We start from the raw sequence: 115,343 nt of genomic DNA, 5'->3' as shown, positions 1-115,343 counted from the left end.
TACTAAAATCGGAGGCAAAGATATGAATGTTTTCTAATATTTAGAAAATATATATGAAAAAGTTTTTCTATAAACAGCCGATTGCGTTTTTGTAAGGTATGATATGTCTGTCCACTTCTATTTAGGAGAAAGAATATTTACATCATAAAGAAGGTAAATGTAATTGGCTGACAATTCGTAAGTAATACTGTTTGTCGAATCTTACTTCAAGCCTCTCGATTGATAGATTCTTTCCTTGGCCTCATTTATTTTCTGGAACTTCTCGTTGGCGGCCTTGCGGATGTCTTCTCCCAAACTGGCTACTTTGTCCGGATGATGCTTGACGGCCATCCGGCGATAGGCGGCACGGACTTCCTCGTCCGTGGCGGTCGGTTCTATCTCTAGCACCTTGTAGGCATCGTCCAAGGAACTTCCTTTTAGGTTCAACATGGATTCAACTTCTCTATCAGACATTCCCATCGCCATCGCTACCTCTTTCAAGGCATTGATCTCGGCCGCGCACACATTCCCGTCACTCTTAGCGATCTCGGCGAGGAACGCGAGCAATTGCAGCCGCTCCTCATAACTTAGGTTGTATGCGATCTGGGTTCCGCATTCCCGGATGGTATTCTTGAATCCCATGTTGTTCTCTTGATCCATGCGTTTGGCTTGGTCGAAAAGCTTTAGCAATATCTCCTCACCTTGGCTTACGGCGATCTCGCCGAAGTTTCTCCGGAGGAACTGACGGACGTATTCCATCTCGCTATGCATGATCTTCCCGTCGGCACGGATGATATAGGATGCCATAACCAACATGGAGAAAAGGAAACTGTTACGTTCCCCGGCGTATGGGTCTCTTCGTGTATGTTCATCATCGTAATTGGTTCCCCCACCGAAAGACTGCCCCGTCATATTTGCCCCTTCCTCGAAGAAGGAGCCTAATATAATGCCGGCTAGAGCGCCTAGCGGTCCGAACGCCATAAATCCCAAGACGCCACCTATCCATTTCCCGATACCCATATTCCTGTTTATCTTATTTGTTGATTACCGATATGCAATATTCGTAAAAAAACGGGAGATATGCAAATGTAAAAGGCGGGTGTGTGAAGCATACCCGCCTTGCGGTTATTTGGAGAGTTGGATCTTGAATGTTTTCTCACTTATCCGGATGAGATACGTTCCGAAGGGCAATCCCTCGTAGCCCTGTAAGCCTATTTGCTTTTGGTAGCGTACAATCTTTCCATTGAGCGTGATCACCATCACTGGCTGTAGCTATTATTGTTCAATTTTGATCCCGAAAATTCGCTCTATTTCAAAAATATACTTTTTGGTTGTTGTAAACAATACGGCTTCCATTCCAATCGCCTTTGCACCCAACACATTCACCATTCTGTCATCCGCAAACAAACATTCCGACGGTTTAAGGCCATATTTGTCACAAAGGCGAAGATAAATTTCCTTTTCAGGCTTGATGAAGTGTTCCTCACATGATATTACCATACCGTCAAGTAACCGGAATATGTCGAATTTCTCCATGACCCGGTAGATTGTGTCGCTCCAGTTCGTCAACCCATATAGTTTGAATCCGGATTGCTTTAACTTTTTTAGAAGTACACGCATACCTTCAATCTCTCCTGTTATCTCTTCAAGATAATTATCTTTGAAAAATGTGAAGGCATCACTATATTCAGGATACCTTTTTATCGCTCCGTCAATCATTTTATCAAACGGGATTATTCCACGGTCGCACATGTTTATAAATTCCGGATCTGATAGAATCTTGTGAAAACCGATTAGCGACACTTCATCATCCCCGAAATATCGTTCAAGCATGGGTTGCAAATCGTGATTTACGAGGACCTTGCCAAAATCAAAAATGAGGTTTTTAATCATTATCTTCGATATTTTTAATTACACGGAAAGGATTGCCGCCTCCTATCCATACATTTTTAATATTCAGTTTTCATGCTTTCAATTCATGTCATTGCAGAGCCATATTCTTGTTTGAGCCAATTTTTACAGATTGAAGGTACAAAGTTATTAAAAACCGAGAAGAAGACGAACGGATGGAGATCCGTTTTTCTCAATCTCACTTTTTATATTAACTTTGTTCCAGAAGACTTCTGAATGCGGAAAAAGATGAATCTACATATTGAATTAGATACGAGCCATCCGGCATACGAATGGCTTGAAAGGCAGGCCGACAAGATCGGTGCGAAAGGACATTTCGGCACTCACGGGCAGCATCACATAGAGCGGGATAAGATGTGTGAGGCCGCCGGCTGTTATGTGATAGAGAACATCCGCATCGCTCCCGGAGAAATCGATGAGATACAAACGATACGTGTTAATTTTGACTTGGCCTACCCTTCGACCGGTAAGCCTTGTTCGGTTATTTCTTGGAGTTGATGGATGACAAGTTCCGATACAGGCTATCCGGGAATCAGAAGGTTGAGATAGCTCAAAACTTGATTGATATCATGGAAAAAGACTCGGGGATAACCGAGCGGACCATTACGTTTATCGATAACTGGATTCGTACCGGTCCCGCCGAAAAGGGAAAAGCCTTTTTCGATGTGTGGGACATCGTCTTGAGAAACTATCTGCCGACAACCAGACCTGTTCTATTCCGCACGTGCGCAGAAATCGGTAAGGACGGCAAAATAGTAAGTTTTACCGCACGATTGGAATGCGCAAGAAGATTCGCCAAAGATAATAGTGAATTCCTAATTATATGTGATACAAAAGAAACGCTTATGTGTGAGGAGGAAGTTTATCGGCCGGGGGAGTACGAGCATACGTTCTATCCGCTTGTAGAAGTCTTGAAGAAAGCGGGGTCTTGCGGTGGATGCGGCTTCTCGCAAAGATTGCTGGATGATTATATTGGCGAGGATGAGTATATCATGAGAATCAACTTAACGGATATACATTGTTTCAAGTGGAAATGAGAAAGGGACAATGATGTTCCACATTTTAATCGGATTTTTAAAAAGTTGAAAGAGGTAATGCGACAAGAATACAGAAAACATTTCCTATCTTTGCCACCGATCAAGGTGTAACCGCTATCCGTTCCGGTAGTGGCTAGTAAAAGGGAATCCGGTGCGAGTCCGGAGCTGTACCCGTAGCTGTAAGTCCTTGGAGCCCCGGCAAATCTTGTTGCCACTGCCTATCGGATAGGTGGGAAGGTAGCCGACAGAGGGTGGACGAGCCAGAAAACCTGCCATGATCTTGTTATGCGACGTTTCGGGTGAAGACGTTGGTAAACCTAAGAATTATTATGCGAGATTTATATCTTATAAGATGTCTGTGCGTTTTTAGCGTATGGTTATTTTCTTTGGGTGTCGCTTACGGTCAACAGATCGATACGACGGCCTATCACGAGCTTTCCGGGGTGGAAGTAGTGGAGAAGGTACGTCCGTCGGTCACCCGTGAAGGTACGCCTTTGCAAATTATGGACCGGGCGGGAATTGATCGCTTGGGAGTACAAGATCTATCCGAGGCTGTGAAACGCTTCTCGGGAGTTACGGTACAGGATTATGGGGGGATCGGAGGATTGAAAACGGTCTCGGTACGTAGCTTGGGAGCGAAGCATACCGCCGTCAGTTACGATGGGGTGACGATTACGGATGCGCAAAGCGGGCAAGTCGATATCAGCCGTTTCTCGTTGGATAACGTGGAGATGGTTTCCTTATCGATCGGGCAGTCGGATGATATTTTCCAAACGGCAAGGGTGTATGCCTCGGCAGGCGCCTTGAATATACAAACCGGAAAGCCCACGTTTAAAGACAAATCGTTTCGTACTTATCTTAAGGTTAAGGGAGGTTCCTTCGGGCTTTTTAATCCCGTGCTGCATTATGATCAAAAATTAGGAAAGCGTTGGAGCGCATCCTTACATGGTGATTTCGTGCGTGCGGATGGACAATATCCCTATACATTAATTAATGGGGAATTGGAGACGAGAGAGAAGCGAAGAAATAGCGATATCCATTCTTTCCATTTGGAAGGTAATCTATTCGGCGATTTTGGAAGGGGAGGCGAACTTTCCTTTAAGGCGTACTATTTTGATTCGGAGCGGGGGCTTCCCGGTTCTGTTAATTTATATAACAAGAACACTTCTGAACGATTATGGGATAATAACTTTTTCGTGCAATCGGGGTATAAGAATGTTCTTAATGAGAAATTTACGCTACGGGCCATGGCTAAGTATAATTATGCTTTTACTCGTTATTTAGATATAAATGATAAATATGCTGCGGGCGAACAAGTCGATTTGAATACACAGAATGAGTATTATGGCTCTGTAGGTTTGCTGTATACTCCTATAAAGTATGTATCGGCGACGTTGACTACGGATTTAACTCGCTCTATGCTGGACAATAATTTTGTGAACGGCCCTAATCCAAAGCGAATGGCCTCTCAATCAGTACTAGCGGTGCAATATAAGAACAGTCGATTCACGGCTACCGGTAGTTTATTGGGAACATATATCACTGATAAAGTGGAGCAAGGGGAAAAACCGGATGATAAGAGGCGTTTATCCCCGGCTGTAAGTTTGTCTTGGCGGCCATTCTCGGAAAGTACTTTGCGGATACGTGCCTCTTACAAAGATATATTCCGGGTTCCTACATTTACGGACTTGTATTACCTCCGTATGGGAAATACAAATTTGAAACCGGAAGAAACTTCCCAATATAATGTAGGGGTAACATGGAGTTCTTCCTGTGGGGATTGGCTGCGGCATTTCAGTATTTCGGCGGATGGATATTATAATACGGTGAAAGATAAGATCGTGGCTTTACCTACCATGTATGTTTGGAAGATGATGAATATGGGCGAAGTGGATATTAAAGGGGTAGATGTAAATTTATCTACACAATTCCGATTGCCCTTACGAATGAGCTTGCTTTTGGCTTCCACTTATTCTTTTCAATATGCGGTTGATGTGACAGATCCGGAAGCTAAGAATTATAAGGATCAGATTCCTTATACACCTCGTCATTCTGGCACGGTTTCCGTAACCTTGGAAAATCCATGGGTAAATGTCTCTTATATACTGACTGCGGTTGGTGATCGTTATGCATTGCCGCAAAATATAGATCGGAACAGGATTGATTCTTATATAGAACAGAGTATTTCTATAAATCGAGATTTTCGTTTTCGATATTTCGGTTTGCGTTTGCAAGGTGAATTGTTAAATCTTGCGAACGTGAATTATGATGTTATTCAGTATTATCCCATGCCGGGCCGTTCTTGGCGTTTAAGTATTTGTTTATCCTATTAGTAAACTATAAAAGTAAAGTAATGAAAAAGAAGAATTTAGTTTGTGTCTCTGCCTTGTGTGCATTGATGTCTTTCTCGTTTGTCAGCTGTGATGATGACAATGAGCCTTCACTGAACATACCAAATGTATCTGTAACTAATGTCAGTTTTACGGATGAGAATCCGGAAGCTTTAAAAGTTAGTGGAACCTTAAATTGGACAGCTCCGTCTTCTGTTGACAATGTAACAAAGTACGTGATTTATGGTTCCTCTGATGGAACCGCTAAAGATATGAAAATTGCGGAGGTAGAAGTTGGAACACATTCATATGCTATTACGGATGTCGTAAATATAGGCTATTTATTAGTTATAGCCGCGAATGCGGAAGGTGAGTCTTCTGTTTATGCTTCCGTAAGAGTTATTGATTTTGTGAAGGATAGTTCTTTCATGGCTTTATATTTCTTGAATTCGGGCAATATGGGAAATAACAACTCTTCTTTATATATGTACGACATAGAAAAGGATGAGGTTGTCCCCGATTATTTCTTGGCTCAAAATGGCAGGGGGCTGGGAGATACGGCACAGGATATGATCGTGTATGGCGATAAGATGTATATCGCGGTATATGGAGAGTCTACGATAGAAGTGACAGATCTGAAGGCAAAATCCATTAAGCAAGTCAAGACAGAGGGGCAGCCCCGTTATATGGTATCAGAGGGTGGAAAAGTCTATATTAGCTATTATAATGGATATGTCGCTCGTTTGGATACCGCATCCTTGGAGGTTGAGGCGAAAGTAAAGGTCGGACGGAATCCGGAACAATTGGCGGTATCTTCTAATAAATTGTTTGTCTCAAACTCCGGAGGTATGGATTACAGTACCGAGGTTGGGTATGATAAAACGGTATCAGTGGTTGATCTGTCTACTTTTACAGAGATAAAGAAGTTGGATGTAGTATTGAATCCCACACGGATACAGGCGGATGAGCAAGGAAATGTATATGTGGTTTCTATGGGTAACTATGCGGATATACCCAATACGGTACAAAAGATAAATACGGAGACTTATGAGGTTACTTCCCTTACGAATTGTCCAAACGCAACGGAGATGGCCTATGAGGATGGCAAGCTATTTCTGTTCTATGCGCAATGGGGAATGTCTAGCCCTGCATTTTTAACATTTGATACAAAGAGCCAATCTGCGGGAACGAGCTTTATTACAGATGGAACCTCAATACAATCCCCTTATTCAATCAGTGCCGTGGGTGGAAATGTCTATGTCGCAGAGTCTGATTATAAGAATAATGGCGATATCTATTGTTTCGGAGGTGACGGTAAATTGTTCAAGAAGTTTGAGGCCGGTTTAAATCCCATGAAAGTAGTCCTCGCTCAAAAAGATAATATCTAATGCGATTACTGATTCTCATAGGGTTCGCTTTCTGGATGGTGGCATGTACGCCATCCGGAAAGCAAACTTCTTCCAAGGAAGCTTTTTCCTCTGATAGTATTCAATATGCCCAAGGTTTCACGGTTCAGCGCTTTGATACCTATACAATGGTGGAAGTTCGTGATCCGTGGGATAGCACCCGTCTGCTTCAACGCTATTTATTGGTAGACCGGACAAAGTCGGTTCCCGGCGGATTACCCAAAGGGACGATCGTGAAGGTCCCGGTAAAAGATATTGTGATTTATACTTCTGTCCATGCGGCTATTATTGATCAATTGCACGAAACCGATAAGGTTATAGGCGTTTGTGAGCCTCGTTATATGGATACTCCTGCCATACAAGAGGGTATACAGGCCGGAAGAATCGCTGATTTAGGTGAGGCTACCTCTCCGAATATAGAGAAAATGATAGAGATCGGCGCGGAACTCGTGATAGCTTCCCCATTCCAGAACAGTAGTTATGGGCCTGTCGAGAAGATAGGGATACCTATTATCGAAGGAGCCGACTATATGGAGGCATTTCCTTTGGGGCGTACGGAGTGGATTCGCTTTTATGGTTTGCTATTCGGAAAGGAAGAGATGGCCGATTCTATATTTAAAGAAACAGAGCAAGCCTATTTGTCTCTAAAGGACTTAACCGCAAATATAGATAATCGTCCTACTGTTTTGTCGGAGAAGAAGTTCGGCTCTTCGTGGTATGTACCATCCGGAGATAGTTATATGGCTCATCTTATCGAGGACGCCGGAGCCGATTATATGTTTAAGGATTTACCGGGTGCCGGAAGTACCCCCTTAGCATTTGAGACCGTGTTTGATAAAGCGATCCATGCGGATATTTGGCTTGTTAAATATAATCAGTCTTCTGAGATGACCTATAAAGATTTACGCTCCGAATATACTCCTTACGAGAATTTCGACGCTTTTAAAAAAAAACGGATTTATACCTGTAATACAGGTGCAGTTCCTTATTACGAGGAATTCCCTATACATCCGGAATATCTATTGAAAGATTTAATCTGGATTTTCCATCCGGAGCTAGTATTCGGGTATTCTCCTCGTTATTTTAGAGAAATGCCCTGATTGTCTTAAAGGTTTCATATCTTTGTTGAAATGTCGTTTCTAGACAAATAAAGGTATTAGACTATGAAGATAAAAAAGGTATATGCTGATGCTTTAACTACATTAGCGAAGGGAACAGATGCCGGGATTTACAGGTTGAATCCCAAACGAGTTGAAATCGTGAGTTGTGAGCAGGATGTAAAACGTGTTCTTGCTGAATGTGAGAAGACTGGTAAATCTGTAACCTTTAAAGCTGGGGGGACCTCTTTATCCGGCCAGACTATTTCAGATTCTGTATTGATGGAAATCAGTCCTGACTATGGAAAGGTTAAGATTTCAGGAGATGGGAGTTTGGCTAAATTCCCTTGTGGTATAACTGGAGAAGAGGCGAACCGCTGGTTGAAACCTTATGGCCGTAAGCTAGGGCCTAGCCCTGCCTCCATCAAATCCGCACGTATCGGCGGGATCGTAGCGAATAACTCGAGTGGTTCTAGCTATGGTATTATCCATAACTCCTATAATACGGTCCGGGATATGGAGATTATCTTTGCGGATGGAGCCTTTTTGGATACCTCTTCGTTAGCGAGTCGCAGGGATTTCATGCAAACGCATATAGGCTTATTGGAGAAGTTGATGAATTTCCGTTTGGAGATCTTGTTGAATCCGGACATGGAAGACCGGATTCTATCTAAATATGAGTTGAAGAATACATGCGGTTATGGAATGAACTCTTTCTTGGATTATACCGATCCATACGATATACTCATGCATTTAATGGTTGGCTCGGAAGGAACCTTAGGGTTTATTTCTTCGGTTACTTTCGAGACAGTCTCCGATGAGGTTTTAAAAGCTTCCGCCTTGATTTATTTCCCCTCTTTGATGGAGGCGTGCAGAGCCATAGCCCCGTTACGCCAATGCAAGGTGTCCGCCGCCGAGTTGATGGATAGAAACGCCTTACATGCGGTAGAGGATGAACCGGGGATGCCGGAGATATTACATTCTTTACCCGAGGATGCGGTAGCGTTGCTGATCGACACGTCTTCTAATTCGGAAGAAGAACTTCAAATCCAATTCCGGGATATAGAGGAGCGGCTAGCAGATATACAGACCTTATATCCGGTATCATTTACGACCGATCCGAAGCTTTACGCTACTTATTGGCGGGTACGAAACGGTTTATTTACTTCCGCTGCGGGAAGACGGCCACGGGGGACGGTATCTATTATTGAAGATATTGCTTTCCGGGAAGAGGTTTTAGGAGAGGCTTTGGAACAAGTGCGTGGGGTCTTGTCGGATTATGGATACGGAAATGCGGTGATGTGGGGACATTTATTGGATGGAAACGTTCATTTCACGATTTTTCCGGATATAAACGCACAGGAAGGTATCGATCATTACGCTTCTTTTATGCGTAGCCTTGTAGATGTGGTACTTTACTACGACGGTAGCTTGAAAGCGGAGCATGGCACGGGACGAAATATGGCTCCATTTGTTAAAGATGAATGGGGTGAGGAGATTTATGAGTTGATGTGGAAGATCAAAAGGCTCTTTGACCCGGAAAATATATTAAATCCGGGTGTCCTTTTAAATCGGGACCCGGATGTGTTTATAAAGAACTTAAAGCAAATACCGTTGGCGAATGAGCTGATCGATAAATGCATCGAGTGTGGTTTTTGTGAGATACAATGTCCGTCAAGGCATGTGACATTGACACCCCGGCAACGTATCGTGATCTATAGGGAATTATCGGCTTTGGCGGAACAGGGGGAAACAAACTCTAAGCGATATAAAGAACTCAAGAAAGCCTTTAACTATAAAGGTAACGCTACCTGCGCTACCGATGGCCTATGTGCTACGGCATGTCCGGTTGGCATTAATACCGGTTTATTGATCAAAGAGTTACGGTGGAAAGAGAATGGTGTCTTGGCGAATGCTATCGCTTCGGGCATCGCCGGGAATATGGGAACCGTAACGGGTATGCTTCGTCCTTTGCTTAAGCTGCCCCATGTGCTTTCAAAGCTGGTGGGGTATAACGCATTCGAGAGATTTGCCTCTTTCTTGTTTAGGGCTTCCGCTCATAAATTCCCGCTTTGGACTCGGCATACACCTTCTGGCGCGTCAAAGTTCAAGGAACTGACGGGTGTAGAGAATGGGATGGAAATGGTTTATTTCCCGTCTTGTATTACCCGTACGATGGGAGCTTCAGCTGATTATAAAGATGTGGATTTTGTAAGTGTAACGGAACAAACAATCGCTTTATTGACAAGAGCGGACTTTACGATTCGTTATCCTGAGAATCTAAGTAAGCTTTGTTGCGGCATGGCTTTTAGCAGTAAAGGGTTCCGGAAGCAAGCGGCGCAGAAGGCAAAGGAATTGAATGAGGCTCTTTTACGAGCGAGCGATAACGGCCGCTTGCCTATTTTGTGTGACATGAGCCCTTGCTTGCTGCATATGAGGGAAACCTTGGATAAACGTTTACGATTATATGAACCTGTGGAGTTTATCTATGACTTTATGCGTGATCGTCTGAACTTTACTAAGTTGCCGGTTACGGTAGCGGTACACTCTACTTGTAGTACAACGAAGATGGGAGTACAAGACAAGCTGGTGGAACTGGCGGGCTTATGCGCGAACCGGGTGGTCTCTCCCGCTCAAGTTACTTGTTGCGGTTGGGCGGGCGATCGTGGTTTCTTCTATCCGGAACTAAACGCTTCCGGTCTTCATTACTTGAAACCGAACTTGCATGGGGCGACGGAAGGATATAGCAATAGCCGTACGTGCGAGATCGGTTTGACGATGAATAGTGGGATATCCTATAAATCGATCGTCTATTTAGTGGAAAAGGCTACTCGTTAAAAATCAAAAACCCCGGTTTCGTACAACTGAAACCCGGGGCTTTGTAGTTTGGCATTCGAAATTATAGGGAGTTTTATTTCATAGATTTTTTTTATTCATATTATGCGTAACCGTTAAGCATTCCGTTGAAATACATCGGTTTTAAAATATATACCTTTAAGATCCAAGCAAGCCATTGCTCTTTTGATGTATCGATCATCGAGAATGGGAATGAAATGTCTGGTTTCTTTTCGTAGTCAAACTCACAAAGCAACACATGACCGTAATCCGTGACGATCGGGCAAGCGGCATAACCGTTGTATTTCTCGGTCGGCTCTTTGCCTTCCATGAGCGCGATCAGGTTCTTGGCGGCGATAGGTACTTGCTTACGGATAGCGGCAGATGTTTTACTGGTCGGGATACCGGCTACATCACCCAGAGAAACGATGTTCTGGTATTTCTTATGTACCAAGGTCTCTTTATCGACCATTACCCATGCGTCTGCGGCCAATTTACCTTCTGTCCAACCTAATCCGGCATCACGAACGAAATCAGGAGCGGACATAGGCGGGGTGAAGTGTAAGAAATCGTAATCCTCTACGAACGGCGTTACGATCTTTTCTTCGCCTTTTGTCTCTATCTTCTCAAAATGTACTTGCTTCGCGGATGTGTCTACACCTTTTACACGTACATTCAAGTTAATAGGTATGTTACGTTCATTATATATTTCTAGCAAGCGAGGTGTGAAATACGGGATATCGTATAGTTCCTTCGATGCGGTAAAATAATTCAATTGCAGCTTGTCGCGTGTCCCTTGTTTCCTTGCGTAATGTTCGGATAATAAACAGATCTTTTTGGGGGCGCCACCACATTTATGTTTTGTATAGGTATCGGTATAAATACCTTTGCCTCCTTTTTTAGCGAATTCTTGAAGAGCTTTCCATGTCTTTTGGGCTCCTTCGAAATCGTAAATAGAGTTTGCGTTTCCTTGTCCCAAGGTATCGTGGGTAATACCCTCTACTTTTTCCCAGTTACATTGTAATCCCGGGGTCAGTACTAAAAAGTCGTATGGAATCTTTCCGTTACTTTTGGTCGTTACTTGATTCCATACGGGATCAACCGCGGCGACCGAGTCCTTTATCCATTTTATACCGCTAGGCATACAATCCTCTTGCTTCTTCCAAACATCTTCCGGTTGGTACACACCTGAGGCGATCAGAGTGAATCCCGGTTGATAAAACTGACGATCGCTGGGGTCAATCAGGGTGATATCCGGTTCATCAAGCCAATGTTTTAATCGGGCAGCCATACTGATACCAGCGGCTCCTCCACCGATAATAACGATTTTACCTTTTGCGCTGCTTGAAAAAGCGTTTGCTTTTCCGGTATTAACTCCCGCGATCAGTCCTGTCGCCGCTAATAACTTAAAGAAATGTCGTCTGTCGACACCTTTCTTTTCTAGCGCATCTAATTGTTTCTCCAGTTCGTGTTTCATCATGTCGAAAGAATTTAAGATTTTATTCGCCGGCAAAGGAAACACAATAAATTACGGTAGCCATGAAAATGACTACTACACGACTTGCGCAAATGATTTTTTTATTGGATAAGACTACTACAAGACTTTCTCAAGCTCCTTTTGTATATATATACTATGCTGTTATATAGTATATTATATATCAAATAGATTAAAATTATATAAGACTCACTTTTTGCGAGATTCTAAAGTGATGCGATCCGGAAGCCAGAGATACGCTGGCACATCCTCCAATTCCAACACGATTCTTTCTTCGATCATTCCTTCCGTTTCCTCAAAGCTTCCAACGATGATCAAATCCTCCTTCCCATCCTCGTTAACAGCCTGCGGCTTAATATCGTACGATCAACCGCAATAAGATCTACCACATTTTTTTTATCTCTTCTAGATAAATTAAAGTAAGTCGTGGGAGTGGTTTATTGTGAATATGTAAATATTTAACACATAAATCTTTATCCATAATGAATAAAAAAGGAGCGAAAGAATCTTCTAGTTCCATAGGTAGCCCTAAATTCTTATTATGTAAGCTCAATAGTTTTTTCCCATAGCAATCGTTTCTTAATCGAGCAGGATAATCAGGCGATACGAAAACTATTTTTGTTTTTATTTCCTCGTCTGTAAAAACCTCGTTCATTATATCGACAACTGCATCGATACAAGGAGGACATGTTTTCTCTGAAAAACAAAAGAATAATTTTTTATCATTACATAAATTACTTAAGAAGAAAGAATCTAGAGAGTCTGTTCCCCAATAGGCTATTTGATCAAGGCATTCATAGTGTTCATTTTTTAGTTCTTCTCTTTTAAGGATACCCAGACTTTCTTTCTCGTATTCAAAATTGTCAACATACACATCCTTCGGGGATTTTCTAAAATGATTCACGCATTGCATACAAATTATGCCTGCCAGTATCCCCAAAAGGAAAATATAAATTGTATTCTCGTTAACCTTCATTTTTGAAAACATATTTTACTAAGACAGGATTCTCTTGTTCCGAATGTGATTGAATAATTCTTTGCTGATCCTCATTTCTTAACTTCTCGGGAAATAGATCATTTAATGGAAGCCCTCCTTCCGGAGTACAGAGGATGAAGTCTTCTCCGAAGTAGATCGGGTAAAGTTGCAAGCCCTCCTTGGTTCGCTCGAATTGAAGCAAGTCATGGTTTTTCCTGTTATAAAACAGTTGGATGTACTTGTTTTGGCGGACTACCATGGCGTATCGATATCTGCTGTTTTGTCCCTGAGAGTCTATTATATAATTTACGCTCTTAGAGGAATAGACATCCTTTGCGTATTGAATTATTTCTTGCTTGCTCATATTGGGATGGAATTCTAATTTTTCGATGTCATTATTTAAATCACCAAAATCCCAACGATAAAGCTCTGTAAAGGTCGCTCCCGATAGTGAATAAATCGTATTAGTCAAAGACCTTCGAAAAGCCTGTGGAAATGGAAATACACCCCTACAAAATACATCTTTTATGTCTTCAGGAAAATATTCATCGAGTATCTCGTTTCTTGATAGGGAATAAAACTTCAAGCGATGGTCGTAATCGTATGTGAAGAAAGCTATCGTATCCTTGTTTTGGAACTGTAGGCTGTTGTAGGCCCCCGCTATTTCAGGAAGTTTCTTTTTCTCGATGAACTTGCCCCCCTAGATCATAGAAAAAGAGAGCGTTGCTGACGGCGCAAAGTACTACAAGGTTCCTGCGGGTCGTATCGATCGCGAAATCTGTTAAGTTTAAATACTCACCCGGGCCGTTTCCTTTCTCGTTAAGCGCGAATTGGAAATGTCCCTCCCTATCGAAAACAAAGATTTGGGATCTCGAATAATCGTGAATATAATATCGATCCTCAAAAAACTTGATTTGGGTTATATTACGGATCAGCGATTCTGGCGTTGTCTCTAACGGAATGAGTTGGATCTCAGAAAATAGATCTTTAGTGGAGATCTCGTCTCGCTCGTCCAAATTCACGGTGATGATATCTGATTCCATATTTTTCTTATCTTTCCATCCCGTACAAGAAAGAAAGAAAAATATGGATATCATCGAAAAATAATAGATGATACTTTTCATGCTTTTTAATCTGGATAACAATGATGTTCTTGCATTCCTGAGAAATAACAATGCACATAATAAATACCACTTATCCAATCTACATTCCAGCAAGTCCCCTCATATCTGCCGCAGCTTATGACTGGGCCTTGGTCGCCATCCGGGCAAGCATGATCATCACTGTCACCTTCTGCTAAAACATCTACGTTTATAGCGAAAAAGATCAAACTGATTAACGCCGTGAATTTAAAAAATCTCTTTCCCATACATCATTAAATTTAAGTGAAACAAAAGTTTGAATACAAATATATATATATATATTGATAGTGTAATGATTTCCATGTGAAAATTTCCCGGAATAAATTATTCATGTTAGATGTTGAGTTTGTCGAGAGATCATTTTCGGGAAGAATTTTTTACTTCAATACGATCTTGTAGCTTTCTTCCCCTCCGGTAGCCATGTGCAATTTGAGGACGTATAACCAACCCGTCGGGCGTTCTGGTGAGATTCTCGGAAAATATTTTTAGTAGTTCATCAGGAAATCGACAAGATTCGTATCCCCATCAAGGGCTAATCGCTTTCTTAAGCGGTATCTTCTTAACTCGATAGCCCGTACGGATACATTCATTAACGACGCGATTTCCTTCGTGGAAAGGTTCATGCGGAGTAAGCAACAAATGCGCAAATCGCCTGCCGTTATATCTGCGTATTGCTGGCGTAAACGATCCATGAAATTCTGGTGGGCGCTATTAAAATAGGTCTCGAACTGCACCCAATCCGCTTGATCGTTCAAGGTAGATTCGATCAAGGAACGTAAACGGGTATATAACTTATTGGGATATCGGTCACCCAATGTCTCTTTCTGCTTATCCAGTTCTTCCAACAAAGCTTGGATTGCCTCGTTTCTTTTTACCAAAGCTGTTGTCTGGAGAGTAAGCTCATTGTTTTTGTTTTGCAACTCCGTTTCCAGCATCTCGCTTTTCATTTGTTGAAGCCTTTGCAGTTCGGCTTGTCGCTCTGCCTCCAGCTTTTCTTGTTCTTTTTTCCGCAAATTCCTTAAATGGTACCGAAGCCCTTCTTGAATGGCGAACCATATCAAAGCGACGTAGATCAAATAGGCCCATACGGTATTATACCAAGGAGGGCGCACCGTGATTTGCATCGTGATCTCGGGAAACGGACCCCGGGTTACATATTTACGTACCCTTAGCTCATAAGTTCCTTCCGGAAGTTGTAAGAAGGTAATTTTGCCGTCTTTCTGCCAAGAAGACCAATCGGCGGATATCCCTTCCAGCTTATAACTGATTTGGTGATTAGGGGTGAATACCGTTGTCCCGATGTATAGCGAGAGTTCTTGGAAGTTATGGGGCAGGTCGATTCTTTGCGTGTCCGGATATAAATAATGTGTACCTTCTTGATCTTGATACTCGATGCGCATAAACCGTGGCATCGTCAATCCTCCTAGGCTTCCCTCTATTAATTGACGAGTGTTGATTAATAGGGTTCCTTGCATGGCAGATACCAAATCAAGAGAATCATTCAAGGGGATGATCCGTTTGCCATTGGTTACCAGATTCAGATCGTAATTATCGAATAGGATCCGGCATTTTAAAGTTCCTGTACCGTTTTTCCGATGGAAGAGTCCGGCCTCATTCTGGATCGTGAGCCAATACAAATTGTCTGGAACCGGGTAAATACTTTCTGCGTTGGCGAATACGCCCAATACATCTTTATTCTTAAATAAAGTGCTTACCGATAAATGATTGTCTGCCGTATCCGGATGGATATATGAACGTCCGATCTCATCGGATATCGGGGTAAACTTATCACCAAACATCAGGCTCCGGCTGAAGTAGCCGAGATTTGTCCGGATATAGAGGCGGTTATCCTCTTTTACAGCGTCTTCCAACTTTCCGATCTGGCTTCTTTTACCTAACATGGCGATGGGAGGATTGATATCTATTTGGGAGATACCATTATCCAAGGCGACCCAGATTAAGTTATTATCCTGTACGCAGATGGAACGTACGATATTATCTTGTAACTGATTATTGATGTTGAGATGTTGAAAGATCTCCCCTTCGTCGTTGGTGATATAAATACCGGACGTAGATGTTCCCGTAAAATTGAGACCTCCGGCGCTAGCGAAAGAAGTAGGGTGCTTTTCCTCGATTTCTTTCGGGATCGTGTAATTAGTTTCGGGATCATCGAAATTTATATATGACGGGAGCGTATCGATCGGATGGTATTCCAGATTCCCGAGTTTGTCGTATAGCCAATAGCCTAACGATGATTTGCCTTGGGTATAGATAGAATCGTTCTGGAAAGATACTTTATAAATAGGGGCTTTATCCGGTAATGGATATGTGTTCCATGTATTCCCGTCAAAAGTAACCAGACCGGAATTATTAGCTACATATAAGATGCCATGATAGGAAACCGCTAAATCCCAATTTTGGCAACTAGCCTTGTAATCGTCTACGGAATAATTTTGTACGAGGATAGAGGGAGCGACCACAGACGCACGCAAGGCGAAAACCGCCAGTATAGATAATAATATGATAAAAGGTAGCCGTCTGTACATGGTCTTTAAACTATAGAGACAAGGCATAAAGCCTTGTCTCTTTCTATTACACGCATGCAAATATAATCAAATTTTGATTATTTGTACTCCTGCCAGCTCTTAATCTGAATATCTTCTACGTTCATATTGCAGAAAGCGTCGATAAAGGCGCTGGCCAGACGGGCGTTCGTGATCAATGGAATGTTATGATCGATCGCCGCACGGCGGATCTTATAGCCATTGGTCAACTCACGTTTGCTATGATCTTTCGGGATATTTACTACCAATTCGAAAGCGTGATTGCTGAACATATCCATGATGTTCAAATCACCTTCCTCATCCGGCCAGCAAACGGCGGTTGCCTTGATTCCGTTATCGTTCAGGAACTTGGCGGTTCCGTGCGTACCATAGATCGTGTAACCCTTGGCATCCAGCATGCGACAAGGCTCCAATAAATCGACCTTGCTCTTAGCTGCGCCGGAAGAAACTAAAATGTTCTTCTTAGGAATACTGTTGCCTACGGCGATCATGGCGGAAAGCAAAGCCTCGTTGAAATCGTCGCCGATACAACCTACCTCGCCGGTGGAGCTCATGTCCACACCTAATACGGGGTCTGCCTTGTGCAAACGGGCGAATGAGAACTGGGAAGCCTTGATTCCGATCCAGTCGATATCGAATGCGCTCTTATCCGGTTTCGTATACGGAGCGTCCAGCATGATGCGGGTAGCCGTCTCGATAAAGTTGCGTTTCAATACTTTAGATACAAACGGGAAACTACGTGAGGCACGTAAGTTACATTCGATTACTTTCACGAAGTTATTCTTCGCCAAGAACTGGATATTGAACGGACCGCTGATATTTAACTCCTTTGCGATCATCTTGCTTACTTTCTTGATGCGGCGGGCTGTCTCGAAGTAAATCTTCTGAGCCGGGAACACCAAGGTAGCGTCACCGGAGTGAACACCGGCGAACTCGATATGCTCGGAGATCGCGTACTCAACCACCTCGCCATTCATAGCGACAGCGTCGAACTCGATCTCTTTCGTTCCTTGCATGAACTCGGATACGACCACCGGATATTCCTTGGAAACCTTAGCGGCCAAATCCAAGAACTCGATCATCTGCTCTTTCGTATGGCAAACGTTCATCGCCGCTCCGGACAATACGTAAGACGGACGGATCAAGATCGGGAAACCTACTTTCTCGATAAACGCGTCGATCTCTTCCATGCTGGTAAGCTCTGCCCAACGAGGTTGGTCGATACCTAGCGAATCCAACATCGCGGAGAATTTATGACGGTTCTCGGCACGGTCGATCGATAGCGGGGAAGTACCCAATACCGGAACATTCTGGCGGTACAGTTTCATCGCCAAGTTGTTCGGGATCTGTCCACCTACGGAGACGATCACGCCCTTCGGCAATTCCAGATCGATCACGTCTAGCACGCGCTCGAATGAAAGCTCGTCGAAGTACAGACGGTCGCACATATCGTAGTCGGTAGATACGGTCTCCGGGTTATAGTTGATCATGATCGATTTATAACCTAGCTTACGAGCGGTCTGGGCGGCATTCACCGAACACCAGTCGAACTCAACGGACGAGCCGATACGGTAAGCTCCGGACCCCAAGATAATCACGCTCTTCTCATTCGGGTAGTAGGTGATATCGTGCGGCGTGCCGTCATAAGTCATATATAGATAGTTGGTCAATTCCGGGTGTTCGGAAGCGATCGTGTTGATACGTTTCACGGTAGGGAGAATGCCCATTTTCTTACGCAAGTTGCGTACGCGGATATTCTCTTTCTCCATATTTCCTTCCGGGTTCTCTACGTAACGAGCGATCTGGAAGTCTGAGAAACCAAGGCGTTTCGCCTCTTTCAATACATCTTCCGGAAGATCCTCGATCTTGTTGTAACCTTTCAATACGTTGGCGTAATCCACGATATTCTTCAAGCCCTCCAAGAACCAGCGTGTGATCTTTGACAACTCATGGATCTTGTCTACGCTATATCCCTGTTCCAAGGCTTGCGCCACGGCGAAGATACGCAAGTCGGTAGGGTTCGCCAACTCCTCGTCCAAGTTATCGAAATGGATATCGTTGTTACCTACGAAACCATGCATTCCTTGTCCGATCATACGAAGACCTTTCTGCATGATTTCCTCGAAGCTCTTACCGATCGACATGATCTCGCCGACGGATTTCATGCTGGAACCGATCTGGCGGCTGACACCCACGAACTTCGTCAAGTCCCAACGCGGGATCTTCACGATCATATAATCTACCTCCGGCGCTTTGTACGCGGAGTTCGGAGTACCCATCTCGCCGATCTCGTCCAATCCGTAGCCCAACGCCAACTTAGCGGCGACGAAAGCCAATGGATAACCGCTGGCCTTGGATGCCAAGGCGGAAGAACGGCTCAAGCGAGCGTTCACCTCGATCACACGGTAATCGCAAGTCTCGGAGTTGAAAGCGTATTGGATATTACATTCACCCACGATACCTAAGTGGCGGATCGTCTTGGTAGAAAGTTCTTTCAATAAATCTAATTCTTTCTCGGTCAAGGAGCAAGTCGGAGCTACTACGATACTCTCGCCGGTGTGTACGCCTAGCGGGTCTACGTTCTCCATGCTCACTACCGTGAAGCAATGGTCGTTCTTGTCGCGGATCACCTCGAACTCGATCTCTTTCCAACCCTTCAAAGATTCCTCGACCAAGATCTGGGATGAGTAAGCGAAAGCGCTTTCCGCCAAGGTGCGAAGCTCGGCCTCGTCCTTACAGATACCACTGCCCATACCACCTAATGCGTAAGCGGAACGGATCATTACGGGGAAACCGATCTTATAAGCGGCAGCCACGGCGTCGTCCATGCTTTCTACGGCTTGGCTAATCGGGGTCTTCACTTCTATCTCGTTCAGTTTCTTAACAAATAGGTCACGGTCCTCGGTGTACATGATAGCCTCAACGGATGTACCCAATACTTTCACGCCATATTTAGCCAACGTGCCGCTGGTGTAAAGTTGAGTACCGCAGTTCAAAGCGGTCTGCCCGCCAAACGCCAATAGGATTCCGTCCGGTTGTTCTTTTTTGATAACTTCCTCCACGAAGTAAGGAGTGATAGGCAAGAAATATACCTTATCGGCTACTCCCTCGGATGTTTGGATAGTCGCGATATTCGGATTTAGCAATACGGTACTGATCCCTTCTTCTTTCAGAGCCTTTAACGCTTGCGAACCAGAGTAGTCAAACTCCCCGGCCTGTCCGATCTTCAGGGCACCCGAGCCCAGAACAATCACCTTTTTGATATCACTTTTCGACATAGTAATTTGGGTTGTTTTGTTTATTATAATGATTTTAGAATATTATACTTTATATTATATCACCGGACCGATGGACACAAAAAAAATGCGTTAGTAAAAGTAACCAACGCATCTTATATAACCAAATTATAATCCCGTAAAATAGAGAAAAGAGCCTCAACCTCCGACATATAACCGGAATAGAACTTCGGATTATCCTTATGTGTCTTGTTTGTCATCTGCTCTCTCTTCAAAATTTCGGCAAAGATAGGGCTTTTGTTTGAAAGAACAAGTTATTTTCTTAAATTTGTAGTATTGTATCAGAAAAAAGAAAGCTTATGGCACGAATAACGATTCCTTATGCGGTAGCGGATTTTGTAGAGATGCGGGAACGCAATTTCTACTATGTGGACAAGACCGATTTCATTCCGGGCTTGGAAGACTATAAGGCTCCAGTCTTCTTGCGTCCCCGTCGTTTCGGGAAAAGCCTGTTTATCTCTACCTTGGCTTGTTACTACGACCGTACCAAGGCCGACCGGTTCGAGGAATTGTTCGGCGGGACTTGGATCGGGGAGCACCCGACGGAGGAGCATAATCGTTATATGATCGTGCGCTATGATTTCTCAGCCATGGTTATGGCTGATGATATGGAGGGGCTGGAGCGTAACTTCAATCGCTTGAACTGTTCTCCGGTGGAAATTATGGTGACGCATAACCGTGACGTGTTCAAGGATTTTCAATTCTCTAGCCGTGATGATGCTTCCCAGATGCTTGAGGAGGTCTTGGGATACGTTCGCGAGCACGGCCTCCCTAAGGTTTATATATTGGTCGATGAGTACGATAATTTCACGAATCAACTGCTGACGGCCTATAAAGATCCGCTGTACGAGCAAGTGACCACGAGGGACAGTTTCTTGCGTACCTTTTTCAAAGTCATAAAGAAAGGTATCGGCGAGGGGAGTGTGCGTACTTGCTTTTGTGCGGGAGTTCTTCCCGTCACGATGGATGATTTGACCAGCGGGTATAATATAGCGGAGATCTTGACCTTGCATCCGAGGTTTCTGGATATGCTTGGTTTTACGTATGAGGAAGCGAGCGCTTATCTGGGATACGTGTTGAAGAAGTATGGCACGGGGCAGGACTCTTTTGAGGAACTTTGGCAACTGATCGTGAACAACTACGACGGCTATCGTTTCCGTCCCGGTGCGGAGCCTTTATTCAATTCCACGATCTTGACCTATTTCTTTAAGAACTTCGCCACGATGGATGGTATGATCCCGAGTGAGCTGGTGGATGAGAACCTGCGTACGGATATCGGTTGGATCCGTCGCTTGACCCTCTCGCAAGAGAACTCCAAGGAGATGCTGGATGCGTTGGTGATTGACGACGAGTTATCCTATAACGTTTCCGACCTGTCGAGCAAGTTCAACAAGAGGAAATTCTTCGACAAGAACTTCTATCCGGTCAGCCTCTTTTATCTGGGTATGACCACGCTGCGGAATAATTACCGCATGGTGCTACCCAACCTTACGATGCGCAGCATCTACATGGACTATTATAACGAGATGAATCATATAGAGGGAAACGCCCAACGCTATGTGCCTACTTACGAGCGTTTCACGGAAGAGCGTCGTTTCGAGCCGCTGGTACAAAACTACTTCGAGCAATACCTCGGGCAGTTCCCGGCGCAGGTGTTCGACAGGATCAACGAGAATTTCATCCGTTGCTCCTTCTTCGAGCTTTGTTCCCGTTACCTGAGCAGCTACTATACGTTCGCCATCGAGCAGAACAATTCGGCGGGCCGTTCGGATTTCGAGATGACCGGTATCCCCGGTACGGACTATTACAAGGATGACCGGTTGGTGGAATTCAAGTATTTCAAGGCGAAGGAGGCGGAGCGCATGCTGGCGCTCAGCGATCCCCGTCCCGAGGACGTGGCGCAAGTACTCGCCTACGCCAAGGATACCAAGGAGAAGTTCCCGTACTACCATGTCCGTTCCTACATTGTATATATCTGTGCCAACAAAGGATGGAAATGCTGGGAGGTGACTCCGTGATATCATTTCAATTGCTTTATTAATAGTACTTTGTGGTGCCAATGATGTGCCATGCTATTGGCACGTTCGTAACATGGGTAGTGGCACAAGCCTCTCTTCCTTGGTTTACCAGTCGTACTCCTAGAAATGAGCGTCGAAACCTTTTGGCTCTTTTACCCCACAGCGTTTGAGCGCATTCAATACGACCTGTTGCTCGGAGGGTGAGAGCGGCCTTTCTCCCTTGCGGACACGGTAGTAAGTACGCCGGCTGAAGTGCCTCATGAGTCCCGGGATAACGGAGAGCATCTGTTTGTGCGGCAAGCTCTCCAATAGGCTTACGAATCCCGCGGCATAGCGTACTTTCTTGTTCGGACGGTAATAAGGGCAAGTTCCCTTCAATGAGGCGAGGTGTCTCGGGCTGATGATCTGCCAATAGGCCGTCTCGTCGGGCTTTATTAAGTATTCTTGTTAAAGGTGATTGTTTGTTTCGGCGTTCTGGAATAGGGGTGTTTACGCGTGCGGCCTACCTCATGAATTTACGAGGTAGGCCGCATAAAAATAGCTATTATCAAGTACTTATTTAACCGTAACATTCCATCCGGAAAGAATACCTCCGTAGAAGTAAAAGTCTACGCAGAATGTTTTTCCTGTGTTTAGCTCTTTGACCTCGTAGTATTTCGTGGCACCTTTTTCGTTCACCAATTTATAATCGGCGATATTCGGAATAGGCACGTTGGCGAGCTCCTTGATCTTTGCGTTTATCATGTTCAAGATATCCATGTTCTCGAAAGGATTCGTTACTTTGGTACTCTTGGATAAAGCCGGATTCACCCCATTGTTCTCGGCACGAACCGCACGAACACTATCCGCGTAAGCCTTGAACATCGCACGGCTTTCCGGAGTGCGTAAAGCGGATACGGTAAAGATAGAGATTCCTTCCGCCCCATGATTTAGCGCGGCGTCCATGCTGGCTTGCATATCGTCTGAAACCATTAAGCCGCAGTAAAGCGTTGTTTTCGGGTTCTTATCCCGAACATCCTCTATCATACAGTCTGAGATAAAACTAATATCTTCCGTGTAGAAGTTATGGTATACCATGGGGAAGACAATGTCCAGATTCCATTTACCCCAGTCTTGACGAACCATTTTGGACGCCATCTTGGGGGTTGGGAAAGGAGAGGCTGCCATTTTCTTTCCATAGGAGTGAACCACGTCGGCGATCATATTGGCAACCTCGGTAATCTGGTCACAACGGAATTGAAGCCATTTCTCGTCTTGCGAGGGATCTTCCTGTTCTCTTGGATCATATCCGTAAGCGGCCTTGAACTTCTCGATCATAGCCGGGTGATAGCCAAAATCCCATTGCGGATATTCTTGATCTTGCACGATACCGTATTTCGGCCAAAGGGTAGTCGGCAGGATAACGTCCACGAAACGGTGGTAATCGATCGCGATACCGTTCAAGCCTTCGACCTCGCAGTAAGCCTCTATTTTCTTCTTGATAAACTCCCGTACCTCGGGTAAGGCGGGGCACATAAATTTGTAGTAATCCACGTAAGCGGTCGTATCGGCCAAGCTTTGTCCATTGCGGTTTACGCTGAACCATTCGGGATGTTCTTTTAAGATAGCGTCCCGGTCATGTTCCGGATTCATCGTCCATAACCAAGCGTAGACCTCTATCCCATGTTTCTGGGCGATGGGAATAGCGGCCCGATAATCATCCGGAGTAGGGGCGTTTAGCATGACACCGTCTATCCCCGCCTCATTCATGATCGTACAGATGGAGTCGAAATTCATTCCGGGCTGGTAATCCAACCAAGTCCAGAACATCGGATAAGCATCTTTCGTATCATTTTTCGGGGAACTGCAAGCACCTACGCAGCAAGCTACCAGAAGCAATACTAAATAATTTATGTGTCTCATAAGTTTAATGAATTTGATTAACGATTTATCCGTTAAAGATACGTATTCCTGTTTAATGCCGTTCTTTTTTCAGCGTAAATATCGGTAAATAAAAGAAGATGCCTAGGATAGACATGATAAGGCCGCCTATCGTTCCGGCGGCGAGCGGGAACCAAAAGGCTTCTTTATCGGTGCCTAGCATGAACGGGATAAATCCGAGTATGGTCGATATAACGGTTAGGAAAATCGGTGTGATCTTGGCGTTCCATGCCTTTAGATAAGCACGGATTGGGGAAATAGCGGGTATCCGTTCCCGAATTTGGTTATATTCGTTTAAGATATAGATACTGGCGTTTACCGTGATACCGCATAATAAAACGAAGGAGGCGAATCCTCCTTGGTCGAAGTTCAGCTTGAACCAATAGAAGGTCAGGAATACCCCGATATAAGAGATCGGTATGACAAAAATGACCGCCAGCGGTTGTTTCAAGGAATTAAACAAGATACTGGTCGTAAAGAAAATAATAACGATGATCAAGAACAATAACGCATATTGTTTATTGTCTTTCTGATCCCATGACCAATAATTTTTTTCCGCTTTAGCCGTATATCCCATAGGCAAGATCTTGTTAAACTCCCTAAGTTCCCTTTTCTGGATCTTCTCGCCTTGCGAGGAAGCTCCGATGTATTCATATTGCAGGCAGAGCCTGTATTGCTGGTTTACTTTCGCTATCTGTTGAGGGGTCTGGCTTTTCTCGACGGTAGCGAGTTCGGATAATTTATAGGATTTATCACGGATGGTTTGAGGTACATATTGCATACTCCAGATATCGAACTCCTTTGATTGGCGGGAAGAAAGTTTTAGCTTTTCCGTCTCGTTATCAACGACGATGGTACCTGCGTAGATATCTTTACCGAAAACAGGCCGGATAGACGCGAATAAATCGATAGGCAATATATCCGCTTGCGCCATACGGGATTTATTCAAGTTGAAGTAGAATTCCTGATAATCATCCTTCCACCAAGAAATCTCGGAATTGATCAATACTTCCTTGATACGGCGATACGTAAGCAATTTCTCCCGCAGTTTCTCCGCCCATTCGTATAGCTCGTCATAATTATATCCGTACATCTCGATCCGGAAAGAACCTGCGTTCTCACGGACATCATTGCTGAAACCTTGGTCCATAAGTCCCCATACGCCCCAACTTCCACCACCTAATTCCAACGCTTTGCTAATCACCCTGCTTTTCAAGGTGTAGGGGAAACCACTTTGCTCGTTCTCACGGGTGAAATAGACGTTGATACTGGCTTGACGTGCGTTATAGATACTGGTCTGGAACTGCCGTATTTCCTTATAGGTACTCAAGTAAGCCTCCATTCGGTTGATCAAGTGGTTCATTTGATCAAGAGTCGTACCGTTCGGCATGGAAGCGCTGATACTTAATACCGTTTCTTCATTCCGGGTAAAATAACTTCCCTCGTATACCTTTTGGACAAATAGGCGCAAGGTTCCTCCCAAACTCTTATCGACGATAGGTTTTATCGTTTCCTTCCAAATATCTTTCGCTGCGAATTCATTGTAGCGGGCGATCCACAAAGAGTCCCTTGCGGATAGATCCTTCTCTTCCGGCTCGATCTTCTCCGGCAATAAAAATATCGGTAGTCCGAAAGCCAGTACTAGAATAAGGCAAGCCAGCTTTTTCCAATTGCAAAGGAAACGGATCTGCGCCCGGTAATAATGAGAGAAATAGACTGGGAAACGGTGTATGAACGACCGTATCGGACGGACCACCGGATGTTGTTTCCAATGACTTGGAGCTTTTTGGGAAGAAGAAGCGGCTTTCTTCGGGTGCAAATTCATCTTATCGATCAATGCCGGAACCAAGAATAACGCGATGAACAAAGATACGGCCAGATTAATGATCACGACAGCGGCGAAATCTTGTAAATTCAACCGTATCTTCTCATCCAAGAAGAAGATAATCACGAGGGCACCCATAGTCGTCAAAGTTGCCGCCAGAATAGACAAGAAAGCTTTCCGGTCATGATGGTGCCGGATGTGATCAGTCATCACGATCGTATTATCGATCACCAAGCTGAGAGAGATCGTGATACCCGCCAGCGAGTATAATTGCATCTCCAACCCTAATAAATAATAAAGGATAACGGCTATACACAGGTTGATACTTAAACTGATGATGATCAAGAACAGATAACGTACATTCTGGGTAATCAGCAGAACGAAGAGCAAGAGGATCAAGATGGTCAAGCCTGTACGGACGTAGATTTTATCCAATTCTTCTTGGATAAATTCGGTAGCGTCGTAACTGGTATGGATCTCGTAACCGGGAGGAAGCAAGGTGCGGATATGCTCCATTTCTTCCTTCACTTTCTTGGCTAATTGCAACTGGTTGGCAGTCTCTTCCGCACGGATAGACAGGTAAATAGAGTTTAAACCATTGATCCGGTAGTAACTTTGCGGGGCCTCTTCTTGCCGGGTTACCTTTATCAATTGATCCAGCCGGATTAAGCTACCATCTTTGTTTGCGACGGTGATATGCGATGGTTCGAACCCATTCGTGATCTTTTCCGGCATTAACGCCAGACGAATCCATTCCTTGCCGGTATCTCCTTGTCCCATATTAGCGGTTCCAAGGAACTCTTTTTTGTAATATTGGCTGATCGCCGATTGGATATCCTCTATCGTGATCCCCAGATCCCGTAGCTGGCGGCTATCGTATTCCAAGCGCCATTCCATAGGGGTTGCCCCGCTAACATCGATACGATAAATACCTTGCACGCTGCTAAGCCGGGGCTTTATCTGATCCTCGGCGAATCGCTGGATGAATATCGGGGTAGCGGAAGCGTTCAAGGTATAACTCATGAACGGGCGTGATTCCTTGTCGTCCGGACGGCTCATCTCTAAAATCGGATAACTTAATTCCTCCGGAAGGTCCGGCCACGTCTGCCTAACAATTGTTGATGCCTCAAAACGTGCGGCATCTATATTCGTATGTTTATCTAGTTCTAAGGTAATCCTTCCCCATCCGTTTCCCGAGGTCGAGGAGATCTCTTTGATTCCTTTGATACGGGCAAGCATCGCTTCCAACCGGGAGGTTACCTCCATCTCGATAACCCTCGCTGAGTTGGAGGGCATATTATAGCTGATACTTAATTTTGGCAGCGTACGGGAGGGAGATAGCTTGATCGGCAATAAAGGCACGAAAGCGATCCCCGCCAATGCGATACAAAGGAAGGTGACGATGATCGTAAAGGATGATATGTTCGGATTAGAACCCATGCTCGTAATCAAATTCGTTGGCTAATGAGATGCCTGTCTCGAAATCATGTAAGGTGAGCTTACGTATTTTGTAATAGCTCAACCAATAATTTTGCAAAGCCGTGATATAATTACGTTGCGCTTCCTGCTGTCGGTTCAAGGAGAGCGTAAGGCTATTGATATCCGCTTTGCCGATCATGAAACGTTGCTTGGTCTCGTTATAGGCCATGATTGCGATATCCAAAGCCTCTTCGGCGCTGGCGATCAGGTTTTGCTGTACATTGAAATCACCGACGGTCATGATAACGTCTTCCTCCAATGTGACTTCCGTCTGCCGTGCGGATATTTGCGTAACATTTAGATTGCTTTTGGCTATATTGTATTTACCCTTCCGTACTCCCCAGTCTATAAGGGGAATAGAGATAGATATCGATACCAAGTCCTGCTGCAGCGGATTCTTGTAAACTTCCTTAAACTGGGTCGCTACTTGATTGAAACCGATACTGGCATTCAAGGAAGCGTTGAATAAGGTTTCCTTTTTGGTCTTATCCACTTGTTGCTCGGCCTCTAACACTTCTTGCCGCACTTCCAGAAACTTGGGGTTATTCTCCCGGGCTAACGTCAATGCTTGATCCACCGGAATATCCATATCATGGGGGCGTGACGGCAGCCGAAGCCGTATCTCCGTATTCTTATCGAAATTCAAATACGAGGCCAGACTGAACATGGCTCGCTTCAAGGCTATATCGGCGTTTTGTAACGTATTGCGGGCATTGATCGCATCCAGCTTGAGTGTTAGCAGATCCGCTTGACTAATAGCCGCGATCTTATGCCGCTCTTGGCCGGTACGGTATAATGTATCGGTTGTCGCTACATTTTCCTTGGCCATATCATATTCTACTTGAGCCATGGCCAAGGTGAAGAAATAAGCGGTGGCTTGTTCGCTGACCGTCTCGATATTGTAAAGTAACTCTTTCTTGACTTTCTCGTATTTTAGGGGCTCTATCTTCTTCTCCCACCGGAAAGGATTATATCCTAGCAGGTTTTGCGTATAACCGATACTGATCGGCACGGAAGTATACTGGTTATACGTATTATTCCCGAAGTATCGCATATAGCCGAGATTGGAGTTGATATAGAAACTACCGCCTAATAGATCGAAGTTTTGCTTGATTTGCAAATTACCACCTGCGTAGAACGATTGTTGCTCACGATACTCGTCGATATCTTTCTCCGAATCGTATCGTTTCGTGATATCCCGGTAGTATTCGGCGGGTGTGATATTCAACGTAAGACTAGGCAGTCGCTCCGCCTTGTAATTCCGGAATTCCCAATAGCCAGATAGGAACAGGTTTTTCGTACGAAAAGCCTCCAGCGAGCTATCGGCGGCCAATGAGATCGTCTTCTCAAGGGAAAGGATGAGCGATTGGGCCGATACTCCTCCGGCTAATAGCGAACAGAACGCATATAAAACTAGGAATGTCCTCTTGTATCTTTTTTTCATAATGCATGTCTCCTATAGATAAACCAATAAACCAAAGGAATAATAAATAAACTGACTGCCGTACCGATCAGCATCGCCGAGATCATGGCAATGGAGAGTGGCTTTTGCAACTCACTTCCCATATCGAACGTGAATAGTAGCGGTACCATTCCGAATATAGTTGTCAATGAGGTCATGATAATCGGGCGCAGACGACGACGACCCGCCTCATGGATCGCTTCCATCAAGGGTACACCTTCTTTCCGAAGCTCATTGATCGCGTCCAGTTTCAAGATAGAGTCGTTTATGATGATACCGCAAGTTACCACGATACCGATAGCACTCATCAGGTTTAAGGTATGCCCGCATATCCATAATACCAGTAAGGAGGCGGCTACGTCTATAGGTATTTCCAGCAGGACGATCAAGGGCTGCAAGAAGCTCTCGAATTGCGCCGCTAAGATAAAGTACATCAAGAGAATGGATATGAACAAGATGACGACCAGTTCATTCAGCATTTGTTGGTTCGAGAAGAAGCTTCCCGAGAAATCGATGTCCCAATTCGTCTTATCTTTGGATTCGCTGCGGACGAGCTCCCGAATATTTTCCATTAACTGTTCTGCATTCTCTACTTGATAGAAGCTAAAAGGAATATATTCCCCGTTCTTTCCAGCGGTGAGTACCTTCAAATCCTCTCCGGGAGTAATTTTTGTTACTGCGCTAAGAGGGACATGATTCGTCTTTTGGTTTTCGTCCGGTTGCGTACGGATTAACGTATTATGTAGGATATGATCGACCGTTTGCTCGTTTCCGGCTAGCGTGATCGGTAAATACTGTTGATAAGAGCGTAGGGTAGCGACTTCATTTTCCTTGAAGGCCGTCTTAAGTACCCGGTAGACCTCTTCATAGGAGATATTATAAAGTAATAGTTTCTGATGGTCTATGGATATGTTTAATTGATTCTCGAAAGCTACGCCAACGGGAGCGAGACCGGTCTTACTCTCTAGTGCTTTCTCTAGTTTTTGCAAAGTAGGGGCATTCGGAGCTTGTTCTTTGTTACGGGCATAGAACTCGGCTACGATATCGGCCTCACCGGTTACGAACAGTTTCTCAAACACAGTCTCCGGCGGAGAGAACGATAATACGGCTGTCGGGTAATTTCGCTTTACCCAAGCGGAGATTTCTTGTTGTAAAGGGGCGATAGCATCGGTCTCTTCTGTCTTGAAATAAAGTTCTACTTCCGAGATGGATAATTCCCTGTCTCGGTTTAGCAGGAATTGTTGCTGTCCGATATAGGCCGTGTGTTGCGCGCCTAACTGATCGGCCTCACCAAATAATTCGGTGACTCTCTTTCTATTCTCATCAATATGGATGTTCTCATTCCATTCAACATGTGCGATTAACTCATTCTGATCGATTTCCGGCATCCGGCTTTTGGGGATCATATAGAATAGGATTGCGCAAAGGGGGATGGTGACAGCTACAAATAGTAGGCTAGTGGTCTTATGCCTGAATATGAAATCAACCCCTCCGTCATAGAACCGGTCCAGCGTATGCTCCTTGATCAAATTGTTTATTTTCAGGTTGAAAAAGGAATGCTTGATCTCCGGTATGCTGTAAACTAATTTGTAAAGTACAGGCAGTAACATGATTCCGGTGAAATAAGAGACCATTAAACCAACCGTAACGGCAAACGCCTGATCGAAGAAAATCGCTCCCGCTATACCACTCATAAATACCAGCGGAACGAATACGGCGATCGTGGTAAATGTGGAACTAAGCATGGGGGTGATTACTTCTGTGGTCCCTTTTATACACGCTTCTTCCAGATTATCTCCTTTTGCCCGGTATTGCGCTATATTCTCCGTCACGATGATGGAGCTGTCTATCATCATACCCAATGCCAGAATTAATCCGGATAGGGAGATGATATTTAAGGACATATTGAAAAGGTAGAAGAACAAGAAACTAATGATGATACTGACTACCATACTTAGTCCGATTACCGCTGGGCTTTTTACGTCTCCGAGGAAAAGGATCGCCACGATGCAGATAAATAAGAAACCTAACGATAGGTTCTGCTTGAGGTTGGAGATCGTATAATCCAATAACTCGGTCTGGTTTCTTGTGATCGTAAATTCAATATCCGGGTAAATAGACTTGAAATAATCGGTAACCTCGGCAAGCGCCTCTTTCATATTGTCCATATTCTCATCCGCTTGCTTGATAACGGCTAACGTGACGGCCCTTTCCCCGTTGGCTAGCGATAAGCCGGTTTCTTTTTCCGGTACGACAGCTACTTTTGCCAGATCTTTTATCTGGAAGATCCGGTCATTCTTACGGATATAGATATTTTGTACGTCTTCCGGTGTACGTAATAAGGTAGAAAATTTGATATTGTACTCATAATAACCATCCCGTACGGTCATGCTTCCCGGCTCTATATTATTGGCAGACAAGGCTGATTCCAAATCATTTAACGTAATATCAGCCATATCCAAGAGCTTCATATCCGGTACGATCTGTAATTGCCGTCCTAATATGCCCGTGATATCCACCATCGCGACTTCCGGCAACTGTTCGATCCTTCGCTTGATTACTGTTTCCGCGAATTGGCAAAGATCGAGGAAAGCCTCGTCGTTTTCAATTGTCTTGAGTGTGAGGTTGAGGCAAAACACCGGAATGTCCGTAGCGCTCGCCTTGACTACCCGTGGACGTTCTACCTCACGGGGCAGGTAATTCATGGCGGCGTCTATTTTCTCATTGACCTCTATAAAGGCAAGATCCGTATTCGTGCCAAAGTCGAAGCTAAGGCGGATAATACCCGCTCCATCGCGAGTCTCGCTATGGATATCTCGTAATCCTGCCACTTGCATCAATTGCAAACGGACCGGCTTTACGACAGTATTTTCCAATTCCCGTGCGGATGTATTTTGCCCGGATATCTGAACGGTAATCTCAGGTATGGCGATATCAGGCAATAAGGAGACCGGTATGGTGAAATAAGTCACCAACCCCACGATAAAGCAAGCCGTAAAAGCCATCAATACCGCTATCGGACGTTGTAGCAGGAAGCGAATCATACGCAACTAATTTTCAATTCTCAATTCTCAATTTTCAATTACCTTGACCGGTGACTCATGCGCCAGATTAATATTGCCGCTTGTAATCACGACATCCCCTTCTTTCAATCCTTCCAAAAGGGTATAACTATCAGCGTTTTCCAGTCCGGTACGCACGTAGTTCCAATAAGCGTGCCCATCAACTAAAGTAAATACGACCTGTTTCCCGGAACGTAATACCACGGCCGTTTTCGGTACGACCAATTGCTTCCCGAGCGAGCGTTGTACGCTAACCCGTACATTCATGCCTTCGAATAATTTACCTTTGTCGTTTACCGCCGCTTTCACTTGTACCATCCCGTTCTCATCCACTAGCGGGTTGATCTCGGATATACGTCCTTCAGTCTTTAAGCTGGTGGTGGCGAAAGGGGTAACTTCCACTTTATCTCCGTTTTGGATAAGCGGCAACTCACTTTCCAATACGGTGAAAGAGGCTTCCAGACTATGAGGATCGATAACGGTACAGAATGCGTCCGTCGTAGACGCCACGTTCTCTTGTTTAGCGAAAAGGTTTGCGATAATACCGTCGAAAGGCGCGATTAGCGTCGCGTTCTGTTCCTCATATTGGGCAAGTTGATATTGGGCGAGCGCCAGATCATATCCACTTTTTACCCGTGCTAGGTTGAGCGTCGCAGGCGGGACTTTCGCTGAGTCTTCCAGCATATATCCTTGACCGATCAATACGTCTTTTAATTCAAGCTTCGCTTTCTCTAGGGCATCCTTGGCTTGCGCTGTTTTGTTCGTGAGCCGGAAAGTAGCGAGTTCCGCTATTTTCTGTCCTTTGTTTACCCGGTCTCCGTTCTTACCGTAGATACGGGCGATGGGCTCCGCCGACTCAAACCGTAAGTCCACCAACTTGCGAGCGGATAATTTACCATTGCTTATCAACTCATGATTAAATTCCGTTTGCTTCAATGTCATGATCGTGACTTCGTTCGCCTCATCCGGCAATACGGTCTCTACGGAATCCTGTGTGGCATCTGTATCTTTCTTTTCTCCGCCGCATGCGCTTAAACAGAATAAAAGCGTAAAGGTCAACAATTTATAGTATTTCATACTCGTATGATTGATCGGTTTGTACAATTTATCATTCGCAAATATAAGTATTTATTGTTATGATGTAGTCGTAATTGCTATAAAAATAAGGATATTGTATTCATATTGATGTGTTGTTTAACATACTTCGTGCTTTCTCTTTCATTTCTTTAATAGCGGAACTTTCCACTTTGGGTTTCTTAGTTAATACGGAATCAATCGCCATTTTCAATTTTGCAGGTTGAAAATAAGATGGTTCCGTATAAAGATTCATTAACAGATAATACGGATAGATACGTTCCGGTAAAATATCAATGGCATGTAACAGGTGCTTTTCCGCTTGTCGGTATTGTCCTAATGACTGTTCGTTTTTTGCCATCATGTAATAAAGCATTGGATCAGCGCTTAATAAAACGGCCCTTCTTAAATATTCATTCGCTTGCTCAAATTGTCTGGTTTTGCTAAGGCATTGAGCGGCCTCGAAAAGGAATCCCGGTTTATGCTTCAACAATGGGTACAAAGGCTCATATTCTTCCAAGGCGGCCCTGTAAGCTTTATTATTATAAAACATTTGTGCTCTGTCCCATTTTTGATAAGCCCTATAATAATCTTTCTGCGTCCAAAATAGTGTAATGCCTAGAATGGCTACACCAATAAGAAATACCCGTTTATACCATTCGTTGTGACTAGGCTCTGTCTCATCCTTTTGAATTTGATCCGGATTCGGCGTTACGCACATCACTCCCAAAAATATCAATACGACCCAGAACTCCGGCAATTGTAACGGATACGATGAGAAAGCAAATATAGCCAACGCTATGATTCCTCCACAACAGGCATATCTTTTATTCTTGATCCCTTTATAGACAATACTTCCTAGGCAGGTCATAAACAAGGCTAATCCAATGATCCCTTGCTCCAAGTCGATTTGCAGGTATTCGTTGAAAGCATATTCCGGACATCCTGCGATCCATTTCTCCTGTTCGCTGGCTTTTCCTGAAGTCATGTATTCGGCTTGTGCTTCAGCGTAAGCAGCTGGGAACCCACCTAAGCCTGTACCGGTTACAGGGTATTTTTGAATTGCTTTTGCTGTGACTTTCCACATAAGGAACCTGCCATCCGCAGAATCCTTTTTTAATGTATAGAAGTATGTGCTTCCTGCGAGAAATAAAACACATCCGAGAAAGCCACATATTATATATGGCTTTTTGTGCTGTATCAATTCTATTTTTATCCGTTTCCAATCAAGGCGGTACATTGCGTAAACCCAAGCGCAAGAGCAAATTGCCGCTATCCATGCCGACCGGCTCATTCCGGCGGGGAGTATGACGATAATTGTAAGTATACACAACATTGCGAAATAATATAAAATATTCCGTTTGGATTGTTTCAACAAGATCCCAAGAGCTATAGGAAGCGTAATCGCTAAATATCCGGAATAAGGCCCCGGGTTGAAAAAAGAACCAGTTAAACGAAATAGGGAATGGCTAGATTGTGTCCAACCTTGTAATTGTTTGAATCCCCAAATAGCTTCTATCAAGCCGATACCTATGAGGACAAATAAAAAATAGTTTCCAAGCATCGGATATTTGCTGATAGTATATCGAAGTATAAACCATAATATAACCATCTGTCCGATAAATATGATTTTTTCCGGTTCGGGATTAAGTGTCCATGGATAAGCGATGGCAGACCAAATGCCTATAAGTGGAAGTATAAAATCATTCCATATTAAAGAGATATCAGGCTTTTGTTTTTTGGTAAAAAGAGAGAATGGTATATAGATTGAAAAGATAAACAATATGAGTTGTACCCAATATAATTTCCCCATGATAATTCCATTCACTAATTCAGACATGATTGCGAATGGGGTACATAATAGTAGTACACCTAGAAACGAGAGAAAAAAACAGTCTATATAATAAAGGCTTTTCATGTTAATTAACTGGATTAAATAATCGTTTCCATCTGATTTTACCCGTATATGGATCTATTGACTTCCATATGATCCAAGCTTTACCTACGATATATTCCTCAGGTAAAAGCCCCCAATAGCGGGAATCTTGAGAGTTTTCTCCGTTATCCCCTGCCATGAAATAGTAATTTTTCTGAAACTGGTATGTGTCTATTTGCTTATCTCCCAAAAAGACCGATTCGCAATGAATACTCAAGATTTTTTGTTGTTCCCACTCAATATACTTTTTATAAAGAATATAGCTTGATCGATCCATCTGTATCGAGTTTCCTGCTTTAGGAATAAATAGAGGACCGAAATTTCTTATATCCCAATTGAAAGTCGTGTCATACGGAAAACATTTAAAAATTTCTTTCTCAAATGTGTCGTCTTCTCGCTTTGATATTGTTTGTTGAGATATATCGTTTCCTATGGCACCTTCGTATCCTCTTATCTTGAATATTCCATTTCTAATAGATAATGTGTCACCGGGTAGTCTCACGCATCGTTTTACATAATATTTTAATATATGCATTTCTACTTTATTCCATCGATTAGGGAAGGGGAAATTAAATACAAGAATGTCATTTCGCTGTATTTGCTGGAATCCGGGGATCCGATAGATTTTAGTTGGTTCGTTACGTAAAGATGTGAATATGTTAAATATACGTGCGCCAATTGTAGGCTTGAATACCATGATGTTATCTCCGTCTTTCAAGGTTGGACTCATGGAGTCGGATGGTATCTTGAAAGTGCTGAAACAAAATATCTGCATGAAAATAAAAGACAGAGTTGAAATAACGAGTATACTGGCGATCCGTAGGACTTTGTTGATGAATATATCAAGTATGTGTTTTCGTCTTATATTCATGATAGATGCTGTTTATAACCATTTTAGATATCCATTCTTATAAGAGAATATGCGTTGCATATTTTTCTGCTTCTTATTTGTTTCATTTCTCACTCTGTAAATAGTACCTGATGGGACATACTTGAAAACAAGGAAATTTTTGTTTCCTTTCTGCTCGTCAAATAGTTTCCATTCTTGATCCCAATAATATAATTTATATATATATTCAGGTTGTATGATACTAGGAGTATAGGGGGTATAATGGATAGTTGAAATATTGTATAATCCACCAAGATCAATTTTTACTTTATATTTCCCGTGTGAATTTTTTTTGATATTTCCGATCATACCTGTAGCGGATATATGATCTGTTATCATATCGATATTTTCGTATGTGTTGATATGTTTGATAGGTGTCTGTATTGTTATGTTACGGATTTGTTCTTGTTTTTCTGCTTTTTGAGTGTACAACGTGAAGTCACAAAGAGCAAAAGTACGCTTGGAATTTGTAACTCAATACTATTATATTTGTTTCTGCTTTGGATATTTATTATATTTTCCCATAAATCGGAATGATCCGTAATAGTGTACAATGTATCAACAATGCCTTCCAGATCATTTATTCCTATAATATGTGTATTTAATAAAGGATTTATTATTTGTAATCGATCTTTAGGGTCTCTGAAAAAACCGGGTGACCGAACATAAATATCTTGTGTTTGGTTAGAGATTGAGAAAATATGTTTTTCTCCAGTAGGTGAGATATAAAATGGATTCCCTATGGGCAAAATGTTTCCATTTAAGTAAAAAGCAGGTAAATATACGACATCTCTTCCCATACCAATGAAAGTGACATTACGGTTCACTATTTTTCCCCATTGTATAGGTTCCCATTTTTCGTGGTTATATACACAAAGATATGCGTAAGAAGGAACTTCTTTTATACCTTTTGGTATTAGTATGTTTACATTTGTTGTATCAAAATATTCATTAGAAACATCTTTTATTCTGGGATTTTTAAATAGGTTTGGAATATCTTCTTTTGATATATTAGGATCGAATAAAGGGCCTGTTTTGTTTATAGAGAATGTGTTTCTATATACTTTAGCGAAACGTAATTTCCCCCATTTTCGATCTGTTGTTTTATTATTGTACATAATTTTATATTTCCATCTATCTTCGTCCCAAAAAGGTTCAAAAGGTATGGTTTGGGAAGGCGTTATGATTGCATTCCATGTATGGGAGTTGTTTCTGTTCCCTTGTGAAGGTGCAAAGTCAATACTTGAGGCTATACCGGATGAGGCCAATACTAAGGAATTGAACCAACTTCTATCTCCGCATTGTCCGTATTTAATTTGCTCGAAAGTCTTTACACTGTTAATTGGAATTCTATCTCCTGCAAAGAAATTATACCTTATGTCTTTGTAATAGTATAAAATAGAATCTATCCTTTGGATGAAAGAGGCGCCAACACTATCTTTAAATATGGTATGATGTCTTTTATAAAACATCTCTTTCGAGTCCTCAAGTATGATTCCTTCTTTAAAACGGTAAGGTAATATGAATTCACAAAACATTTCAAAAGGATATTCCCTCGTATATATATTATTTTGCCATGCCTCAAATGCTAGGTCTATTTGCTTGATAAGCCATTCTGACTTGATCGTCTCTATATCGGACTTATAATCTAAAAATGAGAATGCGGCAATTTGGTGAGCGTATGCTTTCTCAAGAGAATCTATCTCTTGTCGCCAAGGCAATGGAGTCTTCATCCAATTATATTTTTCCGATATGGCGGCATGTTTATCATACAAGTCTTGCAAATTGACCTCATTTGAATTGTTTTTATTGTAGTGAAATGCCATGTGCTGTATTAGGAATTTTGCTGCAGCTAATTTTTGTTCGTCTGACTCATAGTGTTTTATGATTTTTTCTGACTCATTTCTGTTGCTTTTTGCTTTCTTTGTAGAAAAAATAATGCTGTTATTTTGAGAATTACAAGAATAAAAAATGCAAAGGACAAAAAACAATATGTATATCATGATGTGTTTTATTTAAGTGTTTTTAATTAGATCGAAACGGATAAAACTTAATAGGTCATCACTGAAATTTGGATTCATATAATGGCTGTTAGATATATAGATTCCGTCCTTCATGATCAGTATTAATTTCGAATTGTATGTATAGTCTTGAAATTTTGTTTCTCCAATATAATTTAAATCTTTATCTAAAATGATTATAGAAAAATTTTTTCCTCCATACTCTAGTAATTCCATGCTTCTTACTTTTTCTTTGGTCCAGTCTATTTCTGTTTTTGGATAGGCTATGCGATAATATACATTTCTGTATTTGTCATATAAAATATTTCCATATCGCTGATTTGTACACAATCTATCAGGATCATAACCAAATTCTGGAGGCCAATTTACTTTAGGGATAAATTTGCTTTTTGCTTTTACTCTATAAATGGAATCATGGTTGATGGTAGATGTTACATATAAGTCTTCTTCGTAATCAAAGGAGTAAATAAATCGTTTGCCATCAAAACAACGACTATAATCATTTTCCCATCCGTATTGTTTCCTTTTTACTTTAGAACCTTCATATTGTGGATATGTAAAAGGTAGGGCTTGAATAGATTTTGTATCTAAATCGAGAATAGCTGCTACTGGAGCGTTTTCGACCCATCGGTTAGGACCTGAATATATGTACATTTTTCGCCCAATAACAGTGGCTGGCCGATAGACATGAGTTATAAAACAAAAAAAGGACAAGGCCGTACCATTGTCTGCTTTTTCATAATTTATTTTATCCTTTACAATTGCATTTTTGTTAATTATAGCTATTTCTTGAAAATCATAATTTGTTAAATAGATACTGTCTAGATTTTGAATATAATACCCTAGAAAACGCCCAACCCCATTGTCTCCGTCTATTTTAGGCTCTATCTTGAACGATAATAGGCTGGTGTTTATGTCATAGAATAATATTTCGTTTTTTTTTCCATTCTGAAAAGTTAAGTATTCTTTTCCGTCTTTGCTAATGTATTGTGCAAGAAAATAGATGGAATTTTTAGTGTTGCTATCTAAATTAAACGATTTGTTTATATTTGATTCTTTTAATTGGTAATTATCGATTTTATTGCTGCTGCATGAAAAAAACATGATAAATACTATAGCTGTAAATAGAAATTGGATTGTTTTCATGTTATATGTTTTAATATATGTAGGATTGTTGCAAAAATAGAGATATATACAGCTTATATAAAGTTATATGTTCTTACATGTTCGCAACAATCCTATATCGTTAATTATCACAAGGGCTGCATCCCATTCCTCCACCAGAGCAGCAACTGCCATAACTTGTGGTCCAGAAACAAGACCCCCCAAAAGTTTCGCAGCCTGCTAATGCTTCTACATTACTAAGTAAGATGTCGTTTAATGCAACACGTTCTTTAGTTACATTCATATTCCATGCTGTAGCAATGGCAATTGTTGCCATTATTGCTATTATTGAAATTTTCTTTCTCATGATTTTTATAGTTGTTATTGTTTGTATTTTAAGAATTTTGTTTCTTGCTTACTTTTCTTCCGCAAGAAAGGGATATTCTAGAATCCTTCTATAAATTTATTTTCGTACTTTTACGTCACCTCCTTCTCTTGCGTGAAGCGGGGATAGCTTGTTGACGATAGGCAAGCTTTCTCATAGCTCTTAATTTATAGAGTTGTTCCCCTTATATTAAGCTTTATTGGCTGATTTGCATTGCATTTTACTGTGATTGTTTCATAGAAGAACCCTCTGTCTTTGGGTGTCATATAGACTTTCACTTGAAGGGCTTCTCCCGGTTTGGCCGGATGTTTGTCAAAAGTTGGTTTAGCGCATCCGCATGTTGTGGCTACATCAATTATGACAAGAGAGCAATTTCCCGTGTTTGTTAGGGTGAAAATAGCTTCTTTACTTTCTCCAAGTGTTATTGTACCCAACTGGATGGATTCTTCCTTTATCTTTACGGTGGTTTGTATCTGTGAGGATAACTTTTCTCCCGATATTTCTTGTAGATACAGGTCTTTGATATTAGAGTTATGGATGGGATTACCTATTATTAGTACCTTATTTGCTTTATCCAATAAAAAGGTCTGATATCTATTATCTGTTGGAAAATGGTTGAGTTGATTCAGTTTGTCTGATTGATCAAAACATACAGGTGTGTTAAAGCCTTCTCTTTTTAGTAGATATCGTATTTCATTCTTGTCGTTAGGGTGGAAAAAAAATAAGAATGGAACTGTTTCTTGGCTGGTAGAGTCTATATATTGGATCAATTCTTTCCAACGAGGTAGTTGTAGTTTACAACTGGTGCATCCTATGGAATCTACATAAACTAGAACTTTATGGGATGAATTTGGGATAGTGTGATATATTGTATCGGAATTGAATCGCATGAAAACCATATCCTGTGGAAACTGTATTTCCTTTCCTTGCCATTTGGATATTAAATGTTTGATCTCTTCTTTTTTCTTGTCTTGGCAAGAAAAAAGAAATAATAACAATATGATTAGACTTAAGTGCTTCATGGTATTTTATAACTAAATTTTAAATTGCAGAATTGGTTCGTCATTATTTACATCTGTGGCGAGGATCGTTCCCGTATCTTCATTTACATAAATGCCATAAATAGCGTGATCTAGAATGTATTTACGAACTAGGTTTCCTGCCAGATCGAATACATAAATATAGTATCCTCCATCTTCTGTTTTTTTCCCTTGTTTTAATGCCTGCTCTATTTCTTTGAATGTCTTACCATGGAATACTGTATAGATATAATTATCTGTGATTTGTATATCACTAAAGCCCATAATACCGATTGGTATAGCATCAGATGGAGTACTTTGAAATTCTGGTTCACCATGAGGACCATATATAATAAATTGCACAGAGTCTTTAAAATTGTATATTTCTAAGACTTCTCCAAGTTGGGTTGCCATAGCTAAAATTTTTTTTTGAGGATTGTAGTCTATAAAACTTCTCCATGCTTGAGCTAAAATAGGACGAGATATTTTTTCATTATATTTTCTCGTTGGAATTTCATTAGTTGAATTGATCCATTTCCCTTGTTGATCTGTCCACTTTTGTCTATACTCACCTAGATAGTCAGTAACTAAAAATCCTGATTCCATCGGATAAAAGTCCAAAGCTCTGACCAATCGCTTATCCATATCAACAGTTTCCACAGATGTAATCTTGTGCATATTTTGTTCAATTTTCCATCTAATTGTTCGCATTCTATTCGCATCAAGTGTCCATATAGAATCAGTGGAGATAAACCGGAAGCAGTCTGCTGATGACATTTCTTCAGGCCCTTCACCTCGTTTACCAAATGAAGTCATATATTTCCATTCGGGGTAGGAAAAGGCATGGAAAAAACAATCTGCGTTATGTAAGTCCATAATAATAGCAATACCATCCTTGACCGCTATCCGGAATGGATAGCGGAACAAGGCGGTATCTAGGTGGATAACCTGCGCATTTAATGCCTTTTCATCGGGAAAATCCTCGTAGCGGGGGAAGTGCCGTGAGGATTCCGAACAGGATACCAGACTACCTATTAATAGAACTATGTACACGTAGTAGCTCATGTGTTATTTTAACGGTTGTATATATATTTGTAATATCCTCCATTACATGATAGAGAGCCAGCCCCATAGCAATCTCCGGATCCACTTTCACCGGAAGCTAGCGCTTCAATATTAGAGAAAGTAAGATCTGAGAAATTTTGTTTTTCTTCTTTCAAAAGAAAATACGAAGCACACAAGGTGCAAATGAAAATGATAGCGAAAGCTTTTTTAAAAGTAATTTGTTTCATGTCGTTTCTAATTTTGTTACAACATACGGCTTGGTCTTTGGATAGTCAATCTTTTTAGGTGACTTTTAGCTGACAGTTGAAAAATAAGCCATTAGTCTACTTATAGTCATCTATTCATCTTGCGAGTTGAATGAATCTATTCGTAGAAAGGGATAGAAAACGTATATTCGCGGTTTTCAACGAGTAATAATTATGGAGAAGCAAAATTGGAAATTTTATTGGAAGTGGAGTGTCGTTGTTCTGATGATGATGCTTTGCTTGGTGTCTTTTTATAAATCATATCAAAATGTAAACTCTGAATTGCTGAAAGAGTCCCAAATTTTATTTCAACAGGCGGTTCAATATGACACGGATAGGCGGATAAAAGATTTAGGAAATGCTTTTTGTTTTTCCTATTCAGGCGCTAATCGATTGGAACGAGATACCATTACGATCCAGACTGCCGATACGATTATACAGATGAAGAATAATAAGGAGGTGGCACGGAGGATGTCTTCACAGGAGAAGTCTGATTTTAGCCTCCAACATTATTTGTCCATGGAGAATCCGATTCAAGTAACCTTACTGGATAGCGCTTTTCGTTCATCTTTGTATGAACATGTGACTCGGGCTCAGACCGTAACTTGTTATACCTTTATAGACAAGACGGAATGTAGCTCTTCAGATACTTCTTTTTATCAATCTTTCATACCATTAAAAGAAATTGTTTTTGGAGCGAATCGGACGATCGTTTTGCAAGCGTTTGTTCAATTTCCTTTCCTTTATATAGTAGGTGAAGTGTTTTTGCGAAATATATTTTGGATTCTGGCAATGGTTATTCTCTGGGTTATCGCTATTGTCTTGACATGGAAAAGACCAAGGATAAATATCTTACCACTACAAGAAGCACCTAAAGAGATGATACAAATAACAGAAGATATCTTGTTCGATGAAACACATGGCGTATTGCATTATCATAGGCATCGTATCGAATTGGCAAATCAACGGCTGAAACTGTTTTGTATTTTATTAGAACATAAAGGATATTTCATAGAGTCCGATCAGCTGAAAGAAGAAATCTGGCCGGATGGAAGTGTGTCCAAAGACGCTCTTACCGCTACGGCTAAAAGGCTTAAAGAGGATTTGTCTTCTATTCCCAATCTTAAGGTGGAAAGCTCTCGTGGAAAAGGCTATATGTTAAGTGTCGTGGGTTAACCTAACTTAGGAAAGGAAAGAGTGTCTTATAAAGCTTTGTCCTTGCCTCTTAGCTTTCTCTCATATTCCTTACTGTAAGCCTCTCCTCTGCTAACTAGATATTCAAAGAAAACTGTATTGTCTATTACCCGTAAAAGGAATAAGGCACGAAAACTACCAATCCTTATACGGTATATATTTTGAAAGTCTTTCAGTTTCTTACAATCGGTAATATCCTCTATGGATGCGGCTTGTTTAACCTCCTTGATCATATTGATAACTGAATTCTTGTATTTTCCGGACAATTTATTTACAGAATTTGAAAAATCCTTGGAGTAATTAATGTTCATATCCCTAATGATTTCTCAAAATCCTCTTTCTCTTTGTCCGACAAATAAACCTTACCTTCCGGGCGAGTCTCAACTAGATGGCGATATAAATCCTCATCATTCATGGTTTTCGCTTCAGTGATCAATAAGTTCTCAATGAATGCCTTTAAACTCTTGCCTTCAGATACCGCCATGAACGATAGTCTCTTTAATGTGTCCTCTGGAAGCTCTATCAGTTTCTTCTTTCTTGGTAATGATAGTGCGTTACTCATAAGTCTATGTTTTTGATGCAAATATATAAAGTATATATAATATATGCAATATATAAAGTCTATATGATTGTTTTAAATTGCCAGCACTATCCGGAAGGGCTGTAGTTACCGACAAACTGCGTTGGCAAATCGAGGCACATACTTATAACCAGTATATTGTGTACTAAAAACGTTAACATACATTGAGTCAACCTTTCTTACATATTAGACGGAAAGTAGTCAGCCAAATTCGTTAAACTACAGGGGTATTGTTGTTTCTCGTAGGGAAAACAATGGTTTCTTAATAAGGAAACTTTAGTTTTTGCCTAGAAAAACTGTAAACTATTATACGTTAATGTTTTATAGGTATCAAGAAGAGTGCTGAAGTGATGAAATACGGCGAGTGTAAGAAGATCGTTCTGTTTTGTGGTGAAAAAGCGTAAGTGATTGTAGATAGGATCGGATTATTGTAGATGTTTTTTTATCTGCAATCATGGGTTAAATATCATATAACCAGATGTCTATATGCGAAGTTGTAGATGTTGTAGATGTTTTTGATTATTTATAGGAAAGGATAGGGTGGTAAATGAATAGTGAGTGGGACGAGGGCGTTTTTAAGCAGATAGCCTTAGGGCAATTTATATAAAGGTATTTGCACGATGCGATGTGCAATTTTGCATGAAAATAGCACATCGCATCGTGCAATTTTGTATATTTGTCACATAAACATGAATCGATATGGAGACCTTATTTCGTTCCTTTAGAACTCAATTAGAGCATACTTCGACAGAAGTCGTGCGTTTTCTTCACGATCAGATCGCATGGGATAGCCGATTGGTTGCGATTTTAGGTGCTCGTGGTGTTGGGAAGACTACCCTATTGTTGCAGCATATCAAATTGTATGATCGTGAGGATGAGTCTTTGTATGTTACGGCAGATGATTTCTATTTTACCAAGTATCGGTTATTCGACATGGCTTATCAATTTTATAATCTGGGTGGGAAAAAACTTTATATTGACGAGATTCATAAATACAAGGATTGGTCTAGGGAGGTGAAGAATATATACGATCAAATTCCTGGTCTTCAAGTTATCTATACAGGTTCGTCTATTCTTGATCTGGAGAAAGGTGGTGCGGATTTAAGTCGCAGGAAGGTAGAGTATAGATTACCCGGACTTTCTTTTCGGGAATATTTGAATATATCGCAGGGGTGGCAGCTTCCATCGTATTCGTTGGAAGAGATTCTTGCTGGGAAGGTTGAGTTCCCTTATAAGGAAGCTCGTCCACTCAAATTATTTAACGATTATTTATCGACAGGTTATTATCCATTTTTTCAAGATACGGAATATCTCTTGCGTCTGCGTAGCGTGATTAACCAAATGGTGGAATCTGATATTCCGATTTTTGCGGATATGACGGTGGCTTCTGCCGTAAAGTTGAAGAAATTATTATATGTATTAGCTCAAAGTGTCCCTTTCAAACCAAATTATACGAAGTTGGCGAGAGATTTGGATATCAGCCGGAATGTGTTGCCCGACTACATGAGTTATTTGGAGAAGGCAGGTCTGGTTAATTTACTGCGAGAAAAAGCGCAGGGCTTGAAATTATTGGAGAAAGTAGAGAAGATCTATCTGAATAATACGAATCTGGCTTATGCGTTGTCGGAGCAGGTACCGGATATCGGTTCCGTGCGTGAGACGGTTTTTCTATCTTGGATGCGAGTCGTATGCTTCGTTACTTCTTCTGCGATTTCAGACTTTGAGATAGATGGCCGAACCTTTGAGGTTGGGGGAAAGAATAAGACGCGGCAACAGATCAAGCAAGCGGCGGATGGGTATGTGGTGAAAGATGACATAGAGTATGCTTTCCGCAATATGATTCCTTTATGGATGTTTGGCTTTATCTATTGAATATCCATCAAGGTCTTGCCACGATCATTACATAATCCCTCTCGAACACTTTAGGATCGTCTAAGAATTTGATTAGGTCTTTTTGGCGGGAGGAGCCTGTTCGTTTAACGGTCTCACGCATTTCGGTGACGGTACGAATCATATAAACACAGTCATCGGTTTGTCCGTCTGGCCAGAACGGAAGTCCATCATCTATATCATTGATAAATCCTCCGGAGCTTTTGGGTAAGGCGTATGTTTTCTTCTCTTTCTTGAGATAGACTACTCGATGGGTGATAACCGGTTTGTAATCGTCCAGCCATCCCAGCCAATTATAGATGGCGGGAGAACCTTTTTGAAAGACTCCCATAAATAGCCCGTTCGGATTCTCCAAGAAAGAACGAAGACCGGTCGGTTTATCTTGATTGTCTTTATGAAGCGCATATAAAGGGGTGATCGAGTGGGAACTTGAAAGCTGGTATACCGTATCTCGATAAGGAATCAAGAAATTTATTCGGTCTTGATCCGTATTCCAATAAAAGGTTTGAAACCGGGTGATCGTATCCGGAGAGACGTTAATATCTTTGGCATCCGCAAGGATGAATTTGCAAAGCGTATCTCCTCGAAGGTTGAATGTCGTTATTCCTTTCGGGATTTTAGAGCCTTCCGCATAATCACAAAGCATATATCCCGAGGAGGAGAAGCCTACTATTTGACTGGCATCCGCATTTATCGAATATTTGGTAGGCAGGTTTTCGGGGAATATATAATTCTGAATGGTCAGCATCGTATCTAATGTGGGTAATTCCCCGATACATGGCCTTATATCGTTGAATGTGGTCGAATCTTTTTTATTGTCTTGGTCGAGGCCGCTCAAGGCGCAGTACATACGGGTTGTTTTCTTGTCGTAAAATAGATTAAGGCCGTTCATCCCATGGTTCCATTTATAATCCAAGGCCTTAAATCCATATCGTTTGCTGGGAATGCCTTGCTTACGATAATAAATACGTGGGTTATTGAATGTGATGAAAGCGTCGCTATCCGGAATAGCGATCGCTTGTGTTACCGTGTAACGAGCGTCTCCAACATTATAATATTCCAGCTTAGAGGCTATTTGACTCAGTTTCAACATCGCCGGATGGTTCAGCGCCTTTTCTATATCAATGAGGGCCGGAGTCGTTGAACTATTATATTCCGGTTCATATTGGGGAGAGGTGGGTTGATTCCTTTGTTGGCAACTATTTAAGAGCAATGCAAGGAACAATAAGCATGTTGAGAACTTGGTGATCATGATTGGATACGTATTGTTTATCGCAAACATATGTAAAATAATTGATTGTAACAAATGATTTTACGAATTTATCATAGATTTGCGATAGCCCCGTAAATAGTATCTGGATAGAAATGATACCTATTGTGATTTTATGATTTAGCGTTCTTTTTCTTAAGCGGAAGCCTTGGGAAAAGCTTTCGGAAACGAACTAGGTGGCTTGTTACGTTACTTCCTGCGATAATGAGGGTAACGGCTAGGATGATCAAGATGATTCCGCAACACAATCGTAACGTTAATGATTCACCGAAGACAGTCACTCCGAAGAATACGGCGGTCAACGGTTCCAAGGCTCCGAGGATCGCCGTTGGGGTGGAGCCGATATATTGGACCGCTAGTGTCGTGCAAAGGAAAGAGATAGCGGTTGGGAATATGGCTAAAGCGATCAGGTTACCCCATAAATACCAATCATGGACAATGTGAAGGCTCCTGCCGAAATCTATACGGACTAAAAACAAGGTCATTCCGAAAAGCAAGACATAGAACGTAAGTTTCAACGTAGCGATATTCTTTAATAGCGGACGATTCGCGCCTACGATATAAATAGCATAGGAAAGAGCGGAAGCCATGACCAACAGGACACCGGTTAAACTAAGAGTCGTTCCGTCGCCACTTTTATAAAGTAAGCCGATACCGCCTAATGCCAGCAAGATACAAAAGATGGTTTGTAACGTTAATTTCTCCTTGAAGACAAACGCCATGATCAGCGCCACTAAGATCGGATAGACAAACAGCAAAGTCGAGGCGATGCCTGCTTCCATATAATTATAGCTTTGGAATAACGCTAGGGAAGAGAAGGAAACCAACAGCCCCATGAGGATTAAAGGAACGATCTCGTTGGGTTTCAACTTAAAGTTCCGCCCTCTCGCTTTGATCATGATACCTAATACCGGGATCGCGAATAAATATCTGAAAAACAGGACTGAATCCGGATTCATACCGGCTTTATACAAGGGTAGGGCGAACAAGGGGTTCATTCCATAAGTCGCGGCGGCGATAGCCCCTAGAACATATCCTTTTGCTTTTGCATTCATGATTAAAAATATTAGCGCGCAAAAGTAGTATATTCATGATAAATATTATATATTTGTAGATTATCATTTCAATAAATCGTTAACTAAAAAGTAATAAATATGCCTCCAGCAGCAAGATTGACAGATATGCATACATGTCCTATGCAAACCCCGGCTTGGCCATCACCGATACCCCATGTAGGCGGTCCTATTGTAGGGCCGGGAGCGGCGACTGTTCTAATCGGCAAGCTACCGGCGGCGGTAATGGGAGATAATTGCGTTTGTGTAGGCCCTCCGGATACGATCATTAAAGGATCTTCCACCGTGATGATCTGCGGTAAACCTGCCGCCAGAATGGGAGATACGACAGCTCACGGAGGGCAAATCGTATTGGGATGTCCCACCGTTATAATAGGTGGTTAGGAGGATCTGCGGCATATAATATATGTATATTGTGAGAATATTACTATCTTTGCCGCCACTTGAAAACTAAAAATAACAAGACATGGAAACAGTAGTAAGTGGAATCAGACCAACAGGTAATCTGCATCTAGGCAATTACTTTGGCGCGGTAAAGAGTTTCTTGCGGATGCAAGATGAGTATAATTGCTTCTTCTTTATCGCTGATTGGCATTCGTTGACTACTCACCCGCATCCTGACAATATACGAAATAGCGTAAAGACGATCCTCTCGGAATATCTGGCTTGTGGTATCGATCCGGAAAAAGCTACCATTTATATTCAGAGCGATGTGCCGGAGGTGGTAGAGTTGTATCTATATTTGAATATGAACGCCGGTATCGGCGAGTTGATGCGTACGGCTTCCTTTAAGGATAAGGCCCGTCAGCAGTTGCATATCAGCCGGGAAGGATGTGAAGGCGATGTAGAGAAAGAGATTTTTAATGAAGGTAATAAACATAGCGTAAGCGCTGGTTTGTTGACTTACCCGACCTTGATGGCCGCCGATATTATTATCCATAAGGCGTTGAAGGTTCCTGTAGGTAAGGATCAGGAGCAGAATATGGAAATGGCCCGTCGTTTCGCCCGCCGTTTCAATTCTACCTATGGAGTAGATTTCTTCCCGGAACCAGCTTCGTTCCATTTGGGCGATAAGTCCGTGAAAGTACCGGGCTTGGATGGCTCCGGTAAGATGGGCAAGAGCGAGGGTAACGCGATCTACTTGATAGATGATGAGAAAACAATCAAGAAGAAGGTTATGAAAGCGGTTTCCGATGCGGGACCAACCGAGCCGAATAGCGTGAAGCCCGAGCCGATCGCCAATTTATTCACGATGATGGAAATTGTCTCCGAGAAAGAGACCTATGATTTCTTTAATGAGAAATACAACAATTGCGAGATCCGTTACGGCGATATGAAAAAGCAGTTGGCCGAGGATATCAATAAGTTCTGCGCTCCGATCCGTGAGCGTATCTTGGATATGGCCGCCAATACGGAATATCTGGATAAGGTAGCCCGTATGGGTGCGGAGAAAGCTCGTGAGAGCGCTTCTAAGACTTTAAATGAGGTACGCCAGATTATCGGTTTCCGTCCATATTGATGCTTATTAATTAAAAATAAGAAAAAGCGTTTAGGGATAAGTCCTTAAACGCTTTCTTTTTATTAAAACCATTATAAAGAACCTGAAAAGCGATTTGTTAAAAAGAAAAGGTTGTTACTTTGCGGTGAATAGTTACAGATAACAAACGTATGGCTGCTATTACCACCCAAGAATTTGAACATCATTTCAAGAGTTTATATAAGCCCTTGTGTTTGTTTGCGCTTCGTTATACCGATCAGGTGGACGATGCCGAGGATATCGTGCAACAGGCCTTCGCGGATGTATGGGATAAGAACCGGGCTGGTAATGTGATCGGGAATCTCAAGGCTTATTTATATCAAGCGGTGAGGAACCGTTCTCTTTCATTTACCTCACAACCCGTAAACGCTGAGGCCACCGAGCAGTTACCCGACGTAGAAGATACCTCGGAAGAGGAAGACATCCTGCGATCGGAGCGTGACGCCCGCCTGTGGGACGCTATCGATCGGTTACCTCCCGAACGGAAGAAGATTTTCTTGTTATCCAAACGGGATGGCTTGAAATACCAAGAGATCGCGGAGGAATTGAATTTATCGGTAAAAACGGTTGAGAACCAGATGAGCAAGGCATTGAAAGCTTTGCGAGAGACCGCTATCCGTGTTTATATGTTCTTTTTCGGATAAATTTTATAGAAAGGAATGGGGGTTTTTCATATTTCTCTGTCTTAGAGATAAAGGTTACTTGTTTATTTCATTAAAGCATGGAGAGTGTATGAGGAAGTTGGTGGTATTTGTGATGTTGATGACGTGCGTGATCTCGGCCCAAGCGCAATGGAAAGTGACGCCGGAAGCCGGTATGAACGTGACAAAGTATAAGGGAGATGTCGCTAAGGTAGGCTTTAAGGCTGGGGCTGCGGTCTCTTATACATTCGGATCGGGCTGGTTCTCGCTTCAATCCGGTTTGTATTATGTGCGACGGGGGAAGGGGCTGTCTTCTTATAGTGAGATTTATGGAACTAGTGAGAGTCCATATGGGGGACGGGAAGGTACGAGTATATTTCTCTATCCCGTTTCCAGTGATTATTTGAATCTGTGGGGATACGGTTATGGTAATGGTTACGGCTTTACGGGCTTCTATTATGATACCTATGGAATTAAGGATTTTGATGTAGAAGGTATAAGGCATCGCAGTCAGAAGGAGCATCGTGAATATATCCAATTACCGATCTTGGCTCGTTTCGATTGGCAGGTAAGTAAGGATGTTCGGTTACATTTGGCGGTCGGTCCCTATTTGGCGGTTGGCTTGGGAGGAAAAGTGACGTATGAGGAAAGTGATTATTCTTTAAAAGGAAAGCTGCCCTATAATAAGGAAATATCATATAACCCGTTTAATCCCGGCCAAGGATATGCGGTAGCGTCTCGTTTTGACTGGGGAGCTACCATAGAGGCTGGTATAGAGGTGAAACGGGTCGCTTTTAAGGTTGGCTATGATCTTGGTGTAGATAAGCAATACAAGGGATATGCTTATAACATAGGCCTGAACTATCATACGGCTAGTTTTACCTTGGGATACACATTTTAAAGAGAAAATAGGATGAAAGCGATGGTTTGTATAAAGTGGGTATTTATATTCGCGGTGTTGATGATGATTTTCTCATCTTGCGTATCGTCTAGGATCTCGCCCAGTATGAGTGTGGGAGTTCCATTGAAGAAGGGGCAGGCCCCAAATGTCGGATTCCAGTGGTATGAGACTGGAAGGACTTATTAAATAAAAGGAATAGTAATGAATAACGAGCATGGCAATAAATTAGAACAACGCGTCCGTTTCGTAGCGAAGCGCTATCGGGAAGGAAGCCTTGACCCGGATAAGGCATGGCAGAAGTTCGCTTCTGAGCATGCGATTAGCCGGAAGGTCTCGTTTCGCCGGTATTGGATCGGGGCGGCCGCTGTCGTGTTAGTGCTCGTAGGTCTGGGGACATGGTTTACGGTAGAGAGAAACGCCCCGGATTGGGTTGCGATTACTACCGCCCCCGGACAAATGAAAGATGTTTACCTTCCGGATAGTACCTTGGTCGCTTTGGCCGGCGATTCATGGATCCGGTATGACGCGAAGAGATATGATAAAGAGAGGCGTGCCGTGGAGATGAATGGAAAGGCCTTTTTCCAAGTGACGAGGAACGAGGCACGCCCTTTCTCAGTGAAAACGAGCCAAACGGAAGTTACGGTGCTGGGAACAAGTTTCCAGATAGATGAGAAGCCTACCGTTACGGAAGTCAATGTAGTTACCGGCAAGGTATGTTTTACCGCCGGGGAGGAAAAGGAGAATGTGATACTTACCGCTGGAATGTCGGCTCAGTATTCTATGGAGAACAAGGAGATAACGGTAGTGACGGAAGAAGACGTGAACAAGTTGGCTTGGAGAACGGGGCAACTTCGTTTTATGGAGACGCCGCTGGATAAGGTGATCGAGGACTTGAGTGATTATTATCAAGTTAAGATTGCGAACCAGACAAAGAATGAGGGAGCGAGATTGACCGCTACTTTTAATAATCTGCCCTTGGAGGCTGTATTGCAGGTTGTTAACCAGACATTGGACGCACGTTTGGTTTCCACTTCGAAGAAATAAAATCAGATCATTTTATGAGATCTATTGTTGTATGGCTGATAGGGATTCTTTTGCTTCCCGGTTGGATGGGACATCTATATGCGCAGATGCCCGAACCTACGCCGACGGTTACGTTGGATATGCGGCAGGTTCCCCTGTTGGATATATTGATGGAGCTTGAGAAACAAACCGGATTGTTCTTCTCGTACGAGTCCTCTCTGCTGAAAGAGCTGCCAGAGGTTTCCCTGTCGGTCCGGGATGAATCCTTGTCGTACTGCTTGAAGCGCTTATTTTCCCCATTACCGATTATCTATCGGGTTACGGGGCAATATATCATCTTAAAGCGAAAGCCCCGTCAATATACGATCAGCGGATTCGTCAGGGATTCAGCCTCGTATGAGAGTTTGTTGGGGGCCTCGGTTCTGGTGAAAAGTTCGAGGGGAGGGACGATGTCTAATAATTACGGCTTTTACAGCTTGATACTTCCACCCGGTAAGGTTCGCCTTAGGGCCTCGTATGTGGGCTTTAAGGCGATGGAGATAGAGATCGATTTGCAAAGGGATACGATGATCGACTTCCCGTTGAGGTCATTGGCCTCGTTAGGCGAGGTCGTTATTCGGGGGACCCGGCCTCGCTACGAGATATTGAGTAGCCGTGCGGGGGTGATTGACGTACCTGCCGAGCGGGTGAAGTCGATGCCCGCTTTGCTGGGGGAGGCGGATCTGGTGAAGACCTTACAGCAGTTGCCGGGCGTGGCGGTAGGCACCGAGGGAATGACCGGCTTGTATGTGCGTGGGGGCGGGGCCGATGAGAATTTGTATCTGCTGGATGGAAATCCGGTCTATCATGTGAACCATTTGTTGGGGTTTTTCTCGGCGTTCAACCCGGACGCGATAAAGAATACCCGGTTTTATAAAGGGAGCTTTCCGGCGGAATACGGCGGAAGGCTCTCGTCGGTTGTAGATGTCCGTATGAATGACGGTAACCGGCAGGAGTATCACGGGAATATCTCCGTGGGTTTGCTTTCCGCACGGGCCAATCTGGAGGGGCCGATTGTTAAGGATCGCTCCTCGTTTAATGTCTCGGTACGTCGTACGTGGTTGGATTTGATAACAGGGACGGCTTTGGCGATCATTAATAAGAACAGTGATACCAAGGAGAGTTTCGGTTATCACTTTTTTGATATAAACGCGAAGGTGAACCATTCTTTCTCGGAACGTAGCCGGGCCTATTTGAGCTTTTATATGGGGCAAGATGCTTTTCGGCAGGGAAGCAAGGAGAAGCATGAGGATTCGGATGATATGTTTCTCTGGCGTTGGGGAAACTTGATCGGCTCCGCAGGGTGGAACTACGTGTTCGGGCAAAAGCTGTTTGGTAATCTAATGGTGGGCTACAGCCGTTTTCGCTCGCATATCCGGCAAGAGGCGAAGGGGTATGAAATCGAAGGAAATAGGGCAGAACGGCAATCAATTAAGCGGGATAGCCGTTATAAATCGGAGATGGAGGATCTGAGCGTACGGCTGTCAGTGGATTACAGTCCTTCAATGAATCACCGGATACGAATGGGCACGGATTACCTGTATCATAATTTTCGCCCGGAGAATAGCCAGCAACGGTCTTGGGTGAACGATTCGTTAGTAAATCCCGTATATGAGCTTTTGTATGATTATTCCTTGATAAAAGGGCATGAGTTCTCTTTGTTTGCCGAGGATGAGATGCGGGTCACGGATCGCTTGCGGGTGAATGCCGGATTGCGGTATACCTTGTTTCATGTAGAGAATGAGATCTATCATTCTTTTCAGCCTCGTTTGTCGGCACGTTATTTACTTCGTCCGGATCTATCGGCGAAGATATCCTACAGTAAGATGAACCAATATGTCCACTTATTATCGAATACCTATGTGAACCAGCCTACGGATATTTGGGTCCCGGTGACGGAGCAAGTCCCTCCGATGAGTTCTCACCAGATTACTGCCGGGCTTTATTATAATCTGAAACGGATGTATGATTTCTCGATCGAGGGGTATTATAAACGGTTGAATAACTTGATTGATTATAAGGATCATTGGCCGGTTGAGACACATTTCTCCGGTTGGGAAGACCGGGTCGGTTTGGGAAAGGGTAAGACCTATGGTGTGGAGTTTATGGCGCAAAAGACAAATGGGAAGACAACCGGATGGATCGGGTATACGCTTTCTTGGTCGGATCGGTGGTTTCCGGATGGTTCCGTGAATAAGGGGCGTCATTTCCCGTTTCGCTTCGACAACCGGCATAAGGTGAATGTGGTCGTTTCTCGTAAGTTATCCCGGAAGGTGGAGTTAACGGGAGCTTGGGTGTTCGCCTCAGGAAACCATATTAGCTTGCCGGAGTATAAATATCTGTCTCCGATTTATCAGAAAGAGAACGGGTATGCCGGAGTGGATTCATACAGACCGATGAATTCAGGTTTGAGCGCTCGTAATAATTATCAATTGTCTCCTTATCACCGTTTGGATTTGGGCGTGAATTTTTATCGATATAAAAAGAAGGGTCGGATGGGGATTTGGAACATAAGCATATACAATACGTATTTGAAACCGAATCCCTTCATGACGGAGGTTATGGTAAACCAGGATATAAATCAGCGATATCATGTAGTGCTACAGGAGACGATTTTGTTCTATTGCATGCCCTCGGTTTCTTATACTTATAAATTCTAGCTTATGAAAAGATATTTACCTTGCCTGTTTGTGCTAGGATTATTGATGGTCTCTTGCGTTCGGGATGTGGAGATTGATTTGGAGGATCTACCGGATCGGATTGTACTGAACGCATCGGTATGTCCCGGAAAGGAGGTGTGTGCTCATCTCTCGAAAACATGGTTTATCATGGATAGCGTTCCCGATTTTGAGCTATCCGACGCAAAAGTCCGTGTCTATGTCAATGATGAGTTTCAAGGTCTTATGCGCAATGATGACCTGCCGGAAGATTCTATACATTCACGGGGGCAATATGTTCTGCCCGGTTGTTTCGTGAGACAGGGGGATTGTTTGCGTATAGAGGCCGAGGCCGATGGGTATGAGCCGGTATCCGGGGAAACTCGTATCCCCGGTCGGGCACGGATTTATGAGGTGGATACCTTATCCTATCGATCTTCTGCCTACTATGCCGAATATCTGCGTTTCTCTGTTAAAATCGGGGTTGAGACGGATTCCTATTATCGTTTAATCGTGGAGCAGATCTTGGACTTCCGGAAGGGGGATAGTACCCGTACCGTAACCTCTTTCCGTAGCTTAGGAGGATATAGTTGGTATTATTCTGGTTTTAGCGTGGATTATGAGGATCCTGTTTTCCAGTCTTTTGGAGGTAGTCCTATCACGAGCCAGATGGATGGGCGTTACTGTATGGGTGTATTTAGAGGGGAGGATCTGGTTAATACGAATGCTATTAAGGTTTCTGTTTTTCCTGTTGAATACTCGTATGAGAGTGATACCCTTTCTATGGACGTTCATTACGATGTGCGCCTGTTGTCTATCTCCGAGGATTATTATCGATATATGAAGATTATGAGGGGGTACTCTATCACGATCGGCGACGCGAATTTCGGGGCGTTGATAGAGCCTGCCGATACGTATTCGAATGTGGAGAACGGCTTTGGGATTGTCGCCGGATATCAAGAGGATAAATTGCGTATCACGATGCCGAGAGACACGGTGCCTCCTTATTGGAATCCTTGGGATGGATAAGCCCATCCCGCGTTGACGACCTGTGCTTGCCGGTTCATACATCATGAAGCGGTAAGTTCACGAGGTATGAAAAAAAGGCTTTTCCTTGATAGGGGTATTTCCGGGAGATCCTGTCTTATCAATGAACTCAATAAAGTAGAATGATGACAGAGTGGATGAATAAATGGCTTATGGCCATTTTTTGCTGGATGATTTTTATGCCTGTTCCAGACCTCTTGGCCCAATCAGCCAAGACGAAGGATGATCCCCGGATTACGTTGCGTATGAAGGAGGTTTCGTTGCCGGAGGTCTTGTCAGAGATCGAAAGACAGGCGGGCGTGACCTTCTCGTATGAGTCTTCTTTGTTGAAAGAGCTTCCGAAGATCAGTTTCCAAGTGAAAGATGAGGCATTGACGGATTGTTTGACCCGCTTGTTCGAGTCGTATCCGATCGTGTATAAGGTGAGTGGAAAGATCGTGATTCTGAAGCGTAGACAGAGACAGGTAACGATCAGCGGCTTCGTGAGGGACCAAGCGTCCTCGGAGTCTCTGATCGGAGCCTCTGTTTATGAGGTCGCCAGCCGGAAAGGCTCGGCTACGAATAGCTATGGTTTTTTCAGTTTGACGCTTCCGCCGAGGAATATCCGCTTGCATGCTTCTTACATTGGTTATGAGAGCTGTTCCTTTAATTTCACGGAATTGGATAGGGATACTATATTAAATATTGAGTTGCGTCCGAACGCCCGTCTGGAGGAAGTGGTGGTTACCACTTCGGAGCGGGATCGTTTGTCTGTAAATAACACCTTGATGGGAACGATGGAGTTTAGCCAGAAGACGATCAAGGCGACACCGACCCTGTTTGGTGAGTCCGATATCGTGAAGACCTTGCAACTGACTCCGGGTGTAGCCAGTGGGACAGAGGGACTGGCCGGTTTATATGTTCGTGGCGGCGACCAAGATGGAAATTTGTTTTTGATAGACGGTAATCCGGTTTACCAGATCAATCATGTCGGCGGGCTATTCTCCGCTTTCAATCCGGAGGCGATCCGTAATCTGGACTTTTTCAAGGCGGGTTTCCCTGCGAGATATGGCGGGCGACTCTCGTCTGTGGTAGATGTCCATACCAAAGAGGGCAATATGAAAGAGTACCATGGTAGCGCTACGATCGGGCTGATCTCCGGTAATCTGAGCTTGGAAGGCCCTATCATCAAGGATCGCACGGCTTTTCAGATAGCGCTTAGACGCTCGTGGCTGGATGTACTCTCTGCCCCAGCGATAGCGATAGCAAATAAGGTTCGAAAAGACGGTCATAAAATAAATCTTCGTTACGCTTTTCACGATTTGAATTTAAAGCTTAATCATCGTTTCAGCGATCGCAGCCGGATGTTTTTCAGCTTATATAACGGGAATGATGTATTAAAAGGAGGGGGAATGGATTTCTCAACAAAAGAAGAGCAAGTCCCTTATACGGATGGTACCCATTCATCGCTGCGTTGGGGTAATTTGATGGGAACCTTGGGCTGGACTTATGTCTTCAATAACCGTTTGTTCGGACGGGTTTCCGGGGTCTTTTCACGGTATCGCTCGAATGTACGGAGTTCAAAAGAATATAATTATGGTGTGGAAGGAGAAGATAATTATCTCTCTTCTTCATCGGAAACGAGTAGTTCTACCTCTATCTTGGATATGGGCGTCCGTTCCTCTTTTGATTACACGCCTTTTACGTCGCATGTGATTCGTTTTGGAGGGGATTTCTTGATGCACCGTTTCCGCCCGGAGTATAATGAGGTGAAAGCAGCCGGTTCCGGTATGCTGGAGTTTTCGAATATAGGGAAAATATATACGAATGATCTGCTATGGGCCCGTGAGGCGGCTGTCTTCGGAGAGGATGATTGGAATGTCTTACCTAGCTTGCGTTTGAATGCGGGGCTTCGGTTTAGCCTGTTCAATGTGGAGCGGAAGGCTTATACATTATTGGAGCCTCGCGCTTCCTTGAGATGGTTGCTACGTGACGATCTTAGCTTCAAAGCCTCATACGCCCGTATGGGGCAATATATCCATTTATTGGGCAACAGTTATATAAATTTGCCGACGGATGCGTGGATGCCTGTTACCCGTAAGTTGAAACCTTTAATTAGCGATCAAGTCTCCGCTGGTTTCTATTATAATCTGATGCGTTCTTATAGTTTCTCGGTAGAGGGGTATTATAAATGGATGAAGAACCTGTTGGATTATAAAGACGGCTATTCCTTCTTGCCCGGTACGGCGGCTTGGGAGGAAAAAATGGCGGTCGGCAAGGGACGTTCGTATGGCGTGGAGTTCTTGGCTCGCAAGGAAAGCGGACGTACGACCGGTTGGATAGGATATACACTTTCATGGTCGGATCGGCGTTTCGATGAGATCGATAACGGGCGACGCTTTCCGGCACGTTACGATAACCGGCATAAGCTGAATATCGTGGTTTCGCATAAACTGTCGGATAAGGTGGAACTGACAGCCGCTTGGACGTATACTTCCGGCAATCGAATGACCTTGTCGTTGGAGAGTTATGAGCAAGCGCAGGCTGGCACGCTTAATTCCCTTGACCCATACGGACAGGATAACTGGTCGGGATCATCCGGGGAAGTGGTGGATTTGTATACACGCCGTAATAATTACCAGATGCCGGCTTATCATCGTCTGGATTTGGGACTTAATATTTACCGTCCGAAGAAGAAGGGACGAATGGGCATCTGGAATATCAGTATTTATAATGTATATAGCCGGATGAATCCGTTTATGGTCTATAAAAGTGATAACTGGGAACGAACGAATAACTTAGTCCCGGGTTCTTCTTCTCCCTATAGCGGTAAAACAAAACCTTGTTTTAAGTTGATAGGTATTATGCCTATCATACCTTCCATATCATATACTTATAAATTCTAGGAAGATGAAACAGATAAAGAATATTCTAATAAATACGATTTGTATAGTAAGCCTGTTTGGTTTGATGTCTTGCATCAAGGAGATCGACCTTGAATCCTTACGGCCGGATCCTACCTTGGTAGTGAACTGTGTCGCTATAACCGGCGAACCCTTAACTGTAAGTGTCTCCCGTACTTGGTTTTTCACGGATGATCATCCGAACGTGACTTTGGATAAAGCCGAGGTGAATTTATTCGTGAATGGCGTTTTTAAAGAGCGTATGAGCTTTCAGGAGGGGGATGAGGCATTTAACACGAAAGGTTATTTCAAGTCTGATTTTATACCGGTGAAAGGGGATCGTATCCGTGTGGAAGCCTCTTATCCGGAATATGGTGTGGCAAGCGCTGAGACGGTCATGCCAGCGCCTGCTCAGGTCTTGAAAGCGGGGGTAACTTATGCCACGGTAGCTGGCTCTTTTGGTTCTGCTCGCCAGAATGCGATTTATCAGGTAACGCTCAAAGATAACCCTGCCGAGGAGAATTATTATTTACTTCGTATGGAAGAGGGCATTCCTGTTTTTGATGGAATAGCTAAGGAATATACAGGAGAATATAAATGGTTCTCGGTGAGTCCAAACTATGCGACTGAACCTGTTTTTGGCCAATCGTTGACGGCCTTGGATCAAATCTTTGGCAATGACTGGATGTATGGGTATGATGGGAAGGTCTTTTCTGATGAGTTAATAAACGGGCAAGAATATACCTTGCACTTAACGGATGAGTATTATTATGAACCTTATTATGGATCATATCCGCTAAAAGTAGTTCCAGATTCGATAGGGATAGAAGATCTAAATGAGGAAGATTTTCTTCCGATTCCTCCTAAGCACCTACGGGTACACCTATATGCTATCTCGGCGGAATACTATCGATATCTGAAAGTTTTGCAAGATAAAGACACGGATTCAGTTTCGAACCTTTTGATCGATGGCGGTCTGGCCGAACCGATCCGTGTATTTAGCAATATAGACGGTGGCGTCGGTATCCTAGGCAGTTGCCACGTAGGAATGTTTGAGACGGAAATAGCGTCTTCCTCACATTCCAATCTTGAAGCGGCCCGATTTGAAGACGGGATAGACTAGGAACTGTGGTTCCATTTTCCGTCGTACCGGGTTGTATTCATAGTTGATACCGGCTCCCATCCAAAAATTATCAGTAACCTTGAACTCCATTGAGCCGCCCACTTGGGTATGGTAGAGAAAAGGGTTGCTGAGCATATGGGGGTTGTTGTACTCGTCGGCGTAATAAGCGTATTGTCCCCAGCCTTTCAGTTTCAACCAGTCTGTAGGTTGATATTCCAGTTGTACGTTTGCACCCGCTGTTATTCCGGGACTAGGGTTGAAGGGACTAAAGAAACGACCCCCGAATCCTCCGCCATAAAGACTCCAATTGTCGCTGTGCCAAGAAATACCCCCGTTCATGATCGTCATACCTCCGACTCCCGGCCATGTATATTGAACACCGTTAGCGATAAGATCGAAACTTTCGTTTAGCCGTTTCATATAAGTCTCATTGAAATCCAACGCCATAGGCGATACCTCCCGAAGCATCGGGGTATATACGTTAAAGAACGGCTGATAGGCGGCGGAAGATATCTGCATATCCATCGGACGCTCTTGTAGGGACGTATGGGGAATATCGGGCGTGAACTCCCGCAGTTTAATATCGATATCCCGTGTCCCCGCAGGGGTAAATGTCTTATAGGAGGCTTTCGGGATGTTCAACTCATACGTCTTGTTTTTAGGCAGGACGATGATTTTACCTTCTTTATTTAAAATAAACGAAAAGTCAGACTGTGCCTGGATTCCAACGACACATATCCATGCCATGAATATAAATAATCTTCGTCTCATACACTCTCCTCCTATTTTTGATGTGAAGGTAACTTTTTTTTGAATAAGATGCAACTTTTAGGATACCTATTTCATCCATATAATAGAGAGCATAAGTACTTATGGATGAACAACTGTTAATCGATGGATGTATGCGAGGCGAATCATGGGCTCGTAAGGAATTGTACGAGCAATATGCTCCTGCTATGATGAGTGTTTGCATGCGTTACGTGGGTGACAGGGAGACGGCCCGTGATCTTCTGCAGGACGGGTTCGTGAAGATATTTACGAAGATCCGGTCGTATTCCGGCTCCGGGGCTTTCGGGGGATGGATACGGCGGATCTTTGTCACTACGGCTCTTGAATATCTCCGGTCTTCAGAGAACACGAGGCTAAGTGTAGGTCTGGACGGCTATGACGACAGTTTGGAAGATATCAACTACTCCGTATTAGACCGTTTATCGGCAGATGACTTGTTGGCTTGCGTGGCCCAATTGCCGCCGGGATATCGTACGGTCTTCAACTTATATGCGATAGAGGGATATACGCATAGCGAGATCGCCGAGATGCTGCATGTACAGGAGGCGACTTCCCGCTCCCAGTTTATCCGGGCGAGGAACGCTTTGCAAAAGAGTGTACAATCTTTAATAAGGTATGAAAATGCGGGACGATAAGGATCATAACGAACGGCTGGATGATTTCAGCGGCTATATGCGGCAGCGCTTGGAAGAGCACCGGTTGCCGGTAGATGCCGGCTGCTGGGATGAGGTGGAGGCCCGGATGAACCGGAGAGCGAGACCACGGGGTTGGTTGTGGACGGGAGGCTTGGCCGCCGCCGCGGTGCTGGCCTTGGTTATTTGGCTGCTACCTTCCCCGGAGAAGATGCCATTGGAGGAATTGAGCCCCTTTCAGAAAGAGATATCGGAGAAAGCGGAGGAAATGAATATTCTTCCGGAGCGTCCCGTTTTACCTGTAGAACCTGTAAAGAAACGTATGGCGAAAGTGCTGAAATGGGAAAAAAGGGCTAAGCCTTCCGCTATTGTTTGGGAAAAGGAAACGATCCGGAAGGATGAGAGGAGTGAGACTATCGGGATTATTGAGAAGGATGCGATTGCGGCTATCGTAGAAGAACCGTCTGTGAAGGAGGAGGCGTCCGAGGATTCGACGGACATAGTCGTTAAGCGAGGTGACTCTACGGTTCCTCTACCGGAAGGCGAACGGAGTCCCCGACGAAAAGCCTCTTTGAAAAAGAAAGCCAAGAAGAGTAAACGGAACAAGTGGTTATTGGCCGCCGCCGTTGGCTCTAGTGGTTATGTAGATAGCTTTTTAAATACGGATATGAGTTATGGCGATGTTTCTTCTCCGGGAGATATGAATGTTCCTTCCCAAGATCCTGATCCGAATAAGCCGGATAAAGACGATAATGAGAAGGAGAATGGCAATACGCCTCCCCAAACGGCCTCATTCCGTAATGCCCCGGTATTACGGAGTTCTAAGGTGGATGAGAACTTCTTGGATAATCGTTCGTTCGAATCTTATCCGGACGTTAGCTACTCCCTTCCGATATCATTCGGTTTTACGGTACGGAAGGATTTGAGCCGGCGTATAGCCGTGGAAAGTGGATTGATGTATACGTATTTATCCACTACATTCAAGAGGGGAGGGGATTGCCCGTCAGAGGTGAAATCGTCTTTGCATTATCTGGGTATTCCCTTGAATCTGGTGGTTTATGTATGGAAGAATCAGCGATGGAATGTCTATCTCTCCGGAGGCTTTATGATGGAGAAGGGTTTGCAGGCCGTGTATAGCGGTTATATCGCCGGAAACGGAACGACTATCTCTAAGAGCAAAAAGGAGGGCATCCACGGTATGCAATGGTCCGTGAATGCCTCGGTCGGTGCCGCTTATCGTTTCTATGGGGATTGGAGTCTCTATTTCGAGCCTCGCTTCTCCCATTATTTCGACTGTGATCAACCGGCTAGTATTCGTACAGACAAGCCGTTGGGATTTGGGTTGAGCGCAGGTATACGATATGCTTTTTAATGATTAAATCTATTATAATTATGCGGAAACTTTTTTATTGGGCGTTTGCCTTTAGCCTTTGCGTCTTAATGGGATGCAAGGATGATGGAGTGAGAGTGGAGGTCGTGCGGTATGCTATCAACGAACCGGTATTCATGTCGATCTCCGAGTTTCGGAATTCAGTGAAGGTGACGGATGAGGTGGTGCCAATCACCAAGCGGGGAAAGATCTGTTTCTATAAGGATTACCTGTATATTTCTTCCCCGGATAAGGGCATCCATATCGTGGATAACAGGAATCCGGCATCTCCCCGGATAGCGGGCTTTGTAGAGTTGATCGGTAACGAGGATCTCTCGATCAAGGATGATAAATTGTATGCGGATTCGTATGTGGATCTGGTCTGGTTCGATATCTCCGATCCGGAGAGACCTGAATTGGAAGGTCGTGTGGAGAACGCTTTCCGTTATGCGCTTCCGACCATAGAGAATGGCTATGGGTTCGATTATAATATGTGTTATTCGGAAGAAGCGAGAGCGAAAGGTGTCGTGGTTGGTTGGGAGCCGAAGGAACGGGAGGAAACTATTTACCATTATCCGAGTTATGGCGGTGATCTGATGGCGAACGATGCGGCGCCGGGTACTTCCACGCAGGGCGTGAACGGATCTATGGCTCGTTTTTCTATTTATGGTAAGTACTTATATACGGTAGAACAGAATATCATGTGTGTTTTCGACCTGTCTGGGAACAAGCCTGTCTTGACGACAAACGACATTTGGTTGCAACGTGGTGTCGAGACTCTTTTCAACTATAAAGATAAGATGTTCATGGGAACTCCGACCGGCATGTTGATCTATTCGCTGGAAGATCCGCTAGCGCCTAAGTATCGTTCTTCCGTAAGTCATGTCTTTGGTTGTGACCCGGTTGTCGTGGAGGATGACTTAGCGTATGTGACTGTGCATTCCGGAAATACTTGCGGGCAAAATACCAATGAACTGATGCTCATAGACGTGAGTGATGTAGACCAACCGAACTTGCTGGTTACTTATGGCATGAAATGCCCGAAAGGACTAGGTATCGATAACGGTACTTTATTCCTCTGCGACGAAGGTTTAAAGGTCTTCAACGCAAAAGATCCTATGACCTTGATGGCCAATCAGCTTGTTCATTATGCCGGAATGGAGGGTTACGACGTAATCCCTTTTAAGAATACCTTGATGATGATCGCCGATGATGGCCTTTACCAATACGATTATTCCAATTTACAGGCGATATCTCAGTTAAGTAAATTGCCAATGGGCGAATAGAGTTTAATATTCCTCTTCGCTATTCGCTTCGCAAGGTGTTTACCGGATTACGGGATGCCGCCTTATAACTATGCCTGCTTACGGTCAGTAGCGTAACCATCAATACGATACCGCCGGACAGCAGGCATGTTCCTATGGATATGTCCACCCGATATACGAAATTCTCCAGCCAACAACTCAGCGAATACCACGTGATAGGAACGGCAATCGCGAAAGCGATCCCTACCCAGCCGATAAACCGACGATTTAATAGATACAAGATCTCCTCGGCCGTAGCCCCGTTTACCTTACGGATACCGATTTCTTTCGTACGCTGCCGGATGGCATAGAGAGCCATGCCGAATAATCCGAAGGCGGTTAGCAGGAGGCTGATGATCGAGTACATGATGAGCAAATGTGCCAGTTCGATCGTTTTTCGGTTAGATAACATAAATTCCTCGTATATATCTTGATATTCGAAAGGTACGTTGGGGTTGATCTTTTCCCATGTTTGTTGCAGTAAAGCTAGAGCCTCGGCTCTGTGCTCTTTTTTCAGTCGGATTTGGACGAGGTTATAGGGGGGAGTATGCGTTAGGTAGGTCAAGCTAGGGTAAACCTCTTGTCGTAAGGTTCCTGTATATAGATTCTCCACGATCCCTGCTATAATCGCTATCGGTTCTCCTTCCTTTTCCATCTTCCCGAATTCAGTGTCGTAAAGGCGGACAGGCTTACCCACGGGATTCTCGCCTTTGGGCACGAGCAAACGTGCGTATTGTTCGTTAATATAGACGGGTGTGCTGTATTGTTTTAGAGCCTCTCGCTCTGAGAGTCCTTGAAGAATGTTTATCTTCATAACCTTTAGGAAAGTACTATCACCTTCGTATTGGCCTAGCGTATAATTTAGTTCGTTTCCGTTTTCGTCTTTCAAGACCATTGTCCGCAAGTTGAACTGTATGATCCCGCTTCTCGAAAGGCACATCTCTTCTATGGAAGGATAACGCCGGATCTCTTCAGAGAAGGTCTGTATATGGTTCCCATTCCAGTCGGCTATTTCGATGAGGTCCCGGTAACGTTCACCGTTTGTCTGAGTGAGCGTTAGTTGCTGCCGTACGGTTAGCGTGGCGAATACCAGAGCTATTGAGATGGCGAATTGTAAAATGGAGAGCCCGCTTATGATTGTCCGCTTCCGGGTACCGGTGGTGAATGATTTATACTCGGAATGGGAAAGGGAGTTGATCTTATGGCTCATATATAATGAGGGGATAATGGATAGAGCTAGGATGAGTGCCACGATCACAGGTAAGACCTGTCCACTAAAGAAAAATCCCAAGGAGATACGTCCGGAAACGATCCGGTTGAAAGCCGGCAGGAAATCTAGTGTAAGTAACAAGGATAAAAAGAAAGCGATCAGCACGGTAAGGAAAGTATCCAAGAATAGCTGGCGATGGATTTGCCCAGCCGATGCTCCCATCACCTTCTGGGTGTAGATCATCCTTACCTGTTGCAAAATGCGGGAGAAACTTAGGTTGGCATAATTGAAACAGGCGATCACGAGGATTAGGATGGCTGAGAACAAACCAACGTACAGTAAGTCTTTCTGGTTTCGGTGGATATAGGGGATGTATTCTTGTGTATAGGTTTGCTCTTGGAAATAACTCTCTTGGAGGGTATAGAAATAATACTGTCCGGTTCCGTTGAAAGTAGGTACCTTATCATCCTTTAGTTTTTGAGTGAACGTATCGATGTTGAAGAGATCGTTTACCAGTAATAAGGTAGGGCCGCCATTGAATTGGGAGGTAGTACCTGCCAATGCGTTGAACTTCAAGAATGATTGAGGGTACTCTTTGATAACGGCGGCGACCTCGTAGGTAATCGTCTCGTTCTCATAAGCGTACTTTGCCGAGAAGGTTTTACCGATAGGATCCTCGTTCCCGAAGAATATCTTCGCTTGGTATTCTGTCAACGCAATTGCGTTTGGTTGGGTTAATGCCTTGTTTATATCTCCTGCCATTACCTTGTAAGGGAAAAAGCGAGGAAAGGAGGGATCAGCTTTGACGATCGAGATTGGGTCGAAGCGCTTTTCTCCTATCGTGATGGAGGCGGCATTCTCTATGTTCAGTCGTAGATAATCCTCAACTTCAGGGTATTGGTCTTTTAGCTGCACAGGGATCTTCCCTTTAATAAAAGATACTTTCTCTCCGGAGGTCAAGGGAGAGTCTTGTGCCATATAGATGATATGCGACTTATTGGGATTATGGGCTTCTATCCTAGATTCATAAATGACGTATGAGATCAGTAGGTTGGTACAAGTGATGCCTGCCGCCAGACTCAATAAGGAAATGACGGCGAACGTCTTGTTTCGCCACCAGCTACGGAATATAAGTTTTAGAGATATGGATTCCATGGTTTTATCTGTTTGTTGGTTCAAAGCTATCCGGTTGCGTGGAATATGGCAAATAAAATCGGAGGAAACGATCGTAAAGGACTGGATTTGTCTAAATATTGGACACTGAGAGCCGGGAAAAGATCGTATCTTTGCGTGCGAAAAAAAGAGGAGGCTTAATGCGTGACGCGAAGATTATAGTCGTAGATGACAATGAGGCGGTATTGAGAAGTCTGCGGACGATCCTGTCCCATGAGTTTAAGACGATCGTTACCGTATCATCTCCTGTTCTATTGCCTGCCCTTTTACGGAATGGAGATGTAGATTTGGTTTTACTGGATATGAACTTCGGCACTGGAAAGCAAGGCGGTGGGGAAGGACTTTTCTGGTTGGATCGTATCTTGGAGCTTAAGAATCCTCCGGCCGTTATCTTGATAACCGCTTTTGGGGATATCGAGTTGGCTGTATCTTCCCTTAAAAAGGGAGCCACGGACTTTATCGTGAAACCTTGGGATAACGAGAATTTGATTCAAACACTTACATACGTCTTGGAACGTCGTGCGGAATCAGATGAGAGCGAGATTTCGTCTGTGGCAGAATCTCTAGTCTCCCATCCTTGTACGTTGGAGGATATGGAGCGGCAGTTTATCGCCGAGGTATTGAAAGAAAAGAAAGGGAACCTGACGCTTGTGGCTCAACAATTGGATATTAGCCGCCAGACCCTTTATAATAAGATGCGGAAATACGGGTTGTAGATTATAAGGAGAGTAACCATGGTCAACTGGAATTTATACCTGAAGATTATAGGGAGTGTTTCCTTAATCGTACTTTTTGCGTTACTTGGATCTGTATTGTTGATAACCGGTATTTCTTATTTTTTATCCTTTGTATGTCTGTGTGTTATCCTGTTGATAACTCTGTTGCTAATCCAGTGGATAAACGGTACAAACCGTAAGATCGCTATTTTCTTCGAGTCGGTTCGTAATGGGAATACAACTTTGCGATACCCGGATAAAACGAATGATCCCTTTGTAAAGGACTTATATGTGGAAATGAATCGGATTATCCTCCTATTCAGTCAAAACCAGAATGAGATGGAAGAGAAGCGCTTGTATTACGAGAGCATCTTGCGGGTACTGACGCATGAGATTCGTAATTCGATTACGCCAATCCGTTCCTTATCTGCTGATCTGTTGAAATATTCCGATACATATACTCCGGAGCAATTACGGGAAGGTTTGGAGGTTATTCATGGGCAAGCGAAAAATCTATCCGCTTTCTTGGATTCCTACCATCGTCTGACGCATCTTCCGGAGCCGGAAAGAACCGAGGTGCCTATAACCTCTTTATTTCGGAAGATGGAACGGTTGTTGTGTGCCGAGGCGGGTAGCGACCGTATTCGTTTCTCCTCAGCGGAAGCTTTAACGGTACATGCGGACCAAAACTTGATTGTGCTGGCTCTGATTAACTTGATCCGTAACGCATTACAGGCGATAGAGGGGCAAGCGGATGCCATCGTCTCTGTAGAAGCCTTGGAGACAGATGGTAGGGTATATATAACTATAACAGATAATGGTCCCGGAATTTCTCCGAAACTGTTATCTGCTATTTTTACGCCTTTTTTCTCTACGAAGTCCGGTGGTAGCGGCATTGGTCTTAGTATCTCCCACCGCATAATGCGATTGCATGGCGGCGATTTAACCGTTGATTCCTTGCCTGGTGTCCGTACCGAGTTTCGTATGACGTTCTAGAATATGACTTTCTTGATTTTTTCAACAATCAAGTTGAAAGGCTCGGCTTTTACATGGCTGCATATTCTCACAACGTCTCGTTTTGTGTAACCTCCTATTAATTGGCAAATAACGAAGCTTTTCTTTGTTAAGTTTTTTGTTAGCATAGAGTCTTCTAAAGGAAATGTATATTGTGGATTATAGTTTTTGGAAGATATCATAGCTAGGTAAAAGAAATCTTCAGCTGCTTGCAAATCATCGTTTGAGATGACGATAGCCATGTGAGGTTTGGTTATTCCATTAGGAAATAGATAATTGACTTCTACAACATCTCGTTGATGTATTTTCATTCGATGAGATATTTGGATATATATGCTGCCATGGATTGTCTGGAATGGGCTAGAAATAAATCTTTCTCATTCATAGGACTGAAAGGTTGGCTATCGCTTTTCCTTTGGTTGGAAATGTTGTGTTTAGCCATCTTGGGCGACGAAACATTTCTAGTTGGTCTGGTTTTTGTCGTTCTCATATCTTTTGTTTTTATGTTATTGGCAAATATACGTATTTATTTCAAAAGATCTCCTGTTTAAATGGAAAAAGAGATTATGGCTAAAGCTTATGGTATAACTATCGCTTTGGCCATAATCTCTTATAAGATTGTCTGATCAATACCCCAACTCAAACGGTTGCTCTACGGCAGGTACGCCTTCGGACATCCATTTAGGCATTTTATCGTTCTTTAGGTAATGGTTGAAGAATTGGAACATGCGGCGTTGGAAATCGATGCGGTTTGCCATATGCATCGGCCAATGCGGTTCGCCTGTATAATTCAGTAACCAGCAAGGTTTACCTAACCGTTTCATGGCAACGAAATACTCGATACCTTGGTACCAAGGCACATGGCCGTCGGCATCGTTGTGCATGATCAATATTGGGGTCTGCACCTTATCCATCGTGAACAACGGCGAGTTTTCCAGATAACGAAGTGGAGAACTCCATGGCGTAGCTCCTAAACGGCTTTGTGTATGCTCGTATTGGAAAGAGCGGGCCATGCCGGAACCCCAACGGATACCGCCATAAGCGCTAAACATATTTACGACAGGCGCCCCAGACTCGATAGCGGAGAATAAATTCGTGCGAGTCGCTAAATAAGCTACTTGGTAACCTCCCCAGCTATGTCCTTGCGCACCGATCCCTTTTTCGTCGATATATCCTTTGGCGATCATCATGGTGATACCCGGCATCAAGCAGTTATAGCAGCTTTCTCCCGGATAACCATCTACATAGCGAATGTCCGGGTTGAAGATGACATATTCGTTGCTATTGTATAAGTGATAATCGATCGTAGAACGATGCGGTTCCGGCATACGGTAATTATATAAAGTCTCCGAATTCCGCTCGTAGAAGTTTACCATCATCGGGTACTTCTTGTTCGGATCAAAATTCGCCGGCTTATAAACGACACCTTCCAGTGGACGGCCGTCCAAGGATATCCATGATACCAACTCGGCGGTACCCCAGATAAAACCTTCCTGCTGTTTGTCTCCGTGTGTCAATTGCACGGATTTCTTGAACGCCAAGGTCGAATAGTGGATATCCGGGTATTGCTGGAAGGTTTCCATCGTATAGATCACGTCATCCGTATTCTTCGCCTTGTTGATAGATCGCAGCATATAATTGCCCGCCAGCAAAGTCTTCGGGGAGGCAGGAGCGGAGAGGCGTGCGTTGTAGAATCCGTATCCTTTTGTGGCCTCGTTGAATCCTTTTAATAATTGCAGTTTGCCGAGGTCGATAAAGCGAGCCTCTTTATCCAGTTGTTCCAAGCGGTAGGAAAGTTTCTCCTTCCTTCCGTTCACGGTCAGGTTGATCGGTGGGGTGGCCGCGGTCGGATCGAATTTCCAGATGTCGTAACGATCATAGATCAAGAGATTTTGATCATTCGCGGTCCAGCCGGCGGCTCCATGCGCATAAGGATAATCGGGAACGTCGTTCTCCTCGTCCCAAGCCGGGAAGCTTTCCGGAGTGGTTAGGCGATATTGCTTACCTTCCGCCAAGGCGATCGTGTACCAGCAGCTATCCGTCTCGCCATACCAATACGCATATTTACCTTGTGGGGAGAGGCGGAAACGGCCATAATCCGCTTGGGCGATTTGCTTGCGCTCCCCGTTATCCAACGATACGGTATAATAGTCGCTGCGTGTGCGGGCCTCCCACATGGAAGACAAAGAATAGGGACGGGAAGTGGAAAGGAGCGCCAAGGGTGCGTCACCCTCATTACCCAATTGGATATTCGGTAATTCCTCATTCGCCAATTGGAAGATAGAGCCGTTGCCCAGATTATAAACCGCTTGATAGCTTTTCTTTAAGTCTTTTTCCTTGTTATAATTCTGTACGGTATATTGTACGGGCTCATCCCAACTCCAAACCTGTACGTTCGGACGATTCTCGGCTAGTTGGGTCGTGTCTTTTTGCCTCGGCTCCGGTGAGGTACCGAAGAATAGACGGGAAGCGGATTTCGAGAATTGAAGCATCCCGTTCTCATTGATTACCCATTCAGCGGGGAAAGCCTTGTTTCCACGGGTGGCGATTTCTTTTGCGGGAGCGTTATGTTCGGATAGCCATAAGCTTAACGCTTTGTAAGAAGAATCTTTGTCGGCGCAATATAAGAAAGCCAGCCGTTCCCCTTTCTCGTCGAACGTGGTTTGTTTGAATACGCCTTTTCCCTCTTTGATGAGCGCCGGACTTCCTTTCTCCGGATTCAAGGTGAATATACCTGCTTCTCCTTCCGCCGCGCTCGTGTAATATAGCATACCGCTTTTCTTGGCGAATTGGAAATCCGTTACGGTCGGGAACTGGAAGGTCTTGCTTCCATCCAGCGAACGGACGTACAAAGTGGAGTCCTTCCGGCCTCTTTGATAAGCGATCCAATCCGCCTCGTCCGCTAATTTGAAGGTTTTGAGGGAGTCTATCGTCTCCTTTTTACCGGCGACGGAATAGATTACCAAGGTGTTCATCGGCATCTTGTCCTCTTTCGTCTTCAATACTTTCAGGGAATCTACCGTAGACTTTCCGGGTGTTTGCGTGACAACCAGATAACCCGAGGAAGCGGAGAACGCGAACTTATCGGCCGGAGAAAAAGTGGCGGTCTCTTGCCCTTGGGCCGCATACAAATAAATGGTAGCGTCACCTTCCCAAGGTTCCATCTTGCAAGCTACCCATTTTCCATTGTCCGAGATCTCCCGGTCCGTGATTCGTTGCCAAGTGATCAGGTCATCAACTGTTAGGCTTTTAGAGGCGTTTTGCGCGAAGGCTGGGGAAAGACTTCCCATACATGCTACAAAAGCCAAGTACTTTAAGTGTCTCATCATGGTTATGTATTGATTTTAAAACAAAGATAATGGCTTTATCAGAATCTTTGTTGCTTTTGACCGGAATTTGCTTCTGGAAAAACACGTACGTGTTTCCGAGAAAACATGTACGTGTTTTTTGTAAAAGTCGTACGTGTTTTCTGGATAAGGTAATGGCGTTTTTAATGTGTTGATTATCAGTGTTCTTTTTGAGTGTTCTAATGATCGCAGTTATAAGCAGCTTACAATGGGCATTATAAAGGTGTTACAATGCCTATTGTAAAGACCTTATAATGGGCATTGTGGTGATAGGAAATTCCTTTGGTCAACGGTAGGAAAAAAGGTTTGTAAGTGGTTAGTTATTCACTTCCCAAGCCGTAAGTTATCCACTAGGTATAGCCGTTAGTTATTCACTCGACAAGCCGTAAGTTATTCACTTTCGAGGCCCAAAACAGGGGAGTTTATATTGAATATGTTATTTATTGCAAGGAGATATTTTAGTACGCTATTATAATGTACGCATGTACATTATATTATATATATGAAAATGATTGGTGAAAACGATCGTTATAATTAGTCATTTGCAAAGGTACGCGTTTCTTTGACTTCTGCAACCCTTCCGAGCTATTTTTTTGTTCCCTTATTCGCTTTCTTATCAATAGGATAGCCTATCCTTTACGAAACAACCGATTCCGTAAACGAACCTCCCGTTTTTCTTCTTTAAAAACGCAAGATCTAAACGATCGTTTAGACTAGTCGTTTTGAGAAGCATGGATTGTCTAAAGAGGTTGATGGATATATAATTAACACTATTATTAATATTAAATTTTCGATTTATGAACAAGAGAATTTCTACTTTGTTTGCGTCGTTCTTGCTTATGGCGGGGGCGGTGTTCGCTGCTGGAGAAACTACACCTGTGAAAACCTATGAAGCGCTTAATAAAGTGACGAATGGGGAAAAGGTGTATCTGGGAGCTGATCCTAATAAGGATACTAAAGCTGTTACAAGCTTTTTAAAATCAGTGGAAGTAAAGAATGTTGGTTACGGTTTCGCTACGGCTGACGAAGCTGGTGCGGAAGTGTTTACGGTAAGTGGTAAGAAGACGGAAAATGGTACGGACTATTTTCAACTGTTGAATGCTGCGGGTAAGGTGATATATGGTACGACAAGTGGTGACGTTGTGGGCACTCCTGATGCGGATGCGGTAAAGAAGGGCTATTGCTGGTTTACGTTTACCGAAGGTACGATTAAGCTTGAAAACAAGCCTTTGGCATACGATATGTCCTCCTCTTCCAATGTCGCTAAAATGCTTAAAGCTTCTAAAGAAACGACAGCGGACGACTTAAACAAGAACCTTTCCGGTAAAGGATTCTCCTTCAAATTCCCGAAAGCCGCTTCAGAGCCGGACGTGAATCCGTTTGGGGAGCAGATGTTCGCTATTGACGCTGCTACGGTTAATGAGCAATTGGAATTAGGTGTGGAATCGGTTTCCGGTGTATGTTTCGTAGTCGCCAACGAGGCCGGTTTGAAGCTGGCTAAAAGTGATGGCAAAACTAAGGATAACTTGAAAGCCGCTACTTTCATCGTATTGAATCCGAACGCTATTTTCGGTATCACTAGCTTGGATGCTACTCAAGGTGAGGGCTTCGGCTTCACTACCGTAAAAGGCGAGAAGTTGAACTCAACCAATGTTAAGAAAGATGGTAAGATCGCTTTCGTGAATGCTATCTATAGTGTTTCAGAAAAGGATTTGGCTAATAAAGGTGGGCAGTATACGGTCCAGATGAAGGGTGTTAAGGTTACGAAGGATACGGATGAGAACCATGGTTCAAATCTGAATGTTTACGTCGGCGCCTACTCCTTGACCGCTGGTGGCTTGAAGACCTATATCACTACTAAAAAAGATGAAACTAAGCTTACTTTGGCTCAAACAACGGGTGATACTTGGGCAAAAGCTTCTGATTTGTTGAAGACTGACGGTGCCGCTATCTATAATATTTATTTTACGGGTACGCAGCCTGAATCCGGTAAGGAGAATGAATCTTTATATGGCAAATATTTGGTTTCTAAGTATGCGGCTAAGGCTGACGTGGCAAGAACGAATTCTTATTCTTTCGTTGAAGAGGCTGTCGCTCCGAAAGACGTAGACTTGAAGGCTCCGTCCGCTCAATGGGTTGTTATCGCGATGCCGGGTATGGGTAGTGTTACGTTCAAGAATCTTGAGACAAGCGAGACTTTCAAGGCAAACTTGTACAAAACAGATAAGGCTGGTATCTATCAAGCCGTAAGTACTACGGTTGGTGAATTAACTGCGGAGAATATCAAATTGGTAGCCGTAAGCGGTAACGAGGGCTTCTTGAACTTGACAGACGCTCAATTGAAACAAAAGGCTCAGTTGGTATTCAATGGTAAATCAGCCGTGGCTGTTGATAAACTGTACATGTATTACAATGACGATGCTACGAAAAAACAATTCGAGCCGGTTAGTGATGTCGCTAAGAGCTACTCTTGGGCTTTCGAGAAGGCTGAGTCCGTGAAGAACAATTTCAAGTATATCTATTTGAAGGATGATGCCGTTGCGGAGAAAGAGGCTGATATGTTGACTATACAAGCTTATTATCTGGTTGATGGAGATGAAGGATTCAAACATGATGCTGATAACAACAAATACACATTGGCAGAACATAAGGATAAGAAGTCAGAGAACTTATCTCGTTTGGTATTCAAGAAGAACGTAGATGGAACTTATTCCGTAATCTGTTTGGATAGTGAGCTTAATGCGGAGAAAGCGGCTGATAATTATAACCAAGTAATGACAGCTGGCGCTCAGAGATTATACGTAGATGTAACTGAAGCTTCTTTCTCGGAAGATTTGGTAGGTGCGGATAAATCTTATACGAATGTAACCGTAGATTTCTATCAATTGGGCATCAGCTTGGAGGCAACCCCGAGACACGCTACATTGGACGGTGATGAAGGCTCAATCTCCTTGAAGGAGAACAAGAATGGTATCTTGGAAGGTGTCATTGGCGCGGAGGGCTTGACTTTCTGGTTGGATACGGCAGACAGCAAGGCTGAGATCCCTTCTTTCTATATCTCTAAGGGCATCGCTACCGAAGAACCTGTTACTAAAGCGGAAGAACCTGCCGCAGCTACCAGAAACTTCTTGTATTACGCTAAGGACTCTATGTATTTCTGGAACGAAAGCAAGGCTAAATTTGACGTAAACGCTAACTATGCGTTGGAAGGCTCTTATTCTAGTGATCCTACGAAGGATACGGATGTTAAGGCTATCTTCCGCCCGGCAGTTTTGGCAGGTGTGGATACGATCAATACGACCGTGAACGGTAAGGCTGTGGTAGTGGCTAAAGAGGCTAAGGAAAATGTTTGCTCGGCAGGCATCGATAACTTCAAGTTCTATATCACGAAAATAGAGGGTGGTTATTCAGTTACGCCGGTAGGTGCCGCTACTACTTACTTGTATGCGTTGAACGGTAAATTAGGCTTTACTACTAATGCTTCTAAAGCGTTGCCGCTAACAGTAGGCGAGGGTAATCCTACATCTAACGAGTCTATCGATAATTCCGCATCTTCTTCTATCGTAGTAACAGGCAACGCCGGTTATGTAACGATCCAAGGCGCTCAAGGCGAGACGGCTTATGTCCGTAACTTGTTGGGTATGCCGTTGGCAGAGACGGTTATCACTTCTGATAACGCGACGATCGCTGTTCCCGCTGGTATCGTTCTCGTGACGGTTGGCGAGGAGACCGTAAAGGTTGTCGTTAAATAAGACATGTAAAGGAATAATGAAATAAGATAATCATGTTCCCGTGAGGGCCTCGGTCCAAGTACCCCGTGATGGGCGAACAGGCGGGAATGGATTAATATTAATACTAAAGTAATAAATTAAAGTTCATCCCTTAGTACTTCCGTGAGGAAGGAAAGCGGGAAAAGAATCAGCCCCGGTCGTTTGTTCGATCGGGGCTTACTTTTTCGGCTCAGTCCTCACTATATGGAAATTTTCACAGTCATATTTCCTATCGCAAAAGTAGGAGATGATAATAACAGTTGCAAGGACAAATAGTTAAAACATCTCAGATGTTCCATTATATAGGATTTTGCGATAGTATGATTTGTACTAATGATTCGTCCCCTCGAATAAATCCTTTGAATTGTTGGATAAGCCATTCTTTAGCTTGAACTGGTTGAACGTATAGCTAAGGGTCAAGCCTATCAACGGGTAATCGGGCCGGATTCGTGTTTTGGAAATCAAGTTCGAGGAAGTGATCGTATTGACATAACGGGCCGTATTGAAGACATCCCGGAAAGAGAGGGTGGCCGTCAACTTCCGTTTGAAGAATTGTTGCCGTATCGCTAGGTTGACAAACCAGAACGACTGGGTTCTTCCTTGGGTGGTTACGGAAGGGCCTACGAAATTGCCGTCAAGCTGTATCCTTGTGTATTTCCCGGCCGTGAAAGCGTTGTTCCATGCGATCTCGTAATTGGTACTGGTCTCATTCTTCCCGTCCGTCTTATACTCGTTCTCTACCCGGTAGTGATAAAGGCTACCGTTTATTTGCGTATTCCACCAACTGGTGGCCTGCAAACTGCCCGATAGTTCTATTCCGGTGGAATAATCATGTCCCACGTTCGCCATGGAATCCAAGGTAACCCCGGCTTGGTAAGGAACCCGTAATCGTTCGATCTTGTCTTTGCGGGTTCGGTGGAATAGGGAGGCAGACAAGGCATTGTCGCCGGAAGTCAAGGAATAATTCAACTCGAAAGAATGAATGTACTCCGGGCGTATATCCGGGTTACCGATCTCGGCTGTATAGTAATCCTTGTAAGTGATGTATGGCTCCATGAAATAAAGCTCCGGTCGGGTCGTACGACGGCTGTAAGCGAATAGAAGCTTCTGATTTTGTGTGAGGTTATAACCGATATGGACGGATGGGAACAACTCAAAACGCCTTTGTAGGCGGTTCGCCCAATCTTTGGAGCTACGTAATACTTGATGCGTATGTTCTCCCCGTAATCCTACTTGAAAATCAAAAGACCGGTAGCTATCCCCAACGATCGCATAAAGGGAGTTGATCCCTTGTTGGAAATAGAACGTGTTGTAAATATCGTCACGCCAGAAGAACTCTTTGGTATCCGGGTTCCAAAACTGCATACTATAATCGCCGTCTTCCGAGTATGAGAAATATTGATAACCCGCCTTGATTTGTCCGGTTTTGCTGTATGGAAATACATAATCGGCTTTCGCACGGACGGTCCAACGATGTTCGGCCTCCCACGCACGATGACCTTGCTGGCGTACGTTGTTTTTGTCGAACAGATCGCTTTGGAAATATTCCAGAGCGTCGCCTCCATATTTCAAGAAGAAGCTACCGCTAAGGTTATGCCCCTTATCATTGAACTTATGATCCACGGCCAGATTCCCTAGTCCGAAAGTCTCATGGATATCAAAGTCGTCAAGGCTCTTGAACTCTCCGTTCTCGAATTGCTCGCCATTAGCGGAACGTTCTTCCGTATATTCCAGATCCCCTTTTCGCTTGAGTCCGGCATATCCGCCTTCCGCGTTAATAGAAAAAGTCGTTTGTTTTTGTGTATAGCTCCAACCTCCGTTGAGAATATATGCGTAGCCGTTACTTTCACGGGGGCCATTGGAATAAGAAGTCGTTGTCGTATCGTTTACCAACGTCGTTTTCTCTTGGGTAAAATGACTTTTACGAAGTCGGTTTCCCACATAACCGCCTATACGCCATTGAGACGCCTTGTTTTGTCCGGTCAACAAGAAATCCAAGGTCCGGCTCCATACCGTATTCCCGCTTAGGTTGATTACTCCGCTCAGCCCTTCCCCGAAGTTCTTCTTGGTAATGACATTGATGATCCCGACATCACCCCCTGTATCATGTTGGGCGGACGGGGTGGTGATGATCTCTATATTCTGGATTTGTCCGGACGGGATCTGTTCCAAGGCTTGGGTCCCGGTAAATATACTGGGCTTTCCATCTACGTAGACCGTGAATCCGCTACTCCCCCGGAAGGTAACCTCTCCCTCGGCGTTCACCCGGATGGAAGGCGTGTTCTCTAGGATATCGACAGCGGTTCCTCCCGAGGAAAGCAGGTTGGAAGAAGCCTCGATGATCTTTTTATCCAGTTTATAGATGACTTGTTTCTTGTTGGCTACGACCTCCACTTCCTGTAAGCCTACCTCAAGCATTTGCATCGGGATAATACCCAGATCCTTGATCTGCTCTGTAAGGATAAACTCCTCTCCCATATAAACATCATATCCCAGAAAATGGATACGGATCGAATACGTTCCCGGTTTTACGGGCTGGATTAGAAAAGAACCGTTCGCTTCAGTCATAGCTTCTTCGACGATATGATCTCCATCATATAATACAACATGAGCGTAGTCTAATGCCTTACGGGTGGTTTGATCGATTACGATTCCTTTAATACCCGGATTCGCATGGATAGATAGTAGCACGCTAAGGAATACTAGCGATAGAAAAAGTTTTCTCATATTTTACATTCGTTTTAGAATTGATACCGCAAAGCTAGGGAAATAGGGAGGGAGCGGGCCGGACATATGTTTCATAATACCGTACAAATCGTTCAATCTTTCTGTTTTCTGTGATTTTCACCCACTTAATCTTTATATTTGGGGCATTAATCGGATGAATGGATGAGAATATACCTTTTACTGCTGTTTGTACTTATGATAACGAGAGCGCAAGCTACCAACGTTATTTTTGACCGGATAACAATGGATAGCGGGCTTTCTTCTTCCTCGGTGACCTCTATTTTGAAGGATCGTACCGGGTATGTCTGGGTCGGGACGACTGAAGGCTTGAACCGCTACGATGGATATACGTTTAAAGTATTCTTGCCCGTACCGGATTGTCCGGAAAGTATACAAAGCAGTTCTATCGATAAATTATTCGAGGATTCAGATGGAGGTATCTGGATCTTTTTTTCCTCGGGTGGGATTAGCCGTTATGACAGAGGTTCGGATACATTTCTGAATTTCACGAAAGAATGGCTTCGACAACAGTTACGTGTGTATGGTAGTCCTACTTGTTTCTCGGCCTCCGTTCCGGGACATATCTTTATAGGTACGGAGAACGGGATGTTGGAGTATGACGCTAAAGAGAAGAAATTGGTACGCCTTTCGCCGGCGGGTTCGGTAGTCTCGTCGTCTCCTGTGAATTGTTTGTATTCGGCGCCGGATCATTCGTTTTGGGTAGGGACTTTAGCTGGTTTTAGTTTGTATGACAAAGAAACAAACCACTTTCAAGATTATACGATACGGACAAATGACCGGGAGGATATCAATGCCGGCAATTTGAATGGCGTTAACGCGATCTATATCGACTGGTTTGATTATATGTGGTTAGGTACGGGACGTGAAGGGGCTTTTCGTTCGGTTGATATGGGAGAGCGAGAGATCTTCCAATCTGTCGGTCGTGAGGATACTCGGGTATATCAATTCTTGGAGACCGGTGATGGTGATTTCTGGATCGGACATAATAAGGGGGCAAGCTTGATTAGCCGGATGAATCGGCTTGCCTTGCGATGTGAGCATTTCTTTGACCGGCCGGAGGATCTGGAACCTACGGGAGAATGCCAAGTGAGATCCATCTTCGAGAGTAAGGACGGAACGGTCTGGTTTGATGATAGCCGTTTCAATCAAGGTCTTTTTTATTATTCTCCGAAGGAGAGGAAAATGGGACAGTTGAGGAACGTGCCGGAAGACGCACATTCTATCAGCAGTAACCAGATTACCTGTTTGTTTCTGGATGACTCGGATCATCTGTGGGCCGGGCATTCCACGTATGGAGTGAGCCATGCGGATTTAGCACCTTCCTTGTTTCGATATACATTGGGATACACGGAAAAAGAGAATCTGTCTTCTCTTCATATCCTAGCCGTTTATGAGGATTCGGACCTGAATCTTTGGGTTGCGACCTCTAGGGGATTAGATCGGATTAACCATAAGACTTCCCGGGTAGATATGCGTTTTACCTTCTCACCCCGAAAAAGTCCGTCCTCTTTATCCGGAAAGATTATAGGTTCTATCCGTGAGGATTCGGAGCGGAACCTATGGATCAGTTATCAAGACGCCAACCCGGACCGGTTGAATCTGGATGATTTCCGAATCCGCCCTTTTATACCGGATTACCAAGTCTCTTATGATTATCCGATCAACTCGTTGTCGGAGTTATGTAACTTATGCGTGAGCGAAGAGTCTTGGTTTTGGGGAGGAGCGGATGAGGGGCGGCTTCGGGTGTGGGATACGAAGACGAGAGCGCTTATCACGTATCGATATATACCGGGTGAGATGAATCCCCTTGCGTCGAATCATATTCATTGTCTGTTTGTGGACTCTTCCGGTTATTTGTGGATCGGTACAAATGCGGGGTTGGATCAATACGACAAGCGAACCGGGCGATTTGATCATTTCACGGTACAGGATGGCTTATCGGGAAATATCGTACGAGGAATCCGTGAAGGTGAGCCGGGCATCCTGTTTGTCAGCACGAATAAAGGGCTGAGTCGCTTGGATATACAAAACCGGCATATCGTTAATTATACGACGGCAAACGGTTTATTATCGAATGAGTTTATGGGTGGCGCTTGCTGTAAGCGCAAATCGGGTGAACTTGTATTTGGCAGTAATGAGGGGATCGTTTCTTTTGATCCCGTTCAGTTAACGGACGGTTTGAGAAAAATACCTGAGTCTTTGCGAATCACGAACCTCACGATCGGAGACTCACGTGAGAAGCAAGGTTTACAGGTGGGTTTTATTGCGTTCGATTATTCTCATCCCCGTAGTATCCGATACCGGTATCGTCTGGATGGATATGATACGGATTGGCGGGAGGTGGACGCCAGCGATCGTACGGCTATATATAACCGCCTACCACCGGGAAACTATGTGTTTCGGGTGGAAACTTCCGGCAATGGTTCCTATTGGAGCGCTCCCATTACCGAACCTGTCAGGATCTTTCCTCCTTGGTGGCGGACGTGGTGGTTTATTTTGCTGGTATTCGTGGTTGTATGCGTACTGTTGTATATCGCCTATAAGAGCCGGGTGCGCTGGTATCAGCTTCGCCAAGCCGAGTTGGAGCGTAAGATACAAGAACGTACACGGCTGTTGAAACAGGCCAAGCAAGAACTGGAGGAAAAAGATGCGTTGAAAACTCGTTTCTTTATGAATGTCTCTCATGAGCTTCGTACCCCTCTGACGATAATCAAGGGATTGACGGAGGATCTGGAACGGCATTCCGGTTCAGAAGAATCTTGTGGAGATAAAGAAACTTTGCGTACGATCTCCCGGAATACCAATCGCTTGATTCGGCATGTCAATGAATTACTGGATTTATCGGTATTGACCCGGGGAGTTCCTTCCCCGCATATTGTTTGTGCGGATCTCAGTCGATTCTTAAAGGAGATTTCGGAAACCTTTATTCCTTTGGCCGATTCCTATAAAATTGCGTTTACGTATTCGATTGCCCCGGATATCTCAATCGCTTATTTTGACAAGAATATCCTAGAGCAGGTTCTATATAATTTACTGTCGAACGCATTTAAGTATACGCCGGATGGTGGTTCGGTAAGCTTTTCCGCTTCATTGGAGCAAAGCTCATCCGATGCGGTCATGACTTTACGAATTACGGATAGTGGAATCGGCATTCCTCCCGAATCGTTACCGTATATTTTTGATCGATATTATAAGGGGGCATCGATAGCGTTTCGCCGCTCGGAGAGTTCGGGGATCGGCCTTGCGTACACAAAAGAGCTATTGGAGTTACATAAGGCAACCATTCAATGTGAGAGTGAATTGGGGAAAGGTTCTGTTTTTACGGTTGCCTTGCCTATATCGGAAGTGGTTTATCCTGAGGAGTGGTTGGAGTATTCGGAACCTAAAATGGAAGAGGCATCTTTGCGGGAATCAGTTCCATTGGAAGGAACAAATCCGGTCTCGGAGAATCTACGACAAACGCTTTTGTTTGTAGAGGATAATGAGGATCTATGTCGTTATTTGATGAATGCTTTTCAAACGGATTACCGGGTCGTGATAGCGAAAAACGGAAAGGTCGGCTTGGAGAAAGCCTTGGAGATCCTACCGGACGTGATTGTCTCGGATGTAATGATGCCGGTCATGAATGGGATTGAATGTTGCGAGGCTTTGAAAACGGATGAACGGACGGCCCATATACCGGTTATCCTATTGACTGCTTTAGCGGAAGAACGTCAACAATTGGAAGGGTATGGAGCCGGAGCGGATGATTATCTGCCTAAACCGTTCAGTCTTGCTGTCTTAAAAGCGAAGATCAAGAATTTGCTCAAACGTAGTGAGCAACTAAAGTTATATTTCAGGGATCGGTTCGACTTGCGTACTCCGGAGCAAACCATCGCCGATCCGGATAAGGAATTTGTTTCGAAAGTGACAAAGGTCGTTCTGGCTCATTTGCAGGACCCGGAGTTTGATGTAGAGCTTTTCTGTTCCGAGATGGCGATGAGCCGTGCCAGCTTATTTCGGAAATTAAAGTCTACTACCGGTTGCTCCGCTTCCTCATTCACCCGTAATATACGTATAAAGCGTGCCGCCGAGTTATTGGGGCAGCACGCTTATTCGATCGGGGAGGTAGCTGCTCAGGTCGGCTTCTCCGATCCGAACTATTTTACCCGTTGCTTTAAAGAAATTTACGGGATCACTCCGAGTGAGTTTATTCAGACTTCACCGAGTTCACAGGATTCTCATTCGCCGCTTGCCAGTTCCGGAAAGTAACGGTACCGATCGTAACCGAGAGAATGATTAGGAAAGCTACGATGAAGACCCAAAGATGGAGTGGTGTTTTATAAGCGAAATTCTCTAGCCACTGTTGTGTTCCCATCCATGCTATTGGGATCGAGATGATGAAGCAAACGGAGACGATCCGGATATAAGTCTTGTTGAACATCAAAAGAATCTGTCCGGTAGTCGCTCCGTTGATCTTGCGGATGCCGATCTCTTTCCGGCGGTATTGCGTCTCAAATAGCACGAGTCCGAATACACCTACGATAGAGATCAAGATCGCCATTATTCCGAATAGGGAGATGAGTTTACCCAGTGTTTGTTCTTTCTGATATAAATTGTTTAAGATGGTGTTGTAGAAAGAGATCTCGAAAGGGAAAGTCGGATCGATCTCTTTCAATGTTTCCCGGACGTGGGCGACAGCTTCCTGTAAATTCGTTTTCGAATTGAAGCGGATATAGGATACCAATTTAGGATTGGGAATATCGTTATTCAATGCGAATACGAAAGGCGAGCTTGCGATCCGGCAAGAGTTAAACCGGAAATCCTTGCTGACTCCTAGAACCGTACGATCATTGAAACGATCTCCGGGATGTAAGTGGAAATCCCGCTTTGCCGCCGGATTGATGATATAATCACTTTGTGCCTTGTTTAAATCCTCCCGTGTAAAATCCCTTCCTTCCTCTACTTGGATATCCATGACGGAAAGGAAATTCTCGGAGGCATAGAATACCTTGAAGAATACATCCTTATCTTCATGACGGGCATATTCGAGATCGATCATGTCATCTTCTTTCGATAACTCGTAGACGGAGAAGGCCACATCCTCTATTCCCGGATAATCTTTAAGTTTCTGGATATATTGGGGCTTATGCTTGGCGTAGATCTCCGGTGTCAGGTTCACGATGGCTACTTGGTCTTTATTGAATCCTAGTTGCTCGCTAGAGGTCATGAAATGGTTCTGAAGTCCCATGAATAAGGTGACAATAATCAAGGCGATCGATACCGTGTATTGGAAACCGATCAGGGCGACACGTACTTTTTTCCCTTTGGGACTAAGACCGAAAGAGCCCTTTAGTACCAAGGCCGGCGCATAGGAGGTACTTCGTATAGCTGGATAAAGTCCCGCCAAGCAACCCGTCAAGATAGCGATCAGTGCTGTGAGAAGGATCAGGGCTTTGTATTGACTAAGACGTATATCCGCATCTACCCAATTAGCGATCGGTGTGTAAGACAAATCGTTTACGATGAATAAGGCGAGAATGTAGGATATCAAGCAGATCACGATCGATTCGATAAGTGAGATGGCTCGTAACTTATAGATGGAGCATCCTAATACCCGGTGCGTATTGATCGTTTTCAATCGTAGGGGAATCAACGAGGTTGTGAGATTGGTAAAATTGATTCCGGCGATGAATAAGATGAGGAAAGCGATACCCAGTAACACATAATTTGTCTCCCGGTGACCTTTCGGATTAAAGTCGAAAGTTGTATCATGTGTGTAATAAACATCCTTTAAGGGGGTTAGACGTAATGCGATCTCTTGCGCTGAACCCATTTGGCTTTTAGCGAAATCGAAAGTCTTGTTGAAATGATCCAATACCTCCTCTTTATTTAGGGGATCGTCTAGCGTGACGTATATTTCGTTGGCATACATTTGCCAAGAACTTTTTAATAGATCCAGTTGGTCCATCGGGACGTAAATACGGTTTTGTACCGTAGTATTTCCCGGGAAATCCTTATAGACACCACCAATAGTAAGTATCGTGGTACTTACAGGTTGCCAGCCACTACTGCCGGACATCCGGATACGTTTACCGATAGCGGATTGTTTGTCGAATAGCCTTTTGGCGACACTCTCCGGAATGAGTACGGAGCCGGGAATGGATAGGCATTCGACGGAACCTTCTTTCATGTGGAAATCAAAGACATCTGAGATATTGGGTAGACAAAGCTGGAAGTTTTCCTTAAATACTTTCGCTTCTCCTTGATCGTCTACCTCGTCGATTTGGCAATACCGTTCTCCTCCGTAGAATGGATAACGGTAGGAGTAATCCGTGATATGAGCGGATGAGTTAACAAAAGCATCGCTAAACATTAGGCAATGGATGGCGTTATGCTCGAATTCTCCGTGATTTGCCTCTAGCCGGAAGGTTCGGCCCGATTTACTGTGCATGGCATCGTAATTCATCTCGTAATCCACCTGCATTACTATCAGGAGGAAGGCGGCGAAAGCGATTGTCAAGCCGAAGAGGTTTAACACGACGGCGGTCTTAAACCGCTTGAATAGATAAAGTAAGTTTCGAATCATTAGTTTCATTGTAACAGGTTTTAAATATATTCATTTTTTAGAAAAGAGGCAAATAATGTGCCATCGATGTAACGTTCTGCTAATCATAAGATAATAGAAAAATGCTTAGAAACGATTGTGTGTGCCTTCGCACGGTGCACGTTCGCTTTCGCACGTTATTTGATTTTAATTCGTAAGTTCGCGGATGTTTTACATATAGAAAGATAATTCGGAAATATCAGCATGGAAACTTCAAATAGACTCTGTTATTGGTTCCTTTTTTATAAAGACCAACTGTTGCTTCAGAAAGAGAATGATACGTATACCATCCCTTATGGCGAGAATCCCCCAGTTCCGGTTTCTCATACGCTGGAGGTTGATTACCGGGATGGACTTCCCGCACGTACGGCAGAATTGGATACTCCGGTGGAGGGGAATGACCGTTACGTACATATGGGGTTGCGTGCCTCTTGGGATTATATTTCGAGAGCGTGTTACGAGAAGGCGGGTAAGGCTTATCAATTGCTTTATTGGGATAGCCATAGCCGTTTCTGCCCGGTATGTGGTACTCCTACCGTGCAGACTACGTCGATCACGAAGCAATGTCCTTCTTGCAAACATGAGATTTATCCGACAATCTCAGCAGCGATGATCGTCTTGATCCGTAAGGAGGATTCGATTCTTTTGGTACATGCCCGTAATTTCCGGGGAACTTTCCATGGATTAGTGGCCGGATTCTTAGAAGTTGGCGAGACCTTGGAAGAGTGTGTGCGCCGGGAGGTCCGTGAGGAAACTGGTTTAGAGGTCGATAATATCACTTATTTCGGAAACCAACCCTGGCCTTATCCGAGTGGCTTGATGGTTGGCTTTGTAGCGGATTATGTAAGTGGGGAAATTAAGTTGCAGGATGAGGAACTAAGCTCTGGTGCCTTCTATACCAAAGATAACCTACCGGAGATCCCCCGTAAGTTGAGCTTGGCCCGTAAGCTAATCGATTGGTGGTTGGATCATCAATGAGGAGTCCCTTTTTGCGGCCTCTGCCTGTTGTCTTTCGAATTTCTTCCTTTTAGAGATGACATCCGGGGTAGGGAGGTTGCCGTAGTTTTGCCAAGTTCCGTTGCGTTTTGCGTTGCGTTTATGGACATATGTTTTCCGGCTGGTCATCCTTCCTAAATCGAAGGTAGCTAGTGAGGTACGACCGCTGGACGGAGTTCTTTTCAATTCATCTAAGATAGATTGATAGACAGGCAGTATCTTTTTATACGGTGGATTATGTCGCCAGAATACCGATGGCGGTAAATCCTTCAATGCTACTTTTCGGTGTGTCGTATCGTCTTGTTGGATATATTCTGAGAAATCTTTGGTGATAGGGATATTGCTGGGAGCGGCCAGTTGAGGTTTCCCCATCGGTTTTCCTGGTTCCGGGTTGAGGAAAGAACCGCTTTGGATTGCTTTTTGGAATTCAGGGTTCAATTTGATGGAATCTTTGCCTGCTAATACATCCTTTAGCCAGATCGAATCTTGCTCAGTCCATTGCGCATAGCCTAAGTGTATATTTATACAGACGAAAAATCCAATCAATAGTGGTCTCATGAATGCCTGAATTGTTAATTGTGTTCAAAGATAGTCTTCCTTCTTTCTCCTCGTTTTTTCTTTCGCTTAAATAGTCTTACCGTTTACTTAATCTTAACCCTCTTTGCGGACTATTAATTTAACAGTTCATCTGCGCACGATAATCGTTCGATTACGCACGCTTCTTCCATTGATTTAATACCTACCTTTGAGGCATCACAAACTAGTTCAGCGCTTATGGAAAAGGGAAAACTATTAATTATAGATGATAATGAGGACATCCTTTTTGCCCTTAACTTATTACTGGAGCCCTATATGGAACAAATAAGAGTGGCTACGCAACTGGAGCGCATCGATCATTTCATGCGGACTTTTATCCCGGATATTATCTTGTTGGATATGAACTTCAAACGGGATGCTATTAGTGGTCAGGAGGGTTTCTATTGGCTGGAGAAGATAAAGAAGATAGACCCGGACGTGGTGGTTCTTTTTATGACTGCCTATTCGGATACGGATAAGGCCGTGCGGGCGATTAAGGCAGGAGCTACCGACTTTATCCCGAAACCTTGGGAAAAGGAGAAATTACTCGCTACACTCTCTTCGGCATTAGAACTTCGGGAGAGTAGGGCGGAAGTGCGAAATTTAAAGAAACAAGTTGAGATTCTTAGTTCACCCGAGGATGCTGGCTTCGAGATCATCGGTGAAAGCGAACCGATGCAGGCTATTTTCGCTACGGTCGATAAATTAAAGAATACGGATGCCAATATATTAATCTTGGGGGAGAATGGAACCGGTAAAGATTTAGTTGCCCGTGCCTTATATCATCAATCTCCGCGTTCGGGGAATCTTTTCGTCGGGATCGATGTGGGCTCTATTCCGGAACAACTTTTCGAGAGTGAATTATTCGGCTATGAGAAAGGGGCTTTTACAGATGCCCGTAAGGAAAAGCCGGGACGAATGGAGGTGGCTTCCGGTGGCACCTTGTTCTTGGATGAGATCGGGAACTTAAGCCTTTCCATGCAAGCGAAACTGTTGACCGCTTTGGAAAAACGACAGATAACCCGCTTGGGAGCAACGCAACCCATACCGATTGATATCCGGTTGATCTGCGCGACGAACGTGAATATCCATCATCTCGTGTCAGAAGGTACTTTCCGGCAAGATCTTTTATATCGTATTAATACGATCGAGTTACATATTCCTCCCTTGAGGGAACGAGGAAATGACGTGATCTTATTGGCTGAACATTTCTTGTCGAAGTATGCCCGTAAATATAAGAAAGACTTGAAGGGCATTAACAGGGATGGGAAGAATAAGCTACATAATTATGCTTGGCCTGGTAATGTACGTGAACTGCAACATGCGATTGAACGGGCGGTTATCTTGTCTGAAAGTAATTGGCTAAGGCCGGAAGACTTTATTCTGCGTTCTGTCCCGCTTAGGGATAAGGAACCATCCGATGAGTTAAATCTGACGGTATTGGAGAAAGAAGCGATCGAACGTGCCTTACGTCGTGCCGAGGGGAATATCACTCGTGCCGCCGAGCTTCTAGGGATTACCCGCTTTACCTTGTATCGTAAATTGGAGAAATTTGGCTTATGATACGTTACTTGTTGTTCGCTCGTATTTTGGGGATCGTGGTCTTGTCTTTTACTGCCTCATTCTTAATGCTGAAAGGGTTTTTGTTTATTCCCGTGCTGTTCGGATTTTGTATTCTTGCGCTTTCGGTTTTCTTATATAAGGATCAGCAAAAGACTGTTAAGCGGATGGAATACCTGATAGAGAGTATTCATTACGGGGATCTGAGCCTGTTTTATCCTTTCGATTCAATGACGGAAGACGAAAAGGCTTTGGCCTCTTCTATGAACGCTGCCTTGGAGGCTTTGCGGAGTCGATTGTATAGTTCGGTGGTCGCTGAGGCGGAAACCGAGGCTTGGCAGAAACTTATCCGGGTATTGACGCATGAGATCATGAACTCGATCGCTCCGGTAATCTCTTTATCGGAGACGGTAGCCGAGCGTGCGACGATAAATGGCATGAATGAGAAAGACTACGCTATTATGGTGCAAGCCATGCAAACGATCCACCGAAGAAGTAAGGGGTTATTGGATTTTGTCGAGAATTATCGGAAATTAACCCGTCTGCCTTTACCTACTTTACGAAACTTCTCGGTTTCGGCTCTCTTTGACGATATCCGGCTTCTATTCCCGGAGAAATCCGATATCCTCTTCTTTCATGTAAAGCCGGAAGACTTGAATTTATATGCGGACCGGATCATGGTGGAACAAGTATTAATTAATCTATTGAAAAATGCGATAGAGGCTTGTGAAGAATCCTTATCCCCTCAAATTATAGTGGAGGCTGTCCAAAAAAACGGTATGGTAATTATTTCGGTGATTGATAATGGTAGCGGAATTGTTCCCGAGGCAATCGACAAAATCTTCGTTCCTTTCTTCACGACTAAATCTAAAGGTTCCGGCATCGGATTAAGTCTTTGCCGGCAGATCATGAACCGTCATAGAGGAAGTATTAGTCTCGACTCTCAAGTAGAGAAGGGTTCCTCTTTCGTTTTGCGTTTTCCGATTGTTACCAAACGGATTCTATAAATAAGTATTAATACATGCGATTAGCTTATCCGGCTTGATCGGTTTAGCGATGTAAGAGGAGAATCCGCTTTGTTTTACCCGTTCCTCATCCTCCGCGAAGGCGAAAGCCGTTACGGCGATGATAGGGATGGACTGGTTCTTTTCCCGAATTACCCGTGTAGCCTCATAGCCGTCTACGATCGGCATTTTTAGGTCCATTAGGATTAAGTCCGGTTGATATTTATTGAATAAATCGATCGCTTGTTCCCCGTTCCATGCGTGTATAAGGTTATAATCTTTCAACATGGCTTGGAATAAAGTATAGTTGCTTTCGTTATCTTCCGCTATTAATAAGGTTGCCGATTTGGATGACTGGCTCTTCTGTACATTTTCGGTCTTTGGTTTCTCATGCGGGACTTCCTGCATCTCTAGTATCGAATAGGGCAACGTAAACCAGAATGTAGAACCTTTTCCTTGCTCTGATTCCACCCCTATATCTCCACCCAGACGCTTGATAATCATCTGGCAAATCGATAATCCCAGCCCCGTTCCTTGCACAAAGCTATTTAACTTAACGAAACGGGTGAAAACTTGACCGATCTTATCCTTGGCGATACCGCATCCTGTATCTTTTACATAGAAATACAACTCATCATCTCTATGGCGGTAGCCAAACAGGATGCTACCTTGAGTCGTGAACTTGATGGCATTGTTGATAAAGTTCGTAATGACTTGGGAGACCCGGTTACGGTCGGTGCGTAAGATACAATTCGGGATCTTCTCGACAAAGCATACCTGCACCCCATCTTGCGCCTTCAAACGGGAAGACTGCTCGATATCGGAGAATAGTTGATTGACATCTACGTCTGAATCCACGAATTCTAGCGTACCCGCCTCTATCTTGGCTAGATCGAGAATATCATTGATCAATTGCAATAACAGGTCGTTGTTGCTATTAATGATATTGATATATTCCTCTTTATCCTCCATATTCTCGGTTACAGCCAATAATCCGGAGAAACCGACGATCGCATTCAATGGCGTTCGAATCTCATGACTCATATTCGCCAAGAACGCGGATTTCAAACGATCGGACTCTTCCGCTTTCTCTTTCGCTTTCCTCAGTTCGTTCTCTGCCTGTTTTTGTTTTGTCACGTCTTCTTTCTTGAAAATAACCCCGATAAGGTTGTTGTGCTCGTCTAATACAGGGTTCGCCAAAATATGAAGATACTTTCCATCGCCGAACTCATTCGTGATATCGACCTGCTTTTTGGTTTCCATGGCCTTTGCGACCGTGCAACGGGTACAATAAGGCTTTACTCCGTTCTTGACCAAGAAGCAATTAGCCGGACCGAATTCAGGGATACAGTCATGGAACTCTACCTCGTTTCTCCATTTTACGGTATAATCCGGCTTGATGAAATAGATAGAAGCTTGGATATTATTCATGATTAGTATATTATCTTTCTGTAGATCCAATAACTTATCTTTCAGCTTATTGGTCCGGATAAAGAAGATTAATATCATAATCAGGAAAATAAACAATACGGTGATTACGCTTAGCAAGATCTCGAACCTGTATTTGGAGAATAGGCTCGGGTCCTCGTTGATAATAGTAGCGTCGTGGGGCAATGACAGTCTGCTGATATCAAAAGCCTTGATCTTTGAAGCGTCGAACACATATCCATTGGGGATGATTTGGGGATGGATATCTTTAGGGGCGATTTTCTTCTCCAATATACTTAAAGCCTCTTTCGCCAAATCGGAACCTATAGGCCTGTATTTGGGACTGAAACCTCCGATGGCCCAGTGCCCTATGCCGACGGATGCCAATGTGAATGTCGGGATTCTGGGATTGGCAGTCATCATGGTATACGTGGCATTTCCAACATAATACCCGTCGTTCACGTCTACACGCCATGTACCGATCAATATCACGGTCTGATCCGGCAGGTTCTTGATTTGCTCAACGATGGTGTAGATATTATTCTTTCTTCCATCCAGTAATATCAAGTTCAGATCCTTGATATTTTCCATTTCCTTTTTTACCAAGGTCTGCATAGCTAAACCACCGTAGGTATTATCGGTGATTAATGCTATATTTTGAGTTTTGGGATATAGCTTACGTATTAACCGGATATTTTCTTTTACGTCATAAGAATACAAGAACCCGCCAAGGTGTAAACCTTTATCTACGTACTCTTGGATATCGATGTATTTCGGCTCCCATTCGGCGACATTTAAATCCGAGTCGGGTAATAAGATCGCATTCTTACTGATCATACCGCATAAAACCGGTATATCAGGCTTGTATTCTTGGGAGATATAAGAAGCCCATGCCTCTTGACCTAAGATAATGATAAGCTGAGGGGTGTTATTTTCCTTATATTTATCCAATATACCTCTCATCTTACCGTCCCATAAGGGGGCTTCCGGGAGGCTCTTACAGTTCATGTTCTCGATAACCACCGGCGAGATACCACCTCCCCGCTTATATTCCTCCATAAACTCGGAAATATTGGCGGTCGTATTACGTGTATCGGGATTGTAGGAGCTAATGATTAAAATAGGGCCTGCATTATCTGTAGCGTATAAGTGGAAAGAAAAGACCAGACTTAACACGATAAAGAGTACGAATCGTATGTAGTTTTTTAATAATGTCATTCTTTACCTACCTATTCATGTGCTTATTTGCGATTAAAGTACTATTTTTTGTTCATACAGTCCACAAAAATAGAAAAGATTTATGATTAATTGCTGAAATTCAAAATAAAAAGAATCTATTACGCCTAAAATCTATAACTCGATCATCACTCCGATACTTGGGAGAAGCGTTCCTGTAAGACGTTCTATCGGTCTTAATTCGTACCGTTGTTCATATATGGGAGCTTCCGGGTTGATAATTTTACCCGTTTTGATATATACGTCTTGCTCTTTGTATTTGGAATTCAATATGTTTTGGATGTCGATATAGGCTCCAAACATGATCTTTTTGAAGTAAAATGTTTTATCGATACGGATATCTAACTGCGTGAATGGCTTGAGCCGTTCGCTGTTAAACCGGCTGTAATCATAGTATAGCCCGTTATTAGCGTCCCAAGCTTCTACATAACTACTCTTTTCTACATCGTAAGGCGTATAGGGAGCGCCTCCTACTACCCGGAACTTGGCGCCTACGTCCCAGTTCTTGGGTAAAGAATAAGTCCCGCTAAACGTGAACAGATGCTTATTGTCCCAAGCCGAGGGAAGATAAGTGTCCATATTTCTCCCATCCTTGAATTCGCTTCTTACCAAAGTGTAGGATGCGATGAAAGTAAGCCCTTTATAATTATACCAACGTCCCATGATCTCAAGTCCATAAGCTCGCCCTGTAGCGGTAGACGATACGGCCTCATTTCCCAAGACACCATAGTCTGTACCTTTCGACGCGAGTGGGATACTGTCGAGTATGGACATCGGATAACGATCATAATGTTTATAGAATCCTTCGGCCGTGAATTTCAAGTATGAGGTAGGACGGTACTCCAAGCCTAATCCGGCTTGGTCGCTTCGGATATAGCTTAAATGATTTGCCCGGTTTACATAATTACCTTCATTATCCTTGAATCCCAATGTCGTATAAGGAGGAAGCTCGTAGTAGCGTCCGATATTCGCGTTTATATAAAGAGGATCGGACAAGCGGTAGGATAAGGATAGGCGAGGAGATAACTGATCTAACAAATTATTCATATCCGAGGAATAATTGTTTGCGTCCGCACGAACACCTAAAGAGGCGGTAAACCGCTCGTTATAACTCTCATAAATAGCCGTGGCATAGATACCCCACTTCCATATGCCAAGGTCTGTTTGATATACGATGGTACGGGGGATAGAGGTAAATTGCTTTTGATAGGTGTCATTCGTGTATTGGGCGTATTCGATGTTTCCTCCGACATTCAATTGAATGAATGGTAAGCGGAACGTGTTTTCCGTTCGGAACTTATTCTCAATCTCGTCCGAACGGTAATTTAAGGAGAGATTCTCTACTTGGCTTTCATCATTGTCTTTGTATTTAATATTCTTATTGTTGGTCTGGCTACGGCTGATAATGACCGAGTAGAGATTTTTACCAGCGTAGTGTTTATAAACCGCTCCAAGGGTATACGTTTTTTGTTTTACGACCGGCAAGTAAGAGAGAATATATTGGTTTTTCTCGCTCATGTCTTTCATTCCTGTATTCAGCTTCATATCATCGATCGCCCCTAATCCGAGAACTGTAAGCTCATTCTTGGGGTTGAAGGAGTGCTTAATCTTGAATTGGGCATCCGTGAAAGTAGGTAAGAACGGCAAGCCGATCATATCGAAAAGGAATTGAAGGTAAGAGCGACGAACAGACACTTGGTAAGTGGTCTTTTTTCCTAGCGGTCCATTAGCGGACACACCGATATCTGAGGCTCCTAGGACTCCTCGCAATGAGAATTTCTCCTTATTCCCATCTTGTAGTTTAAAATCCAATACCGAACTTAAAGTGTTCCCTTTGGATGCGGGGAATGCGGCCGAATAAAAGTTGACCTCCCGGATAAAATCGGGATTGATAATACCGACCGGACCTCCGGAGGCTCCTTGGGTAGAGAAATGGTTGATATTCGGTATCTCTACGCCATCCAAAAAGAAACGGTTTTCCGAGGGACCTCCTCCTCTTACCATCAAGTCGTTACGAAACGCTGCCGTGGACGCTACTCCGGGAAAGGTTTGTACTACCCGGGAGATATCCCGGTTTCCTCCCGCGCTTTTCTCTATCTCCTTGAAACCGATTACACGGAGTCCTAGCGGACTTTCGGCGGTTTTACGGAACGGAGAGGCTACTACGCTAACCTCTTGCAGATTCTGGCTGGCTTCCTCTAGCTCGATCGGGAAGAATATATCTTTATTCGCTAGTCTGAATTCGGCGGTAACGAATGGCTTATATCCCAGAAAGGAGGATTGGAGACGATAGCTTCCGGGTGATATGCCGGATATCTCGAATAATCCGGTGGAATCGGTGACCGCCCCTTGCGTCGTGTTCCATACCACTACGTTAGCGAAAGGTATCGGCTGTCCGCTCGATGCGTCTTTTACAACTCCCTTGATAGAGAAGGAGCGCTGTTGACCGATAGCGGCTTGTATGGTACATAATAAGAATAGTAAGAAGTAAAGATGGCGTCTATCCATATCTTATATCATATTTATAGCGGTAAAGATAAGTATTATTCTGATTCGTATGTATTATCTTTGCATACATATGGAGAAAGAATTACAGATAACGGCGGATGGAAGCCATACGCTATATATTCCGGCGATGGATGAACATTATCATTCCGTGAACGGGGCGTTGCAGGAATCGAGACATATATTTATTGAGGCGGGATTGCATGCGCGGGAGAAAGACTTTATCCGAATCGTGGAAGTTGGCTTCGGTACAGGGCTAAACGCCTTCTTGACATTGAAGGATGTCGAGCTATCTCAAGCACATCATATTGATTATCATACCGTGGAGTTATACCCGCTTCCTTTAGATACGATTCGTACCTTGAATTATGGAGAGCTGATCTGGCCGGAGAGAAAAGAGTTATTCTTAGCCTTGCATGAGGCGGAGTGGAATACTCCCGTTTCAATCTCAGAGCGCTTTACACTTCATAAAATAGAAGGAAATAGTAACGCCTGTGAACTACCGGATGATATCGATTTGATCTATTTCGACGCGTTTGCGCCCGAGAAACAACCGGAGATGTGGAATCAAGAAATCTATAATCGTTTGTATGCTCATACCGCACCGGGCGGAGTGATTGTAACCTATTGCGCAAAAGGAGAGGTACGCAGAGGTATGCAAGCGGCTGGTTTTGAGATGAGCCGTCTTCCCGGTCCTCCGGGCAAGCGACATATACTTAGGGGAATTAAAAATTGAGAATTGAAAGTTACAGAGCGTATTCCTCGGTATTTTCAATTCTCAATTCTCAACTTTCAATTATTTAAGCATTGCCTCGATCTTTTCTACGAACTTATCCTTAGCCGTAGCGCCTACTACTTTATCAACCATCTTACCGTCTTTGAAGAAAAGAACGGTAGGGATGTTGCGGATACCGAATTGTCCGACTACATCGTCATTCTCGTCAACGTTCATTTTACCGATCGTCACACGACCTTCGTATTCGGTTGCCAACTCATCAATGATAGGAGATACCATGCGGCAAGGGCCACACCACTCTGCCCAAAAGTCAAGAACCATGGGCTTTCCGGAGTTAACCAACTCCTCGAAATTAGCGTCTGTAATTTGTAGTGCCATTTTGAATTACGTATTATTTAATTATGAATTATAATCTAATGATTGTTATGACGCCAAAAGTACAAATTCTTTCAGCGTCGTACAACTTTAACCATTAATTTTAAAATCGATATTCTCGTTCTCCTGTAAAAAGTCTACCAGCTCACGGGTCACGTTTAAGCGGATATTTTGGGAGAAGAGATTTAGGGAAATATTATGTTCCCCATCGACAACCTTAAAATATAACAGGCTATGGCCCGGATTGTTCTTGATCAATACCGAAAGCTCATTGATTGTCGGCTCGTCCAAATCATGGATCGGGACCGTGATACTGATTTTCTCGATCAGCTTGTCTTTCTCGTCTTGCAAAAGGTTGACGGTACCAATCTTGAAGTCCAGTTTATTGGGGTCCCAGCGGCTAGGCTCTACACGGGCGGTGATCAAGAGATACATCCCTATTTTACCATACTTGCTGTATTCGATATAATCCTGTCCGAAAAGCGGGATCTCGCCACTACCCGTGAAATCCTCGATCTTCAAGATACCGTAAGGCTTTCCGTTCTTGGTCATTCCTTCCCGGAAACCGGTGACGATACCACCTAATAAAACTTCCCGGCCTTGTAAGGTTTCCCGCTCGTTAAGTTCTACCATGCCGGTATTACATACATACTTTAATATGATACGGTATTCATCCAACGGGTGGGCGGATAGGTAAATACCGACCAACTCCTTCTCTTTATTCAGGCGTTCGAGATCGCTCCAACGCTCGCATTGCGGGATCTCCGGTTTAGCGATGGCGATCAAGGCGTCTCCACCGAATAAAGAGTTGACTGCCGTGCTCTTATCCATCTGGTATTTGTTACCATAGCGAACCAAGGTATCCAAAAACAATTCTCCTTTTCCACTGTCGGTGAAGAACTGCTCACGCTGGATACCGAAGTTATCGAACGCTCCGGCCAAAGCCATGGACTCTATGTTTTTCTTATTGCAAGCGGTCAAGTTCACCCGTTCTACGAAATCGAAGATACTCTTGTACGGGCCGTTCTTCTTGCGTTCCTCTATGATATTTTGTACGGCGGACTCACCTACGCCTTTCACGGCACCTAGCCCGAAGCGGATGTTCTTGTTCTTATCTACGCTGAACTTCAAGATAGACTCGTTCACGTCCGGTCCCAATACTTGAATACCCATCGCTTTACATTCATCCATGAACTTCGTGATATCCGTGATATTGGATAAGCTTCGGCTCAAGACGGCGGCCATATACTCGGACGGGAAGTTCGCTTTCAAGTAAGCGGTCTGATAAGCCACCCATGAATAACAAGTAGCGTGACTCTTATTGAATGCGTATGAGGCGAACTTCTCCCAGTCGGACCAGATCTTATTTAAAGTTTCCTCTTTATAGCCGTTGGCTTGACCACCAGCCATAAATTTAGACTTCAAGTGGTTCATCTTCTCGATCAACTTCTTACCCATCGCCTTACGTAAGGCATCACTCTCACCACGCGTGAAGTTAGCGAGCAAACGGGATAGAAGCATGACCTGCTCCTGATAGACCGTAATACCGTACGTATCTTTTAGGTAGCGTTCCATGACGGGAATATCGTACTTGATCTCCTCCTTACCCTGTTTACGGGCGATAAAAGAAGGGATGTAATCCATTGGGCCCGGGCGATACAGGGCGTTCATGGCGATCAAGTCCTCGAATTTAGAAGGTTGCAACTCCTTCAAATACTTTTGCATACCGGCGGACTCGAACTGGAATGTACCGGTTGTCTTTCCGTCGCAATACAATTTATAAGTCTTGGGGTCCTCCAGACTGATATGGTCGATATCCAGATCATGTCCGGTAGTCAGTTTCACGTTCTCGATCGCTTCCTTGATGATGGACAAGGTCTTCAAGCCCAAGAAGTCCATCTTGATCAATCCGGTTTCCTCGATCACGGAACCCTCGTATTGGGTAACCAGCATCTCCTCGCCGGTATCCTTGTCTTTCGCCGTACTGACAGGTACGACATCCGATATATCATAACGTCCGATAATGACACCGCAGGCGTGTACACCCGTGTTACGGACGTTGCCTTCCAGCATCTGGGCGTATTTCAAGGTATCCCGTGCCAGCGGATCATTTCCGTTAGCCGCCTCTTTTAGTTCCGGCACATACTTGATGGCGTCGCCCAATTTGAACTTCTTCATGTCAGGGATCTTATCCGGAACCAATTTGGCTAACCGGTTCGATTCGGATAACGGTAATTTCTGTACCCGGGCGACATCCTTGATAGCGGACTTGGTAGCCATCGTACCATAAGTAATGATATGAGCCACACGCTCGGCACCGTATTTCTCCGTTACCCAGCGTAAGACCTCGCCACGGCCATCATCATCGAAGTCGGTATCGATATCGGGGAGGGAGATACGGTCCGGATTCAAGAAACGCTCGAACAGGAGGTCATATTTGATCGGGTCGATCTTGGTGATCCCTAAGCAATAAGCTACGGCAGATCCGGCGGCCGAACCACGTCCCGGTCCTACGGATACACCGAGTTCCTCACGAGCGGCACGGATGAAATCTTGCACGATCAAGAAGTAGCCGGGGAAACCCATGGTCTTCATGATATGTAACTCGAAGTTCAGACGCTCCTTTACTTCATCGTTCAAGGGGTTTCCGTAAAGCTCCTTGGCTCCGTCGTATGTCAATTTCGCCAAATAGTCGGCTTCCAGCTTGATGCGGTATAGTTTGTCGTATCCACCTAATTTCTTGATTTTGGAGTGCGCCTCTTCCTCGCTTAATACGACATTACCGTTCTCGTCTCGGGTGAATTCCTCAAATAAATCATGCTCTGTCAATTTCTGACGGTAGGACTCCTCGGTACCGAACTCCTCGGGAATGGCGAAAGTCGGCATAATAGGACCGCTGTCGATGGAGTAGAATTCTATTTTGTCGGCTATCTCGAGCGTATTACTCAAAGCTTCGGGGATATCGGCGAAGATGGTGTTCATCTCGGCGGTTGTCTTCATCCATTCTTGCTTGGAGTAGCGCATACGCTTGGGGTCGTCCAAGTCTTTGCCGGTACTAAGGCAGATCAGGCGGTCGTGAGCCTCAGCGTCGTCGGCATTGACGAAATGGACGTCGTTGGTGGCGATTAGCTTGATATTATGTTTGTGAGCAAGTTCGATCAGTACCTTGTTCACCTCTTGTTGATGCGGGAAAATCGTGCAATCGGCGTTGGGGTCGTGTGTCTCGTGCCGTTGCATCTCAAGGTAATAGTCTTCTCCGAATAAGTTTTTGAACCATTTGATAGACTCCTCGGCCTTATCGATTCGTCCGTGCATGATATGCTGTGGAATCTCTCCACCTAAACAGGCGGAGCAGATGATCAGATCCTCGTGGTATTTCTCCAACAACTCTTTGTCGATACGCGGACGTCCGTAGAATCCTTCCGTCCATGAGAGGGATACCATCTTGATCAGGTTCTTGTATCCGTTCTTATTTTTGGCCAGAACGATCAAGTGCCAGCCGCTACGGTCGTCTTGCGAGGCCAGCTTGCTATGCCTTCCGTTGCGAGCGCAATAACATTCGCACCCGATGATCGGCTTGAAGATGGAAGCTTTCGCTTCGGCGATTTGTTTTTGTAGTTCCGTTATCCTTTGTTGTTCCTCATCGGTTGGAGCATCCTTGGCCAGCAGCGGTTTTAGTTCTTTCTCGGAGTCCTTGATGATCCCGAGAGGTTTACTGTTCTTTTTGCTAACCTTATTGAAAAACTCCTTGATACCGAACATAACGCCATGGTCTGTTACGGCGATCGCACGCATTCCGTCTTTGTACGCTTTGTCGATCAACGCGTCGATGGATGCCTGTCCGTCCAGCAAGGAATACTGGGTATGTACGTGTAAATGAATAAACGGTTCCATATATATTAATGTATAGTCTGGTGCATATTGAAATGAGTGCATAAAGGTAGGAAATATTTTTAGTACGAGAGAGGTTGTTTTGCTTTTAAAAAAACACGTACGTCTTTTTTCGGAAACACGTACATGTTTTTGGAAAAGACGTACGTGTTTTCTGAAGGATATAATGAGGTTATAATATGTGTGATTCTATAGAATCTATATGTTATATAAACAGATGTTGTATTGATATTTTGCTTGATATAAGCCGTATATCGTGACAGGAGGTTTTCGTGAGGTGCTCGAACTAGCGGATGGAAGATAGTTATGAATGGCGTTTTTCTGTGTGAAAAGCGAATTTCAGGGAGTTCTGTTTACAAAGTGTCATTTTGCTAGAGCAAGGGAGACTAATCTATCGTAAAAGGTGATCTTACTTTTGATTAATGTTGCAAGGATAAGATGTATCATGTTGTGCCATTCGTTAAAGCTTAAATGGCAAAGCCGTGCTTTTTATACCGCTTTCTTATAGGTTTCAGTAGGATAAATGTAGATGTTATTGAAAAATGTATATCTTTGCTTACTATTAGAAGGAAAAGCAAATGAGGAAGTTTATGAGAAAGATCGGATTGTTGTTGATTGCCGTGATGATGATTTTACCGGCGATGGCTCAGGTTTCTTTCGGCGTACGTGCCGGAGGCGCTTATTCTTCGTTGATCCAGAAGGTGGAGGATACGTATGAGGCGGGAGCCCGCTTCGGTTTCAGCATAGCGGGTTTGGCGGATATTCCTTTGAGCAAGAATAAAAAATGGTCGCTTCGTCCTGAGGTGGCGTTCGTGAACCAAGGTGGCGCTTATTATTCGAATCAGGATATACATGGGATGGCGCTTCATAATAAATGTTGGTATTACTCTTTGCAGATTCCCGTGAATGTGGCTTATACATTTACCTTCACGGACGTTCATCTGTCCGTATTCGCCGGTCCTACCTTTGATTGGTCCTTGTTTGGCAAGATGAAGAGCCGGGAGACCAATCCGGATCTCCATTTCGGCGTGTCCGATGAGAAGGACTTGAAACCTTGCGACTTTGGCATGAATGTCGGCCTATCGGTAGAATATAGTAACTTTTTCTTCTCCGTAAGCTCCCTATGCGGCATGATAGACCGCCGGGCCTTGAAGCGTGACGGCGAGACTTCCGTTTACCAGAATAACGTGACGTTCTCATTGGGATATTACTTCCGGAAATAGGATATGACTTATAATGATAAAAAAATAGAGTTTGCCGTTTTTTGTATCGAGGAGGTCGCTAAGCGGTTGAATGAACTTCCAGAGAATGTTTATCGTAAGCTCGAATGTTCTGGCTTAATGGATGATTTCATTATAGGTTGTTATGACGCTTTACATACGGAAAGCCGGGAGCATATTGTAGATGATATCATAGAGGCTCTTAGGAATCGGGAGAAAGGAGGGGCTTCATGCTAAAAGTATACCATGGCTCTACGTTGTGCGTGAGTAACCCTTTAGCGGGTGCTTGTCGGGATAATCTTGATTTTGGAAAAGGCTTTTATGTGACTGACTTAAAAGAGCAAGCGGAGACATGGGCTAAACGGGTCGCTATGGTAAAGAATTGCGAGGAGGCTTATTTGAACGTCTATAATCTGGATATTGAAACGATAAGGTTGGAATATCGTGTGCTGAGTTTTAGCTCATACGATAATGATTGGTTAGATTTCGTGATATCTAGCAGAAGAGGTGAGTGTCCGTGGAAAGGATACGACATGGTGGAAGGTGGTGTCGCTAACGATCGGGTATTTAATACGATTGAGCTTTATTATACAGGACTGATCCCGAAAGAAGAGGCGCTTAGACGTCTTCGTTTTGAAAAGCCCAATAACCAATTATGTCTGATCAATCAATCATTATTGGATAGCTGCTTGTTTTTTGTGGAAGCCATTCTATTAATAAAGGAGGGAGAGCTTTATGTCCCAAGCAAATGAAATATTACTCCAGATGAAATATGCCCGTATTATAAACGGTCTGGCTGAGCGGCTGCATATTGATAACCGTAAAGCGTTGCGTCTTTTCTATGAATCGAATACTTATGTCTATTTGCGGAAAAAAGTGGGAGACTTGCATTGTATGAGCGATGCTTACTTGATTGATGAGCTCATGATTGAATATACGAACAAGCAAGGATCTTAATAACTTGAAAAATAGTAGGATTTGTTTGGAAGTTCGGATAAAAGCCGTACCTTTGCAAGCCGATTATTATCAAATTGTACTAAGAGTTTAGTTCTTAGCACGTTGTTGCATCATGTGTCCGTTGTGACAATGTTGGTAAGGCTAGTTTTTTGAGTTATTAATTAATTTAATTTTTAAGCAGTGGATACTTTAAGTTTTAAGACCATTTCTGCAAACAAGGCAACTGTAAACAAAGAGTGGGTCATTGTTGATGCTGAAGGCCAGACGTTAGGTCGCCTTTGCGCTAAAGTAGCGAAGCTTTTGCGCGGTAAGTACAAACCCAATTTCACTCCGCACGTTGACTGTGGTGATAACGTAATCATCATCAATGCAGACAAAGTCGTTCTGACTGGTAACAAGTGGAACGATCGTATTTATTTGAGATATACCGGATATCCCGGTGGACAGATCGAGTATACTCCGGCTGATCTTTTGAAGAAAGGTGGCGACCGTCTGTTCCGTAAAGTAGTAAAAGGTATGTTGCCTAAGAACCGTCTGGGTGCAAAGTTGTTGAACAACATGTACGTTTATGAGGGAACTGAGCACAAGCACGAGGCTCAACAACCTAAGTTAATCGATATAAACTCATATAAATAATCACGATGGAAGTAGTAAATGCAATAGGAAGACGTAAAGCGGCAGTCGCTCGCGTATTCGTTAGCGAAGGTACGGGAAAGATCACGATCAACAAACGTGAGCTGGAAAAATACTTTCCTTCTTCAATCCTTCAGTTTATCGTAAAGCAGCCGTTAGCAAAGTTGAACGTCGCTGAGCAATATGATATTAAGATCAACCTTGACGGTGGTGGTTTCAAAGGTCAGTCTGAGGCTGCCCGTTTGGCTATCTCTCGTGCGTTGATAAAGATTAATCCGGAAGATAAGGCTGTCTTAAGAGCGGAAGGATTCGTAACTCGCGATCCTCGTGCTGTTGAGCGTAAGAAACCGGGTCGTCCGAAAGCTCGTAAGAGATTCCAGTTCAGTAAACGTTAATGTTATTTGTGAGTCCCTTACAAGTAAAGCGAAGCGTTTAGTATCTAAATTATCGGGATTCTTTTTACATGTGGACATGCGGAAAGACTACCTGATGGTTGAAATTAAACAAAGAAAGTAAACGATTTAAGAAAAAAACAATGTCAAGAGTAAATTTTGATCAATTATTAGAGGCTGGTGTACACTTCGGACACTTAAAAAGAAAGTGGAATCCCGCTATGGCTCCTTATATCTTCATGGAGCGCAATGGTATTCATATCATTGACCTTTATAAAACAGTTGCTAAAGTAGACGAAGCCGCTGAAGTTATGAAGAACTTGGCTAAACAAGGCAAGAAAGTTCTTTTCGTGGCTACCAAAAAACAAGCTAAACAAGTTGTCGCTGATAAGGCTGCTTCCGTAGGTATGCCTTACGTTATCGAGCGCTGGCCGGGTGGTATGTTGACCAACTTCCCGACGATCCGTAAAGCTATCAAGAAGATGGCTACTATCGATAAGATGACAAAAGATGGTACATTTGATAATCTTTCTAAGAGAGAAAAACTTCAAATCACTCGCCAACGCGCTAAGTTGGAGAAGACTTTAGGTTCTATCGTAGACCTTACTCGTCTTCCGTCAGCGTTGTTCGTTGTAGACGTGATGAAAGAGCATATCGCTGTTCGCGAGGCTAACCGTTTGGGTATCCCTGTATTCGGTATGGTTGATACGAACTCTAATCCGAACAATATCGACTACGTTATCCCGGCTAACGATGACGCTACAAAGTCTGTAGAGGTTATCTTGGGCGCTATCTGCGAGGCTATGAACGAAGGCTTGCAAGAGCGTAAGGCTGAGAAAATTGACGCAGAGGCTGCTGAGGAAGCTCCGAAAAGAGAGCGTAAGGCAAAAGCTGCTGTTAAGAAAGAACGTACGAAGAAAGAAGACGACGATGCGTTGAACGCTAACGTTGCCGGTAAGTTCGCGAAAGACGAAGAATAATTCGATTGACAATTGACGTTGACAATTGACAATTAGAATACAAATACAATGGGCAGTTGGCTTTTGACAGGATTTGTCAATTGGCAACTGTCCATTGTCAATTTTTGAAAGTATAAACATTTTAAAGATAAAGGAAATAAGATTATGGCTGTAACAATGGCTGATATTACCAAGCTGCGCAAAATGAGTGGAGCTGGTATGATGGACTGTAAGAAGGCTTTGACTGAGTCTGACGGTGACATCGAGAAAGCAATGGAAATTATCCGTAAAAAAGGACAGGCTATCGCCGCTAAACGTTCTGATCGTGAGGCTGCCGAGGGTTGTGTGTTGGCTAAGAAGGATGGCGAGTTCGCCGCTATCATCGCTTTGAAGTGCGAAACAGACTTCGTGGCTAAGAATGAGGACTTCGTAGCTTTGACTCAGGCTATCTTGGACGCTGCCGTGGCTAACAAATGCCGTACTTTGGACGAGGTGAAAGCTTTGCCTATGGGCAAGGGTACTATCCAAGAAGCTGTTACGGATCGTAGCGGTATCACTGGCGAGAAAATGGAGTTGGATGGCTACTGCGTAGTTGAAGGTGCTTACACTACTGTATACAACCATATGGGTAAGAACCAACTTTGTACGATCGCCGCTTTCAACAAGGAGTCTGAGGAAGCCGCTCACAATATCGTTATGCAGATCGCCGCTATGAACCCGATCGCTATCGATGAGGCTGGTGTTCCTGAGTCTGTAAAAGAGAAAGAGATCCAGGTTGCTATCGAGAAGACGAAGGCTGAGCAGGTACAGAAGGCTGTAGAGGCTGCATTGAAGAAGGCTGGTATTAATCCTTCGCATGTAGATAGCGAGGCTCACATGGAAAGTAACATGGATAAGGGCTGGATCACGGCAGAGGATGTAGCTAAGGCTAAAGAAATCATCGCTACTGTTTCCGCTGAGAAGGCGGCTAACTTACCTCAACAGATGATCGAGAATATCGCTAAGGGTCGTCTAGGCAAGTTCTTGAAAGAGGTTTGCTTGTTGAACCAAGAAGACATTATGGATGGCAAGAAGACTGTAAGAGAGACAATGAAGGAGATCGATCCTGAGTTACAAATCTTGGCGTTCAAACGTTTCACTTTGCGTGCTGAATAATTGCGGTAACGTATTTGATATAGAGAAAAAGGCGGTACAACCCAATGTATCGCCTTTTTTATGAAGTATAGCTTACTTGCCCATAGAAGATATACTTACTTGTCCAATGCAGTATATCTTACTTTGCCAAGTAAGTATATCTGTTTAATTTTTTCTTATTTCAATGCGGCCAACGCATCCTTAATACGTTTGATCGCCTCTGCGATATTCTCATCGCTGGTAGCGTAACTCATGCGGATACACTCGGGTGCCCCGAAAGAGGTACCACCTACGCAAGCTACGTGCGCTACTTCTAAGAGATACATAGCTAAGTCATCAGCGTTGTTGATTACACGGGTTCCATCTGTCTTGCCGTAATAATAACTACATTTGGGGAATAAGTAGAAGGCGCCTTCCGGTTTATTCACCTCGAAGCCCGGAACTTCTTTCGCTAAATTAACGATTAAGTCACGGCGGCGTTCGAAGGCCTTACGCATTTCCTCAACGGGTTCTTGTGAGCCTGTATAAGCCGCTTCCGCCGCTTTTTGAGATACGGAGCAAGGGCCAGAGGTATATTGTCCTTGTAATTTATTAACCGCTTTCACGATCCATTCCGGTCCGGCGATGAAACCGATACGCCAGCCAGTCATCGCATACGCTTTGGAAACGCCGTTTACGATAACCGTACGGTCTTTCATTCCTTCGATAGAAGCGATGCTGTTGTGTTTACCAATATAGTTAATATGTTCGTAGATCTCATCCGCTATAACGATGATATCCGGATGTTTTTTCAATACTTCCGCTAAACCTGCCAATTCCTCGGCGCTGTAAACAGAACCCGTCGGGTTGGAGGGAGAGCAAAGGATTAACGCTTTAGTCTTAGGTGTAATAGCGGCTTCCAGCTGAGCTGGAGTGATCTTGAAATCTTGCTCGATACCAGCCGGAACGATAACGGGAGTTCCTTCCGCTAACTTCACCATCTCCGGATAGCTTACCCAGAAAGGGGCAGGGATGATAACCTCGTCCCCCGGATTTACCAATACCATGACCGTGTTACAAACGGATTGTTTGGCACCGTTTGCACAAGAGATCTGGCCTGCTGTATATTCCAGTCCATTCTCGTTCTTCAATTTGGCAACGATAGCATTACGTAATGCCGGATAACCCGCTACGGGAGAATAACGTGAGAAATTATCGTCAATCGCCTTCTTCGCGGCTTCTTTAATGAAGTCGGGAGTATTGAAATCGGGTTCTCCCACACTTAAGTTGATAACATCGATACCTTGAGCTTTCAACTCACCGCTCTTTTGTGACATCGCCAATGTTGCTGAAGGCGATAAACTCGCTAAACGATCTGAGACTTGTGTCATGACATTGCTTTTTGTATAGGTTGTTTTATTATTATGCGACAAAAGTAATCAATAATCGGAATTCTTGCAACGTTCTGATAACTATTTAATGTTATGCAGCACATGCCCCATACGTTCTTTCTTCGTTTTCATGTAGAATTCGTTGTATGGATTTGGTTTCACCTCGATAGGAACGTTCTCTACTACCTCAAGTCCGTAAGCTTCCAGACCTACGCGTTTTACCGGATTATTGCTCATCAGGCGCATTTTCGTTACGCCGATATGACGTAAGATCTGTGCTCCGACACCATAATCTCGCTCGTCCGCTTGATGGCCTAAATGCAAGTTCGCGTCCACCGTATCCAAACCATCCTCTTGGAGCTTGTATGCTTTCATCTTCTCCATCAATCCGATGCCTCGTCCTTCTTGGTTCAGGTAAACGATAACCCCTTTGCCTTCTTGGTCGATGCGGCGCATAGCCTCGTGCAGTTGCTCTCCGCACTCGCAACGCATGGAACCGAAGATATCTCCTGTAGCGCAAGATGAGTGCACGCGTACTAAGATAGGCTCGTCTTTCTCGAATTTACCCTTTATCAAAGCTATATGCTCTAATCCATTGCTTTTCTGGCGGAAAGGAATGAGACGGAAATGTCCGTACTCGGTAGGGAGATCTACCTCTACGCCGTTCTCTACGATCGATTCGGTCCGGAGGCGATAAGCGATCAGGTCCTTGATGCAAATAATCTTGATATCGAATTTCTTGGCTACCTCGATTAATTGCGGCAGACGTGCCATGGTTCCATCCTCGTTAATGATCTCGATCAAGGCTCCGGCGGGATATAAACCGGCTAACCGGGCCAAATCCACGGCAGCCTCTGTATGACCCGCACGGCGAAGTACGCCACGAGAGCGGGCACGGAGCGGATTGATATGTCCGGGACGTCCCAGATCGGATGGCTTGGTCTTTGGATCAGCCAGCGCCAAGATCGTTTCCGCACGGTCGTACATGGAAACGCCGGTCGTACATTTCCCTCCTAATTTATCTACTGTTATCGTGAAAGGAGTACCTAGTAAAGAGGTGTTATTGGCAACTTGCATATCCAGCTCCAACTCTTGGCAACGTTCTTCCGTGATCGGGGCGCATAATACACCTCGTCCGTTTTTCAACATGAAGTTGATTTTTTCCGGGGTTACTTTCTCGGCCGCGATGATAAAGTCTCCTTCATTCTCCCGGTCCTCGTCGTCTACAACGATTAAGAACTTTCCTTCACGGAAATCCTCGATAGCTTCTTCGATGGTGTTTAATTGAATCTCGCTCATATTTATTGATTATTTATATCCGAGTTATTTTTTAGCAAATGTAATGAATATATCATATTGATCAGCTCCTTACTGGTCTTTTGTACCATGACGATATCATGCCGTAGCAATTTACGTTGGTACGTAGCCAATAGGTAGATCGGCAATCCCAGTGGGAAGAAAATACCGATAGCCAAGGCAAGTTTCCCGTTTATATGCTTGCTTAGCTTATTATTGTAACCTCCGATGACCGGGTAGTCCATCAATTTATTCAGGAGTAAATTCTGGTCGGAATTACTTAATTCCTCCACGATATTTTCCGTGTCCTGAGCTAACAGTTCCGCTGTGTTATCTTTTCCGCCTTGTTTCCAAAATGTCAGATAATTGATCCAACGTTTATGGTTTGCCAGATAAGTCGTGCTTTCTTCCACTAATTTCTCCAGTTGAGGAAGGGTTGCCTCATAATCGGGGGTGTATATGATAACCTCTTTCCGCTCCACTTTTCTCCCTTCACGCTTACCTATTAAGTTCTTCAAGGCATTCACGTAAGTGTCGGCATTCAAGATAACAGAATCTTTTACCGCTTTATAGGTTAGGAATATACCCATAGGTGTTAGGACCACGGAGCTAAGCCACATACCTTCCCATGCGTCCCAAACGCCGTCGCGTGCCATCTTGAAGCCCATATTATCTATAATATAATAGAAGATAAACAAGATTACCGAGATAACGACCGGTACGCCCAACCCACCTTTACGGATGATGGCTCCTAAGGGCGCTCCGATAAAGAAGAACATGATGCAAGCGAACGATACCGTGAATTTCTTATGCCATTCCGTCAAGTGGCGGCGTACCTTATAGGCCTCGTCGCCAACCGTGGCCGCGCGGAAATAATAGTCGGTCTTGATATTCTCGATCGAGGATTTGGCTCGGCCTAATAAAGCCGCTTTACTACTCGGTGCCTGCGCTTGGTAAAGACTGTCGAAATCCAACTGGATGGTAGGAGTGATTACCGGCAATTTTTCCTGCTGCTCGTCTGGTTGCCCCTCGGCTTCACTCTCTTTTTTAGCTCGTAAGGACTTTAGTGTTTTTACGTATGAGGCATCGTAAATGCTTTTTGCGTTCACGTCCTTGATGCTATCCAAGCGTACGCCCATCGAATCGATAGAGGTTTGTAAATCCTTCAAGTTTTTTCCCATATATTGGTTCTGCATGAAAGATTCGTCGGTACGGTTGAAATTCGCGTCGAATTCAATCAAGATATCTTTGCTGCTGAATGATTCTCGTCGATAGGGGACGGCGGTTCTCGCTTGCGTCGTGTTGGCTTGGCTTTTACCTACGTTCTCGAAAGATTCTCCGTTAAATAAAGATAGGACAAGGAATAATTTATCGGCGGATGTCTTTAGCCGTCCGGAGTCCGCTACGATTACACGGGCGTTATTGAATCCTTCCGAATAATCATAGATCATCACGTCTTTTAATAAACCGTCCTTCGGGTCCTTTTTCTTCACATATACATTGAATCCGGGAATATCTTTGTAGAATGAACCTTCCGGAATATCCAATTCCGGTGATTTCTGGCGCATGGAATATAATAATGTATATAGCTTGACTTGGACAACGGGCATTACGTTGTTTTGGAAGAAAAAGGCGCCCACGCTCACAAATAGTAGCGTTACGATCAAAGGACGCATGATATGTATCAATGATACCCCAGCAGACTTCATGGCCAGTAATTCCAGACGTTCCCCTAAATTTCCAAAAGTCATTAATGAGGCTAATAGAATAGCCAAGGGAAGTGCCATCGGGACAAGAAACAAAGCCGCATACATAAACATCTCCGCTAATACAGGGATGCCAAGGCCTTTTCCCACCATATCGTCGATGTATCGCCAAAGAAATTGCATCAACACAATAAACAGACAAATACCGAATGTCATAAGAAACAACGGCAGGAATGTCTGCAGCATAAATGTATATAATCGTTTTATTCTCAACATTGCCTAATCTGGTTGAAGTGGCAAAAGTAGTGTAAAAAACGATAACACCCCACAGATTTCTGTAAAACTACTCTAAATACCAAGCGTTCGCTTCAAATCTTCCACTTGCGAGTCCCATAAATTAATGGAATCTTTTTTCTCCCCGGGTTCGGAGAAATCCGTAATCTCAAGTGCCGTAGAACCTGTTAATTCGATTGTATGGATTATAAATTCGAAATAAGCGCTCTCATCTTCCTCGTCTACCCAGCGGTAACGGATAAAGTTCTCCGGCTTGGAGTCGATCACTGTTGCCTCTTGGGCCTCTTTACTCCATTTAAAGGTATAGAGATTATCATTTATAATGACCTCGTCGGCGAACCAAGCGGAAAGTCCCAAAGCGGTGGTTAGGTGATTCCACAAGCTTCGTCGTGAAACTTTATCGAAAATGTATTCGATATGAAACTTCTCTTTCTTCATTGTTCTTATCCTTATATTTGCCGCAAGATACATAAAAGATTTGAAAACGACTAATTTTAATGATGAAAAAAGTAACTAATAACTAACTGATTAGGTGGAGGCCTTAAAAATTAAGCGAATTTTTTTATTGAAAATGTTGTGTAATTCAAAAATAACCCCTACTTTTGCACCGTCAATAAGAGAAACAGTGACAATAAAATGATGGCGAGATAGCTCAGCTGGTTAGAGCGCATGATTCATAATCATGAGGTCCCCGGTTCAATCCCGGGTCTCGCTACCTAGAAAAGGAGGTCGATTTTTCGATCTCCTTTTTTTATGTCCTTTTTTTTTGCTGTCAGATGGTCTTTGGGGAGGATAAAAAAACCTGAACAATCTTTCTCGTAAACGATCTTGATTGTTCAGGCAAAATAATTATGTAACCTCGCGGTTATGTTAATTAGGTTTGCCTACATCATAATTTAAGGGTAATTATATATGTAAGCAGGGTCATAGGGTAAAATTTCGCAAATTGCTTTGCTTGATTTATAAATACAAAGATATGTATGTCTAAATGTTTTGAGTGATGGTATTTGTCTCAATAGAAGAATGTATTTCTATCATATAAATAACGCACGCCTCGGAAATCATCTGAAGCGTGCGTTTAGCATATAAAATTTAAATCTAGTTACCCTTGTTTATGTAGTGACCCTGCTGTGATTTTTATATGCTTACCCTAATGTCTGTTGCGAATATATTCATAATATTCATAGGTTGTATCTTTATTTGATCGGTATTTATATCAGCTTAGTGTGTAAAATTATCAACAGGTGGAGTGAACCTTGTGATGAAGCGGGTTTTCATTAGTATTTAAATAAAGTTAAGACGGTGTTCGTGTCAATATCATGGGTATTCCTATCACGGAGAATGCGGTTTTTGAGAGAAAAACAGCGCACGCCCGAAATTCTCTAATCTCGTGACGTGCGCCAAAGCATATAAAAATTGAGGGTATCTTAATTCATTGTTATATGTTGGATAACGGTTGCCCAGTCAGCAATTGTAATATTAGCCGAAACTTCTCCGGAGTACTTGAAAGTGATCTCGGTGCGTTTTCCGGGGGTTGCAGCGAATAATTCTCCATTTTTGTCTTTTTCGCTAGAAAAAATAAGATTGCCGTCCTTGTAAAGCTCTACCGTTATATTTTGAGCCGGAAAAATGGCTTGGGTTTCTGTTGTCAAATTACCTTTTTCGTCAAAAGAAGCGGGGAAAGCGAATTCAACCTCTTCTCCTGTTGGGTTGCCATTGTAGTCCAATGAGCTTTTTGTATTTTTAATTCGATATTCAAAATTTCCGGCATTACTCCCTAGATACTTGATCAGTCCTTTTGTTGAAAGCTGGAAAATTGAAGTTTTGCGAATGATTTGTAATTCGTTTGATACGGTGGATTTTGTTGAAGAGTTCTTATGAAGCGTAACTTGTCCATAGAACAAATCGCTCGGAATATTAGCTATGCCGTTATTCTCTTTTAGGCTGACTTGCAAATCGGATATAATATTGGCTTTGCTCATGTTTGAAATCTCTTCGTTTCCAGAATTGATTCCACTCCATGCGATCACGGTTATGTCATTACTGTTCGGACAGTTAATGTCTATAGCCCGGCGAGATAAAATTGTAGATTTGTTTACATTAATCTGCTCGAAGAAATCGTTGTTTTGATCGAAGACAAATAATGTAGCTCCATTCACCTCTCCCTTGGTCGTAATGTCGTTACCATCTGAATTCATTGCTTTTAATACCACGGAGAATGGTACTTCGGCTTGTTCAATAACCTCACTCGTTGTTGCTACTACGTCATTTGAATCATCCGTGCAAGCGGAGAATGACAAAACTGTGAAAATAACAGAAACCGCAAATACGCAATTTGCGAAAAAATTACCCTTTTTCATGACCCTACTTTTTATATGCTTTACCCTTAATCTAAGTGACTTGGTTTTTTTTGACCGCCCCTCAACGGTCTTCCCTTATCACTACATCGCGAATGTATGTATAAAAATCATAGGTTGTATCTTTTATGATGGGTATTTTTATCAAAAAAGTGGGTAAAACTATCATTGTACTTCTATATTCCTTTATTGATGCATGTTTTGGATGATGCTTAAATAATGTTAATGGGTTTATTCCTGTTAATTTGAGTGGTAAATATATCATCGCTAGTCCTTATTGATAGCCTTGCCTCTGTTGTGTGATAGGAATGCGGTTGTTGTTAACGTCTATTAAAACGATAGTAAAAAACGTTCGTTTAAATCTTGCGTTTTCATGTGTATAAATTATGAAGTCTCATTGATAATCATGTTATTTTTTTATTATTTTTATCCAACTGAATAACTGAAATTTAAATAAAATTTTTGACCTTTGTAAGGCTGCAAAAAAGTTGAAGATAAAAACGCAAGATTTAAACGAACGTTTTTTACTGGCGTTTTATATAAATAACATCTTAATAATCAATGATATGAGATCAAAAGGTTTTAAAGCGAAATTTATGATGGCATTTTGGGGCTTGTTCGTTGAAGCTCATTATATTGCTGCGAACAATGATACAATGGAGGGCTCTCAAGGAATTCTACCTTTTATCATTTTACTGATAGTGTCCATAGGTGTAATAGCTTTTTTGAGTTATTATATGTATAGGTTGAAGAAAGAGAATATTGCCAAAGATGGTGAGCTTATGGCGAGAAACGATGAGCTTCTTCGGTCTGTCGATGCGTTAAGCGTAAAAAATCGGGAGATCCAACAAATGTTGGTCAATAAAATCCGTGAGACTGATAATTGGAATAGGGATAATGAGGTAGAACGGGAGGATTTGAAAAAGCGCCTTGAGGAAATGGAAAAGCTCCATAATTCGTTTTTTGCTGAAACGATTCATGAAATGCGTACTCCACTATCGCTTGTGCTTGGTTCGTTGAGTGAGCTGTTACAACGTAAAAATGATATTGACTCTAGTGAAGCGACTCAATTATTGTCTGCTTACCGTAATACCTTGGCTCTTCAAGACCTTATCGAGCAATTGCGAAATACCCGTCATGGAGATGACGTGGCAAACCATCTTCGGATAGCTCGTTATGACATGATCAGTATAACAAAGCAGATTTGTGATTTATTCGTGGACTGGATAGCCATGAATAATGTGGAATTTCATATTAATACCCAAACCTCTGTTCTTTGGGTCTGGATAGATCGTCGGAAGATGGAGTTTGCCTTGCGTGTACTTTTATCTAATGCGTTAAAAAATACCTACCGCTTTGGAAAGATCTCGATCAATATTTCCGTGGTGCGCTCGAATGGCAAGGCTTATTGTTCTTTCTCTATCAAAGATGATGGGTTAGGAGAAAGCGAAAGTACCCGTTTGGGTTTGAAACAGATCGTGGATATGACAGAATCCTCCGGCGCTATTTTCGAAGGAATTTCATCGGAGGACGAGACGGGAACCCAATATACGATATTGATTCCTTTGGGGAGAAGCCATTATATGGAACGTGCCGTGGAATTCATCGAGCCGGATGGTGATCTGGTAAAGCTGAATGAGATGCAGAAGGAGGAGATCGCCGAGTTGATCCAAGTTGTTCCGAAAAAGAAAGAGACCGGGAAGAAAATGTTGGTGATTGATGACAGTGATCAGATCCGTTGGTTCCTGCGTCATGTTTTTGCCAGTGAGTATCATGTTTCGGAAGCTCATAATGGCCATGAGGGTGTAGAGATCGCACGAGCTGAACGGCCGGATCTTATTTTATGTGACGTGATGATGCCCGTTAAAGATGGGCTTGCTACCTGTCGTGAAATCAAAGGCATCCCAGAATTAGCGCAAGTGCCAGTTGTCTTGCTAACCGCAAAGGTAGAGAGTGAGGATGTTATAGCTGGCATTGAATGTGGCGCCGATGATTATATAACCAAGCCATTCGATGTAGAGGTGCTACGAAGTAAGGTAAACAGTTTGTTGAAACGTAGGGATGAGATGAGACGTTTCTATACGTCGAGTCCTGTAGGTGCGCATCCCGAGGTAGAGAAAACGGTAAAGAAAGATGATTCCCCTTCCAATCTTTTTATGGATGCGGTTATCTCGACGATCGAGAAACATTTGGATGACCCTAGTTTTGAGGCGAAGATTTTGGCGGATTCTTTAAACATGAGTCTCCCTACATTATATAGAAAGATAAAACTCTACTCGGATAGTAGTATATTGGAGCTTACCCGTATGGTACGTTTGAAGAAAGCCGCCGAACTGATCAGTATGCAGCGATACTCTATCCAAGAGGTTTCGGAAATGGTCGGCTTCAACGATACCGCCACTTTCCGTAAGCGTTTTACGGAACAATACGGCGTCACTCCTTCACAGTATCTGCCGGGTAAGAATTAATCGTTTTGCCATTTCCCGAAAATCGCCGGGGAATGGCAAAATTTTTTAGTTGTTTTTTGAAGCGATATTTTTCAACCTCTTTTTGATAGCCTTACAACGGTGCTAATCAGCCCGGAAATATCCCGAATGAAAATTTATAGTTTTACCTCTTATTTATGAAAGTAACACCTATTTACTTTTTTTTATAGTCCAAATACCTTTGCGATGTCATCAACGAACAACAGATTGGTCATGGGGAAGATTTGAACAAAGCGTTCTTGTTATGTGACTGAAAATGTAAAAAGTGATTGAGAAAGAAAGGTTTATATAAAAGATTTATTAACTCATAAAATTATATGTATATGAAACTTAGAAATTTATTATTCGGGACAATGATCGCTTGCGCGTTCGCGGCTTGTTCAAACGAGGATGATCCTATTCCTAGCGTGGATCCGACACCTACACCGGAAGCAGGCACCGCTGATCTTACCATTGTGGTGAAAAACTTAACAAAGAGCACACAGACAAAAGCCAACGGGGATGAGAACGCCAAGGAAGGCGAAGCTACGATTTACAACTTGTTTGTAGCTCTGTATAATGAAGATGGAACATTCTTACAAGTTAGTGATCTTGCGGTTAATAAGGATGAAGAGTCAACTGATTCAAACAATGAAATCAAATTTGAAGGATTAAAAGCGGGCGCAAGCTATCGCGCTTTAGCTTTCGCAAATGTTCCAATGGAAGCTCTTACCGCAACCGCTAACTCTTTTGAGTTGACATCTGATTACTATGTCCTTTCCGGAGAAGGAGCAAATGGGTTGCCTATGAGTAGTGGTATCAGTCCAGTATTCACACTAGCCGAAGGTGAAAATTATTATGGTTACTCGAACACTACAGGAGGAAACAGCATTGAATCTGGAAAACCTTTAGGATTAATTAGAAATGTGGCTCGTGCGGAATTGAGTGCTCTTTCTTTGGATATGACTCAAGTCAAGGTTAATAATATTCAAAAATACAAATCAGGAACAATTAAGTTTGTACCTAAAGATGTTTTTGTATTACATGGTCGTAAAAAAGCGAATGTGGCAGACCAAAGCATAAATAATAATCTGTGGTTCAATCTGCCAAATAGGGTTTGGGGTAATATTGCCGCTACTTATGAAACAGCTAATGGAGATGATTATTATTCCGGAACTAACGCTAGTAGCTCATTCGGTCGTTTTGCTGGAACTGTCGATGCGACTAATTATATAAAGGCATTGAGTACAACAACAAAAACATATACTCAGGATTGGACTGGTGCTACTATTTCCGGAGATAAAGAAATTGCTCTTGCTAACTCTTTATATTTTTATGTGTTGCCTAATGATCAGACAAAAGCGGCCAGAGAACAAGAAGATCCGGAAGAAGAAGGCCCGGCTTTCGTCTTGGATAAAACAACTTTGGCATCCGAATTGGTAATCAGTGGTGAAGTTTATATAAAAGCTATAATGAACGATAACACATCTTGGACATTCGGCGAAGAGAGTACTCCTGTATTGCGCTATTGGCCGATAAAGATTGGTATCGATGGATTAGATAGTGAAGACACATATTATGGTCAGGTACATAGAAACGTGGTTTATAACATTTCTGCTACTATCGCAGGTAATGGTTATGCAGATCCTACTCTTCCTAAGGGGGATCCTACAGCCGACTTGTTTGTAAAGACAATGGTTATGAATTGGGGTACAGCCACTCAAGCTCCTGTTATCGAATAATACTTATTCTTTGAATAATAATCAAAAGGCATTCTCTATCAACAGGGAATGCCTTTTTTGTTATAAATATAATATATCAATGCCCGTTGGCAAAGTTAGAAAGTTAAAAGATTTATGTTTAAGAAGTTGTTCTCTCCGGACATGCACCGGACATCGTTCTATGTGTAAATAATCCAAATCATCTACCATATCTACCATTATTTATATAATCTTTTGATTGCGAATAATTTATCTCATGGTGGTAGATAGTGAACATCTACCACTACAAACTTCGATCTACCATCATTAGGCTACCGAAAAGATTAGCTCGAACAATTACTACTAACGATAAATAATGTATAACATTCTGTCTTATGCTGATATAGGTAGACACATTCAATAACAATAAAATGTGTAATTATTATGCGCAAAAAACATGAGCATT

General features: G+C 43.5%; 83 protein-coding genes, 1 tRNA gene and 2 riboswitches (1 of these 86 running past the window's edge). Of the genes, 40 read left to right on the top strand and 44 right to left on the bottom strand.

The features are described from left to right. Nucleotides 1-22: riboswitch (cobalamin riboswitch) on the bottom strand; it reaches 176 nt to the left of the window's first position. Between the two features lie 179 nt (nt 23-201). Together D7V92_RS00420 and D7V92_RS00415 are read right to left on the bottom strand one after the other, a co-directional pair. After that, nucleotides 202-999, bottom strand: coding sequence for a DnaJ domain-containing protein (locus D7V92_RS00420; RefSeq protein WP_121772060.1), 798 nt, complete (start codon nt 997-999; stop codon nt 202-204). Between the two features lie 255 nt (nt 1,000-1,254). Next, nucleotides 1,255-1,872 (bottom strand): HAD family phosphatase, encoded by a 618-nt coding sequence (locus D7V92_RS00415; protein ID WP_121772059.1) that lies wholly within the window; start codon nt 1,870-1,872, stop codon nt 1,255-1,257. 246 nt (nt 1,873-2,118) lie between these two features. Between D7V92_RS00415 and D7V92_RS00410 the strand changes: the two genes are divergently transcribed. From D7V92_RS00410 to D7V92_RS00385, 6 genes are all read left to right on the top strand, one after another. After that, nucleotides 2,119-2,388, top strand: a complete 270-nt coding sequence (locus D7V92_RS00410; RefSeq protein ID WP_121772058.1) for a hypothetical protein — start codon at nt 2,119-2,121, stop codon at nt 2,386-2,388. Then, nucleotides 2,388-2,927: a hypothetical protein gene (locus D7V92_RS00405; RefSeq protein ID WP_227804840.1), complete on the top strand. Its 540-nt coding sequence runs from the start codon at nt 2,388-2,390 to the stop codon at nt 2,925-2,927. Before D7V92_RS00410 ends, D7V92_RS00405 begins: the two co-directional genes overlap by 1 nt. 86 nt (nt 2,928-3,013) lie before the next feature. Continuing rightward, a riboswitch (cobalamin riboswitch) is annotated at nt 3,014-3,219 on the top strand. A gap of 37 nt (nt 3,220-3,256) precedes the next feature. Next, complete coding sequence (locus D7V92_RS00400; protein WP_121772057.1) at nt 3,257-5,260, top strand: TonB-dependent siderophore receptor; 2,004 nt, start codon at nt 3,257-3,259, stop codon at nt 5,258-5,260. Nucleotides 5,261-5,280: 20 nt separating this feature from the next. Further along, nucleotides 5,281-6,645 (top strand): DUF5074 domain-containing protein, encoded by a 1,365-nt coding sequence (locus D7V92_RS00395; protein ID WP_005859612.1) that lies wholly within the window; start codon nt 5,281-5,283, stop codon nt 6,643-6,645. Continuing rightward, complete coding sequence (locus D7V92_RS00390) at nt 6,645-7,763, top strand: ABC transporter substrate-binding protein (protein WP_036614849.1); 1,119 nt, start codon at nt 6,645-6,647, stop codon at nt 7,761-7,763. Before D7V92_RS00395 ends, D7V92_RS00390 begins: the two co-directional genes overlap by 1 nt. Nucleotides 7,764-7,826: 63 nt before the next feature. Further along, the gene (locus D7V92_RS00385) at nt 7,827-10,598 is read left to right on the top strand and encodes an FAD-binding and (Fe-S)-binding domain-containing protein (RefSeq protein WP_036651737.1); all 2,772 of its coding nucleotides are present in this window, start codon (nt 7,827-7,829) and stop codon (nt 10,596-10,598) included. Between the two features lie 100 nt (nt 10,599-10,698). Here the strand turns inward: D7V92_RS00385 and D7V92_RS00380 are convergent, their stop codons facing one another. From D7V92_RS00380 to carB, 7 genes are all read right to left on the bottom strand, one after another. Further along, on the bottom strand, nt 10,699-12,075 hold the full coding sequence (locus tag D7V92_RS00380; RefSeq protein ID WP_008772856.1) for an NAD(P)/FAD-dependent oxidoreductase: 1,377 nt from the start codon (nt 12,073-12,075) through the stop codon (nt 10,699-10,701). Between the two features lie 397 nt (nt 12,076-12,472). Next, entirely contained in the window at nt 12,473-13,066 is a 594-nt protein-coding gene (locus D7V92_RS00375; protein WP_036614860.1) for a hypothetical protein, read from the bottom strand. Then, nucleotides 13,056-13,730: a 6-bladed beta-propeller gene (locus tag D7V92_RS22585; RefSeq protein ID WP_255420290.1), complete on the bottom strand. Its 675-nt coding sequence runs from the start codon at nt 13,728-13,730 to the stop codon at nt 13,056-13,058. The genes D7V92_RS00375 and D7V92_RS22585 overlap by 11 nt, the downstream gene beginning before the upstream one ends. 1 nt (nt 13,731) lies before the next feature. Further along, the gene (locus D7V92_RS22580; protein WP_255420288.1) at nt 13,732-14,109 is read right to left on the bottom strand and encodes a 6-bladed beta-propeller; all 378 of its coding nucleotides are present in this window, start codon (nt 14,107-14,109) and stop codon (nt 13,732-13,734) included. An 86-nt stretch (nt 14,110-14,195) separates the two neighbouring features. Further along, nucleotides 14,196-14,435, bottom strand: coding sequence for a hypothetical protein (locus D7V92_RS00365; protein ID WP_008779155.1), 240 nt, complete (start codon nt 14,433-14,435; stop codon nt 14,196-14,198). Between the two features lie 258 nt (nt 14,436-14,693). Further along, nucleotides 14,694-16,754: a transcriptional regulator gene (locus D7V92_RS00360; protein ID WP_036614862.1), complete on the bottom strand. Its 2,061-nt coding sequence runs from the start codon at nt 16,752-16,754 to the stop codon at nt 14,694-14,696. A gap of 77 nt (nt 16,755-16,831) precedes the next feature. Next, complete coding sequence (gene carB, locus D7V92_RS00355; protein WP_005867460.1) at nt 16,832-20,050, bottom strand: carbamoyl-phosphate synthase (glutamine-hydrolyzing) large subunit; 3,219 nt, start codon at nt 20,048-20,050, stop codon at nt 16,832-16,834. Between the two features lie 317 nt (nt 20,051-20,367). On the opposite strand from carB, the gene D7V92_RS00350 reads away from it, so the two are divergent. Next, entirely contained in the window at nt 20,368-22,086 is a 1,719-nt protein-coding gene (locus D7V92_RS00350; protein WP_121772056.1) for an ATP-binding protein, read from the top strand. A gap of 120 nt (nt 22,087-22,206) precedes the next feature. On the opposite strand, the gene D7V92_RS00345 is transcribed toward D7V92_RS00350, so the two are convergent. The 15 genes from D7V92_RS00345 to D7V92_RS00275 all read right to left on the bottom strand — a co-directional run bounded on the left by D7V92_RS00345 (nt 22,207) and on the right by D7V92_RS00275 (nt 41,554). Further along, on the bottom strand, nt 22,207-22,464 hold the full coding sequence (locus D7V92_RS00345) for a DUF6078 family protein (protein WP_121772055.1): 258 nt from the start codon (nt 22,462-22,464) through the stop codon (nt 22,207-22,209). Between the two features lie 177 nt (nt 22,465-22,641). Next, complete coding sequence (locus tag D7V92_RS00340; RefSeq protein ID WP_036614871.1) at nt 22,642-23,988, bottom strand: family 10 glycosylhydrolase; 1,347 nt, start codon at nt 23,986-23,988, stop codon at nt 22,642-22,644. Nucleotides 23,989-24,040: 52 nt separating this feature from the next. Then, entirely contained in the window at nt 24,041-27,271 is a 3,231-nt protein-coding gene (locus D7V92_RS00335) for an efflux RND transporter permease subunit (protein WP_121772054.1), read from the bottom strand. Then, nucleotides 27,261-28,754, bottom strand: a complete 1,494-nt coding sequence (locus D7V92_RS00330; protein WP_036614883.1) for a TolC family protein — start codon at nt 28,752-28,754, stop codon at nt 27,261-27,263. The genes D7V92_RS00335 and D7V92_RS00330 overlap by 11 nt, the downstream gene beginning before the upstream one ends. Continuing rightward, on the bottom strand, nt 28,751-31,816 hold the full coding sequence (locus D7V92_RS00325) for an efflux RND transporter permease subunit (RefSeq protein ID WP_121772053.1): 3,066 nt from the start codon (nt 31,814-31,816) through the stop codon (nt 28,751-28,753). The genes D7V92_RS00330 and D7V92_RS00325 overlap by 4 nt, the downstream gene beginning before the upstream one ends. Before the next feature lie 27 nt (nt 31,817-31,843). Then, nucleotides 31,844-32,911 carry an efflux RND transporter periplasmic adaptor subunit gene (locus D7V92_RS00320; RefSeq protein ID WP_087342000.1) on the bottom strand — a complete coding sequence of 356 codons (1,068 nt, stop codon included), beginning with the start codon at nt 32,909-32,911 and terminating at the stop codon, nt 31,844-31,846. Between the two features lie 100 nt (nt 32,912-33,011). Further along, nucleotides 33,012-34,721, bottom strand: a complete 1,710-nt coding sequence (locus D7V92_RS00315; RefSeq protein WP_370035746.1) for an O-antigen ligase family protein — start codon at nt 34,719-34,721, stop codon at nt 33,012-33,014. 106 nt (nt 34,722-34,827) lie between these two features. Continuing rightward, nucleotides 34,828-35,715, bottom strand: coding sequence for a signal peptidase I (gene lepB / locus D7V92_RS00310; RefSeq protein WP_121772051.1), 888 nt, complete (start codon nt 35,713-35,715; stop codon nt 34,828-34,830). A gap of 12 nt (nt 35,716-35,727) precedes the next feature. Next, nucleotides 35,728-36,072 carry a hypothetical protein gene (locus D7V92_RS00305; protein ID WP_121772050.1) on the bottom strand — a complete coding sequence of 115 codons (345 nt, stop codon included), beginning with the start codon at nt 36,070-36,072 and terminating at the stop codon, nt 35,728-35,730. A 47-nt stretch (nt 36,073-36,119) separates the two neighbouring features. After that, a complete protein-coding gene (locus D7V92_RS00300; protein ID WP_121772049.1) occupies nt 36,120-37,736 on the bottom strand; it encodes a hypothetical protein in 1,617 nt (538 codons plus the stop codon). Nucleotides 37,737-37,748: 12 nt separating this feature from the next. After that, on the bottom strand, nt 37,749-38,900 hold the full coding sequence (locus D7V92_RS00295) for a DUF4221 family protein (RefSeq protein WP_121772048.1): 1,152 nt from the start codon (nt 38,898-38,900) through the stop codon (nt 37,749-37,751). A 100-nt stretch (nt 38,901-39,000) separates the two neighbouring features. Further along, nucleotides 39,001-39,225, bottom strand: coding sequence for an NVEALA domain-containing protein (locus D7V92_RS00290; protein WP_080707563.1), 225 nt, complete (start codon nt 39,223-39,225; stop codon nt 39,001-39,003). A 185-nt stretch (nt 39,226-39,410) separates the two neighbouring features. After that, the gene (locus tag D7V92_RS00285; RefSeq protein ID WP_022192513.1) at nt 39,411-40,265 is read right to left on the bottom strand and encodes a DUF1573 domain-containing protein; all 855 of its coding nucleotides are present in this window, start codon (nt 40,263-40,265) and stop codon (nt 39,411-39,413) included. A 12-nt stretch (nt 40,266-40,277) separates the two neighbouring features. After that, entirely contained in the window at nt 40,278-41,327 is a 1,050-nt protein-coding gene (locus D7V92_RS00280) for a TolB-like 6-bladed beta-propeller domain-containing protein (RefSeq protein ID WP_121772047.1), read from the bottom strand. A gap of 8 nt (nt 41,328-41,335) precedes the next feature. Continuing rightward, nucleotides 41,336-41,554 (bottom strand): NVEALA domain-containing protein, encoded by a 219-nt coding sequence (locus D7V92_RS00275; protein WP_036612437.1) that lies wholly within the window; start codon nt 41,552-41,554, stop codon nt 41,336-41,338. Between the two features lie 192 nt (nt 41,555-41,746). On the opposite strand from D7V92_RS00275, the gene D7V92_RS00270 reads away from it, so the two are divergent. Continuing rightward, nucleotides 41,747-42,748, top strand: a complete 1,002-nt coding sequence (locus tag D7V92_RS00270) for a helix-turn-helix domain-containing protein (protein ID WP_051635819.1) — start codon at nt 41,747-41,749, stop codon at nt 42,746-42,748. A gap of 26 nt (nt 42,749-42,774) precedes the next feature. On the opposite strand, the gene D7V92_RS00265 is transcribed toward D7V92_RS00270, so the two are convergent. Beyond that, the gene (locus D7V92_RS00265; RefSeq protein WP_022192510.1) at nt 42,775-43,077 is read right to left on the bottom strand and encodes a type II toxin-antitoxin system RelE/ParE family toxin; all 303 of its coding nucleotides are present in this window, start codon (nt 43,075-43,077) and stop codon (nt 42,775-42,777) included. Further along, nucleotides 43,074-43,328: a hypothetical protein gene (locus tag D7V92_RS00260; protein WP_022192509.1), complete on the bottom strand. Its 255-nt coding sequence runs from the start codon at nt 43,326-43,328 to the stop codon at nt 43,074-43,076. Before D7V92_RS00260 ends, D7V92_RS00265 begins: the two co-directional genes overlap by 4 nt. 717 nt (nt 43,329-44,045) lie before the next feature. On the opposite strand from D7V92_RS00260, the gene D7V92_RS00255 reads away from it, so the two are divergent. Continuing rightward, nucleotides 44,046-45,218: an ATP-binding protein gene (locus tag D7V92_RS00255; RefSeq protein ID WP_036610096.1), complete on the top strand. Its 1,173-nt coding sequence runs from the start codon at nt 44,046-44,048 to the stop codon at nt 45,216-45,218. 7 nt (nt 45,219-45,225) lie between these two features. Here the strand turns inward: D7V92_RS00255 and D7V92_RS00250 are convergent, their stop codons facing one another. Next, on the bottom strand, nt 45,226-46,488 hold the full coding sequence (locus D7V92_RS00250) for a DUF4933 domain-containing protein (protein WP_121772046.1): 1,263 nt from the start codon (nt 46,486-46,488) through the stop codon (nt 45,226-45,228). A gap of 131 nt (nt 46,489-46,619) precedes the next feature. Then, entirely contained in the window at nt 46,620-47,561 is a 942-nt protein-coding gene (locus D7V92_RS00245; protein ID WP_005859559.1) for a DMT family transporter, read from the bottom strand. A gap of 99 nt (nt 47,562-47,660) precedes the next feature. Between D7V92_RS00245 and D7V92_RS00240 the strand changes: the two genes are divergently transcribed. From D7V92_RS00240 to D7V92_RS00200, 9 genes are all read left to right on the top strand, one after another. Then, nucleotides 47,661-47,963: a PAAR domain-containing protein gene (locus tag D7V92_RS00240; protein WP_005859557.1), complete on the top strand. Its 303-nt coding sequence runs from the start codon at nt 47,661-47,663 to the stop codon at nt 47,961-47,963. 82 nt (nt 47,964-48,045) lie between these two features. Then, nucleotides 48,046-49,098 carry a tryptophan--tRNA ligase gene (gene trpS / locus D7V92_RS00235; RefSeq protein ID WP_005867488.1) on the top strand — a complete coding sequence of 351 codons (1,053 nt, stop codon included), beginning with the start codon at nt 48,046-48,048 and terminating at the stop codon, nt 49,096-49,098. A 149-nt stretch (nt 49,099-49,247) separates the two neighbouring features. Continuing rightward, a complete protein-coding gene (locus D7V92_RS00230; RefSeq protein ID WP_005859552.1) occupies nt 49,248-49,760 on the top strand; it encodes an RNA polymerase sigma-70 factor in 513 nt (170 codons plus the stop codon). An 88-nt stretch (nt 49,761-49,848) separates the two neighbouring features. Then, nucleotides 49,849-50,658 (top strand): outer membrane beta-barrel protein, encoded by an 810-nt coding sequence (locus tag D7V92_RS00225; protein ID WP_121772045.1) that lies wholly within the window; start codon nt 49,849-49,851, stop codon nt 50,656-50,658. Nucleotides 50,659-50,859: 201 nt separating this feature from the next. After that, on the top strand, nt 50,860-51,702 hold the full coding sequence (locus D7V92_RS00220; protein WP_121772044.1) for a FecR family protein: 843 nt from the start codon (nt 50,860-50,862) through the stop codon (nt 51,700-51,702). Between the two features lie 14 nt (nt 51,703-51,716). After that, a complete protein-coding gene (locus D7V92_RS00215; protein WP_008772829.1) occupies nt 51,717-54,380 on the top strand; it encodes a TonB-dependent receptor in 2,664 nt (887 codons plus the stop codon). A gap of 3 nt (nt 54,381-54,383) precedes the next feature. Beyond that, nucleotides 54,384-55,406, top strand: a complete 1,023-nt coding sequence (locus tag D7V92_RS00210) for a DUF4249 domain-containing protein (protein ID WP_008772828.1) — start codon at nt 54,384-54,386, stop codon at nt 55,404-55,406. A 140-nt stretch (nt 55,407-55,546) separates the two neighbouring features. Beyond that, a complete protein-coding gene (locus D7V92_RS00205) occupies nt 55,547-58,309 on the top strand; it encodes a TonB-dependent receptor (protein ID WP_121772043.1) in 2,763 nt (920 codons plus the stop codon). Between the two features lie 4 nt (nt 58,310-58,313). Then, on the top strand, nt 58,314-59,429 hold the full coding sequence (locus tag D7V92_RS00200; protein ID WP_121772042.1) for a DUF4249 domain-containing protein: 1,116 nt from the start codon (nt 58,314-58,316) through the stop codon (nt 59,427-59,429). On the opposite strand, the gene D7V92_RS00195 is transcribed toward D7V92_RS00200, so the two are convergent. Further along, complete coding sequence (locus D7V92_RS00195) at nt 59,382-60,200, bottom strand: hypothetical protein (protein ID WP_121772041.1); 819 nt, start codon at nt 60,198-60,200, stop codon at nt 59,382-59,384. The genes D7V92_RS00200 and D7V92_RS00195 overlap by 48 nt on opposite strands. A 101-nt stretch (nt 60,201-60,301) precedes the next feature. Between D7V92_RS00195 and D7V92_RS00190 the strand changes: the two genes are divergently transcribed. Genes D7V92_RS00190 through D7V92_RS00180 form a run of 3 tightly spaced genes read left to right on the top strand, consistent with a single transcriptional unit; the run spans nt 60,302 to nt 63,505 of the window. Beyond that, a complete protein-coding gene (locus tag D7V92_RS00190) occupies nt 60,302-60,853 on the top strand; it encodes an RNA polymerase sigma factor (RefSeq protein ID WP_121772040.1) in 552 nt (183 codons plus the stop codon). Beyond that, complete coding sequence (locus D7V92_RS00185) at nt 60,840-62,222, top strand: porin family protein (RefSeq protein WP_121772132.1); 1,383 nt, start codon at nt 60,840-60,842, stop codon at nt 62,220-62,222. The genes D7V92_RS00190 and D7V92_RS00185 overlap by 14 nt, the downstream gene beginning before the upstream one ends. A gap of 20 nt (nt 62,223-62,242) precedes the next feature. Next, nucleotides 62,243-63,505 carry an LVIVD repeat-containing protein gene (locus D7V92_RS00180; protein WP_121772131.1) on the top strand — a complete coding sequence of 421 codons (1,263 nt, stop codon included), beginning with the start codon at nt 62,243-62,245 and terminating at the stop codon, nt 63,503-63,505. A 19-nt stretch (nt 63,506-63,524) separates the two neighbouring features. Here the strand turns inward: D7V92_RS00180 and D7V92_RS00175 are convergent, their stop codons facing one another. Next, nucleotides 63,525-65,888 carry an ABC transporter permease gene (locus tag D7V92_RS00175; RefSeq protein ID WP_121772039.1) on the bottom strand — a complete coding sequence of 788 codons (2,364 nt, stop codon included), beginning with the start codon at nt 65,886-65,888 and terminating at the stop codon, nt 63,525-63,527. Nucleotides 65,889-66,046: 158 nt separating this feature from the next. Between D7V92_RS00175 and D7V92_RS00170 the strand changes: the two genes are divergently transcribed. Continuing rightward, nucleotides 66,047-66,622 (top strand): response regulator, encoded by a 576-nt coding sequence (locus D7V92_RS00170; protein WP_121772038.1) that lies wholly within the window; start codon nt 66,047-66,049, stop codon nt 66,620-66,622. Nucleotides 66,623-66,640: 18 nt separating this feature from the next. Then, nucleotides 66,641-67,618 (top strand): HAMP domain-containing sensor histidine kinase, encoded by a 978-nt coding sequence (locus D7V92_RS00165; protein WP_121772037.1) that lies wholly within the window; start codon nt 66,641-66,643, stop codon nt 67,616-67,618. Here the strand turns inward: D7V92_RS00165 and D7V92_RS00160 are convergent. Together D7V92_RS00160 and D7V92_RS00150 are read right to left on the bottom strand one after the other, a co-directional pair. Next, nucleotides 67,615-67,947, bottom strand: coding sequence for a type II toxin-antitoxin system PemK/MazF family toxin (locus D7V92_RS00160; protein WP_008777861.1), 333 nt, complete (start codon nt 67,945-67,947; stop codon nt 67,615-67,617). The genes D7V92_RS00165 and D7V92_RS00160 overlap by 4 nt on opposite strands. 315 nt (nt 67,948-68,262) lie before the next feature. After that, entirely contained in the window at nt 68,263-70,965 is a 2,703-nt protein-coding gene (locus tag D7V92_RS00150) for a prolyl oligopeptidase family serine peptidase (RefSeq protein WP_121772036.1), read from the bottom strand. 815 nt (nt 70,966-71,780) lie between these two features. Here D7V92_RS00150 and D7V92_RS00140 point away from each other — a divergent pair. Next, nucleotides 71,781-74,735, top strand: coding sequence for a DUF6383 domain-containing protein (locus D7V92_RS00140; protein ID WP_121772034.1), 2,955 nt, complete (start codon nt 71,781-71,783; stop codon nt 74,733-74,735). Between the two features lie 348 nt (nt 74,736-75,083). Here the strand turns inward: D7V92_RS00140 and D7V92_RS00135 are convergent, their stop codons facing one another. Further along, nucleotides 75,084-77,480 carry a TonB-dependent receptor gene (locus D7V92_RS00135; protein ID WP_121772033.1) on the bottom strand — a complete coding sequence of 799 codons (2,397 nt, stop codon included), beginning with the start codon at nt 77,478-77,480 and terminating at the stop codon, nt 75,084-75,086. A gap of 162 nt (nt 77,481-77,642) precedes the next feature. Between D7V92_RS00135 and D7V92_RS00130 the strand changes: the two genes are divergently transcribed. Further along, on the top strand, nt 77,643-81,752 hold the full coding sequence (locus D7V92_RS00130) for a hybrid sensor histidine kinase/response regulator transcription factor (RefSeq protein WP_121772032.1): 4,110 nt from the start codon (nt 77,643-77,645) through the stop codon (nt 81,750-81,752). Here D7V92_RS00130 and D7V92_RS00125 read toward each other — a convergent pair. Continuing rightward, on the bottom strand, nt 81,691-84,078 hold the full coding sequence (locus tag D7V92_RS00125; protein ID WP_121772031.1) for an ABC transporter permease: 2,388 nt from the start codon (nt 84,076-84,078) through the stop codon (nt 81,691-81,693). The genes D7V92_RS00130 and D7V92_RS00125 overlap by 62 nt on opposite strands. A gap of 213 nt (nt 84,079-84,291) precedes the next feature. On the opposite strand from D7V92_RS00125, the gene nudC reads away from it, so the two are divergent. Further along, on the top strand, nt 84,292-85,065 hold the full coding sequence (nudC, locus tag D7V92_RS00120) for an NAD(+) diphosphatase (protein ID WP_121772030.1): 774 nt from the start codon (nt 84,292-84,294) through the stop codon (nt 85,063-85,065). On the opposite strand, the gene D7V92_RS00115 is transcribed toward nudC, so the two are convergent. Then, nucleotides 85,036-85,641, bottom strand: a complete 606-nt coding sequence (locus D7V92_RS00115; RefSeq protein ID WP_121772029.1) for a DUF4858 domain-containing protein — start codon at nt 85,639-85,641, stop codon at nt 85,036-85,038. The genes nudC and D7V92_RS00115 overlap by 30 nt on opposite strands. A 216-nt stretch (nt 85,642-85,857) precedes the next feature. Between D7V92_RS00115 and D7V92_RS00110 the strand changes: the two genes are divergently transcribed. Beyond that, nucleotides 85,858-87,222, top strand: coding sequence for a sigma-54 dependent transcriptional regulator (locus D7V92_RS00110; RefSeq protein WP_121772028.1), 1,365 nt, complete (start codon nt 85,858-85,860; stop codon nt 87,220-87,222). Continuing rightward, entirely contained in the window at nt 87,219-88,226 is a 1,008-nt protein-coding gene (locus D7V92_RS00105) for a PAS domain-containing sensor histidine kinase (RefSeq protein ID WP_121772027.1), read from the top strand. The genes D7V92_RS00110 and D7V92_RS00105 overlap by 4 nt, the downstream gene beginning before the upstream one ends. Here the strand turns inward: D7V92_RS00105 and D7V92_RS00100 are convergent. Next, nucleotides 88,221-90,869, bottom strand: coding sequence for an ATP-binding protein (locus D7V92_RS00100; RefSeq protein ID WP_121772026.1), 2,649 nt, complete (start codon nt 90,867-90,869; stop codon nt 88,221-88,223). The two genes, D7V92_RS00105 and D7V92_RS00100, sit on opposite strands and share 6 nt — an antisense overlap. 132 nt (nt 90,870-91,001) lie before the next feature. Beyond that, nucleotides 91,002-93,395: a TonB-dependent receptor gene (locus D7V92_RS00095; protein ID WP_121772025.1), complete on the bottom strand. Its 2,394-nt coding sequence runs from the start codon at nt 93,393-93,395 to the stop codon at nt 91,002-91,004. 70 nt (nt 93,396-93,465) lie between these two features. Between D7V92_RS00095 and mnmD the strand changes: the two genes are divergently transcribed. Then, on the top strand, nt 93,466-94,128 hold the full coding sequence (gene mnmD / locus D7V92_RS00090) for a tRNA (5-methylaminomethyl-2-thiouridine)(34)-methyltransferase MnmD (protein WP_121772130.1): 663 nt from the start codon (nt 93,466-93,468) through the stop codon (nt 94,126-94,128). 60 nt (nt 94,129-94,188) lie between these two features. Here the strand turns inward: mnmD and trxA are convergent, their stop codons facing one another. Together trxA and dnaE are read right to left on the bottom strand one after the other, a co-directional pair. Continuing rightward, entirely contained in the window at nt 94,189-94,506 is a 318-nt protein-coding gene (gene trxA / locus D7V92_RS00085; protein WP_005867529.1) for a thioredoxin, read from the bottom strand. Nucleotides 94,507-94,593: 87 nt separating this feature from the next. Continuing rightward, nucleotides 94,594-98,397, bottom strand: a complete 3,804-nt coding sequence (gene dnaE, locus D7V92_RS00080) for a DNA polymerase III subunit alpha (protein ID WP_121772129.1) — start codon at nt 98,395-98,397, stop codon at nt 94,594-94,596. Between the two features lie 587 nt (nt 98,398-98,984). On the opposite strand from dnaE, the gene D7V92_RS00075 reads away from it, so the two are divergent. From D7V92_RS00075 to tsf, 8 genes are all read left to right on the top strand, one after another. Next, nucleotides 98,985-99,617 carry a porin family protein gene (locus tag D7V92_RS00075; RefSeq protein ID WP_008777864.1) on the top strand — a complete coding sequence of 211 codons (633 nt, stop codon included), beginning with the start codon at nt 98,985-98,987 and terminating at the stop codon, nt 99,615-99,617. 3 nt (nt 99,618-99,620) lie between these two features. Next, on the top strand, nt 99,621-99,851 hold the full coding sequence (locus tag D7V92_RS00070; protein ID WP_121772024.1) for a DUF3791 domain-containing protein: 231 nt from the start codon (nt 99,621-99,623) through the stop codon (nt 99,849-99,851). Beyond that, nucleotides 99,845-100,366, top strand: a complete 522-nt coding sequence (locus tag D7V92_RS00065; RefSeq protein ID WP_181987506.1) for a DUF3990 domain-containing protein — start codon at nt 99,845-99,847, stop codon at nt 100,364-100,366. Before D7V92_RS00070 ends, D7V92_RS00065 begins: the two co-directional genes overlap by 7 nt. Then, complete coding sequence (locus D7V92_RS22130) at nt 100,350-100,571, top strand: DUF3791 domain-containing protein (RefSeq protein ID WP_181987507.1); 222 nt, start codon at nt 100,350-100,352, stop codon at nt 100,569-100,571. The genes D7V92_RS00065 and D7V92_RS22130 overlap by 17 nt, the downstream gene beginning before the upstream one ends. Nucleotides 100,572-100,751: 180 nt before the next feature. Next, a complete protein-coding gene (rplM, locus tag D7V92_RS00060; protein WP_005859486.1) occupies nt 100,752-101,207 on the top strand; it encodes a 50S ribosomal protein L13 in 456 nt (151 codons plus the stop codon). A 5-nt stretch (nt 101,208-101,212) separates the two neighbouring features. Beyond that, the gene (gene rpsI, locus D7V92_RS00055) at nt 101,213-101,599 is read left to right on the top strand and encodes a 30S ribosomal protein S9 (protein WP_005859484.1); all 387 of its coding nucleotides are present in this window, start codon (nt 101,213-101,215) and stop codon (nt 101,597-101,599) included. A gap of 140 nt (nt 101,600-101,739) precedes the next feature. After that, on the top strand, nt 101,740-102,576 hold the full coding sequence (gene rpsB / locus D7V92_RS00050) for a 30S ribosomal protein S2 (protein WP_005859482.1): 837 nt from the start codon (nt 101,740-101,742) through the stop codon (nt 102,574-102,576). A gap of 144 nt (nt 102,577-102,720) precedes the next feature. Continuing rightward, the gene (gene tsf, locus D7V92_RS00045; RefSeq protein ID WP_005859480.1) at nt 102,721-103,710 is read left to right on the top strand and encodes a translation elongation factor Ts; all 990 of its coding nucleotides are present in this window, start codon (nt 102,721-102,723) and stop codon (nt 103,708-103,710) included. Nucleotides 103,711-103,865: 155 nt separating this feature from the next. Here tsf and D7V92_RS00040 read toward each other — a convergent pair whose 3' ends face one another. From D7V92_RS00040 to D7V92_RS00025, 4 genes are all read right to left on the bottom strand, one after another. Then, complete coding sequence (locus D7V92_RS00040) at nt 103,866-105,059, bottom strand: pyridoxal phosphate-dependent aminotransferase (protein WP_005859478.1); 1,194 nt, start codon at nt 105,057-105,059, stop codon at nt 103,866-103,868. 81 nt (nt 105,060-105,140) lie between these two features. Further along, nucleotides 105,141-106,358, bottom strand: coding sequence for a bifunctional 3,4-dihydroxy-2-butanone-4-phosphate synthase/GTP cyclohydrolase II (locus D7V92_RS00035; protein WP_005859476.1), 1,218 nt, complete (start codon nt 106,356-106,358; stop codon nt 105,141-105,143). A 2-nt stretch (nt 106,359-106,360) separates the two neighbouring features. Beyond that, nucleotides 106,361-108,307 (bottom strand): LptF/LptG family permease, encoded by a 1,947-nt coding sequence (locus tag D7V92_RS00030; protein ID WP_048927139.1) that lies wholly within the window; start codon nt 108,305-108,307, stop codon nt 106,361-106,363. Between the two features lie 102 nt (nt 108,308-108,409). Continuing rightward, nucleotides 108,410-108,793, bottom strand: coding sequence for an START-like domain-containing protein (locus tag D7V92_RS00025; RefSeq protein WP_005867543.1), 384 nt, complete (start codon nt 108,791-108,793; stop codon nt 108,410-108,412). A gap of 203 nt (nt 108,794-108,996) precedes the next feature. Here D7V92_RS00025 and D7V92_RS00020 point away from each other — a divergent pair. Beyond that, nucleotides 108,997-109,070, top strand: a tRNA-Met gene (locus D7V92_RS00020). Between the two features lie 712 nt (nt 109,071-109,782). Here the strand turns inward: D7V92_RS00020 and D7V92_RS00015 are convergent. Next, entirely contained in the window at nt 109,783-110,715 is a 933-nt protein-coding gene (locus D7V92_RS00015) for a FimB/Mfa2 family fimbrial subunit (RefSeq protein WP_008772802.1), read from the bottom strand. Nucleotides 110,716-111,311: 596 nt separating this feature from the next. On the opposite strand from D7V92_RS00015, the gene D7V92_RS00010 reads away from it, so the two are divergent. Further along, nucleotides 111,312-113,180: a response regulator gene (locus D7V92_RS00010; RefSeq protein WP_232428557.1), complete on the top strand. Its 1,869-nt coding sequence runs from the start codon at nt 111,312-111,314 to the stop codon at nt 113,178-113,180. Between the two features lie 341 nt (nt 113,181-113,521). Continuing rightward, nucleotides 113,522-114,919 (top strand): fimbrial protein, encoded by a 1,398-nt coding sequence (locus D7V92_RS00005; RefSeq protein WP_233572767.1) that lies wholly within the window; start codon nt 113,522-113,524, stop codon nt 114,917-114,919. Nucleotides 114,920-115,343 lie beyond the last annotated feature (424 nt).

This window comes from Parabacteroides sp. CH2-D42-20 (assembly GCF_003670185.1).
GTDB lineage: Bacteria > Bacteroidota > Bacteroidia > Bacteroidales > Tannerellaceae > Parabacteroides > Parabacteroides distasonis.
This window is presented reverse-complemented; position numbering and strand designations above follow the sequence as displayed.

Coding starts and splice junctions, on each gene's coding strand:
- D7V92_RS00420 (WP_121772060.1), bottom strand. CDS start 999: ATGGGTATCGGGAAATGGATAGGTGGCGTCTTGGGATTTATGGCGTTC.
- D7V92_RS00415 (WP_121772059.1), bottom strand. CDS start 1,872: ATGATTAAAAACCTCATTTTTGATTTTGGCAAGGTCCTCGTAAATCAC.
- D7V92_RS00410 (WP_121772058.1), top strand. CDS start 2,119: ATGAATCTACATATTGAATTAGATACGAGCCATCCGGCATACGAATGG.
- D7V92_RS00405 (WP_227804840.1), top strand. CDS start 2,388: ATGGATGACAAGTTCCGATACAGGCTATCCGGGAATCAGAAGGTTGAG.
- D7V92_RS00400 (WP_121772057.1), top strand. CDS start 3,257: ATGCGAGATTTATATCTTATAAGATGTCTGTGCGTTTTTAGCGTATGG.
- D7V92_RS00395 (WP_005859612.1), top strand. CDS start 5,281: ATGAAAAAGAAGAATTTAGTTTGTGTCTCTGCCTTGTGTGCATTGATG.
- D7V92_RS00390 (WP_036614849.1), top strand. CDS start 6,645: ATGCGATTACTGATTCTCATAGGGTTCGCTTTCTGGATGGTGGCATGT.
- D7V92_RS00385 (WP_036651737.1), top strand. CDS start 7,827: ATGAAGATAAAAAAGGTATATGCTGATGCTTTAACTACATTAGCGAAG.
- D7V92_RS00380 (WP_008772856.1), bottom strand. CDS start 12,075: ATGATGAAACACGAACTGGAGAAACAATTAGATGCGCTAGAAAAGAAA.
- D7V92_RS00375 (WP_036614860.1), bottom strand. CDS start 13,066: ATGAAGGTTAACGAGAATACAATTTATATTTTCCTTTTGGGGATACTG.
- D7V92_RS22580 (WP_255420288.1), bottom strand. CDS start 14,109: ATGGAATCAGATATCATCACCGTGAATTTGGACGAGCGAGACGAGATC.
- D7V92_RS00365 (WP_008779155.1), bottom strand. CDS start 14,435: ATGGGAAAGAGATTTTTTAAATTCACGGCGTTAATCAGTTTGATCTTT.
- D7V92_RS00360 (WP_036614862.1), bottom strand. CDS start 16,754: ATGTACAGACGGCTACCTTTTATCATATTATTATCTATACTGGCGGTT.
- carB (WP_005867460.1), bottom strand. CDS start 20,050: ATGTCGAAAAGTGATATCAAAAAGGTGATTGTTCTGGGCTCGGGTGCC.
- D7V92_RS00350 (WP_121772056.1), top strand. CDS start 20,368: ATGGCACGAATAACGATTCCTTATGCGGTAGCGGATTTTGTAGAGATG.
- D7V92_RS00340 (WP_036614871.1), bottom strand. CDS start 23,988: ATGAGACACATAAATTATTTAGTATTGCTTCTGGTAGCTTGCTGCGTA.
- D7V92_RS00335 (WP_121772054.1), bottom strand. CDS start 27,271: ATGGGTTCTAATCCGAACATATCATCCTTTACGATCATCGTCACCTTC.
- D7V92_RS00330 (WP_036614883.1), bottom strand. CDS start 28,754: ATGAAAAAAAGATACAAGAGGACATTCCTAGTTTTATATGCGTTCTGT.
- D7V92_RS00325 (WP_121772053.1), bottom strand. CDS start 31,816: ATGATTCGCTTCCTGCTACAACGTCCGATAGCGGTATTGATGGCTTTT.
- D7V92_RS00320 (WP_087342000.1), bottom strand. CDS start 32,911: ATGAAATACTATAAATTGTTGACCTTTACGCTTTTATTCTGTTTAAGC.
- D7V92_RS00315 (WP_370035746.1), bottom strand. CDS start 34,721: ATGGGGAAATTATATTGGGTACAACTCATATTGTTTATCTTTTCAATC.
- lepB (WP_121772051.1), bottom strand. CDS start 35,715: ATGAATATAAGACGAAAACACATACTTGATATATTCATCAACAAAGTC.
- D7V92_RS00305 (WP_121772050.1), bottom strand. CDS start 36,072: ATGATAACAGATCATATATCCGCTACAGGTATGATCGGAAATATCAAA.
- D7V92_RS00300 (WP_121772049.1), bottom strand. CDS start 37,736: ATGATATACATATTGTTTTTTGTCCTTTGCATTTTTTATTCTTGTAAT.
- D7V92_RS00295 (WP_121772048.1), bottom strand. CDS start 38,900: ATGAAAACAATCCAATTTCTATTTACAGCTATAGTATTTATCATGTTT.
- D7V92_RS00290 (WP_080707563.1), bottom strand. CDS start 39,225: ATGAGAAAGAAAATTTCAATAATAGCAATAATGGCAACAATTGCCATT.
- D7V92_RS00285 (WP_022192513.1), bottom strand. CDS start 40,265: ATGAAGCACTTAAGTCTAATCATATTGTTATTATTTCTTTTTTCTTGC.
- D7V92_RS00280 (WP_121772047.1), bottom strand. CDS start 41,327: ATGAGCTACTACGTGTACATAGTTCTATTAATAGGTAGTCTGGTATCC.
- D7V92_RS00275 (WP_036612437.1), bottom strand. CDS start 41,554: ATGAAACAAATTACTTTTAAAAAAGCTTTCGCTATCATTTTCATTTGC.
- D7V92_RS00270 (WP_051635819.1), top strand. CDS start 41,747: ATGGAGAAGCAAAATTGGAAATTTTATTGGAAGTGGAGTGTCGTTGTT.
- D7V92_RS00265 (WP_022192510.1), bottom strand. CDS start 43,077: ATGAACATTAATTACTCCAAGGATTTTTCAAATTCTGTAAATAAATTG.
- D7V92_RS00260 (WP_022192509.1), bottom strand. CDS start 43,328: ATGAGTAACGCACTATCATTACCAAGAAAGAAGAAACTGATAGAGCTT.
- D7V92_RS00255 (WP_036610096.1), top strand. CDS start 44,046: ATGGAGACCTTATTTCGTTCCTTTAGAACTCAATTAGAGCATACTTCG.
- D7V92_RS00250 (WP_121772046.1), bottom strand. CDS start 46,488: ATGATCACCAAGTTCTCAACATGCTTATTGTTCCTTGCATTGCTCTTA.
- D7V92_RS00245 (WP_005859559.1), bottom strand. CDS start 47,561: ATGAATGCAAAAGCAAAAGGATATGTTCTAGGGGCTATCGCCGCCGCG.
- D7V92_RS00240 (WP_005859557.1), top strand. CDS start 47,661: ATGCCTCCAGCAGCAAGATTGACAGATATGCATACATGTCCTATGCAA.
- trpS (WP_005867488.1), top strand. CDS start 48,046: ATGGAAACAGTAGTAAGTGGAATCAGACCAACAGGTAATCTGCATCTA.
- D7V92_RS00230 (WP_005859552.1), top strand. CDS start 49,248: ATGGCTGCTATTACCACCCAAGAATTTGAACATCATTTCAAGAGTTTA.
- D7V92_RS00225 (WP_121772045.1), top strand. CDS start 49,849: ATGAGGAAGTTGGTGGTATTTGTGATGTTGATGACGTGCGTGATCTCG.
- D7V92_RS00220 (WP_121772044.1), top strand. CDS start 50,860: ATGAATAACGAGCATGGCAATAAATTAGAACAACGCGTCCGTTTCGTA.
- D7V92_RS00215 (WP_008772829.1), top strand. CDS start 51,717: ATGAGATCTATTGTTGTATGGCTGATAGGGATTCTTTTGCTTCCCGGT.
- D7V92_RS00210 (WP_008772828.1), top strand. CDS start 54,384: ATGAAAAGATATTTACCTTGCCTGTTTGTGCTAGGATTATTGATGGTC.
- D7V92_RS00205 (WP_121772043.1), top strand. CDS start 55,547: ATGATGACAGAGTGGATGAATAAATGGCTTATGGCCATTTTTTGCTGG.
- D7V92_RS00200 (WP_121772042.1), top strand. CDS start 58,314: ATGAAACAGATAAAGAATATTCTAATAAATACGATTTGTATAGTAAGC.
- D7V92_RS00195 (WP_121772041.1), bottom strand. CDS start 60,200: ATGAGACGAAGATTATTTATATTCATGGCATGGATATGTGTCGTTGGA.
- D7V92_RS00190 (WP_121772040.1), top strand. CDS start 60,302: ATGGATGAACAACTGTTAATCGATGGATGTATGCGAGGCGAATCATGG.
- D7V92_RS00185 (WP_121772132.1), top strand. CDS start 60,840: ATGCGGGACGATAAGGATCATAACGAACGGCTGGATGATTTCAGCGGC.
- D7V92_RS00180 (WP_121772131.1), top strand. CDS start 62,243: ATGCGGAAACTTTTTTATTGGGCGTTTGCCTTTAGCCTTTGCGTCTTA.
- D7V92_RS00175 (WP_121772039.1), bottom strand. CDS start 65,888: ATGGAATCCATATCTCTAAAACTTATATTCCGTAGCTGGTGGCGAAAC.
- D7V92_RS00170 (WP_121772038.1), top strand. CDS start 66,047: ATGCGTGACGCGAAGATTATAGTCGTAGATGACAATGAGGCGGTATTG.
- D7V92_RS00165 (WP_121772037.1), top strand. CDS start 66,641: ATGGTCAACTGGAATTTATACCTGAAGATTATAGGGAGTGTTTCCTTA.
- D7V92_RS00160 (WP_008777861.1), bottom strand. CDS start 67,947: ATGAAAATACATCAACGAGATGTTGTAGAAGTCAATTATCTATTTCCT.
- D7V92_RS00150 (WP_121772036.1), bottom strand. CDS start 70,965: ATGATGAGACACTTAAAGTACTTGGCTTTTGTAGCATGTATGGGAAGT.
- D7V92_RS00140 (WP_121772034.1), top strand. CDS start 71,781: ATGAACAAGAGAATTTCTACTTTGTTTGCGTCGTTCTTGCTTATGGCG.
- D7V92_RS00135 (WP_121772033.1), bottom strand. CDS start 77,480: ATGAGAAAACTTTTTCTATCGCTAGTATTCCTTAGCGTGCTACTATCT.
- D7V92_RS00130 (WP_121772032.1), top strand. CDS start 77,643: ATGAGAATATACCTTTTACTGCTGTTTGTACTTATGATAACGAGAGCG.
- D7V92_RS00125 (WP_121772031.1), bottom strand. CDS start 84,078: ATGAAACTAATGATTCGAAACTTACTTTATCTATTCAAGCGGTTTAAG.
- nudC (WP_121772030.1), top strand. CDS start 84,292: ATGGAAACTTCAAATAGACTCTGTTATTGGTTCCTTTTTTATAAAGAC.
- D7V92_RS00115 (WP_121772029.1), bottom strand. CDS start 85,641: ATGAGACCACTATTGATTGGATTTTTCGTCTGTATAAATATACACTTA.
- D7V92_RS00110 (WP_121772028.1), top strand. CDS start 85,858: ATGGAAAAGGGAAAACTATTAATTATAGATGATAATGAGGACATCCTT.
- D7V92_RS00105 (WP_121772027.1), top strand. CDS start 87,219: ATGATACGTTACTTGTTGTTCGCTCGTATTTTGGGGATCGTGGTCTTG.
- D7V92_RS00100 (WP_121772026.1), bottom strand. CDS start 90,869: ATGACATTATTAAAAAACTACATACGATTCGTACTCTTTATCGTGTTA.
- D7V92_RS00095 (WP_121772025.1), bottom strand. CDS start 93,395: ATGGATAGACGCCATCTTTACTTCTTACTATTCTTATTATGTACCATA.
- mnmD (WP_121772130.1), top strand. CDS start 93,466: ATGGAGAAAGAATTACAGATAACGGCGGATGGAAGCCATACGCTATAT.
- trxA (WP_005867529.1), bottom strand. CDS start 94,506: ATGGCACTACAAATTACAGACGCTAATTTCGAGGAGTTGGTTAACTCC.
- dnaE (WP_121772129.1), bottom strand. CDS start 98,397: ATGGAACCGTTTATTCATTTACACGTACATACCCAGTATTCCTTGCTG.
- D7V92_RS00075 (WP_008777864.1), top strand. CDS start 98,985: ATGAGAAAGATCGGATTGTTGTTGATTGCCGTGATGATGATTTTACCG.
- D7V92_RS00070 (WP_121772024.1), top strand. CDS start 99,621: ATGACTTATAATGATAAAAAAATAGAGTTTGCCGTTTTTTGTATCGAG.
- D7V92_RS00065 (WP_181987506.1), top strand. CDS start 99,845: ATGCTAAAAGTATACCATGGCTCTACGTTGTGCGTGAGTAACCCTTTA.
- D7V92_RS22130 (WP_181987507.1), top strand. CDS start 100,350: ATGTCCCAAGCAAATGAAATATTACTCCAGATGAAATATGCCCGTATT.
- rpsI (WP_005859484.1), top strand. CDS start 101,213: ATGGAAGTAGTAAATGCAATAGGAAGACGTAAAGCGGCAGTCGCTCGC.
- rpsB (WP_005859482.1), top strand. CDS start 101,740: ATGTCAAGAGTAAATTTTGATCAATTATTAGAGGCTGGTGTACACTTC.
- tsf (WP_005859480.1), top strand. CDS start 102,721: ATGGCTGTAACAATGGCTGATATTACCAAGCTGCGCAAAATGAGTGGA.
- D7V92_RS00040 (WP_005859478.1), bottom strand. CDS start 105,059: ATGACACAAGTCTCAGATCGTTTAGCGAGTTTATCGCCTTCAGCAACA.
- D7V92_RS00035 (WP_005859476.1), bottom strand. CDS start 106,358: ATGAGCGAGATTCAATTAAACACCATCGAAGAAGCTATCGAGGATTTC.
- D7V92_RS00030 (WP_048927139.1), bottom strand. CDS start 108,307: ATGCTGCAGACATTCCTGCCGTTGTTTCTTATGACATTCGGTATTTGT.
- D7V92_RS00025 (WP_005867543.1), bottom strand. CDS start 108,793: ATGAAGAAAGAGAAGTTTCATATCGAATACATTTTCGATAAAGTTTCA.
- D7V92_RS00015 (WP_008772802.1), bottom strand. CDS start 110,715: ATGAAAAAGGGTAATTTTTTCGCAAATTGCGTATTTGCGGTTTCTGTT.
- D7V92_RS00010 (WP_232428557.1), top strand. CDS start 111,312: ATGGCATTTTGGGGCTTGTTCGTTGAAGCTCATTATATTGCTGCGAAC.
- D7V92_RS00005 (WP_233572767.1), top strand. CDS start 113,522: ATGAAACTTAGAAATTTATTATTCGGGACAATGATCGCTTGCGCGTTC.